Origin of the sequence: Pseudoduganella sp. R-43, from assembly GCF_049913255.1 — a bacterium.
Lineage (GTDB): Bacteria > Pseudomonadota > Gammaproteobacteria > Burkholderiales > Burkholderiaceae_D > Rugamonas.
On record NZ_CP183988.1, the window covers coordinates 5,428,408 to 5,539,793 of the forward strand.

Sequence of the window (111,386 nt, forward strand, 5' to 3'; positions counted from 1 at the left end):
CTGGCCAAGGAAGGCGGCGCCGACGTCATCGTGCTCGCCCCCTCAGGCACGCCGCTGGCGGAAACGGCCACGGTACTGATCCCGATCGACCTGATCTTCAACACCGACCCCTACACGCCGATCTCCGCCCGCCTGGCCTACCTGGTGGTAATCGACGTGCTGGCCGTTGGCCTGGCCCTGAAACGCGGCCCCGAATTCCGCAAGAAAATGCAAAACGCCCAGAAAGCGCTGCAGGAATTCGACATGCAGTTCGACTCCTTCATCGGCTGACGCTGCATTGCGGCCGAGGCAGAATGCCGCGCAAATGGGCGTCGGCGGCGCCGATGGGCTAGAATTGCATAATTGCAATTAATTTCCCAAAAATGAAGCTTTCCAAACCCCTGCTGGCCGGCGCTGGCCTCATCGCCTTGGCAGCGGCAGTCGGCGCTGTCTATTTCAAACCAGGCACGCAACCGCGCGGCACTCCTGCGGCAGCCAGCGCTGCCGCTCCCGTCGAGGCGCATGCGCCGCTGCAGGCCGAGATGAAAGAAATCCTGGCCAATTACCGCAAGATCATCATCCTGCTGGCCGACGAACAATCGATGTCGGCGCTTGACCGCAAGGCCGCTGGCCAGGTCGGCCAGTTGCTGTTCCACGAGAACGTCGAACGCCTTGGCAAGGCGCGGCAACTGCTGGCCCAGCTGCAGCAAGCGCCATCGGCCCAACGCGATGCGGCCTACGACACCCTGCTCACATATATCGAATCCGCCTCCGACCTGTTCGACGCCGACCGCCTGGCCTTTCGCGAATTGCTGGTCGAAATGAAGGCGCAGGCCGCCGCCAACCAGACTCTGCCCGGCATCAAGCTGCACAAGCGCGTGAGCGAAGACCTGACCGCGCTGGAGGACATTGAGCGCCAGTACGACAAGGAGTTGAGCGGCATCTTCGCCCGCTTCGACCAGCGCGCCATCCTGCCCAAGCGCGAGCGCTGGGAAGACTATGTCGCACACCTGAAGCAGCTGTTCAGCCGCGACCAGATCATGAAGGACTACGGCGTGATCGTGCCGTATCCCGAAAAGCCAGGCGCCGACGAAGCGGAGAAAGAGATCTTCGGCAAATCGCTGCCGCCAAAAACCGTGGTGCTGACCTTCGACGACGGCCCGCACGCCACCTATACCGATGAAGTGGCGGCCATCCTCAAGCAGTACGGCGTGCCGGGCGTGTTCTTCCAGGTCGGCAAAAACCTCGGTGAAGTCAGCGCCCAAGGCAAGGAGGCACTGAACAAGCAGTCTGCCGCCAGCCGCCGCCTGCTGGAAGGCGGCAACGTCCTGGCCAACCACAGCTACAGCCATGCCCTGCTCTCGAAGGAAAAAGGCGAGCAGTTGTACGGCGAGATCGCCCAGGCCGACCAGTTGCTGAAGGCGGTCGACGCGCGCCGCTCGGCATTGTTCCGCTTCCCCTATGGCGCGCACAATGCCGAAGGCCTGGAATTGCTGAAGAAACTCGGCCTGCGCTCGGTGATGTGGAATATCGATTCGCTGGACTGGGCCGACCCGGTGCCGACCTCGATCGCCAACCGCGTGCTGGGCTCCCTGGAAAAGGAAAAGCGCGGCATCATCCTATTCCACGACATCCACGAGCGCACCGTCAAGACCCTGCCGCTGGTGCTGGACAAGCTGGTCGCCGACGGCTACAGCTTCGCCACCTGGGATGGCAACGACTTCACCATCGCCAAGGCCGGCAAGCCGGAACCGGACAAGGTTGCCATCAGCACCGGCTATGCCAACAGCTACGCCGTGGTCATCGGCATCAACGACTACCAGAAATGGCCCAAGCTGCAGTATGCCGTGCAGGATGCGAAGGCGATCCGCGACACCCTGGTCAGCCGCTTCGGCTTCGATGGCGCGCGCGTGTTCACCCTGACCAATGGCGATGCAACCCGCAACAACATCCTCGCGCTGTTCCATGACAAGCTGGCGGAAGCCAAGCTGAGAAAGGACGACCGCATCTTCGTCTTCTTCGCAGGCCATGGCGCAACACGCCAGCTCAGCTCCGGCCGCAGCCTGGGCTACATCATCCCGGTCGACTCCGACCCGCAGCAAGTGAGCGTGGACGCGATTCCGATGACGGATTTGCAGAACATCGCCGAAAGCCTGGATGCCAAGCACCTGCTGTTCGTGATGGATGCCTGCTACAGCGGCCTGGGCCTGACACGCGGCGGCGGCACCACCGCCTTCCTGCGCGACAATGCACGCCGCATCGGCCGCCAGATGCTGACCGCCGGCGGCGCCGACCAGATGGTGGCCGACGGCGGCCCGAACGGCCACTCGGTCTTCACCTGGACCCTGCTGCAAGCGCTGGGCGGCAAGGCCGACCTGAACGGCGACGGCATGATCACCGCCACCGAGCTGGCCGCCTACGTGGCGCCCGCCGTGTCCAGCGTATCGCAGCAGACGCCGGCCTTCGGCAGCCTGCCCGGTTCCGAAGGCGGCGAATTCGTCTTCCAGCTGCCTGCCGAAGCGGAATTCCTGAGCGAGAACAGCACCCAGCTGTCGCAGGACGCGATCGCCCTCAACAAGAAGCTCGATTCCGGCCGCAATAGCCAGGCCGAAGGCAACACCACGGTCGTGAAAGATCTGCAGGGCGAAGAACAGAAGCTGGCCGCGCCAAAGCCGGTCGACGCCTCCAGCCGCCAACTGGCCCAGCGCGCCAACGACCGCGGACTGCAGCTATATAAGGAAAAGCAGTACGCGCAGGCGGAAGCAGCCTTCACCGAAGCGTTGAAATACCGCCCCGACTTCGGCCTGGCCGCCAACAACCTCGGCTTCATCTACTTCAAGCAGGAGAAATACGCGGAAGCCGCGCGCTGGTTCGAAAACACCATCCAGATCGACGCCTCCCGCGCCATCGCCTACCTGAACCTGGCCGACGCGCGCCAGCGGCAGGGCGAGCAGGAAAAGGCCAGGAAAGCCTACACCAGCTTCCTTGAGCTGGCACCGAACCACCCAAACGCCGCCTATGCGCGCGAACAATTGAAAAAACTGGGGTAAGCGCATGAAGTTCGTTTTCCCGGGGGCGCTCCTGGCTTGCGCCATCGCCGGCAATGCCGCCGCCGCAGGCACCGTCGCTCAAATGCCGGCACCGGCGGCACAAAAAGAAGCGTCACTTTGGGCGGCGCGGGTCATTGAGCGCTACCGCTACAAGCCGAAAGGCCTGCCGGATGGCGGCGCCAGGCGCCCATTCGACCGTTTTATCGAAGCGCTCGACCCCGAGCACATGGTGTTCACCCAGGCCAGCCTGGAGGACATGGCAGGCCAGCGCGCACAGATCGAAAAGCTGACCGACGAAAAGCAGATGGAGATCCCGAATGCGATCTTCGCGAATTACCTGGCTCGCGCCATTGCACTGCACACGTACGCGCAGGAAGTTCTTGGGCAGCCGCTGAAATTCAATGGGAACGAGCGATTCCAGCGCGTGCGGAGCAAGGCCGGCTGGGAAGCCGACGAGGACACGCTGCGCGATCTGTGGCGCCGAAGATTAATGGATGAATACCTTAACCTTCGCCTGGCAGGTACAGCCGAAGCGCAGATCGCTCCAACGCTGCAGCGCCGCTACGAGAACAGGCTGCAACGCCTGGCAGCAATGAAAAGCGAAGACGTCGCCAGCCTGTTCCTGAACGCCTACGTTGCCGCTTACGACCCGCACGCTGCGTACCTGCAACCGGTGAAACCATTTGATCGCGCGCTTGCCGAAAAGATGGTCGGCATCGGTCTCGTGATGCAAAAGAAAGAAGACCTCATCACGGTGCTGGAGGTGGCGCCAGGCTCCTCTTCCGACCGCAGCGGCGAAATCAGTCCTGGCGACCGCATCGTAGGGGTCGCACAGGCCGGTCAAGCCATGACGGAAGTGATTGGCTGGCGTATAGACGACGTCGTTGCCCAGATGCGCGGGGTGCCGGGATCGCAAGTAACGCTGGCAGTCTTGCCACTGGGCGTTCCGCGCGACAGCGCGCCTCGGCGTGTCGTTCTGACGCGGGAAAAGATCCAGCTCGCGGAACAACGGGCCACGGGCCGCGTGGAACTCGTCCAGCACGGCGCGACCAGCTACCGGATCGGCGTGATTACGGTGCCGACGTTCTACCAGGATTTCGAGGCGCGCAGAAACGGCGCCAAAGACTATGCGAGCGTAACGCGCGACGTTGCGGCCGCACTGGCACAAATGAGGGCACAGGACGCCGACGCCGTCCTGCTCGACATGCGAAACAACGGCGGCGGTTCGCTGATTGAGGCGGTCGACCTGACGGGCTTGTTCCTGCCGGGGGCGCAAGTGGTACAGCAGGTCAGTCACGAGCATAAAGTCGCGATCGAAAAAGCACCTGAGGGCGCACCAGCCTGGGATGGGCCGCTGGCCATCCTCATCGGCCGAAGATCTTCCGCAGCCACCGAAATCGCAGCTGCAGCGATCCAGGACTATGGCCGAGGCCTGATCATTGGTGATGTCAGCTATGGTCGCGGCAGCGTGCAAACAATCGTCAACCTGAACCGGTTTTCCGCGGACCCTGCGAAGGAACTCGGCGACCTGAAATTAACCGTCGCGGTGCTGTGCCGTGCGGGCGGCAAGCCGATGCAGCCTGCCGGTGTAACGCCCGACATCCTGGTTCCCGGCCGAATTGACGTAACGGGCCAGGCAAATGCAGACCTGTTCCCCGGCGCCGCATGCAAGACTCAGGACATCTCGAAGAACACGAAGCTGGAGTCCATGATGCCGACGCTCACCAGGCTTCATGAGCGCCGCATGCAGGCCAACCAGGGCTACCATGCACAGCTTGCACGGCAAGCGAAGGAAGAAGCGCTGCTGTCCAGCGACGAAGTAAGCCTGAACGAAGCCGAGCGCCATCGTACTCAGCCCCCGCAACCGGCTGCCGGCATTGCGAAGTTGCAGATGGCGGAAGCCTTGCAGGTGCTGAGCGATGCAGTTGATCAAATGCGGCAGCACTAGAAGACCATCGGCGCTGGACGCTGACTGCCGTCAAGGCAGTCAGCGCGAACGCCACCATCCTGTCAGAGGCCTTCGCGCAGCATCTTCTCCATTGCCGCGCGCGAAACGTGCGGCGTGTCCTTGCCGGCTTCCACCGACCACTGGCCGCCCTTCTGCTGCACCACATATTCGACCTGCGCGCTGCCGCCTTTCGGATGCGGCACGGCCTGCTCCATATCGAGGCCCGTGGTCGGGGTATAGGTAAAGGTCACGGTCGCCTTGCAGCGCGCGCCGTCGCAGCTCACGGCGTCGGTCTTCCAGCCGTCGACCAAGTGCACCTGTTCGTAATAGCCTTCCGTATCGTTGTGGAGGCGTCCGCCATCCAGTTCGAACTTCAGGAATTGATCGAGCGCCGCTTGCGGCGTGGCTTCCGCGGCGTGCGCGGAGATGGCGGCGCACAGCGCGGCCAGAATAGTAAGTTTTTTCATACCGGTATTATATTTTTCTGTAGAGCAATCACTCAACACGAAAATCCGACGCAAGGCTCTAAAATCCATATAATGCCTTTCATGCAAGAATCGACACTATCCGGGCGCATTCTCGGCCTCGCCAACCTCGGCTTGATGGTACTGGATGCCGACCAGCGCATCATTTTCTGGAATCAATGGCTGGCCAGCCGCTCCGGCATGGCTGCCTCCCGCGTGCAAGGACTGACCCTGGTGGAAGCTTTTCCCGAGCTGTCCGGCAAGCGCATCGAGCAGTCGGTGCACACCGCATTGGCCAACAACCTGCCATCCGTGCTGCCGCAAAACCAGGACCGCACGCCTTTCCCGCTATTTGCCGCCGGCACCTGGGGCGGCGAACGGATCGAGCAGGCTGTCAGCCTGACGCCTTTCAACGAAGGCAAGGAACGCTTTTGCCTGGTCGAAGTGGCGGACGTCAGCAACACCGTGGGCCGTGAACGCCAGCTGCGCGGCCAGGCGGAAGCCCTGCGCGCGCAATCCTATGTGGACGGCCTGACCGGCATCGCCAACCGCCGCCATTTCGACGTAGCGCTGGACCGTGAACTGCGCCGCGCGCAGCGCCAAGGCGCCAGCCTTTCGCTGCTGCTGATGGATATCGACTCCTTCAAGGCCTATAACGACCATTTCGGCCACCTGCAGGGCGACGCCTGCCTGACCATGGTGGCGGAAGCCTTTGCCTCGCGCCTGCAACGCCCGGCCGACCTGGCCGCCCGCTACGGCGGCGAGGAGTTTGCCGCCATCCTGCCCGACACCACGCCGGAGCAGGCCGCCCGGCACGCCGAAGTAATCCGCGCTTACGTGGAATCGCTGAACATGGCGCACGCGCCCAAGGCCGTGCATTCGCACGTTACCCTGAGCATTGGCGTCGCCAGCTTCGACAAGGAGCGCCTGAACGACGCCAAGTCCTTGCTGGAAGCTGCCGACCGCGCGCTCTACACCGCCAAGCGCGAAGGCCGCAACCGCGTGGTCGTCGGGCAGCCCGCCTAACCCTGGTAGAAATAAGGGTCGAGCGCGGTCACCTGCGTGATCTTGTCCACCGGCAGGTGGTTCATTTCCGCCGTCTCGCGGATCGCTTCCGGCGATGGCGCCTCGTACAGGCAGTAAGTCTTGCGCAAGTCGTCGCTCACGTAGGAGTGGATCCAGGTGACGCCGCTGCGGGCATTGGTGCCGATGACGAGATCGCAGGCCTTGGCGCCATCTGCATTGACGGGAATGTGCAAGCCTTCCGGGAAAGTGCGCTCAACAATATAGCGTGGCATGGTGGTCTCCTTGAGGGTCCGTGGTTCGCGGCCGAGCCGCCAGTCTTCACCATAGACCATCCTGCCGCACTGTCCAGTCAAGCCGCCACGGGTGTACCCTTGCGCTGCACGCCCGGCACGAGCGCCGCCTCCACTGTCCCGGCGATGAGCTCAGCAGTAGCGGCCGACATGGTCCAGCCCAGGTGGCCATGGCCGGTGTTGTAGAACACGCCAGGGCGCCTGCCCGGCCCGACGCGCGGCATGAGGTCCGGCATCATCGGCCGCAAGCCGGCCCACGGCACCACCTGGCGCGTGCAGACGCCGGGGAAGCACTGCTGCACCCAGTTCACCAGCGGCGCAATGCGGTCGGCGCGGATATCGCGGTTAAAGCCGTTGAACTCCGCCGTGCCCGCCACGCGGAAGCGGTCGGCGCCCAGGCGGCTGCTGACCAGCTTGGTGGCGTCATCCACCAGGCTGACTTTCGGCGCCGCGGCCCGGCTTTGCGCATCCTCCAGCATCACCGTGATCGAATAGCCTTTCACTGGGTAGACATTGACCCGGTCGCCCAGCATGGCGGCAAACTCGCGGCTGGCCGTGCCGGCGCAAATGACGAGGGCGTCGAAACGCATCGACTCCTGCGTTTCGTCCAGCGCGAAGGTGACGCGGGCGCCCCCTTTCCCCGCGTCCAGGCCAAGCACATCGGCGCCGCACAGCATTTGCACGCCGCGCGCTTCAGCCGCCTGCGCCAGCCCAACCGTGAACTTGTGGATGTCGCCCGTGCTATCGCTCTCGGTAAAGAAACCGCCGTAGAACTGGCCTTCGAGCGTCGGTTCGATGGCATGCATTTCCTCGGCCGTCACGGCGCGCCGCTGCAAGCCGCCCTGCGCCAGCAGCCCGGTCACCTGCGCCGCATGGTCGAAACCCGCCTTGTCGCGGTAGACATGCAGGATGCCTTCATGCCGCGCGTCGAAATCGATGCCCTCTTCGCGCGCCCAGCCAAACAAATGCTCGCGCGCTGCAATTGCGAGGCGCGTGCTGGCGATGGTATTGCTTTCATAGCGGGAAATGGCGGCAAGGAATTCGGCGAACCAGGACAGCTTGTGCCAGCCCGGCCTGGGGTTGACCAGCAGCGGCGCATCGCTGCGCAGCATCCATTTCAAGCCTTTGCCGACGGTGCTCCAGCTGTTCCACGCCTCGGCATGCGAGGCCGATAGCTGCCCCCCATTGGCGAACGAGGTCTCCATTGCCGGGTAGCGGTGGCGTTCAAACAAGGTGACCCGCAGGCCGCGGCGCGCCAGCGCATAAGCTGTCGTGACGCCGGTGACGCCGCCGCCGATCACTGCGACTGATTTCATGAACAGGCCCGCTTCTTACTGCGCCGCCACCCTTCCGTGCGAAGCGGCGCCGGTAGCGCCCAGCACACCGGCAATCAGCAATACGTACCACAGCGCACCAGTACCGCCATGCAGCGCCATCAGGGCAGTGGCATCGGCCACCAGTGCAGCAGCGCAGCCCAGCGCCAGCAACAGCAAGGCGATCGACACGGCAAACGACAGCGCGCGGAAATTGGCCACGCGCGCGCCGGTGGCGAACAACAGGTAGCCCGCCACGCTAAACAGCGGGAACATCAGCCACAGCGAAACGCCAGCGGCCAGCCCGCCTACGCCCAGCTGGGCCAGTACCAGCGCGGCTCCGGAAAACAGGCCCAGCGCCAGCAGCAGCGCTCCAACAATTGCCAAAATCATGGCTAACTCCTCAGACCAAAATATGAGAATACTAATAATCCCCATTGTAAACGCAACATGGCGGGCCGCGCCGATTTAGTACAATAGGTTTTTTCGTCCCCCACATCCAGGACTGCAATGAATCAGCTCGAACAGCTCAAGCAATACACTACCGTTGTTGCCGACACCGGCGATTTCCAGTCGATCAAGGCGTATGCGCCGCAAGACGCAACCACCAATCCATCGCTGATCCTGAAAGCGGTGCAGAAGGATGAATACAAGCCGCTGCTGGAAAAGGCAGTACGCGACAACCCGAATGCGTCTACCGGCGAGATCATCGACAAGCTGCTGATCGCCTTCGGCACCGAAATCCTGAAATTCGTTCCAGGCCGCGTTTCGACCGAAATCGACGCCGCGCTGTCCTTCGACGTGGCCGGCAACCTGGCCAAGGGCCGCGAGCTGATCGCCCTGTACGAGCAAGCCGGCATTCCACGCGAACGCGTGCTGATCAAGATCGCCTCCACCTGGGAAGGCATCCGCGCTTCCGAGCAACTGGAGAAGGAAGGCATCCGCACCAATATGACCCTGCTGTTCTCGCTGTGCCAGGCCATCGCCTGCGCCGAAGCAGGTTCCCAGCTGATTTCCCCGTTCGTCGGCCGCATCTACGACTGGTACAAGAAGTCCACCGGCATCGACTACCAGGGCGCGGAAGATCCGGGCGTGCAGTCCGTCAAGCGCATCTACAACTACTACCGCAAGTTCGGCTACAAGACCGAAGTGATGGGCGCGTCGTTCCGCAACACCAGCCAGATCCTGGAACTGGCAGGCTGCGACCTGCTGACCATTTCGCCGGACCTGCTGCAAAAGCTGGCCGACACCCAGGCCACGGTCGAGCGCAAGCTGTCCCCGGCCGATACCGGCACCGCCGTCAAGATCTCGATGGACGAAAAGACTTTCCGCTTCATGCTGAACGAAGATGCGATGGCGACCGAAAAGCTGGCCGAAGGCATCCGCGCCTTCGTGGCCGACTCGAACAAGTTGAAGCAGATGATCTCGGCCATGCGCTGAACACGACCCGTTTCACTGTGGAAAAGGACGCTTCGGCGTCCTTTTTTGTTATTTGGGCCTATACAAAACGTTACAATTGACAGTGTTATACAATTTTCGGCGCAGTCCCCCTTCACAGAACGAGACGCCAATGAAACCTGTATTGCGCACCCTGCCGCTGGCAATTGCCCTGTCGCTGTCCTTCGCGGCATGCGGCGATAAAAAAGACGCCAGCAAGTCGGCGCCGCCCCCTCCCACCGTTTCCGTCATCACCGCCGCCGCCGGCGAAGTCACCATCACCAACGAGCTGCCGGGCCGCGTCGAAGCTTCGCGGATCGCCCAGGTGCGGGCGCGCACGCCGGGCATCGTGCTGCAGCGGGTGTTCAAGGAGGGCGGCGACGTCAAGGCGGGGGAAGTCCTGTTCCGCATCGATCCCGCGCAATTCCAGGCCAATGTGGAAAGCGCCGATGCCGCCATTGCGCGCGCCGAGGCCAACCTGGCGCAAGCCGACCTGAAAGCCAAGCGCTACAAGCCGCTGCTGGCGGCGCAGGCGGTCAGCCAGCAGGAATACGACGACGCGGTTACCGCGCAAAAGCAGGCCGGCGCAGAACTGCAGTCGGCCCGCGCCGCGCGCAAGAACGCCGGGCTGACCCTGGGCTATGCCACCGTTACCGCGCCCATCTCCGGCCGCGTGGGCCGCGCCCTGGTCACCGAAGGCGCGCTGGTCGGACAGAATGAAGCGACGCCAATGGCGACCGTGCAGCAGCTGGACCCGATCTACGTCACCATTACCCAGTCTTCCGCCGAGCTGCTGCGCCTGAAGCAGGCGCTGGCCGCAGGCACGCTGAAAAGCGCCGGCAAGGACCAGGCGCGCGTTACCCTGCTGACCGAGGACGGTCAGGAATATGCGCGTCCCGGCAAGCTGCTGTTCTCCGATGTCGCAGTCGACGAATCGAGCGGCTCGGTATCGATGCGCGCCGAATTCCCGAACCCCGAACGCAACCTGCTGCCGGGCATGTACGTGCGCGCCCGCCTTGAACAAGGCGTCAACGAATCGGCCATCACGGTGCCGCAGCAGGCCGTGGTGCGCGGCGCGGAAGGCGCCTCGGTGCTGGTGGTCGGCGCCGACAACAAGGTCAGTTCGGTGCCGGTCAAGGCCGATGCCGCAGCCGGCGGCAAATGGGTGGTCAGCTCGGGCCTGAAAGGCGGCGAGCGCATCATCGTGGAAGGCTTCCAGAAGACCAAGCCAGGCGGCACCGTCAATCCGGTGCCGTGGAAAGGCCCGGCATCCGGCCCTGCACCGGCGGGCGCCGCGCCTGCCGCATCCGCCCCGGCGGCCAGGTAAAGGGGCCGCCACATGGCAAAGTTCTTCATCGACCGCCCCGTATTTGCGTGGGTGATCGCCCTCTTCATCCTGCTGGGTGGAGCGCTGGCCATCACCACGTTGCCGGTGGCGCAATATCCCACCATCGCACCGCCATCGATCGTCGTCAGCGCCACCTATCCTGGCGCAACCGCACAGGTACTGGACGACTCCGTCACCTCCGTCATCGAACAGGAGATGAATGGCGCCGACGGCCTGCAATACGTCGAGTCGCAAAGCGATTCGAGCGGTTCGGTCAGCATTACCGTCACGTTCCAGCCGGGCACCAATCCGGACCTGGCAGCGGTGGACGTACAGAACCGCATCAAGCGGGTGGAATCGCGCCTGCCGCAAGCGGTGATCCAGCAAGGCGTGCAGGTCAACAAGGCGCGCTCCAACATCCTGATGTTCGTCGGCGCCTACTCGACCGACGGCAGCATGGACCCGACTGCGATCGGCGACTACCTGGCGCGCAACGTGCTCAACGAGATCAAGCGACTGCCGGGCGTGGGCCAGGCCCAGTTGTTCGGTACCGAGCGCTCGATGCGCATCTGGGTCGATCCCGACAAGCTGACCGGCTACAAGCTCAATATGAGCGACGTCACCACCGCGATCCGCCAGCAGAATGCCAACGTGGCCGGCGGCACGGTGGGCGATCTGCCCAACACCCGTGCCCAGGCCTGGTTCGCGCCGGTGGTGGTAACGGGCCAGCTGACGTCCATCGAGGAATTCGGCAAGATCGTGCTGCGCGCCAACCGCGACGGCTCCCTGGTGCGCCTGCGCGACGTGGCCCGCATGGAGCTGGGCGGCTCCAGCTACAGCATCAGCGCGCGCCTGAACGGCCAGCCTTTCGTTGCCATCGCCGTGCAGCAGTCGCTGACCGGCAATGCACTGGCCACCGCCACCATCGTGCGCGAGAAGATGGACGAGCTGCAGAAGTACTTCCCACCGGGCCTGAAGTACACCGTGCCTTACGACACCTCGCTGTTCGTCAAGATCTCCATCGAGGAAGTGGTCAAGACCCTGCTGGAAGCGGTCGCCCTGGTGTTCCTGGTGATGTACGTGTTCCTGCAGAACTTCCGCTACACCCTGATCCCGACCATCGTGGTGCCGGTGGCGCTGATGGGCACTTTCGCCGCCATGCAGGTGTTCGGCTTCTCGATCAACGTGCTGACCATGTTCGGCATGGTGCTGGCCATCGGCATCCTGGTGGACGATGCGATCGTGGTGGTGGAAAACGTCGAGCGCATCATGAGCGAGGAAGGCCTGTCGCCGCGCGAGGCGACGCGCAAGGCCATGTCGCAAATTACCGGCGCGATCATCGGCATCACGCTGGTGCTGATCGCCGTGTTCATCCCGATGGCCTTCTTCGGCGGCGCCGTGGGGGCGATCTACCGCCAGTTCTCGCTGTCGATGGTGTCGGCCATGGTGTTCTCCGCGCTGATGGCGCTGTCGCTGACGCCGGCCCTGTGCGCGACCATGCTGAAGCCGGTCGAGGCGGGCCACCATCATGCCAAGACCGGCATCTTCGGCTGGTTCAACCGCGGCTTTGCCGTCACCGCGACCCGTTACCAGGGCTGGGTGGCGAAGATCCTGACGCGCACCGGGCGCTTCCTCCTGGTCTTCGTGGCGCTGCTGGGCATCGTGGCCTGGCTGTACGTGCGCCTGCCCTCCTCCTTCCTGCCGAACGAGGACCAGGGCTATATCATCGCCAACGTCCAGTTGCCGCCGGGCGCCTCGCGCAACCGCGCCGAGGCCGTGCTGGCCGAAGTGGATGCCTACTTCCGCGCCCAGCCGGGCGTGGCGCGCACCATTGCAGTGGCGGGCTTCAGCTTCTCCGGCAACGGGCAGAACGCCGGCCTGGTGTTCGTGCCGCTGAAAGACTGGAAAGAACGCGGTCCCGACCAGTCGGCGGAAGCGATTGCCGGCCGCTCCTTCGGCGGCCTGGCGCATATCCAGGATGCGCAGGTGTTCGCACTGAGTCCGCCGCCGATCCGTGAGCTGGGGAACGCCACCGGCATCACGGCCCGCCTGCAAGACCGCGGCGGGCTTGGCCACGAAGCCTTGCTGGCGGCGCGCAACCAGCTGCTGGAGCTGGCGGGCAAGAGCAAGATCCTGACCGGCATGCGCCCGGAAGGACTGGAAGATGCGCCGCAACTGCAGGTCGACATCGATCGCGAGAAGGCCAACGCGCTGGGCGTGTCGTTCGCCGATATCACCGCCACGCTGGGCACCGCGTTCGGCTCGTCGTATGTGAACGACTTTGCCAGCAGCGGGCGCCAGCAGCGCGTGATCGTGCAGGCCGACCAGCAACGGCGCATGCAGCCGGAGGACATCCTGCGCCTCAACGTGCGCAGCAGCACCGGCACGATGGTGCCATTTGCCTCGTTCTCCAGCACCCGCTGGGTGACCGGCCCGATCCAGCTGGTACGCTACAACGGCTATCCTGCCTACCGCCTCAGCGCCGGCGCCGCACCGGGACACTCCACCGGCGAAGCCATGGAGGAGCTGTTGCGCCTGGCCGAGCAACTGCCGCCGGGCTTCGGCATCGAATGGACCGGCCAGTCAGCCGAGGAACGCCTGTCCGGCTCGCAGGCGCCGGCGCTGTTTGCGCTGTCGATGCTGGCCGCCTTCCTGGTGCTGGCTGCGCTGTACGAATCGGAATCGATCCCGGTCGCCGTGCTGCTGGTGGTGCCGCTGGGCGTGCTCGGCGCCCTGCTCGGCGCGCATATCCGCAGCCTGCCGAACGACGTGTACTTCAAGGTGGGCCTGATTGCGATCATCGGCCTGTCCGCCAAGAACGCGATCCTGATCATCGAGTTTGCCAAGGACCTGCAGGCGCAGGGCAAGGGCCTGATCGAGGCGACACTGGAGGCAGTGCACCTGCGCTTCCGCCCGATCATCATGACCTCCCTGGCCTTCATCCTCGGCGTGCTGCCGCTGGTGATTGCCTCCGGCGCCGGTTCGGCTTCGCAGCGCGCCATCGGTACCGGCGTGATGGGCGGCATGATCACTGCCACCGTGCTGGCGGTGTTCCTGGTGCCTGTGTTCTTTGTGGTCGTGCGCCGCATCTTCAAGGGCAGCGAACGCCAGCGCCGCCTTGCCGCGCATGAACTGGATCTTCCGGAGTCGAAGCAATGATGAAGCCCATCCCTTCCGCCCAACCGGCCTTCCGCGCGCTTGCCGCTGCCCTGCTACTGGCCGGTGCCGTGTCCGGCTGCTCGATGGCCCCAACCTACCAGCGTCCAGCGGCACCGGTCGCTGACGCTTTCCCCGCCGTGCCGCCTGCCGCGGGCGCTGCCGGCAGCGAAGCATCCACCGGCGCAACGCAATCCGCCGTCGAAACCGGCTGGCGCAGCTTCTTCCCTGATGGCCGCCTTCAGCAATTGATCGCGGCAGCCCTGGAGAACAACCGCGACCTGCGCATCGCCGCCCAGCGCATCGAAGAAGCGCGCGGCGCTTACCGCATCCAGCGCGCCGACCGCCTTCCGACGCTGAACGCCACGCTCAGCGAATCGCGTGGCCGTACGCCCGGCTTCGCCAACGCCAGCGGCCAGCCCCAGATCGGCGAACGCTATGACGCCGGTCTCGGCATCTCCGCCTTCGAACTGGACTTCTTCGGGCGCGTCAAAAGCCTGAGCGATTCCGCTCTCGCCGCCTACCTGGCCACCGAAGAAGCCAAACAGGCCGCCCAAATCAGCCTGGTCGCCGAAGTGGCCAAAGCCTACTACACCGAGCGCGCCTTCGCCCAACAGCAAGCGCTGGCCGAAAGCACCTACGACGCCCGCAAGCGCACCTTCGACCTGACGAAGCAGCGTGTGGAAGGCGGCGCTTCGTCGCGTCTCGACCTGCGCTCCAACGAGCAGCAGATGGAAACCGCGCGCGCCTCGGCCCTGGCCCTGGCCCGCCAGCGCGCGCAAGCGGCCAACGCGCTGGCACTGCTGGTCGGTCGGACACTGCCAGGCGGCAGTGGGCAAGGCAGTGCACAAGGCAGCGCGGCGCCGATGCCGGCCACGCTGGAGGCGATGAGCGACGCAGAGGCCGACGCCATGTCTAGCCTCACAGCGGGCTTGCCTTCCGACCTGCTCGCCAACCGCCCCGACATCCGCGCCGCCGAGCAGCGCCTGAAGGCCGCCAACGCCAACATTGGCGCCGCCCGCGCCGCCTTCTTTCCACGCATCTCGCTGACCACTTCGATCGGCAGCGCCAGCCGCGATTTCAGCGGCCTGTTCGACAGCGGCAGCAATACGTGGAGCTTCGCCCCGCAGCTGGTGCTGCCGATCTTCGACACCGGCCGCAACCTGGCCAACCTCGACGTCAGCCACGCCCGCAAGAATATCGCCGTCGCCGATTACGAGAAGACCATCCAGCAAGCCTTCCGCGAAGTCGCCGACGCCCTGGCCGCCCGCACCTACCTCGGCGAGCAGGTCGCTGCCCAGCGCGCGGTGCAGGACGCCCAGGCCGAACGCCTGCGTCTATTACAATTACGCTTTGAAAACGGGGTCGCCAGCTCGCTCGACGTGCTGGACGCCCAACGCGAATTGTTCACCGCGGAGCAGGCCCTGGTCCAGGCACGCCTGCTGCGCACAAGCAGCGCCATCGACTTGTACCGGGCGCTTGGAGGAGGCTTGAAGTAGTGGATTCACCGATCAGTATCCGTCTTGGCCAGCGCGCCCGCCAGCGCATCGAGCGCGAAGGCTTGCAGGCCGCCGACATCGCCATCATCCCCGCCGCCGCGGGCGGCCCAAAAGGCCTGATCCTGAACGGCATCGACCAGTGGATGTTCGGCGAATGGCTGAAACAGGCGCCGCGCCAGCGCCGCCTGATCGGCGCCTCGATCGGCGCCTGGCGCATGGCAGCCGGCGCCTTCCACGACCCGGTGGCCGCGCACAAGCGACTGGCCCACCACTACACCCACCAGACCTACCCGGACAAGGTAGATGCCGCCTATGTCAGCCGCGTCATCCGCAGCCTGCTCGATAGCGTGCTTGATGGCCGCGGCGGGGAAATGCTCACCAATCCCGACTACCTGCTGTCGGTGATCACGGTACGCGGCATCGGCCCGCTGGCCCGCACGCGCGGGGTCCGCTGGCGCGAAATGGCAGGCTTCCTGCGTGCTGCTGCCGGCAATGCGCTCTCACGCAGCCGCCTGGCCGGCGCGATGGAACGGGTGGTCTTCCACGATACCCGCGACGATGCAACCTGGCTGCGCGCCAGCTTCGACGCTTTCGCCTCGCATTACGTCGGCCTGTCGGAACAGAACCTGCGTTCCGCCCTGCTGGCCTCCGGCTCGATCCCGCTGGTTCTGCAGGCGGTCAGCGACATTCAAGGCGCACCGCCGGGCGACTATTGGGACGGCGGCCTGATCGACTACCACCTGCACCTGCCCTACCAGCGCGACCAGGGCCTGGTGCTGTACCCGCACTTCACCGACCACATCGTGCCGGGCTGGCTCGATAAATCGATGCCTTGGCGCCGCGCCCGCGATAGCGCGCTTGAGAATGTGATCCTGGTCTCGCCGTCGCCATCCTTCGTGGCGCGCCTGCCCAACCGCAAACTGCCCGACCGCACGGACTTCAAGCACTACGGCCAGGACCATGCCGCCCGTATCCGCGACTGGACCTACGCCATCGGCGAAAGCCAGCGCATGGCCGACGCGCTGGCGCAGTGGGCTGAGAAGCCCGACCTGCGTTTAGCCCAGCAGTTCTAATCCTCTGCTTCCTGTTGCAGCCTTGCAACGGGATATCTACCACGCAACTATTAGGTGCATACTAGTGCCCTAACCTACTGGAGGTTTGTATGCAATTCCTGTCCCAGCTCCGCATCGGGCCCCGCCTCGCGGCGGGCTTCGGCATCGTCCTGCTGCTGTCGGCCATCGGCACCAGCTATGCCCTGTACCACTCCAACGATACCGCCAACGCCACGCGTGCCATGATGGAGCGCCCGCTGGCCAAGGAGCGCATCGTATCGGACTGGTATGTGCTGATCTATTCGGCCATCGCGCGCACGCAACTGATCGCGCGCAGCAGCGATGCTGAACTGTCGACCACCTTCGCTACCGTGATTGCCGACAGCGCCAAGCGCGGCGCCGAGCTGCTGAAGTCCGTCGAAGGCCTGCTGGAGACGGACGAGGAACGCAAGATCTACCAGGACGCGGTCGCCATCCGCAACAAATACCAGGACGCGAAGAACCAGGTGATGAACGCCAAGAAGGCCGGCGATGCGGCAGAGGGAGAACGCCTGTACCGCGAAGTCTTCGAGCCTGCCGCCAAGGCCTACCAGGAAAAGGTCAATGAACTGCTGGCGCAGCAACGCAAGTCCATCGACGCCACGGCCGCCAGGATCAACGAAGCCAACGCCCGCAGCACTCGCCTGATGCTAACCCTCGGCATCTTGCTGCTGGCCTTTGGCGCCTGGGCCGCCTGGGTCATCTCGCGCAGCATCACCGTGCCGCTGAACTCCGCCCTCGGCATCGCCAACACCGTGGCCGAAGGTGACTTGACCACGCACTTCGAAGAGCAGACTGCACGCGATGAAATCGGCGACCTGATGAAAGCCCTGCGCGGCATGAACGACGCGCTGCGCCGCGTGGTGAGCCAGGTGCAGACCGGCACCACTGCCATCGCCACCGCCTCCAGCGAAATCGCCGAAGGCAACCTTGACCTCTCCTCGCGCACCGAACAGCAAGCCAGCTCGCTGGAAGAAACGGCGTCCTCGATGGAGGAATTGACCTCCACCGTGCGCCAGAATGCCGACAACGCCAACCAGGCCAACCAGCTGGCGCAGGCCGCTTCCGACGTCGCAGCACGCGGCGGCGAGATCGTCGGCCAGGTGGTGGAAACCATGGGCTCCATCGACGCCTCCTCGCGCAAGATTGTCGACATCATCGGCACTATCGACGGCATCGCCTTCCAGACCAATATCCTGGCGCTGAATGCCGCCGTGGAAGCGGCACGCGCCGGGGAGCAAGGCCGCGGCTTCGCGGTCGTCGCGTCCGAAGTCCGCAACCTGGCACAACGCTCAGCCGCTGCAGCCAAAGAAATCAAGGAGCTGATCGACAACTCCGTGGTGCAAGTGAATGCCGGCACCTCGCTGGTGCAGCAGGCCGGTACCACCATGGGCGAAGTGGTGACCAGCGTGCGCCGTGTGACCGACATCATGGGCGAGATCACCTCGGCCAGCCGCGAGCAAAGCGTCGGCATCGATGAAGTGAACCAGGCCATCGGCCAGATGGACCAGGTGACGCAGCAGAACGCCGCCCTGGTGGAAGAAGCCGCCGCCGCTGCCGCCAGCATGCAGGAACAGGCCGCCCAGCTCGCGCAAGTCGCCGCCTCCTTCCGCCTCGGAACGGAAGCAGTGGCGCGCTGGAGCGCCCAGCCCCGCCGTGTCGCAGGCGACAGCAGCGTTGTCGCGGTAGAAGCTGCGCCTGCAAAACGATTGGTGGCGCCGGATGCCCGCACCAAGCCGCGTGCCGCGGCGCGTGCGACGACTGACGACGCGGCGCCCGCGGATCGCAGCAGCGAGCGCCGCACGAAAACCGAACGGCGTGCCCCCGTCGCGAGCAATGACGAATGGGAAGAATTCTGAGCGGCGCCCCGTTCAGCCAGCCCTGCTAAATAGTCGCGAAAACAGACTGTTCTTGCGCGTAATACCGACTTCGCCTGATGCCGGGCTTGCCCTTTGCACCAGGCGGTCATCATAAGGCCAAAGGTCGTCGTGTGGCTTTCCGCACCTGACAAAGCAGCGATGCGTCACGAGTTCAACCCGCTCACCATGGGTCAGGCCGGACTCGTCATCATCATCATCATCATCGCTCGCCAGGTCTTTCTTGCCATCGACATTGAAATAGAAAGTATCGCCTACGACAAAATCACGGCGAAATTCCGTCCGCCATTGCGAGTTGCGCCCCCAACCATGTGATAAGTCCTGGTGGGGCCGATTGCTCTGCAAGTACGTCCAGTACAGTGTCGACGCATCCGCGATTCCCGCGACAAGCAACTGGGCTCCGGCAGAGACGCGGACACCAGCCCTGGAAACCATCATGTTCCCGAGCATGACACACGGCCATTCGAATTCCACGATGGCGACGGGACTGAATGGCGAGGCGGCCCGCTCGACCCGTACCACCTCATGGTAGAAGGGCGAAAATTGCTGCGGCTTGAGCACAGTCATGCCGAGTGCTTCAGCGAATGCAGCATACTCTTCGAGGGAAATCGGCACCTCCTCCCGCAGCAAGAGATCAAGCCCCCTGGCGAGCGCATACAAGGTCCACGATTCCTCAACCTCGATTGGTGGAACGGGATTGCCCTCGCGCTGCCCAAGCAATAGCAGCCACTCCCGCGCGTCGTTATGCTCGCTTAACCACGGTTCCAGTACCTCCGCAAAAACGGCATGCCCCTGGTAATTCGACAAGGCATGAAACAGCCGGTGGAAGGCATTCCAGGCATCCATCTCAAAGGAACATCTGCTGCAGGTCGTTGAGGAAGCGCTGGCCCAATTCGGTCGGCTTGATCAGCATGTGGTCGCGGTACAGCAGGCCTTTGGCTTCGGCCGCATTCAATTGCTTCTCGATGGTGTTCAACGCCACGCCGGTGCGTTCGGCGAACAGGTTCGGCTCGAAGCCGCCTTGCAGGCGCAGGGCGTTCAGCATGAACTCGAAGCCCATTTCGTCGCGCGACAGCTCGCGTTCTTCCTGCACCGGATTGCCGGCGGCTACGGCATCCATATACGACTTGGGCTGCTTGTAGCGCGCCTGGCGCAGCACACGATGCGGGAAGGACAGCTTGGAGTGGGCGCCGGCGCCGATGCCGAGGTAGTCGCCGAACTGCCAGTAATTCAGGTTGTGGCGTGCCTGGTGGCCCGGCTGGGCGTAGGCCGACACTTCGTAGTGGCCATAGCCGTTCGCGGTGGTCAGATCGGCGATCATGTCCTGCATGTCGGCGCTCAGGTCGTCGTCCGGCAGTTGCGGAGGATATTTGGCGAACAGCGTGTTCGGTTCCATCGTCAGGTGGTACAGCGAGAGGTGCGGCGGCTTGAAGCCGATTGCGGTCTCGATATCCTGCCGTGCCTGCTCCAGCGTCTGGTTCGGCAGCGCGTACATCAGGTCCAGGTTGAAGTTGTCGAAATTCGCCAGTGCGATTTCCACTGCGCGCTTTGCTTCGCCGTCATCGTGGATGCGGCCCAGCGCCTTCAGGTGTTCGCTGTTGAAGCTCTGGATGCCGATCGACAGCCGATTGACGCCGCTGTCGCGGTAGGAGCGGAATTTCTCCGCCTCGAAGGTGCCGGGATTGGCCTCCATCGTGATCTCGCAGGCGCCATCCAGCGGCAACAGGCTGCGCAGGTCCGACATCAGGCGGTCCATGCCGGCTGCGGACATCAGGCTCGGCGTGCCGCCGCCGATGAAGATGGTGTAAATCTTGCGCCCCCAGATCAGGGGCAGCGACATTTCCAGGTCGCGCCGCAGCGCATCCAGGTATTCCTTCTCGGGTACCTCGCCCTTCGCCTCGTGCGAATTGAAGTCGCAATAAGGGCACTTGCGCACGCACCACGGCCAGTGGATGTAGAGCGACAATGGCGGCAAGGCTTGCAGGTTCAGGGCGCCCGGGCGCAAATAGGTTGCAGCGACGCCGGCGGCGCTGTCGATGGTGCGGCTTGGTACGGCATTGCCGACCGGCTTAATCGGAATCATTTCTTCAGCTTCTCTACCAACGCACGCAGGGCCTGGCCGCGGTGGGACAGGCGGTTCTTCTCTTCCGGGGCCAGCTCGGCGACATGCTTGCCCAGCGACGGGATCAGGAAGTAAGGATCGTAGCCAAAGCCGCCTTCGCCGCGCGCTTCGGCCGAAATCACGCCCTCCCAACGGCCATCGGCGATCACGGGCTGCGGGTCGTCGGCATGGCGAACGAACACCAGCACACAGTAATAGTAGGCCGATTTGTCGGCATGTGCAGCCAGGTCGGCGATCAGCTTGTCGCTGTTGCGCGCATCGGACTTCGGTTCGCCGGCGTAGCGCGCCGAATATACGCCGGGCGCACCGCCCAGCGCATTGACGCACACGCCAGAATCGTCGGCCAGGGCCGGTAAGCCGGTCAGGCGAGACGCATGACGTGCCTTGGCCAGTGCATTTTCGACAAAAGTGTGGAAAGGCTCTTCCGCCTCCGGGACGTTGAATTCGCCTTGCGGATGAGCGGAAAGCCCGATGGTCGAGAGCAGCTCGTTGAATTCCTTGAGCTTGCCCTTGTTGTTCGATGCGAGAACGATGCGCTGTGTCATGAATGTCGGCTCTTTTAAGGGAGCCGACATTTTAAACCACTTGCAGCACCAGCTTGCCCTGGTTGGCGCCCGTGAACAGCTTGGCAAAAGTCTCGGGGAAGGTGTCCAGGCCCTGCACCACGTGCTCGCGGGTCTTCAGCGTGCCGGCCTGGATCCAGCCGCCCATGGTGGTGATGGCTTCCATGGCACGGGGATAGTAGTCGGCCACCATCACGCCGCGCATGGTGGCGCGCTTGACCAGCAACTGCAGGTAGTTCGACGGGCCGGACACCGCTTCGGTACTGTTGTACTGCGAGATCGCGCCGCAGATCACCACGTGGGCGCCGTGCGCCAGGTTGGCCAGTGCGGCGTCCAGGATGGCGCCGCCGACGTTGTCGAAGAAGACGTCGATGCCCTTCGGCGCATGCTGGCGCAATGCGGCCGCCACATCTTCCGACTTGTAATCGATAGCGGCGTCGAAGCCCAGTTCTTCGACCAGGTAGCGCACCTTGTCCGCGCCGCCGGCAATGCCGACCACGCGCGCACCTTTGATTCTGGCGATCTGGCCTACCAGGGCACCCACTGCACCAGCGGCGCCGGATACTACTACGGTATCGCCTTCCTTCGGCTGGCCCACGTCCAGCAGGCCGAAATAGGCGGTCAGCCCCGGCATGCCCAGCGCGCCCAGGAACAGCGGCAGCGGCGCCAGCGCCGGATTGACCTTGTTCAGGCCAACGCCGTTGTGGATTGCGTATTCCTGCACGCCCAGGAGGCCGCTCACATGCTCGCCCGCCGCAAAGCCGGGATTGCGCGATTCGACCACGCGGCCGACCGCGATGGCGCGCATTACCTCGCCCAGTGCCACCGGCGGCATATACGACTCGGTGGAGGCGTTCATCCAGCCGCGCATGGCCGGGTCGAGCGAAATGTGCGACACGTGGATCAGGACTTCTCCCTCTTCCAGCGCCCGCAGCGGCACGGTGGCGAAGTCGAAATCGGAACGCTGGACGGCGCCGTTTGGGCGGCGGGCCAGCAGGAATTGGCGGTTACTGGTCATGTTGCTTCCAAAAGAGTGTTGAATGCCGCCAGTGTACGGAGCCGAGGCTCGCTTGATAAGTCAACGATCAGGCATTACATTGTTGATCATGGAGGAACAATGAACCCGCAACGCCTTGCCATTTTCACCAACATCATCCAGGCCGGCAGCATCAGTGCCGCCGCGCTCAAGCTGGGCTGCGGCAAGTCCGTCGTCTCGCGCCAGCTCGCGCAACTCGAAAAAGACCTTGGCGCGCGCCTGATCCAGCGCTCAACGCGCCAGCTCGCGCTGACGGAAGTTGGCCAGCTGGTGCTGGAGGAAGCCCGCCAGATCGAGCGCTCGCTGGACAAGATCGCCCACCTCGCCGACAGCTACCAGCAGCAGGTGCGCGGCCTGCTGCGCGTGTCCTGCTCCTTGGCCGGACGCCGCGTGCTGGTGCCCTTGCTGGCCGAATTTTCCGCGCTGTACCCACAGGTGAAGGTGGCGCTGCAACTTGACGATGCGATGGTGGACCTGATTGCGCAGCAGGTCGACGTGGCGATCCGTACCTCGGCGCTGGTCGATTCGACGCTGGTGGCGCGCAAGCTGGCCGAGAGCGCCAACGTGGTGTGCGCCGCCCCGTCCTATCTGGCCAGGTGTGGTACACCGCGTACGCCGCAGGAACTGCAGCAGCATGCCTGCCTGCTGTACGCGGTGGGCGCCCGTGTGTATGACGAATGGAATTTCGGCGAGGCGGGCATCTTCCGCGTCGACGGGCCGCTGCAGATGAATGATGGCGGCGCGCTGGTCACGGCTGCGGCTGGCGGCGCGGGCATTATCAAAGTGCCTTTGGCCATCGTCGCTGACGAACTGGCCAGTGGGCAGTTGGTGCGCATCCTGGAAGATGTGGTGCTGCCGCCGGGGCCTGCTACCTATGCGGTTTATCCGGCGCGGGAGTTTCTTCCGCTGAAGACTGCGGCGTTTGTGGAATTCTTGCGGGAGCGTATGGGCCAAAACCGGTAAGCCTGGGTCAGACCCAAGGGTCTGACCCTGTTACGCGGCGGCCGCATGGCCGGTCTGCGTTACAGGCCGAGCGCCTGCTTCTGCAGCTTGACCAGGTCGCGGATGCCGCCTTCTGCCAGGTCCAGCAGGCGGTTCATCGCCGCACGGTCGAAGGCCGCGCCTTCTGCTGTGCCCTGCACTTCGACGAAGGCGCCGGCATCGGTCATGATCACGTTCATGTCGGTGTCGCAGTCCGAATCTTCCAGGTAGTCCAGGTCCAGCACAGGCACGCCCTGGTACACGCCAACCGAAATCGCTGCGACGAAATGCTTGACCGGGATGGTTTCGATCATGCCCCGTGCCTTCAGCTTGGAGAAGGCGTCGTAGGCGGCCACCATCGCGCCGGTGATCGAAGCGGTGCGGGTGCCGCCATCGGCCTGGATCACGTCGCAATCCAGTTGCAGGGTGCGTTCGCCAAACGCTTCGAGGTCAAAGGCAGCGCGCAGCGAACGGCCGATCAGGCGCTGGATCTCCTGGGTGCGGCCGCTTTGCTTGCCTTTTGCCGCCTCGCGGTCCATGCGTGAATGGGTGGAGCGCGGCAGCATGCCGTATTCCGCCGTCATCCAGCCCTGGCCCTTGCCCTTCAGGAAACCGGGCACGCGCTCTTCGATGCTGGCCGTGCAAATCACCTTGGTGTCGCCGCACTCGATCAGTACCGATCCTTCGGCGTGCTTGGTGTAGTCGCGGGTGATGCGGATATTGCGCAGCGCATCGACAGCGCGGCCGCTCGGGCGGTTCACAGTGGTCATGGAATTCCTATTTCAGTAACTGGGTGGATTTCTCGATGGCGCCGCGGATTTCCGCGATCGCCTTCTCAATTTCGTCATCGTCGAACACGTCGACTTCGGTCTTGGCACCGTGGATGGTGGTGCTGACCACATCGTCCGGCAACTGCTCGGTCGAAATCACGGTCGAACCGCCGTGGGTGGTCGGCGTGCCATCGGCCACTAGCGCTCCCTGCCACATGATCGCCAGCGCAGTCACATTGTCGCTGGTATCGCCGGCACGGCGCAGCGCGGTGGCCAGCATGTCAGGCACCGCCCGCACCACGGTCTGGGTGGTCAGCATCTGCACCAGTTCTTCATCGGTGCACATCGACCACAGGCCATCGGAGCACAGCATCAGCGTATCGCCCGGCAGCAGGTTGGCGCGGCCCGAGATCTCGATGCGTGGCGCGCTGCCCGCGCCAAGGCAGGCATACAGCTTGTTGCGGTCCGGGTGGGTATTGCGTGCCGACGCCGGGATCAGGCCCTTCTCGATCATGTTCTCGACATGCGAGTGGTCGCGCGTGCGGCCGTGCACCTGGCCATTGCGCACCCAGTACAGGCGCGAATCGCCGCAATGCGCCCACACGGCGGTATTGTGTTGCACCAGGCAAGCCACAATGGTCGTGCGCGGGGACTCCGGCATGTTGTGGGTCATCGTGTAGGTGTGGATGTCGTTGTGCGCAGCCGCCAGCGCCTCTTCGAGGAAGCGCTCCGCCCCTTTCACGTAAGGCGTGGCCTGCTGCTGGAACATCTGGGAAATGGTGCGGGTGGCGATGGAGGCGGCGATTTCACCGCGGGCATGGCCTCCCATGCCGTCGGCCAGCACCAGCAACAGCGCGTCGCGCGTGAAGCTGTAGCCCATCCGGTCCTGGTTGACCTTGCGCCCCCCGATATGCGTTTCCTGGTAAACGGCGAATTGCATGGCATGGGCTCCTTATTTCGGTGTGCGCGGGGCCGCGTGGCGGCCGAATCCGAGCTTGCCTGCCAGCTTGCCCAGCTTTTCCAATGCCCCCGGCGGAGGCGGCGGTTCTTTCGGTGCGGGCGCCTGCGCCAGCAGTTTTTGCAGTTCGAACAGGCTTTGCGGACGGGCCAGCGGATCGATGTCCAAAGTCCATCGTACCAGCTTCACCAGCTCCGGCGAATAGAGGATTTCCAGCTTCTGGAAATGCGGCTCCATCTTGTCCTCCTTGCGGCGCTGGTCTGCCGGCTGCGGGGGTTGGCCGAGCATGCAGGCAAACATCGAAGCGCCGATCGAATAGACGTCGGTCCACGGGCCCAGCGCCTCAGTCTTCGAATACAGCTCGGGCGGCGCGAAGCCGGGAGTGTACATCGGCATCAGCTTCGGGCTGTCGGTATTGACGGTCTGGCGCGCCGCGCCAAAGTCCAGCAGCATGGGCGTGCCGTCCGTGCGCAGGTAGATATTGGCCGGTTTCAGGTCCAGGTGCAGCAGCTTGTTGGTGTGCACCTCCCGCAAGCCTTTCAGCACCTGCGTGAAGATCTGGCGCACGAACGCCTCGCTGCAATTGCGGCCCTTGCTGCGCTGGCGCTGGATGTGGTCCTGCAGGGAATGGCCCGACTCGTAGGCCATTACCATATAGACAGTTTCGTTGGCACGGAAGAAATTCAACACCCTTACAACATTTGGATGCGAAATCTTTGCAAGTGCACGACCCTCTTCAAAAAAGCACTTCAGCCCGATCCTGAAGACCGGCAAGTTTGCTTTTGTAACCACAGGCACCATCTCGCCCTCTTGACGCAATGCAAGGCTGCTTGGTAAATATTCTTTAATTGCTACTGCATTACCTTCGGCGTCGTAGGCCAGGTACACAATACTGAACCCGCCTGACGCAATTTTCTTTACAATGCGGTATCCAGCAATTTCCAGACCATCCGGTAATGGAGCGTTGTTCTGAGCTGCCATAAGTTTCCTCGCTTCAACTAAACCGGATTGTGTGGGACAAAGCAATATATTGTAAAGACAAAGACAAAATCGGGGATATCCTTTGAGCATTTCCAGCATGACTGGCTACGCAGTGGCCACCAGCGAAAGCGCGGCGGGCACGCTGACAATTGAGATCAAGAGCGTCAATTCCCGCTTCCTTGACCTTCAATTCCGAATCAACGACGATCTCCGCGCGCTCGAACCCGATTTGCGATCTGCCATCATGGGCGCCATCACCCGCGGCAAAGTGGAGCTGCGACTGAGCTTCGGCCGCAAGGCAGTAGCAGCAGGCACCCAGGCCCTGAATGTAGCCCTGCTCAACGAACTGGCGCGCCTGCAAGGCGAAGTCAGCCAGCATTTCAGCGGCGCGACACAGATGAGTGTTGCTGAACTACTTCGCTGGCCAGGGGTTGTCGAAGAAGCACAAATCGGCCAGGAGTCGCTTCAGGCCGATGTTTCCGCCCTGATGACCCGGACCCTGGAAGCCTTTGTCCAGAGCCGCCAGCGCGAAGGCGCGGCGCTGGAAGCGATGCTGGTTTCGCGCATCGAAGCGATGGAAGCCATCGTTAAACGAATTACCCCACTAATTCCTCAGGTAGTTGCACAATTCCAACAAAAAGCCGTGGAGCGCATGCAAGAGGCGCTCGGTTTGGCCTGCCAGGGATCAAACACCGCCATGTCGCGCCAGGACGCGATGGAGCGCATCCGCCAGGAAGTGATCCTGTACGGCATCCGCATCGACGTGGCCGAAGAGCTGGGCCGCCTGTCGGCCCACCTGGGCGAAACCCGCCACATCCTGAAAAAAGGCGGCCAGGTCGGCAAGCGCCTGGATTTCATGATGCAGGAGCTGAACCGCGAAGCGAATACCCTCGGCGCCAAAGCCTCGGTCAAGGAACTGGCCGACGCCTCGATGGAGCTCAAGCTGCTGATCGAGCAGATGCGCGAACAGGTCCAGAACCTAGAATAAAGAAAGTCGGGGTCAGGTCTGGCAATCCGCCACATTTTTCGCTATGCGAAAAATGTGGCGGATTGCCAGACCTGACCCCGACTTTTATCTTGTGAGGCGGTACAGCAGTATCGCCGTCCGAATCGCTCCCTGCTCGATCGAGCGCACTTCCAGGTCTTCTCCCGGCGCGTGGGCGCCTTTGCCGGTGGCGCCGAGCCCATCCAGGCTGTCGACGTAGGGTGCGACGAATTGCACGTCGCCTGCGCCACGCAGGCCGGGTGGCAGCGCGGCGATCGGCCCCTGGCCGGCATCGGCGCTGGCTTTGGAATACATCTCCAGCACTTTCAGGTTGCCTTCGGTTGGCGCCATGGGTGGGTAGCCGTCTTCGAAGCGGATCTCGGCGCTGGTGCCGGGCAAACTCTGCGCGACGATTGCGCGCATGCGGGAGCGTGCCTGCTCGCCCTGTTCCGGCGTCAGGAAGCGCAGGTCGCCTTTCACGATCGCGCTATTGGCGATGACATTCGATTTGCCGAAAGCCGTGCCTTTGGCTGCGGCGCCGTCATAAGTGACTTCGGTTCCACCCAGGATCAGGCCGGGGTTGTAAGTCAGGTTCGGTTCCTTCAATTGCTGGCGGAAGGCGTCCAGGATGCGTGCCGTTTCGTACACGGCGCCATACCCGGCATTGGCGTTGAAGATGCCGGAAGAGTGGCCTTGCTTTCCCTTCACTTCCAGCCGCCAGGACGTCGAAGAGCGGCGGCCGATGGTGCCGGTGGCCTTGCCGTTTTCGTCGAGCACCGTCGCCTCAAACGCCAGCGCGACGTCGCTGCGCTTGGCCAGGTTGACCATGTCGCGCCGCGAGATTTCTTTCGGGTCTCCCGCGTTTTCTTCGTCGCCGGTGAACATCACGCTGATGGTGGTATTGTCCAGCGCGCCCGCCGCATGCAGCGCGCGCAGCGCTTCGATGATGATGACATCTCCGCCTTTCATGTCGTTGACACCCTGGCCAGTGGCCCGGTCGCCCTGGCGCTCCCATTTCTGCATCGGTGTATTCGCTTCAAACACCGTGTCAAGGTGGCCGATCATCAGCACTCGCTTGCCTTGCTTGCCTTCGCGCGTGGCGACCAGGTGGCCGGCGCGCTGCATCGCTTGCGGCATGTCGACCCACTGCGTCTTGAATCCCAGCTTGTCCAGTTCAGCCTGGAAGACCTTGCCGACTTCGCGCACGCCTTTGTGATTCATGGTGCCGCTGTTGATGTTGACCGTCTTTTCCAGCAGCGCCAGCGCCTTGCCCGAATTGGCCTTGACCAGGCCGACGATGCGTTCTTCTTCAGGTGACAGCGATTGCGCGGCGGCGCCTCCCATCAATCCGGCGGCGAGCAGCGAAACGAACAGGCGGGATATTCGCATTTCTGGCATCCTCCTTGAAGTGTGTTCGAAACTCTACTACGGAAAATCGAAATGAACATCCGCGTTGGCATCGGCGGCTGGGACTACGCTCCCTGGCGAGAAACCTTCTACCCTCCCGAGGTGCCGCTCAAGCGCGCGCTGGAATATGCAAGCAGCGTGCTGACCAGCATCGAGATCAACGGCACCTTCTACCGCAACGCCAAGCCGGAGCACTTTGCCGGCTGGGCCGAGCGCACGCCGGACGATTTCGTGTTTGCGGTGAAGGCTTCGCGCTACGCCACCAACCGCAAGGTGCTGGGCGAGGCGGGAGAGTCGATCGAGCGCTTCATGGATAGCGGCCTGGCCGAGCTGGGCGACAAACTGGGTCCCATCCTGTGGCAACTGGCCGCCACCAAGCGCTTCGATCCGGACGACCTGGAGGCTTTTTTCAAGCTGCTGCCCAAGAAGCTGGGCAAGCGCAAACTGCAGCATGTGCTGGATGCGCGGCATGACAGCTTCATGTGCCCTGAGTACCTGAAGCTGGCGCGCAAGCACAAGGTCGCAACGGTCATTACCGATTCGCCGAAGTACCCCAACTTCGCCGAAGTGACGGGCGACTTCGTCTACGCACGGCTGATGGATGCGCAAAGCGACATCACTACCGGCTACACCAAGCCCGCATTGAAGAAGTGGGCCGCACAGGCGCAGGAATGGGCCGAAGGCGGCAAGCGCGACGCCTTCGTCTACTTCATCAACGGCGCCAAAGAGCGCGCGCCGGCCGCCGCACAGGAATTATTGCGCGTGTTGGGCGCGAAGCGTTAACGTCCAAGGCCATCGAACCACTCCAGCGTGCGCGCCCACAAAGGCTCGGCGTGCTGGCGGAAGTAGCCCATGTGCCCCAGTTTGCCCAGCCCTGCGGCGGCCGGGTCGATATCCACGCCATGCCACGGCGCGTTGCGGTAGCCGGACATCAGCGCATCGCGCGACCGCGGCGGCGCCCACAAGTCGTCGGTAGCATTCAGCGCCAGGATCGGCGTGCGCACCTTGGCGAAACCGTCCGCAATTTCCGGCACTTTGGGGTCATCGAGGAAGTAGCGCGGGAATTTGCACCAGTGCTTCCACTGGCGATACACGCCCATCGGCAAATCCTCGCCCATGCCAAGCTTGCTCCAGGCCAGGCGCCCTTTCCAGCGCGCGACAATCGGGCCAACCACATGCCACATGGCCAGTACGCGCAAACGCTCCAGCCGCGGCATCCACCCATGCCAGCCGGCGCCGACACCGAACAGGTAGACGCCGGCGATCTTCTCATGGTTCGGCACCAGTCCCAGTGCGTGGCCGCCATAGGAATGCCCCACCATGTACAGCGGCGTGCTGTCGGAAGGCGCGAAGTATTCGATCACCGCGTTCAGGTCCAGCCGCGCCCAGTCGAGAAAGCTGGCCTCGAAGCCGCGCAGGGTTTTCGGCGCCGAACCGCCCACGCCGCGGTAGTCGAAAGTCAGCACGGTGTAGCCCTGCCCCGCCGCGAATTCGGCAAAGCGACGGTAGAAGCCTTGCGGCACGCCAGTGGCGCCGGCCACCAGCAGGCGAGCTTTCTCCGGGCCGCGGGCGCGATAGCACATGGCGGACAGCGGATAGCCGTCGACTGCGCGCAGTTCCAGTTTTTCCGCCAGGAGCAAGGCGGCGGCAGGCATATGGCTCATGTTTTTTTCTCCACTTTCAGCATTGGCATCAGAGCGTCCATGGTCTGCACCATCGGCGCGGTGTCGCCCGCCACGCGGGCTTGCAGCAGGCCGCCTTCGTAGGCGGCAAGGATCAGGGCGGCGATGCCCTCGGCACGGTGGCGTTCGTGGCCAGCCTGCACAAGGGCATCGGCCATGCGGCCACGCAGGTTGGCGAAGCCGGTTTTCAGCGCGTCGCGGATTTCGACGTCGTCTGCCGTGGACTCGAGCGCCACGGCGGCCAGCGGGCAGCCCAGTTCGAACTCGCTGTCGTCCAGGCCACGCAGCGCGCGCAGGATCCACGCTTGCAGCGCGGCCAGCACGTCGGGTTCGCGCTCCATGTAAGAGTCGAGCTTGTGGAGCAGGAAGCTGAAGGTGGCTTCGATGGCGGCCACGGCCAGTTGGTCTTTACCGCCGGGGAAATGGTGGTACATCACGCCTTTCGGCGCCTTGGCCGTGGCCAGGATCTCGCTCAGGCCTGCGCCGTGCAGGCCGCGATGCTGCAGCGTCGTGATCATGGCGTTGATCAGGCGCTCGCGGGTGGTCAGTTGGGTGTTCATGCGGTTTACTCTATAGACCGGTCGGTCCAGTGTCAAGAACTGCCTGCGCACCCGGTTTCAACTCTGCTTGCTCCTTGGTAAAATACCTCTTTGGGCGACAGCCCAGCTTTTGAGAATTGCAAATGAGCCAACATTTTTCCGGCAGCCTGTTCATGGTTGCTGCACCATCCGGCGCCGGTAAATCTACGCTGGTCAATGCCCTGCTGGCACAGGAACCGGCCATCAAGCTGTCGATCTCGACCACCACGCGCCAGCCGCGTCCGGGCGAGCAGCATGGCCGCGAGTACTTCTTCACCAGCGCCGAAGACTTCCGCAAGCGCGCTGCCGAAGGCGAGTTCCTGGAGTGGGCCGAAGTGCACGGCAATTACTACGGCACCTCGCGCATCTTCGTGGAAGAGCAAATGAAGGCCGGTACCGACATCCTGCTGGAGATCGATTGGCAGGGCGCGCGCCAGGTCAAGAAGCAGTTCCCGCAAGCGGCCGGCATCTTCATCCTGCCGCCATCCTTCGCGGCCCTGGAAGAACGCCTGCACAAACGCGGCCAGGATGAAGTCCACGTGATCAACCGGCGCCTGCTGGCGGCCGGCGGCGAAATCGCCCACGCGCCCGAGTTTGAGTATGTTATTATCAACGAAGAGTTCCCGGTCGCCTTGTCGGAGCTAAGCGCGATCGTCCGATCGGCCCGTTGCCGGTTTGCGCAACAAGCCGCCCGCAATGCCAGGTTGATGTCCGAACTGGGCATCCACGCCGACCACGCAGAATAGTCACCGACGAATCAATACCGAATTTATCCAGGAGTTAAGCATGGCCCGTATCACTATTGAAGATTGCCTGAAGAATGTCCCTAACCGCTTCCAGCTGACCCTGGCAGCCACCTACCGCGCACGCCAGCTGCTGCAAGGCCACACCCCTAAGGTCGAAGCCAAGGACAAGCCAACCGTCGTCGCCCTGCGTGAAATCGCTGCAGGCAAAGTAGGCCTGGAAATGCTGAAAAAGGTCCCTATGTAAGCTGGGAACCTTCTTGTTCCCGATATGAACCTGACTTCCGCAGATCCCAACATCAGCGAACAGCCCGCACGGCGGGCACGGCGCCCGGCTAAGCAACAGCCGGGCGTTGACGTTTCTGCACCAACCGTTTCCACTTCTGCACTGGCGGCGCCTACCGTGGCCACTGGCGTCGCAACGATCACCCACCTGACCGAAAAGCTGTCCGAGTACATGGGCGAGGCCGACCTGAAAAAGGTCAAGGAAGCCTATCGCTTCTCGGACGAGATGCACCTGGGCCAGGTACGCAAGTCGGGCGAACCGTACATCTCGCACCCGATCGCGGTGGCCGAGATCTGCGCCGACTGGAAACTGGACGCGCAAGCCATCATGGCGGCGCTGCTGCACGATGTGATGGAAGACCAGGACGTCAAGAAGGACGAGCTGATCGAACGCTTTGGCGCGCCGGTGGCGCACCTGGTGGACGGCTTGTCCAAGCTGGAAAAAATCGAGTTCCAGAGCCAGATCGAAGCGCAGGCGGAAAACTTCCGCAAGATGCTGCTGGCCATGGCCTCGGACGTGCGCGTGATACTGATCAAGCTGGCCGACCGCCTGCACAATATGCGCACGCTGGAAGTGATGATCCCGGCCAAGAAGCGCCGCATCGCCGCCGAGACGATGGAAGTCTACGTGCCGATCGCGCACCGCCTTGGCCTGAACAACATCTACCGCGAACTGCAGGACCTGTCCTTCTCCCACCTGTACCCGGTGCGCTACCACGTGCTGGCCAAGGCCGTGAAAGCGGCACGCGGCAACCGGCGCGAAGTGGTGTCGAAGATCCTCGACGCGGTGAAGAACACGCTGTCCATGGCCGGCATCGAGGCCGAAGTCTATGGCCGCGAAAAGACCCTTTACGGCATCTACAAGAAGATGCGCTCCAAGCACCTGTCATTCTCGCAGGTGCTGGACGTGTACGGCTTCCGCGTGGTGGTCGACAGCTTCCCCAATTGCTATGTGGCGCTGGGCACCCTGCACTCGCTGTACAAGCCGATGCCGGGCAAGTTCAAGGACTATATCGCGATCCGCAAGCTGAACGGCTACCAGTCGCTGCACACCACCCTGATCGGCCCGTACGGCACGCCGGTGGAATTCCAGATCCGCACCCAGGAAATGCACCGCACCGCCGAATCGGGCGTGGCCGCGCACTGGCTGTACAAGAGCAACGACGCCAACATCTCGGACATGCAGCAGCGCACCCACGCCTGGCTGCAATCGCTGCTCGACATCCAGCAGCAGACCGGCGACTCGGCCGAATTCCTGGAGCACGTCAAGGTCGACCTGTTCCCCGATTCGGTCTATGTGTTCACGCCGAAGTCCAAGATCATCGCCCTGCCCCGCGGCGCTACGCCGATCGATTTCGCCTACTCGATCCACACCGGGATCGGCGACCACACGGTGTCGGTCAACATCAACGGCGAAGCCGCCCAGTTGCGCACCGAACTGCGCAACGGCGACATCGTCGAAATCGTTACCGACCCGAACTCCCGCCCAAGCCCGACCTGGCTGTCCTTCGTCCGCACCGGCAAGGCGCGCTCGGCGATCCGCCACCACCTGCGCACCATCAACCTGCCGGAATCGATCCGCCTCGGCCAGCAACTGCTGGCGCAGGCGCTGGATGCGATCAGCGTGCCGGGCGAGCTGCCGCCGCCGCTGATGGAACGCCTGCTGAACGAATCGTCGGCCAAGTCGATGGAAGAACTGTATGCCGACATCGGCATCGGCAAGCGCATGGCCGCGCTGGTGGCGCGCCACATCTTCGGCCTGCTGGGCGGAGAGTCGGCCAGCGCGCCGATCGAGCACACCAGCCCGAAAGAACTCGACCCGGTCACGATCTACGGCAGCGAAGGCGTGTCGGTGCAGCTTGCGCCATGCTGCCTGCCGATCCCGGGCGACCATATCGTCGGCCAGTTGCGCCGCGACCAGGGCCTGCAGGTGCACACCGGCGACTGCTCGGTGGCCAAGCGCTCGAAGCAGAAAGAGCCGGAGCGCTGGATCGCCGTCAAATGGGGCACCGAGATCAACCGCCGCTTCGACAGCCGCATCCGCCTGATCATCAACAATGAGAAGGGTATTTTGGCCCGGGTGGCCGCCGAAATCGGCGAAAGCGACGGCAACATCACCTTTGTCGGCATGGATGAAGACCGCGACCATGTGCTGCACCAGCTGCGCTTCACAATCCAGGTAAAAGACCGCGTCCACCTGGCAGCATTAATCCGCAACGTAAGAAAAGTGGCAGGCGTCAACCGCGTCACCCGCGAGCGCGCGTAGAAGGTGTCAGACCCTGCGGGTCTGACACCGGTTTACCGGTTTTAAAGCGGCATCCCCCAAAGTTGCAAACCGAATCCGCTCCAGGTCTTTTTCCGAAAATGGGGTATCAAAAAGCGCCCGATAAGCGCGCTGCCGCTCCAATGCATTCATCCCCAAGCCAAGATAAACCGAATGCTGGCACAGCAAATCATCCCTGACACCTTCTGCATTTGCCCGATAGCTCGACCACTTATAACCACCAGCAAACTCCACCATTCCAGCGCGAACTGGATTGAGTTCAATATAGCGCTGACACAAGAGCAAATATGCTTCGCTGTCGATTTGTGACGAGTGATATCGACCATCCCACATTGGACCTGTACCACCATGCCTGACGTGCCGCCAAAGTGCAGTGCGCTGCGCCAGCAACTTCATCATGTTCGCTTGCGCATTGCGTTCTCGCACTGTCACAAGTAAATGGAAATGGTTTGTCATCAACACATAGGCATGAACATCGCAGTGGGCTTTAAGACTATGTTCCTTGAGCAGGGAAAGGAAACCTCGCCGCTCGTCATCGTCATGAAAGCAACACTGGCCGTTGTTGCCACGCTGAACCAGATGGAGGCAGGTGCCTGGTGGGTAATTGCGCAGTGGGCGGGGCATTTTCACTCTCCTTTAAACCGGTAAACCGGTGTCTGACCCGCAGGGTCAGACACCGCCAGTTCAAAGGATAGCGATGTGGCGGGCGTGGGCTTTGTGCGGGCGCAATCAGCCTATTCGTAGCGCAGGGCTTCGATCGGGTCGAGCTTGGCGGCTTTGGCGGCGGGCAGCACGCCGAAGATCACGCCAACGCCGGCGGAGAACATCACGGACAACGCGACCGCCCACCAGGGCACGTATGCGCCGGGGAAGTCGGGAATCACGCTGGCGATCGCGTGGCCCAAGCCATAGCCGAGCAGGACGCCGATCGCGCCGCCCAGCATCGACAAGGTCACCGCTTCGATCAGGAACTGCATCAGGATGTCGCGGCTGCGCGCGCCAATCGCCTTGCAGATCCCGATCTCGCGCGTGCGTTCGCTGACCGACACCAGCATGATGTTCATGATCCCGATTCCGCCAACCAGCAGCGCGATGCCGACCACGCCGCCCATCACCAGCGTGACCGTGGTGGTCACCGTCTCAAAGCTCTTGAGGAACTGGTCGGAAGACTGGATCTCGAAATCGTCCTTCTGGTCCGCGTGCAGGCGATGCGCTTGCCGCATCACCGTGGCAATGCGCGCCTTGAGTTCTTCGGTGCGGCCAATGTCGCTGATCGACACCGTGATCGACATGCTCGGCTTGCGGGTGTTGCCGATGACGCTTTGACCGGTGCGGAACGGTACCAGCACCTGGTCGTCCTGCGACATGCCGAGGATTTCGCCCTTCTTCTCCAGCACCCCGACAATCTTGAACCACTCGCCCGAGAACTGGATGAACTCACCCAGCGGATTGTCGGGAAGGTGCAGCAGCTCGATCATCTTTTCGCCGATCACGCACACCCGCCTTGCGCTCGCATTATCGGACTCGCTGATGAAACGCCCCAGGCGGGGATAGCTGCCATTCACTTCCATGAAGGCCGCCGTCACGGCCAATTGCTGGCGGCTGGACGCAGTCTGGTTGCCGTAGCGGATTTCACTTCCGGGGAACATGAATGCCGGGCTCAATTCGCGGATGCCTTCCACGTGCCCGCGCAACTGTTCGACGTCTTCGAACTGCAGGTAATTGATCTTGCCCCGCATGACGTCCTTGAAGTCGTTCTTGGCATGCACCGTCAGCGCATTGCCGCCCAGGCCTTCGAACTGGCGCGTGATCGACTGCGACAAGCCCTGGATCAGCGAGATCACCGTAATCACCGACGCCACGCCGATGATGATGCCCAGCGAAGTCAGGAAGCTGCGCATGCGGTGCGCGCGGATGGCCGCCATCGCCGAGCGAAGCGCTTCGATAAAAATGTACATCGGCTAGCCTCCTGCCACGCGATGGTCGGACAGCACGCGCCCATCCTGCAGCCTCACGATGCGCTGGCATTGTTCCGCAATGTCAGGTTCGTGCGTCACCATCACGACCGTCTGGCCGTTCCGGTGCACGTCCTTGATCAAGGCCATGATTTCGCGCGTGGTGGCCGAATCCAGGTTGCCGGTCGGTTCATCGGCCAGCAGGATCGATGGCTTGCCCACCAGTGCCCGCGCGATCGCCACCCGCTGCCGCTGGCCGCCGGACAGCTCGTTGGGCCGGTGATGCATGCGCTCACCCAAGCCGACGTGCTCCAGCGCCTCGCGCGCCATGCGCTTGCGCTCCGATGGCGGAATGCCGCGGTAGATCAGCGGCTGCGCCACGTTATCCAGCGCAGTGTGGCGAGGCAGCAGGTGGAAGCTCTGGAAGATGAAGCCGATTTCCTCGTTGCGCACCTGGGCCAGGTCGTCGCTGGCCATGGTCGCCACGTCTTTGCCGTTCAGGAAATAGGTGCCTGCGCTCGGCCGGTCCAGGCAGCCGACGATATTCATCATCGTCGATTTGCCGGAGCCCGAAGCGCCGATAAACGCCACCAGTTCGTTGCGCTCGATGTGCAGGTCCACACCCTGCAAGGCATGCACGGTCTGGTCGCCCATCTGGTATTGCTTGGTGATGCCGGTCAGCGTGATCACGGCTTGCTTCCATCGGCGACCTTGAGGGCCTTGGGCTCCGCCACCTTGGCCTTGACGGCAGTTCCTTCACGCAGGTCGCGCAAGGTGCGCGCCGGCCCCACTGCAACGGTCTCGCCGAGCGCCAGGCCCTTGATGATCTCCTGGTTGCTGTCATCAGACAAGCCCAGTTCCACGGCGCGCTTCTTCGCCACGCCGTCGACAATCGCGTAGACATAATTGCTGCGCTTGCCCTTGCCTTCCGAAGCCTCGGTCAGTTGCACGGCCTGCAGCGGAACCACCGGCCGCGGCGCGCCGTCGCCGGTCACGATCTCGGCACGGCAGGTCATGCCGGAGCGCAGCGCAAGCTGGTGCTGCGCCAGCTTGACCTTGACCACGTAGCTGCGGCCCTGGCTCGCAGCCTGGCCCAGGCCCTGGGGCTTCGGCGCCAGCGAGACCGATTCCACGCTGCCGCTCAGCGGACGGTCGGCATAGGCCGAGGGGAAGATGCGCGTCTTCAGCCCCGGCGCGACGTTGGCGATATCGCCTTCGTCCACGTTTACCTCCGCGATCATGGAGCTGACGTCGGCGATCGTCATCAGGCTGGAGCCGGCAATCCCCGTAGCGCTGGCCACGGCCGTTTCACCGGCCTTGATCGAAACGCTGGTGGCGGTACCCGAAATCGGCGCCCGCACCTCGGTCTTGGCCAGGCGCTCCTGCGCCAGCGCCAGCATCGCCATCGCTTGCTGACGGCTTTCGCGCGCACTGCGCAGCGACACCACCGCCAGGTCCACCGCCAGCTTCGCATCATCGAGGCGCGACACATCGATGAACTTGGCAGCGGCCAGCTGGCGCGAGCGCTCCAGCTTGCGCTGCTGGTTTTCCAGGTCGATCTGGGCGCGGTCCACGCTGACGGCCGCGTTGCGCACCGCCGCTTCCTGCTGCGCCACATCGGCTTTGTAGGTGCTCGGATCGAGGCGCAGCACGACCTGCCCTTTTTCGATCTTGTCGCCCTCCTTCACCAGCACTTCCGACACCTTGCCGATCACTTCCGGCGACAGTTGCACCTCCTGGCGGAACACCAGGCTGCCGGACGCCAGCACCGCAGGATAAATCGCCTTGTTCTCGACCTTGGCCAGTTCGGCTTCGACCTTCGGCGGCGAGCCGCCGAACTTGACGGCGACAGGAATGCCGATGAAGGCCGCCACCACGGCCAATGCAATCAGTTTGCGTTTCATGCGCGCCTCATTTCTTGAACAGGATCCAGGCGGTCCAGCAGCCGTAGATCACGACATACGGCAGCGCCGCGATGATGGCGCAGGTCGTGGTGCTTTTACCGGTCCAGGTACGCAGGCCGATCGCGGCCAGCAGGACCACCCAGATATCGGTGAGCTTGAGTGCGCTGGCGATCCCTGCCCGTGGCGTATGCGGCGCAGCGTGCACCAGCAGGAAGTTCAGCGACAGCATGTCCGCTTGTTCGAGCGCCAATTGGCCCTTGCTGGTGATGATCTGCAGCGCCATCAGCGGCACGCCGATCAGGCCTGGCAGCGAGGCCCATGCCGCCAGCGAGAAGCCGGACTTGAAGCTCAGGTCCATGCTGGCCAGTTTCCCCGCCAGCCAGTAATACAGTCCCAGCAGGCAGTAGATGAACAGGGTGCCCACGATGATGCCCGCCACCCCCATTCCCATCATCACGCCGCGTGTCATGGTTTTGCTGGCCGCCTCGCGCTGGTCGGCGGGCATGTCCGGCGGGAAGGTGTTCATCATCATCCAGTCCCAGTCGACGGTCTGGAAATACCAGACCAGGATGCCGATACTGCTCACGTAAAGCAGCAGCAGCGGCAACCACGCCCGCGGGCGCTCCTTCAGCGCCGCGAACGCCGCGGATGGATCATAGAAGACCTGCGTCAGTTGAGCGAAAGCCATGCGCACACCTTGCCATAAAAGTAATTAAAAATTTATTATAACAACTTGGCAAAGTTGCACTGATAATACTTTGGCGATGAATTACTGCTGCAGGCCGCTATTGCGGTATCCCCGCCTTGCTCAGGCGTTCGGGGAGGGGTAGCTGACTTCCAGGATTTCCAGTTCTTCGGCGCCATTCGGCGTGTGCAGCAGCACTGTGTCGCCCTCGCGTGCTTTGGTCAGCGTGCGGGCGACCGGGCTGATCCAACTGACCTTGCCCTTCAGCGGATCGAATTCGTCGATGCCGACGATGGTGATGGTGTGTTCCTCGCCGTCGCGCCTGGCGTAGGTGACGGTGGCGCCGAAGAATACCTGGTCGTTGCCATGGTGGATGCTGGGATCGACTACTTCGGCCAGGTCCATGCGCTTGGTGAGGAAGCGAATGCGGCGGTCGATTTCGCGCAGGCGGCGCTTGCCATAAATGTAGTCGCCGTTTTCGGAACGGTCGCCGTTCGATGCGGCCCAGTGCACCACCTTCACCACCTCGGGACGCTCGACATCGATCAGCTGCAGCAGCTCATCCTTGATGCGCTGGTAGCCAGCCGGCGTAATGTAGTTCTTGGAGCCGGGAGGGATCGGCGGCGCACCTGGCGGCAGGTCGTCGTCATCGTCCTGCTCAGCCTCTTTGACAAAAGCTTTGTTCATAACCGTTTTCTAATTATTTGGTGCAATAATGGCACTCACATGAAGCGATTGTACACACTCAGGCGGCGCCTGTTCGCCCCCCTCGTCTACTGCGCAGCCCTGTTCCTGATCTTCGAGGAATGGCTGTGGGATCTCGGGGCGCGCCTGATGGCGATACTGGCTCGCTTCCCGCCGTTGCGGGCATTGGAGCGCATCATCTGCAGCCTCGGCCCCGCTGCCGCCATGGCCGTGTTCCTGCTGCCGGCACTGATGCTGTTCCCGGTCAAGCTGCTGGCCCTGTTCGCCATGGCGCGGGGCCATGCCTTCATGGGCATCAGCGTATTCGTGCTGGCCAAGGTAGCTGGCGCCGCCGCCGTGGCGCGGCTGTATGCCCTGACCCGCCCGTCGCTGCTGCGCCTGCGCTGGTTCGCCTGGCTGCACGGCCGCTTCATGGAATTGAAAGAACGCTGGATCGCGCGCCTCAAAGCCACTGCCGCCTGGCGTGAATGCCGCGCCCTGGTCGACCATGTGCGCGAACGGCTGCGCCGCTGGCGCGCCGGCTGGCGCCGCGGCCGTTTCGCCGCCCGACCGATGCGCGTGCTGCGCCGCTTCAGCGCGTTCTGGCGCATGCGCCGCCGCTGACAATCCAACCACATATGCGTCCAGCCTTGCCGACCGCCCTCCACCATATCGCCGCCAACGCTCCCGGACTGGTCTACCAGTTCCGCCGCCATCCTGACGGCAGCGTGTCCTTCCCCTATTTGAGCGATGGCTGCCTGGCCCTGCTGGGCATCAACGCCGCCGAACTGCAGGCCGAACCTGAGCGTTTCCTGTCGCTGGTGCTGCCGGAAGACCGCCCCGCCTACCTGGAGTCGATGCAGTCCTCGGCCAATTCCCTGTGGAGCTGGAACTGGGAAGGCCGCATCTGGGTCGAGGCCTGGAAAGACGTCAAGTGGATCAACCTGCGCAGCACCCCGCATGCCCTGCCCGATGGCGGCGTGCAGTGGGAAGGCATCATGTCCAACATCACGGAGAGCAAGCAGGAGCAGCTCGAAGTGCGCGCCAGCCGCGCCCGGCTGGCCGAGCTGACCGCCCATATCGAACGGGTCAAGGAGCAGGAACGCGAACGCATCGCGCGCGAAATCCACGACGACCTGGGCGGCAACCTGACTGCCATCAAGATGGCCCTGGCCATGCTGGCCGCGCGCCTGCCGGAAGGCGATGACACCCTGCAGCAGAAGGCGGCCTACGTCGACTCCCTGGTCGACCGTACCATCGATGCCGTGCATCGCCTGACGCTCGACCTGCGCCCCTCGGTACTGGACTTCGGCCTGCTGCCGGCGCTGGAATGGCAGGTCAAGGAATTCGAAGCCCAGGCCGGCATCGCCTGCACCCTGCAGGCCAGCATGAAGGAACTCGAACTGGACCCCGAACAGGCGGCAGCCCTGTTCCGCATCGCACAGGAAGCGTTGACCAATATCGCCAAGCACGCGCAAGCGAGCGCGGTCACCGTCAAGCTGACGCGCAGCCGCGGCGTCCTGACCCTGAAGATCATCGACAATGGCCGCGGCATCCGCCCGTCCGACCGCGCCAAGCCCGACTCCTTCGGCCTGCGCGGCATGGCCGAGCGCGCGCGCGCGCTGGGCGGCACGCTCAACCTGGGTCATGCAGCCGGCGGCGGCACCGAAGTGGCGATCAAAATCCGCCTCCCGGCCCACGCGCCAGACGTTACAATGGGTCATGAGTGAAAAAGCCGTCATCAAAGTATTTATTGCCGACGACCATGCCATCGTGCGCGAGGGCCTGAAGCAGATCCTGGCTGAAACCAAGGACATCGTCGTCGCCGGCGAAGCGGAAAATGGCCTCGATGCCATCAAGCTGTTCCGCAAGTCCGGCTGCAATGTCCTGCTGCTCGATATCTCCCTGCCCGACCGCAACGGCATCGAAGTGCTGAAACAGGTCAAGAAAGACAAACCCGAGCTGGCCGTGCTGATGCTGTCCATGCATCGCGAAGACCAGTACGCCATCCGCTCCCTCAAGGCCGGCGCTGCCGGCTACCTCACCAAACAAAGTGCACCGAAAGAGTTAGTAAATGCAATCCGCCAGTGCGCAGCGGGGTTAAAATATGTTAGCCCGGCACTGGCCCAGGAATTGGCCAACCATGTCGGCGAGGACCATCAGGCTGCGCCGCACGAAACGCTGTCCGACCGCGAGTACCAGACCCTGACCATGATCGCCTCCGGCAAGACCGTAGGCACCATTGCCAAGGAGCTATCACTCTCGGTCAAGACCGTCAGCGAATACCGCTCCCGCCTGCTGGCCAAGATGAACCTGAAGAACAGCGCCGAACTCACGCACTACGCCATCAAGAACCAGCTGATCGATTAGAAAATGATGCCAAGAAGTAAGCACATTTTCTCCCGTTTATCATTGAATCATGCGACTGGACAGTGGCTTAAGATGCTGGTAATCGGTAAACCTTAATGAAGGCTGTACGTCAGATGTCTAGCAAACCCACCAATCCAGCCGCGGCGGACATGAATCCGGCTGATATCGCTCGCGAGGCATTCCGCCGCCTCGCTGTGCGCCGGATTGCCCCTACGCCAGACGCGTATCGCGACATCTACAATGAAATCGCCGGCATCGTGCCGGTGCCGCCGGCCCCGGTCGTGCAGGAGAGCCCGGCAGAAGCCATGCTGGTCCAGTTCGCCGCCCGCCTGACCGACCAGCCGGGCGACCTGGCCGACTTCGGCCGTCGTTTCAACCGTGCCGTCAAGGCGCGCGACTGGGATACCTACGCCCGCACCCTGGCTGCCCTGGCCGAACGGCCCCTGGTCAAGGTCGGCGCCGGCGGCCTGGTGCCTGAAGAAAACAACGAACAGGCGCGCCTGCTGCGCGAACTGCTGAGCCGCACCCTGACCTTTGCCGTCGCTTCCCTGCTGTCCGACAGCCCGAACCTGGTGGCCGAAGCCGAGTCGCTGGGTGCCGCCACCAAGGAAGCCCATACCGAGGCTGCGCTGGCCGAGATCGGCAGCCGCCTCAAGGAGCTGTGTTACCAGATCGAGATCCGCAGCGGCGACACCGCCGAGCAGCAGGAGCTGCTGCTGCGCCTGTTCCGCCTGCTGCTGGAAAACGTCAGCGAATTGCTGGATGACGACTCCTGGCTGCGCGGCCAGATCGACGCCGTGCAAAACCTGATTGCCGGCCCGATCGACCAGCGCGCGCTGGAAGAAGCCACGCGCAGCCTGAAAGACGTCATCTACAAGCAGAGCCAGCTCAAGCACTCGATCACCGACGTCAAGGCCACGGTCAAGAACATGATGATGACCTTCATCGACCGCCTTGGCGCTGTAGCGACCTCGACGGGCGACTTCCACGAAAAGATTGGTGGCTATTCCGACAAGATTCGCGCCGCCCGCGATATCGGCGAGCTGAACCAGATCCTTGACGACGTGCTGAAGGAAACCCGCCAGGTACAGAGCGAAGCCCTGAAGGCGCGCGACAATATGATGGTGGCGCGGCAGGAAGTGCAGGATGCCGAAGCGCGCATCCACGCGCTGGAAGCGAAGCTGCAGCACCTGAGCGAACTGGTGCGTGAAGACCAGTTGACCGGCTCGCTGAACCGGCGCGGCCTGGACGACGTGTTCGAGCGCGAAACCGCGCGCGCCGACCGCCGCGGCACGCCCCTCTGCATCGCCGTGCTGGACCTGGACGATTTCAAGAAGCTCAACGACACCATGGGCCACATCGCCGGCGACAACGCACTCAAGCACCTGGTCAAGGTAGTCAAGGAGACCCTGCGCTCGATGGACGTGATCGCCCGCTTCGGCGGCGAGGAATTCCTGATCCTGCTGCCCGAGACGACCATCGAGGCGGCGGAAGCCACCATGACCCGCCTGCAGCGTGAACTGACCCGCCACTTCTTCATGCATGAAAACGAAAAGGTACTGATCACATTCTCGGCCGGTGTCGCCCTGCGCCGCCCGCACGAGGGCCAGTCCGACCTGGTCAAGCGCGCCGACGAGGCCATGTACAAGGCCAAGAAGTCGGGCAAGAACCGCGTGGTGGTTGCTGAATAGCAGACTCAGGGCCTGAGCGAAAGAGCCCGCCCATGGCGGGCTCTTTTCTATTTAGCGCACGCGCCGGGCCGCCAGGTTTCGTGCCAGCGCCAGCATCGCCAAGCCCAGCAGCGTGAGCATGCCGGCGCCTGGCGCCGGCACATCGGACGCCGGATCCGTTGCGGCAGGGTCCGGGATCATCCAGGTGGTGAAGGCCAATGAGCGGTCGGTTCTCCGCATCGGGAAATCCGAAAAGTTGTTCTTTTCGTACAGCGGCCCCAAGCCATGCTGCACCATGAATGCGCTGCCACCACCGCCAACATCAAAGACGATGTCGTCACCGGCATTCACGTGCAGCTTAAAGCCTGTCAAATCGACCAGCGTCCCGTCCAGGCGAGACGTAAACGGTGCAGTCCAGCCATCGGTCTGCCAGCTGTCGCCGCCGCCAATCTTGATCTTGACGCTGGTCGTCTGCCAAGTGTAGCCGGGGGCCGTGAATATGCCCAATCCCGACAGGAGTCCGGTTTGGGTCGCGGAAAAATGCTGTTGGTAATGACTATGGATCGCATCGACCGCGGCGCCCGGCCAACTGACCGGGTTATTGACGTCGACGACGGGCAGGACGCCGGCGCACGCCTGGGTACAAGCCACGGCGCATAAGGCGGCAGCCAAACGTTGAGGGAGAATACGCATTGTGATTAACAAAGAGTTATCGGAATTGCATAGTACTCAATATATTTCCAAATGCAATCGTTAATTACCAAGCATAAACATCCCTATTTCTCCGCCCGCCGAACTTTTTTTGCGCGTGAAAAATATTTTTTTTCGGCCTAAAGTTCATGAAAAGCCCGCCGACTAAGCGGCACTCCGTAGGCAACTTGAGGGGTAAAACAGGGGGATTTGCCGGCTAAATCGCCCTAAAGGTTCCCGTGCGGCAACCGTTACCCAAAACAACAGCGGCTTGATCGTCACAAGAACAGCGTGGCGGGCCAAAGTGAATGAGCAAATTGCCCAATCAGTAGTACCGAATGGAGAAATACCATGGCTTCCGTAATTAACACCAACATCTCGTCCCTGAACTCGCAGCGCAACCTGAACGCATCCCAGAGCAGCCTGTCGACCTCCCTGCAACGTCTGTCCTCCGGCCTGCGTATTAACAGCGCTAAGGACGATGCTGCTGGCCTGGCAATTTCGGACCGTATGAATTCCCAGATTCGCGGCATGAACCAGGCAATGCGCAACGCCAACGACGGCGTTTCGCTGGCTCAAACCGCTGAAGGCGCGCTGGCTTCCTCCGGCGACATCCTGCAGCGTATCCGTGAACTGGCAGTGCAGTCCTCCAACGCGACCAACTCGGCTTCGGACCGTCAGGCGCTGCAGACTGAAGTTGGCGAACTGGCATCCGAACTGAACCGCGTTGCCCAGACCACCAACTTCAACGGCAAAAACCTGCTGGACGGCTCGATGGGCACCGCCACCTTCCAGGTCGGCGCTGACGCGAACCAGACCATCCAGGCTGTTGGCGCCAACTTCCTGACCAGCACCTACGGCGACAACCGTATCGAAGGCGCGCCTGCTGCCGTGACCGCTGCCAACACCTCGGCTGCCACCACCGCGACCATCAACGGTTCCCGCGGTTCGGCAACCATCACCACCTTGGCCGCTACCAGCACCGCCAAGTCGGTCGCTGCCAGCATCAACGCACAGACCGCCAACACCGGCGTCACTGCATCGGCCAAAACCGACGCGGCACTGACCCTGGGCGCTGAGTCCTACACCATGACCGTCGAAGGCGACAACGCTGGCTCCCCAGTGACCGTGTCCTTCACCATCGGTACCGGTGCCAACTCGGCTGACGACTATGCTTCGGCGATCAATGCCTTCAATGCGCAATCGTCCAAGACCGGCGTGACTGCCCAGTACGACGAGACCAATAACAAGCTGAAACTGTCGCACTCGACCGGCTCCGACATCAAGCTGACCAACACCAAGACCGGTGGCAACACTGTCCTGAGCGCACAGAACTACAACGCCGCTGGCGCGCTGAACGGTGCAGCCAACGCGATGACTGCAGCAGCTGCTGTGTCGACCGTGATGGGCCGCGTGACCATGGACTCCGAGAGCTCGTTCTCGGTGACGGAAGCCGCTGCAACTGGCTTCAGCCTGGCTGGTGGTTCGACCCTGAAGTCGGTGGCAACCCTGGACGTGACGACCTTCGACAACGCCCAGCTGGCAATCAAGATCGCTGACGCCGCCCTGGCTTCGGTGAACAGCCAGCGCGCATCGTTCGGCGCACTGCAGTCCCGCTTCTCCTCGACCATCTCGAACCTGAGCGCGACGACCGAGAACCTGTCTGCATCGCGCAGCCGTATCGTGGACACCGACTTTGCTGCAGAAACCGCAAGCCTGACCCGCGGCCAGATCCTGCAACAAGCTGGTACCGCGATGCTGGCCCAGGCTAACTCGCTGCCTAACGGCGTGCTGAGCCTGCTGCGCGGCTAATCGCCAATAAGCTAGGTAAAAAAGCGGTTCCCCGCTCCGGTTCGCCGGACCGGGGAATTTTCCGTAGGAGGTCTGTATGACTATCGATTCAATAACTGCTACTGTGCCGCGCGCTGACCGCGGCATCGCGGTCCCGGATTTCGTGGCCCTCCCGGTGGCAGGCCGCAGCCCGGCTGCTGCGGTGGAAACCATCGATGCGGTCAAGGCCAAGGAAGCAACGCCTTCCAAGAAGGATGTGGAAGAAGCCGTTGCAAAGCTGAACAAATCGGTGCAGCAGCGGGCCCAAAGCCTGCTGTTCTCGATCGACGATGACAGCCACCGCACCGTCGTCAAAGTGATTGACCTGCATACCCAGGAAGTGCTGCGCCAGATTCCGACTCCGGAAGCCCTGGAGATCGCCAAGGCGATCGATGCCTTCAGGGGTTTGCTGGTCGATCAGGAAGCCTGACCACTAGCAACAGCGTTCCCGGCCCGGCCTGCCCTTGCGGCAGCCCGGGCTTTTTTGCGCTATGCTGGCCGCAGGGAAGCTTGTCATTTCAGACAAGAATAAACAGGTATTTCCCCCTCTCAAGTCCCCTTTGATTCTGCCGTAAACAAGTTAGACTTATCTTGTTTCCTCAGGAGTTTGCCGTGGCCCTTTCCAGCACCCCAGCACTATCATCTCCCGGTATCGGTTCCGGCTTGCAGGTCAACGACATCGTCGACAAACTCATGGCGGCCGAAGCGGCGCCACTGGCGGGCTACGACCGCAAGACCGCGTCCTACCAGGCCAAGGTGAGCGCCTTCGGTTCACTGACCGCAGCGGTCGGCGTGTTCCAGAGCGCCCTGGGCGGCCTGACCTCGGCCAACTCCTTCAAAGGCTTCTCTACCACGGTAGGCAACAAGGATTTGCTGACTGCCAGCGCTTCGGCCAAGGCAGTGGCGGGCAATTACAAGATCAATGTCAGCCAGCTGGCGCAGGCGCAGACCCTGATGACCACTGGCCTGGCGAGCAAGACGTCGACTATCGGCCTGGGCGGTTCGACGACCCTGTCCTTCCAGTTCGGTACGGCCAGCGGCAGCTTCGGCTTGCAAGGCACGGGCCTGAGCTCATCGATGCTGGCCAACGGCTTGGCCAATGGCTCGCTCAGCATCAACGGCACTGCCATTCCAACCTCAAGCGGCACCAATAGCGCCACGGCACTGGCAAATGCCATCAATGACAAGACCAGCACGACCGGCGTCACTGCCACGGTGGCGAATATTTTCTCCACCTTTGGCGACGTGGCGACCGATGGCACGGGCTCTTACGCGCTGAAAGTCGGCAACGTCACGATCGCCAGCCAGGGAGCAGGCGTCGCGGCGGGCGCCGGCGTCACGGCTGCTTCCCTCGATGCCGACCTGGCCAATGCGGGCGGCGCCACCGCTACCGCACTTGCTGCTGCCGGCATCACGTTTACCGGCAGTGCCGCCGCCGGCACCCTGGAATTCCGCAGTGCCAGCGGCGCCAGCGTGGCCATCACCGAAACCGCCAGCGGCGTCACCGGCGGCGCCAAGACTGCGGCGGGCGCCGCGAACGCCGGGGCCACCTACGCTTCGGCCAGCAGCGTCACCCTGACCTCGGCCAACGGCAGCCCAATCACCATCGCCGGCAACAATCCTGCCGCCGCCGGCCTGACTGCCGGCACCGGCGGCAGCATGTTGGGCGGTGGTTTCAGCCAGGATGCCAGCCAGCCAACGGGTTCCGTCGTCATCGACAGCACCAACAACACCCTGCAAGGCGTGGCCGACGCCATCAACAAAGCCAGCCTGGGCGTGACCGCCACCATCGTGTCCGACGGCAGCGCGTCCCCGTACCGTCTGGTGCTGACGTCGAACAAGACCGGCGAAAACGCGGCCATGAAGATCAGCCTGAGCGGTGATGGCAGCAACCCGCCGGACGCGGCCTTGAGCAGCCTGCTCAGCTATGATCCGGCCGGCACCCAGTCGATGCAGCAGACCAGTGCTGCCCAGGACACCAAGCTGACTGTCAACGGCATTGCCGTCAGCAGCCACTCCAACACTGTCAACGAATCGATCCAGGGCGTGGGCCTGACGGTCAACCAGGTCGGCAGCACGACGCTGAACGTGGCGCGCGACACCAACAGCGTGAAGACCAATCTGACGGCCTTCGTCAAGGCGTACAACGAACTCAACGGCGCGCTGAAAAAACTCACCGCCTACGACCCGGAAACCAAGAAAGCCGGCGCGCTGCAAGGCGACCCGACCGCCCAGTCGATGCAGGCGCAATTGCGCCGCATGATGAGCGGCCAGATCACCGGCCTGTCCGGCAGCCTGACCAATATGGGCCAGGTAGGCATTTCCTTTGCAAAAGACGGCACGCTCAGCCTCGACGACGCCAAGCTGAACAAGGCAATCGAGAAGAATTTCGGCGACATCGCCGGCCTGTTTACCGCGATCGGCAATGCCACCGACCCGAACGTCAGCTTTGTCAGCTCGACTGCAAAAACCAAGCCGGGCAGCTATGCGCTGAACATCACGGCACTGGCCAGCCAAGGTGCATTGACCAGCTCGGCAGCGCTGGGCAGCACCACGATTGCCGCCAACACCACCTGGGCGGTGACCCTGAACGACACCACGCCCAGCAACTCGAAAAATATCGCCAATGTCACCATCCCGGCAGGCACCTATTCGCCCGCCGAACTGGCCAAGATCGTACAGTCATCGATCAACGGCACAGCAGCCTTCTCGGATACCGGTTCCAGCGTCACCGCAGCGATCGACGGCAGCGGCAAATTGGTGCTCTCGTCCAGCAAATACGGCTCGGCCTCGAATATCGCCCTGACCAGTGTCAGCGGCAGCACCGTGGACAGCGTGTTCGGCGGCGCAACGCCGGTGGTCGGCACCGACGTGGCCGGCACCCTGGGTGGCAAGGCAGTGGTCGGAACCGGACAGACCCTCACCGGCGCCGAGGGCACCGATGCGGAAGGCCTGAAAATCGACATTACCGGCGGCGCCCTCGGCGATCGCGGCACCGTCTCCTTCTCGCAAGGCTATGCCTACCAGCTCAACAACCTGGCCACGTCATTCCTGGGCAGCAAAGGCTTGCTGACGACCGTGACCGAAGGCTTAAACAAGAGCATCAAGGACGTGGCCAAACAGCGCGACGCCTTCTCTTCCAAGCTGGACGACATTGAAAAACGCTACCGCACCCAATTTACGCGGCTTGATGCGACCTTGGCGAAAATGCAGAGCACGCAAGCGTATTTGACTCAGCAACTGGCGGCTATTGCCTCCAACAGCTGAGCGCAGGAATAAGGAGAGATTATGTTTGGAACTACTTCACGCGGCGTCAACGCCTACGCGAAAGTCGGTCTGGAAACCGGCGTCAGCTCCGCTTCGCCGCACAAGCTGATCGTCATGCTGTACGACGGCGCCCTGGCTGCGATCATGACTGCGCAGACCCAAATGAATGCAGGTAATGTGCAAGAAAAAGGCAAAGCCATCTCCAAAGCCATCCGCATCATCGACGATGGCTTACGTGCCAGCCTGGACAAGGAAGCCGGCGGCGAGATCGCCCGCAACCTGGATGCCCTGTATGACTACATGAGCCGCCGCTTGCTCGAAGCAAACATAAAGAACAGTCCGGAAATCCTGGACGAAGTGCGCGGCCTGCTGGCCGACCTGCGCGATACCTGGAACCAGATCGGCGGCAACCCTGCCGCGACCACCAATGCCCAGCCTGCTGCTTTGTCCAGCATGTAATCGAGGATGACAATGACGAACGTGGAAATTTTGACCGCCTACACCGCCATGGCAGCACTGACCCACAAGATGGTGGCGGCAGCAACGATGTCCGACTGGGACGGACTGGAAGTGCTGGAAAGCCAGGTAGCGGCCCAGGTGGCCCTGCTGCGCGGCAATGAGGAAGCAGTCGTGCTGGACGCCGCCGAGCGCCAGCAGAAGCTGGGCCTGATCAAGCAGATGCTGGACGACGACCGCCAGATCCGCGACCTGACCATGCCCTGGATGGCCCAGCTGTCCAAACTGATCAACAACACCGGCACTGAACGGCGCCTGGCCGCCGCCTACGGCGCCGTCTGAGCGGGGCGGCTGCCATGCTGCCCCCGCGCCTGGATGTCCGGGGCGTCAGCGCCACCAGCGCGGCTTCGGCCGCGCCAGCGGTTGCCGCACCGCGCCAGGAAGCCTTCCAGCGCGCCCTCTCGCAAATGGTCGGGCAAACCCTGCCCGCCCAGGTCCTCAGCAAATTCTCCGATGGCAGTTTCCTGGTGCGCGTGGCCGATACCAATGCGCGCATGTTGCTGCCAAACGGCATCAATGCCGGCGATGAACTGCCTCTGACCGTCGTCAGCGGCCAACCGCGCGCCACGCTGCAGGTGGGCGCCGGCAGTCCGCAAGCGGGCCAGATGGCGACCTTCGTGTCGGGCGACCAGATGCCCGACATGCCGGCCCAAGGGCGCCTGCCTTCGCAGGAAGCGGCCATCCTGAACCTGAGCGGCAAGCAACCGCAGGCAGCCGGCGGCGCAGAAGCCGGCCAAACTGGCGCCGCGCAAGCCCAGGGCCGCGCGCTGAGTGCCGGCGCTGCCCTGCTCAGCAAAGCCCCGCTGGTGCCGTCCGACCAGTTGCCCTCGCTCGGCAAGGACACGCCGCAGGCCGCGCTCAGTCCCGCCGCACGCGCCATCGCCAGCGCACTGGCCTCCGCCTACACGACGCCGGGCATGCCGGTCACCATCAACGGCAAGGCGCCGCTCAGTGCCGGCGGCCCGCCCGATACGGGAAAACTCAGCCAGGGCTTGCAGCGCGCCCTAGGCGACAGCGGCCTGTTTTACGAATCCCATGTGGCCGAATGGGCCTCAGGCAAGCGTTCGCTGCAAGACTTGCAGCGCGAGCCGCAAATGCAGCGCCAGGCTGCCGCGCAAGGTGCGGGACAAAGCCAGGCTGATGCCGTGGCGAAAGCGTTGGCAGGCCCCGATCTGTCCGCCGCGCAAATGATCAACCAGCAGTTGCACACCCACGAACAAGGCAAGGTCATGTGGCAAGGCGAAGCGTGGCCCGGCCAGCAAATGCAATGGCTGGTCGAGCGCGACCAGCAAGGCGAAGCCGGCGGCAAAGGCAGCCGCCGCGAGGGGCGCGACGGCGAAGCCGATCCCGTCTGGCGCAGCGGCGTGCGCTTCCGTTTCCCCATGCTGGGCAAGGTCGCGGCCAACGTCACCCTGGTCGGCGACCAGGTGCATATTGCTGTCCAGTCCGGTTCGGAAGACACGGCTGCCACCCTGCGCGCCTGGGCCAGCGCCTTGCAGCAAGCCATGGATGCCGCAGGCGCACCGCTGACCTCCCTCGCCATCAACGCGGAGGGCAACGATGGCGCCGAGTGAGCAGAACGAGCAGCCGCGCAAGCCGCTGCAAAGTGCCGTCGCCCTCGCCTACAAGAGCGGCGAAGCGGCACCAAAAGTCGTCGCCAAAGGACGCGGGCTGGTGGCCGAGCAAATCATTGCCGTCGCCGCCGAACATGGCGTGCACATCCACGAGTCGAAAGAACTGGTATCGCTGCTGATGGAAGTGGACCTGGACCAGCAGATCCCGCCACTGCTCTACCGTGTAATTGCGGAACTGTTAGCGTGGCTTTATCATATTGAAGCAGCGCAAAAGACTGGCCAGCCCCCGCCCCCGGCGCCCGATCTCAGCGTACCGAATGAATCCCCAGAAAACGGACTTTGATGCACAGCTATATTTCGGAATCGGACATGGAAAACTGGCATGATTTCGAGGTCGCATCGCGCCGTGAGATCACTGCGCTGCTGCGCAGTATCGGCGAGAAAAACCAGTTGATCCGCATGCTCATCAAGGGCGAGTCCGATGTCTGCGTCACGTCGATCCTGGAAGTCGATGCCGAGGGCGGCAACGTCATCCTCGACTGCTCCATCAGCCCCGACCAGAACCGCCGCATCCTTGGCGCAAAAAGGCTTTCCTTCGAAACCACGCTGGACAAGATCCGCATCATGTTCAGCGGTGAGCACATCGAATCGACCACGTTCGAAGGCAGCCCGGCCTTCAAGATGCCGCTGCCGGCCAGCCTGGTGCGCCTGCAGCGCCGCGAGTTCTACCGCATCGCCACGCCGGTCACCAACCCCGTGCGCGTCCTGATCCCGCAGCCGGCTGAGCTGGGCGGCGGCAGCAAGCCGTTCCCGCTGTCCGACATCAGCTGCGGCGGCATTGCGATCCTCGACAACAGCCTGGAATTGGGCGACACGATTGGCAAGGTCTACAACGACTGCCGCATTGAACTGCCCGAAGTGGCCACGATCACCACCGGCCTGCAGATCCGCAACTCGCTGGACCTGACGCTTTTAAACAACAAAACCAACCGCCGCCTCGGCTGCCAATTCGTCGACATGCCGCGCTCCTCGCTGACCGCCGTACAGCGCTACATCACCAAGCTCGAGCGGGAACGCAACGCCCGCATCGCCGGCCTGGAATGATGAAAGTCGGGGTCAGGTCTGGCAATCGGACAAATCGCGTCGCGATTTGTCCGATTGCCAGACCTGACCCCGACTTTCAAACCTGCATGTTCATGATGTCGTGGTAGGCCTGCACCAGCTTGTTGCGCACCTGGACGGTGGCCTGGAAGTTGATGCTGGCTTTCTGCATCGAGATCATCACGTCCGACAGGTTGACCGAATCGTCCCCCATCTGGAAACGCTTGGTCAGTCCTTCGGCCTTGTCTTGGCTGGCCTGCACCGCGTCCAGCGCGCCTTTCAGGGCGTTGGTGAAGTCGGGCTTCTCGGCCACTTTCTCGGTCTGGATCACCGGGGGCGTGGCTGACGGCCGCGTGGCCGCCGCATGCAGCTGGGCGATCATGGCCTGGATTTGGCTAGAATCAATTCCGCCTGTTCTCATTAGTTGACTCCAAGATACAATATTCCTGTTTTCAGGCTTCCAGAATACCCGTGTGAAAGCAAGGGGATAGCCTTGAGCAGCAAGGCAAACGGCCTCCTGTTCACGCATTTAAAGGACGCAACATCGCCTGATAATGTGCAACAGGCCCATTAACCCACAGTGATTACCCATGGCTGCAGCCGCCGAACAAATCGATATCGACGATCCAGAAGCCCAACAGGCGCCCAGGGGCCGCTTCGCCTTCTTCCAGACCCCTATGGGCAAGATGGTGATTCGCGGCGCTGCCGTGGCAGGCGTCCTGGCGCTCATCCTGATCCTGTGGATGTGGAATAAGGAACCGGATTACAAGGTCCTGTTCGCCAATTACACCGACAAGGATGGCGGCGCCATCACCGCTGCACTGGACCAGATGCAGGTCAAGTACAAGCTGGCCGAAGGCGGCCAGGCGATCCTCGTGCCCGCCGAGCAAGTGCACAATGTGCGCCTGCGCCTGGCCCAGCAGGGCTTGCCGAAAGGCGGCAATGTCGGCTTTGAGGTCATGGAAAACCAGAAGCTGGGCGTATCCCAGTTCCTGGAACAGGTCAATTACCAGCGCGCCCTGGAAGGCGAACTGGCGCGCTCCATCCAGTCCATCGGCGCGGTGGAGTCGGCGCGCGTGCACCTGGCCCTGCCGAAGCCTTCGGTCTTCGTCCGCGACCAGCAGAAGCCCACCGCTTCGGTGATCTTGCAACTGCACGCCAACCGCATGATCGATCCGGCCCAGGTCAGCGCCATCGTGCACCTGGTCGCTTCTTCCGTGCCGGAGCTGTCGCCGGCCAATGTGACCGTGGTCGACCAGGCCGGCAACCTGGTGTCCGACATCAACAAGAACGGCAACGCGGCCAACAACGCCAAGAACCTCGACGCATCCCAGCTCAAGTACGTGCAGGAGATGCAGAAGCAAGTCATCAAGCAGGTCGAGTCGATCATCACCCCGATCGTGGGCGAAGGCAATGTGCGCGCCGAGGCTGTGGCCGACGTCGACTTCTCCGCCATCGAACAAGCCGCCGAGACCTACAAGCCGAACTCGCCGCCCGCCGCTTCGGCCATCCGCAGCCAGCAAAGCAGCGAGACCAGCGGCAATGCCAACGCCAACCCCGGCGGCATTCCTGGCGCCCTGTCGAACCAGCCGCCGGGCGTTGCCACGGCCCCGCTGACGACCACGCCGCCAGGCGCTGCCGGTGCGCCGGGGCAGCCAGGCACAGGCGCCGCGACTGCCGCGGCCGGGCCAAGCCATAAGGAATCGACAACCAATTATGAAGTCGACAAGACGGTGCGCTATGAACAGAAGGCAATGGCCGGACTGAAGCGCATGACCGTCGGCGTCGTAGTAAACTATCGTCGGACCATCGATAAAAACGGCAAGGTCGTCGTCAAGCCGCTCAGCGCTGACGAAATGGCCAAGATCAACAGCCTGGTCAAGGAAGCCATGGGCTACAACCAGGACCGCGGCGATTCCGTCAGCGTGGCCAACGCGCCATTCGACGGCGTCGACAGGGAACCGGAGGCACCGCTCGAATGGTGGCGCGACCCGGCCAACCTGCCGCTGGCCAAGGAACTGGCGAAGTTCCTGATTACGGCCCTGATCCTGCTGTACATCCTGCTGCGTATCGTGCGTCCGATGATGCGTCCGGTATTCAAGAAGATCGACCAGATCAATGAACCGGAACCGGAACCAGAACCGGAGCCTATCGTGGAACCAGTCGGCCCGACACCGGAAGAATTGCTGGCGGAGGAGATCGCCAAGATGGAAGAAAACACTGCCCGCACCTACCGCGACAACCTGGCGCTGGCGAAGAAACTGGCTGCGGAAGATCCGCGCATCGTCGCCAACGTCATCAAGGAATGGATAGGCAACAATGACTGAGAATACCGGACTGCAAAAGGCCGCCATCCTGATGCTGGCCATGGGCGAAGCCGAGGCGGCCGAGGTGATGAAGTTCCTCGGCCCGCGCGAGGTGCTGAAGCTGGGCGCTTCGATGGCCACCATGAAGAACATCCCGCATGAAATGGTGGTTGACGTGCTGGACGATTTCCGCGACCAGTACGCGGCCGCTTCCACCGTGGGCCTCGATTCGGACGAATACATCCGCCAGGTGCTGACCAAGGCGCTGGGCGACGACAAGGCGTCGGTCCTGCTGTCGCGCATTTTGGGCGGCAAGGATGCTTCCGGCATCGAATCGCTGAAGTGGATGGATTCGCAATCGGTCGCCGAATTGATCCGCAACGAACATCCGCAGATCATCGCCACCATCCTGGTCCACCTGGAGCGCGACCAGGCCTGCGAAATCCTGGGCCACTTCACCGACCGCCTGCGCAACGACGCGGTGCTGCGGATCGCCACGCTGGATGGGGTGCAGCCGGCCGCCTTGCGCGAGCTGAACGACGTGCTGACCAAGCTTCTGTCCGGCAATGAAAATATCAAGAAATCGACCCTGGGCGGCGTGCGCGCCGCGGCCGAGATCCTGAACTTCATGTCCGGCGAACAGGAACAGAACGTGATGGACAATATCAAGAACTACGACAACGACATGGCGCAGAAGATCATGGACGAAATGTTCGTGTTCGACAACCTGATCGACGTCGATGACCGCGGCATCCAGCTGCTGCTGCGCGAAGTGCAGTCCGAAATGCTGATCATTGCGCTGAAAGGCGCTTCGCAGGACTTGCGCGACAAGATCTTCAAGAACATGTCGGCGCGCGCCTCCGAAATGATGCGCGAAGATTTGGAAAACAAAGGCCCGGTACGCCTGTCCGAAGTGGAGACGCAGCAGAAGCAGATCCTGCAGATTGTGCGCCGCCTGGCGGATGAAGGCCAGATCGTGCTGGGCGGCAAGGGTGAGGATTCCTTCGTCTGATGACAAGCATCCCGAAAGAAAAACAGACGGCCTACCAGCGCTGGGAGTTGCAATCCTTCGGCGACGCGCGCCCGAGCGTGGTGGCCCAGCGCGAACGCGAGGAGGCGGAAGTGCGCGCCGCCCTGGCCGCCGAAGCCGCCGCACAGGCGGAAGTCGAGCAAGCCGAATACGCGGCGGAACCGGCTCCTGCCCCGGAATATCCAAGCGAAGAAGAACTGGCCGCGATCCGCGAGGAAGCACGCCAGCAGGGCTATGACGCCGGCTTCAAGGCCGGCCACGACGAAGGCGCGGCGCAGGCCCTGGACGAAGCGCGCGCCGCCACCGAGCAAGCGATTGCACCGGTGCGCGAGATCGCCGACAACTTCAGCAGCGCGCTGCGCGAAGCCGACCAGGCCATCAGCAATGAGGTGCTGGAACTGGCGCTGCACCTGGCCAAGGGCATGATCAAGACTGCCCTGCGCGTGAAGCCGGAACTGATCCTGCCGATCGTGCGCGAGGCCATCGAATACCTGCCGGTGCTGCAGCAGCCGGCACTGCTGATCCTGAATCCGGAAGACGCCGCCGTGGTGCGCGAGAGCATTGCGGAAGAACTCGACAAAGGCGGCTGGCGCGTGATCGACGACCCGACCGTCGAACGTGGCGGGTGCAAGGTCGATACAGCCTCCAACCAGATCGATGCCACCGTGGCGTCGCGCTGGCAGCGCCTGAGCCTGGCGCTTGGCAAAGACATTGACTGGATCGATTGAGATGGGCGCCCCCGACCCACAGGTGCACGCGGGCCGCTGGCGTTCTTACCTGAACGATTGCGCAACGCTGGTCGATTTCGTCGAACCGATGCAAGTGTCGGGCCGCGTCACCCGCGTGGCGGGCCTGGTGATGGAAGCAGTCGGCTTGCGCCTGGCGGTCGGCGCGGCCTGTACCGTGCCCCTGCCCTCCGGCGGCAAGGTCGAAGCCGAAGTGGTCGGCTTCGAGGGTGACAAGCTGTTCCTGATGCCGCAAAGCGACGTCGAAGGCATCATCCCCGGCACCCGCGTGTTCCCGGTAGAACAGAGCGTGCCGAAGCCCGGCAGCGTCAACCACCCGCGCCGCCGCCCCAGCGACCGCGCGCGCCATTTGCCCGTTGGCCCCGAGCTGCTTGGCCGCGTGGTCGATGGCGCCGGCCGCCCTCTCGACGGCCTGGGCCCGATCCAGACCAGCGATTCGGCGCCGATCAATGTGCGTCCCGCCAACCCGCTGGGCCGCGCACCGATCGTGGAAACGCTGGACGTCGGCGTGCGCTGCATCAATGCCATGCTGACCGTGGGACGCGGCCAGCGCATGGGGCTGTTTGCCGGCTCCGGCGTCGGCAAGTCCGTCCTGCTCGGCATGATGGCGCGCTACACCGAAGCCGACATCATCGTGGTCGGCCTGATCGGCGAGCGGGGACGTGAGGTGAAGGAGTTCATCGAGCAGATCCTGGGCGAGGAAGGCTTGCGCCGTTCCGTGGTCGTGGCAGCACCGGCCGACACGCCGCCGCTGATGCGCATGCAGGGGGCGGCGTATTCCACCGCGATCGCCGAGCACTTCCGCGACAAGGGCCAGAACGTCCTGCTGATCATGGATTCGCTGACCCGCTACGCGATGGCGCAGCGCGAAATCGCCCTGGCCATTGGCGAGCCGCCAGCCACCAAAGGTTACCCGCCTTCCGTGTTTGCAAAATTGCCAGTGCTGGTCGAGCGCGCCGGCAATGGCGAACTGGGCGGCGGCTCGATCACGGCTTTCTACACCGTATTGACCGAGGGCGACGACCAGCAGGATCCGATCGCCGACTCGGCGCGCGCGATCCTGGACGGCCACATCGTGCTGAACCGTCGCCTGGCCGAAGCCGGCCACTACCCGGCAATTGATATCGAACAGTCAATCAGCCGTGCCATGCACTCGATCACATCGCACACCCACCAGAACCAGGCGCGCCGGCTGAAACAGTTGTTTTCGCGCTACGAACGCAGCCGCGACCTGATCGCTGTCGGGGCGTACACGCCGGGCACCGATCCGGTGCTTGACCAGGCCATCAACCTGCACGATAAGATTGAACAATTCCTGCAACAGCAAATTACGGAGCAGGTGAACATGCCCGAGAGCTTGGGGCAGTTAACCTCTCTATTCGACTGATTGGTGCGTTTGGCCTTGCATATAATTGACTATCATGGCCTCTACCCAGCAACTTGAAACCCTGATCGACCTCGCGCAGCGGGAAACCGACGACGCTGCCAAGCGCCTTGGCGCGGCCTTGAAAGCCGTGGCGGACGCGGAAGAGAAGCTGAACATGCTGGTTGGTTACCGCGACGAATACGGCCGCCGTTTCGACGCTTCGCAGCAGCAAGGCATCACGCCGATGGCGTATCGCAATTTCCAGGCTTTCATGGAGAAACTGGATACTGCGATCCAGGGCCAGCAGGAAGTGGTCCGTCACAGCAAGGCACGCGGCGACAAGGAGAAGCAGTTGTGGCAGGACGCCGAACGCAAGCGCATGTCCTATTCCACCCTGCGCGACCGGGCCGAAGCCCAGGAGCTCAAGAAGGAAGCCAAGCGCGACCAGAAGGCCATGGATGAACACGCCTCCCGCCAGGCATTTTTCAAACGCTAGACCGATTCGATCATGCAAACCCAGACTGTCCAGAACTCCCCTCTTCTTTCCGGCAATTCGGCTGGTAGCCGTTCGTCCAATGGCGCGCAGGAAGACAAGCAGTTCGCACAGGCCCTGAACAGCCAGATCGAACGCCAGGCCAGGGCCTTGCCGCCATCGCTGCAGCCGCAAGCGAATGCCGCGCCGCGCCGCGCCGAGGCGCCGAAACCTGCCGCGCAGCAGCCAAGCCAGCAAGCGAAACCGGCATCCAGCGCGCCAGCGCCAGCCAACAAACCGGCCACGCAAGCGCAGGCGCCTGCCAAGGCCCAGCAAAGCGAGCAGCCAAACCAGGCCAATCATGCCGCTGCGCCTGCGGACGCGCAGCCGGCGCCGGCCGACGCGGCATCTGCCAGCTCTGCCACTGCCGCCAACGCCTCCAGCAGTGCCGGCGCGGCCAGCGACGAAACCGATAGCCAGCAAGCGGCCAACGATGCCGTCGCCGACATGCTGGCCATGATCCAGGGCCTGGTCCAGCCAACCGCGGCCGACGCGGCCAGCGCAGCAAGCGCGGCAGCCGCTGCGGCAGCAGCCTCCACCAAAGACGGCCGGGCCACCGAGGCCGAACTGGCCAGCGACGCCGTACTGTCCGGCAAAGGCGGCAGGAACGGCATTGCCGAGCGCCTGCCAGCGGAAGGCATGCCCGTCGACCAGGAGGCATTGCTGGCAGCGAAAGCTGCGGCAGAAGGCGCCGGCAAAGCACAAGATCCATCCCTGGCAGACGCGCTGGCGAAGGCACGCCACGGCGCAGCCGCCGAAACCGGCGACGCCAGTGCATCGTCCGCGGCTGCCGGCGGCAGCGACAAAGCCGCCGCCCAACCGCGCAGCGATTTCCAGGCCGCCCTGCAACAGGCCAGCGCCGACGCCGGCAAGGCCGCCGATGCCGCCGCGCTGGACACCAAACACGCCATCCAGCCGCAGGCCAGCGCCCTGCAGGCAGCCGCTACCGCCCTGGCGCCAGCCGGCGCAGCGAATGCACAAGCCGCCCAGGCCCTGGCCAGCAACCAGCTGCACGCCCGCGTCGGCAGCCAGGGCTGGGATCACCAGCTGGGCCAGAAAGTTGTCTGGATGGTCAATGGCGGCGAGCAGAGCGCCACCCTGACCCTGAACCCGCCCGACCTCGGCCCGCTGCAAGTGGTGCTGAGCGTCTCCAATGACCAGGCCAGCGTGGCCTTCACCGCTGCCCAGCCGGAAGTGCGCGAAGCGCTTGAGCAAGCACTGCCGAAGCTGCGCGAAACCATGGGTGAAGCCGGCATCACGCTCGGCGACACCAGCGTTTCCTCCGGCAGCCAGGACCAGCAGCAAGCGTTCGCTGATATGGCAGCCGCCGGGCGTGGCCGCGGCGTCGCCGATGGACAGAATGACAATACGGAGCAGGCCCCGCAAGCAGCCCCTCAAGTGCGCCGCAGCGTGCTCAGCGCTGTCGATACATTCGCCTAAGGCAGAGATAGCCCTGCTTCCTGCCTCTTTTCGGCGCATCGCTCCCCGAAAGCTTTCGCGATAATGACATAATGGCGTCATGATCCAACTCTTGCATCCAAGGCAGCAGAATTGAAAGCGAATCCAAAAATGAAGGCTGATGCTAAGGCAGAAGCAGCACCGCCGGCAGGTGGCGGTAAGAAAAAGCTGATCATCATCCTGGCAGCCGTGCTGGTGCTCGCACTGGCCGGGGGCGCCGGGGCCTGGTTCATGCTGCATGGCGATAGCGGCGACGAACATTCTGAAGAAGCCAAGCCCAACAAGAAAGCCAAGAAACCGGCCAAGAAAGCCGGCCCGCCGGTCTATATCCCTGTGGACCAGTTCACGGTCAACCTGCAGCCGGAAAATGGCGACCAGTACCTGCAACTGGCGATCACGCTGCAGGCAAGCAGCCTGGAAGAGTCGGAGGTCATCAAGACCAATATGCCGAAGGTGCGCAGCCGCATCCTGCTGCTGCTGTCGAGCAAGCACGCATCCGAGATCAACACTCCGGAAGGCAAGCAGCAGTTGAGCAAGGACATCATGGAAGCGGTCAACCTGCCGTTTGAAAACGGCGGCGAGCCGCAGGAAGTCTCCGAAGTGTTGTTTACCGCATTCATCATCCAGTAAGGCCCGGGTGAAGCATGGCTGATAATTTTCTCTCCCAGGAAGAAGTCGATGCCCTCCTGAAGGGCGTCAACGGCGACCAGGACGACGTCGCTGCGCCGGAGGAGACCTCGGGTGTCCGGACCTACAACCTGGCGACGCAGGAACGCATCGTCCGGGGCCGTATGCCGACCCTGGAAATTATCAACGAGCGCTTTGCGCGCCTGCTGCGCGTGGGCCTGTTCAACTTCCTGCGCCGCAGCGCGGAAGTGTCGGTGGGCTCGGTGCGGGTCTCCAAGTATTCCGAGTTCATCCGCAACCTGGTGGTGCCGACCAACCTCAACCTGGTGCACATGAAACCGCTGCGCGGCACCGCCCTGATGGTGTTCGACCCGGGCCTGGTGTTCCTGCTGGTCGACAACCTGTTCGGCGGCGACGGCCGCTTCCACACGCGCGTGGAAGGCCGCGACTTTACCCAGACCGAGCAGCGCATCATCCTGCGCATCCTCGACATCGTGTTCGAGGCCTATACCAAGTCGTGGGAACCCGTGTACCCGGTGGAATTCGAGTACATCCGTTCCGAAATGAATACGCAGTTTGCCAACATCGCCACGCCGAACGAGGTGGTGGTGGCGTCGACCTTCACGATTGAACTGGGGTCCGTATCGGGCCAGATCCACTTCTGCATGCCGTACTCGATGATCGAGCCGATCCGCGACGCGCTGACCTCCTCGCTGCAGGGCGAGGCGCTGGAAGTGGACAAGCGCTGGATTCGCCTGATGACGCAGCAGATCCAGATCGCCGAAGTGGAACTGGTGGCCAAGCTCGGCACTGCCAAGGTCAATTTCGACGAAATCCTGAACATGAAGGTCGGCGACGTGATCCCACTCAACATCCCGGACACCATCGAGGCGACCGTGGATGGCGTGCCTGTGCTCGATTGCACCTACGGGGTGTTGAACGGGCAATACGCATTGAAGGTGGAGAAACTGCTGGCAAACGCGGATAATATGAAATAAAGCTAGGAGAGAAACATGGCGGATAATCAAGACGACGATACAAGCATGGATGACGATTGGGGCGCCGCGATTGCCGAGCAGGCCGCTGCCGAGGCTGCCGCGATGCAGAACCAGGCTGCCACTGCTGCCGTGTTCAAGGACTTTTCCAAGCAGCCGAACAAGACCGAAACCCATAACGATATCGACTTCATCCTCGATATCCCGGTCCAGCTGACTGTGGAGCTGGGCCGTACCAAGATCGCCATCAAGAACCTGCTGCAACTGGCGCAGGGCTCAGTGGTGGAACTGGATGGCCTGGCCGGCGAACCGATGGACGTGCTGGTCAACGGCTGCCTGATCGCCCAGGGCGAGGTGGTGGTGGTGAACGACAAGTTCGGTATCCGCCTGACCGATATCATCACGCCTTCCGAACGCATCCGAAAATTGAATAAATGAAGCAGAGCATTCCTGCCCTTTACCTGCTGCGGCCGCTGACCATGGCGGCCGTCCTCTGTCTCGCCGGCGCGCCTGCGCTGGCGCAGCAAGCGTCCGCCCCAGACACCATTTCCACCAGTTCGCAAGCTGCCCCGGCCAATGCCGCCAGCCCAGTTGCGCCTGGCGCCGCGCAAACTACTGCACCGGCCGCCGCGCCAGCGGCGACACCCGAACAGCAGGCCGCCATGGCCGGCGCCCGTGCCGCCAACGCCCAGGCGCCGAGCAATGTGCTGGCGGCACAAGCACCGTCCGCTGCCGGTTCGCTGTTCCAGACCATCCTGTCGCTGGGCTTTGTCATCGCCCTGCTGGTCGGCCTGGCCTGGCTGCTGAAGCGTTTCGGCCCGAAACACATCACGGGCGGCAGCAAGCTCAAGCTGGTCGGGGCGCTGAGTGTCGGCGCCCGCGAACGCATCCTGCTGGTGGAAGTCGGCGAGCAATGGATCGTGGTCGGCGCCTCGCCTGGCCGCATGAATGCCCTGGCGACCATGCCGCGCCAGGAAAGCGACGAAACCGAACTGGCCGGCGCCCAGCCGGTGCCTGGCGCGAATTTCGCCGAATGGTTCAAACAGACGATTGAAAAGCGCAATGGCAAATAAACGCGCGTGGCGCATGGCCGGCTGCGCGGCTGCCGGCGCGGCGCTATTGCTGCCCTTGCTGGCGGCGGCCGAACCGACCATCCCTGCCTTCACCAGCACGCCCGCCGCGGGCGGCGGCACCAACTACGGCCTGACGCTGCAAACGCTGATCCTGATGACGGCGCTGACCTTCATCCCGGCAGCGCTGCTGATGATGACCGGCTTTACCCGCATCGTGATCGTGCTCTCGTTGCTGCGCCAGGCGCTCGGCACGCAGTCGGCGCCGCCCAACCAGGTCATCATCGGCCTGTCGCTGTTCCTGACCTTCTTCGTCATGAGCCCGGTGTTCGACAAGATCTACACCGACGCCTGGGTGCCGCTGCAGGACAACAAGATCACCATGCAGCAGGCGATGGAGCGCTCGGCCGCGCCGCTGAAGACTTTCATGCTGAAGCAGACGCGCCAGTCCGACCTGGCCCTGTTTGTCAAGATATCGCGCAGCCAGGAACTGCAAGGGCCGGAAGACGTGCCGCTCAAGATCCTGGTGCCGGCCTTCATCACCTCCGAACTGAAGACCGCCTTCCAGATCGGCTTTGCCATCTTCATCCCCTTCCTCATCATCGACATGGTGGTGGCGTCGGTGCTGATGTCGATGGGTATGATGATGATGTCGCCCGCCGTGATTTCACTGCCGTTCAAGCTGATGCTGTTCGTGCTGGTCGATGGCTGGCAATTGCTGCTGGGCTCGTTGTCCCAGAGCTTCTATTAGGGAGGCTGGCAATGACGCCTGAAACAGTCATGACCATGGGCCGCCAGGCCATGGAAGTCACGCTGATGGTGGCCGCGCCGCTGCTGCTGGTGGCGTTGCTGATCGGCCTGGTGGTCTCGATCTTCCAGGCCGCCACCCAGATCAACGAGGCGACCCTGTCCTTCATCCCGAAGCTGGTCGGCGTGTTCGTCACCCTGGTGGTGGCGGGACCGTGGATGATTTCGGTGATGGTCGACTACATGCGGCAAGTGCTGACTGGCATTCCTTCGCTGGTCTCGTGACCGATGCTGGTCGTCACCGCCGCTGAACTGAACACCTGGATCGCCGCCCTGTTATGGCCGGCAGCTCGCATCCTGTCGCTGATTGCGGCCTCCCCCATTTTCGGCAATGCCCGCATCCCGCAGAACGTCAAGCTCGCGCTGGGCGTGCTGATCGCCATGGTGGTCGCACCAGCCGTGCCGGCCATGCCGGCGCTCGATCCTGCCGGCTGGGCCGGACTGTCGGTGCTGGCGCGTGAAATCGTGATCGGCGCCGGCATGGGATTCGCGATGCGCCTGGTGTTTGCAGCAGTGGAAATGGCGGGCGAGATTTCCAGCCTGACCATGGGCCTCGGTTTCGCCAGCTTCTTCGACCCGATGTCGCAAGGCCGCTCCTCGGCGGTGTCGCAATTCCTGGTGTGGGTGGTGACGCTGGCAGTGCTGGCGGTGAATGCCCACCTGGTGCTGATCGAGGCGCTGGCGGAAAGCTTCTACACGCTGCCGGTAACCGCCATCGCCTTCCATAACGATGGCTTCTGGGACCTTGCGTTGTGGGGCTCGAAGATCTTCACGGCAGGCCTGCAGCTGTCGCTGCCGATTGTCGCGGCCCTGCTGATTACCAACGTCGCGCTGGGCATCCTGACGCGCGCCGCGCCGCAACTGAACCTGTTCGGCATCGGCTTCCCGATCACCCTGGGCGTGGGCTTCCTGACGCTGACCATGACCCTGCCCTACATGAGCATGCCGATCCAGTCGCTGGTCAACGAGGGCATAGAAAAAGCGCGGCAATTGCCGCGCGAGTGGGATAGCAGGAAAAAAGTCGGGGTCAGGTCTGGCAATCAGACACGGCCTCAGCCGTAGGCGACGCCTACGGCTGAGGCCGTGTCTGATTGCCAGACCTGACCCCGACTTTTTTAACGCAAGCCTCAGATCAAGTTAAACAACGACAAACCGGTCAGCGCCTTGTAGGATTTCTGCGCTGCTTCCAGCGTGGTTTGCTGCTGCGTGAAGCGGGAAATGGCTTCCACCGGGTCCAGGTCGACCAGGTCGGACAACTGGCTCGCATATTGCAGGTTCAGGTCGTCGCCAGCGCTGTCGAGGTGATCCAGCTCGCTCAGGCGGGCGCCGACGGATGCGCGTACCGACAGCACGTTGTCCAGCGAGTTGGTGATGTTCTGGTTGGCCAGGTTCAGCGCGTTCGTCAATGCCGTACCTGCCTGCGGCGTACCGCTCGGGCCGCGCAACGCGGCGATCAGGGTTGTCATGGTTTCGAACACCGACTGGTTCTTGCTCGGGTCAACGTTGAACACGTCGCCGTTGGCCGGCGCCCCGGTGATATCCATCTGGATGCCATCGAAAGCAATCGGCTGGCCGGACACATAGGGGACGTTCGACGCGACGGCAGTGCCAGCAGTGACGTCGTTGACGGTATAGGTAGTCACCGCCGGCGTGCCGGTCACGGTGAAATTCAGAGTGTAGTTGTGGCCAGTCACTGCCGAAGGGGTCTTCACCACGCCCGGGGAAATGATGCCGGTGCCGCCACGGGTATAGTTGTTCGGGTCGACGCTGGTCTGGAAGGTGCCGTTGCCGGTGATATTGCTTTCGAAGATGGCCGAGCCAGTCTCGCTGGTCGCCAGCTTGCGCGACGAGGCCACCTGCAGTTCGCGCTGGCCCTGGTCGCCGTTATAAGTGGCGCCGGTAGCGGAACGGGTAAATGGCTGGATGTCGCTCTTGTAGCCGGAGAACAGGTAGGCGCCGCTGCCGTCGGTAGCGTTGGCCTGGCCCAGCAAGTCTTCCAGGCGCCCCTCCAGTTCCTTCGCCAGCGCTTCGCGGTCGGCGAGCGTGAACCCTGGGTTGCCTGCGGCGACGATCTTGCTCTTGACTTCCTGCAGCAGGTCGTCGGTGTTCGCCAGCGTATTGTCCACCAGCGACAGCGAGGCATTGGCGTTCGTGCGATTGGTGACGTACTGGGTGTTGATTGATTTCGACTGCGACACTTCCAGCGCGCGTGCCGACGCGACCGGGTCGTCCGACGGTGTCACGACGCGCCGCATGGTCGATAACTGCAGCTGCGTCTTCTGCAGTTGCGCCTGCAGCGTGTTCAGCTGGCTGACGCCGTTCTCGTAAATCGTCCGGGTGGCAATACGCATGACCATGATGCTATTCCTTCAAAAATCTTACCTGCCCAGCGAAAGCAGGGTATCAAACAGTTCGCTTGCCACCTGGATCACCTTGCCGGATGCCTGGTAGGCCTGCTGGTAGCGCAGCAAGTTGGATGCTTCTTCGTCCAGGTTCACGCCGGAGACCGAATCGCGCGCGGCCTGGGCCTGCTCCACGGTGGTATCGGCCGCAGCACCGGCGATCTGCACTTCACGTGTCTTGTTGCCGACAAAGTTGACCATCTGCGCGTAGCTGGCCTGGAAGGTGGCATGGCCATCGTCCAGGATGTTCTTCGTCTGCAGGCCCGCCAGCAGCACGCCATTGCGCGCGTCGCCAACCCCGCTGCCAGGCGAGATGGTGAACTTGTCGTTGTTGGCAGGGTTGCCGGTAATCTCGATCTCGATGCCCTGGAACGTCATCTTGGCGCCAGCGGTGTACGGCACCGGGGTGCCGGCCGGATAGTTCGTGGTGGTGCCATTGACCGTGACGTCGACAGCCGTCGGGAAGCCGCTAAGCTGGTTGGTCGCGCTGTTGTAGGTCAGCGTGACCGGCGCCGCCAACTGGTTGCCCGGCAACAGGTAGTTCGAGTTCACCGCACCGGCGCTGATCTTGCCGGTGCCGGTATTGGCGGTCGGCACCGAAGTGCTGATCGGCGCTCCCAGCGCAATCTTGTTGCGGTCTTTCAGTTCGACGCCGAAATCCTGCGCCGCGTTATAGGTCGGGCGCACCAGGAAGTGGTCGGGGCCGCCGGCCGCACCGGTGATGGAGAAGGCGACGCCATCGATCACTTGCGGCTGGGTCTGCGGATACGGCGAAATGGTCGTGGTCACGCCATCGCTGGCGCGCGTCACGATGAAGTCGGTGCCGTTGTAATTGATGTCATAGTCCGACGCGGTCAGCTTGGCCGCGTCAACCACTACCGCATCGATTTTCACCGTGCTCGATGGCGAGTTGCGCGTGTCGTAGCCGACATAGGCGTGGATATCCTTGAAGAAGTTGCCGCCCAGGTTGCCATCCAGGTCGATGCCCAGCTTGTGCTGGTCATTGAAAGCATCGGCCAGGCCGGCGGCGATCTTGCCGAGGTTGGCATTTGCCACGTCCAGGCCGCTATTGCGGAAATCGATTAGGCCGCCCAACTGGCCGCCGGTCAGCACGCTGTCGGGCAGCTGCGAGAAAGTGCCGCCCTGGGTGCGGTAGCCGACCACGATGCGCTCCGGGTCAAAGGTCGAAGGCGCCGTGGCCAGTTCCTGGCTGCGATTACCGATCACCAGCGGCTGGCCGGTGCCGAACGAAACGTTCAGCATATTGTTCTCGGCCGGCCTGACAGTCACCTGGACCTGCTTGTTCATCTCCGCGATCAATGCGTCGCGCTGGTCCATCAGGTCGCTCGGCAAGGTCGATGGGTCGACCGACAGGCCGGCAATCGTATTGTTCAGCTCGGCGATACGGCGCGCGAAGGAATTGATTTCGTTGACGCTGGCGGCGACGCCGGTGTTGACGCCCTCGTTCAATTCCTTCATGCGGCTGGACAGACCGTTAAAGCGCGATGCCAGCGATTCTGCCGCGGACAGCATGGCCTGGCGCGCCGCGGTCGACTGCGGGTTCGAGTTGGCATTCTGCACGCCGCTGAAGAAGCTCTGCAGTGCCGGTCCCAGGCCGACCGTGGTATCGGCCAGCAGGTTGTCGATCTGGCTGACCTGGTTGAAATAGGTGTCGAGCTGGGCCTGGTTGGTCTGGGCGCCCAGCAATTGGCGGTTCAGGAAGTCGTCATAGACGCGCTTGATCTGCGCCACTTCGGTGCCGGTGCCGAGAAAACCTTCGCCGGTCTGGATCGGCTGCGTGGTGCTCTGCACCACCACCTGCCGGTTATAGCCGAGCACGTTGGCGTTGGTAATGTTGTGCCCAGTGGTGGCCAGGCCCGTCTGGGCAGCCAACAAACCACTTTTACCGATGCTGAGTAAGGACATTTTATTAATTACCTTCGATAGATATTCAGTTTACGGCACATCCCGACAAAACTTGATGTTCGTCAGGCAAGAGTGCGCTTGATAATGCCGGCCAGCTTGCTGGCATAGTTGGGATCGGTGGCGTAGCCGGCGCGCTGCAAGCCCTTGGCAAACCCGGCGGCATCGGTGCCGTTGGCTGCCGCCAGCGCTTTTTCATAGCGCGGATTGCTGCTCAGCAGGCGGGCGTAATCCTTGAAGCTGTCCGCATAGCTGTCGTAGGCGCGGAATTTCTCGACGCGGGTCTGCGGCTTGCCGTTGACATACTCAGTTGTAGCCGTTTCGACAACACGCCCCTTCCAGTCCGGGCCGGCCTTGATGCCAAACAGGTTGTGGCTGTTGCTGCCGTCGCGGCCCTTGATTTCGCGCCGGCCCCAGCCGGTTTCCAGGGCGGCCTGGCCGAGCATGAACTTGGCCGGGATGCCGGAAGCGCGGCTGGCTTCTTCCGCGTGGCTGGCCAGTTTGTCCTGGAAGCTGCGCACGTGGGCCGGCTTGTCGCTGGCCGCTGCCGTGCTGGTCGCCGCCTTGGACATCGCCGCCGCCCCGCCGCTGGCTTCGATTGAGCGCTGCAGCCTGGCCTGCTCCATCAGGGCGCGTGTCATGGCCGGATCGGTCGGCACGCCATCCACCGGCGGCGAGGTTTTCGACAGCTGGCGCACCAGCACGTCGGCCAGGCCCAGGCCTTTCTTGGCGATGTCCTGGCTGGTCTGCTGGTCGAGCATGGTGGTGAACATCTTGGTTTGCTGGTTGTCCATCAAACCGTCTTGCGGCGTAGCATCGCGCATGCTCTTCATCATCATGTTGACGAACATCGCTTCGAACTGGGTGGCCGCGGTTTTCAGCGCCTCGGGCGAACCGGCACGCGCCGACTGGCGCAGCTCGGACATGCCCTTGGTGTCGATGGCAAGATTGGCGCTCAGGTCGGTGGCAGCGGAGGCTGTGCGGGGGATCATGGCGGCATCCTCAAATGATTTCCAGCTCGGCGCGCAGCGATCCCGCTGCCTTCATCGCCTGCAGGATGGCCAGCAAGTCTTGCGGGGAGGCGCCGATGGCGTTGAGGGCTTTCACCACGTCGGCCAGCGACGCACCGCCCTTCAGCATGATGACCTTGCCGGAGTCCTTCTTGATGTCGACGCTACCCTGCTGGGATACCACGGTCTGGCCACCGCTGAGTGGATTCGGCTGGCTGACCTGGGTGTCGGCACTGACCGATACTGACAGGTTGCCGTGCGAAATGGCGCACGTCTCAAGCGTGACTTCCTGGTTCATCACCACCGAGCCGGTGCGGGCGTTCATGATGACCTTGGCGGCCTGGCGCGCCGGGCGCACGTCCATGCTTTCCAGTTCGCCGATAAAGGCCACCCGCGCATCGCTCGACGAAGGCGCGGTGACGCGAATGGTACGGCCGTCCTGCGCATAGGCCACGCCGGCGCCGTATTTGTCGTTGATGGCGTTGACCACGCGGCTAGCCGTGGCAAAGTCGGTATTGTTCAGTTCGAGGCGAATCTGGTTGCTGTCGCCCAGCGTGGTGGGCACCGCGCGTTCCACCGTGGCGCCGCCGGAAATGCGGCCGACCGACAGGTGGTTGACGACGACAGCAGCGCCGCCGCCCGGCGCCTGCGCACCCACGCCACCGACCAGCACATTGCCTTGCGCCATGCCGTACACCTGGCCATCAGCGCCTTTCAATGGCGTCATCAGCAGCGTGCCGCCGCGCAGCGACTTGGCGTTACCCATCGACGACACGGTGACATCGATCTGCTGGCCCGGTTGCGCGAACGCCGGCAGGTTGGTGGTGACCATGACTGCCGCCACGTTCTTCAATTGCAGCGTGGTGCCGGGCGGCAGCGCCACCCCCATCGACTGCAGCATGGAAGCCACCGATTGCACGGTGAACGGGGTTTGCGTGGTCTGGTCGCCGGAACCGTCGAGGCCGACCACCAGGCCATAACCCATCAACTGGTTCTGCCGCACGCCGGCCACGCTGGCCAGGTCTTTCAGGCGTTCAGCCTGCACGGCCGGCGCCAGCAGCAAGGCGGCGCAAAGAGTGAGGAGCTGAAAAGTCTTCATGATCAGAAAGGCAGCAGGCTGAGGAAGAAGCGCGACAGCATCGACTGCACTTCGGCGCCATCGATATTGCTCTTGGTGCGGTATTCGACGCGGGCGTCGGCGATCGAGGTCGACGCCACCGAATTGCCGTTGATCGAATCCGGATTCACCATGCCGGAAATGCGGATGTATTCGGTCGCCTTGTTCATGCCGACCTGCTTTTCGCCGGCAATGATCAGGTTACCGTTGGACAGCACTTCCACCACGGTGGCGCCAATGGTGCCGCGGAAGCTGTTGCTCAGCGACTGGCTGTCGGCATCGGCAAACTTGTTGTCGGCACTGGTGGCGACGTTGGTGCCGAAGCGGTTTTGCAGCACGCCCGGAATGCCGAAGTTGACGCTGCCGGACTTGCTGCCCGCGCTGGCGCCGTTCTTGACGGCAGACGTGCTCTCCGTAATGACGACATTGATCACGTCGCCCACGTGGCGTGCGCGGCGGTCCTCAAAGGCCGGGCGGAAAGTGCTGGCCTGGTAGATCGCACCATTGTTCTGCGCCGCCGGCGGATACGGCGGCGGCAGCGGACGGGCGCTGGTCGGGCCGTTGACGATCGAGGTTGGCGCACCGGCGCAGGCAGACAGCAGCGCGGCGGCGATGATGGTGGCGGCAAGACGGAATCGCATGGCGGGCTCGTTCGATTACAGCTGCGACAGGCGCTGCAGCATCTGGTCGGAGGTGGTAATCGCCTTCGAATTGATTTCGTAAGCGCGCTGGGTCTGGATCATGTTCACCATTTCCTCGACCACGTTGACGTTCGAGGTTTCCACATAGCCCTGCAGGATCACGCCCGTGCCGTTGGTACCGGGCTGGTTCTGGGTCGCCGCACCGGACGAACCGGTTTCCACGTACAGGTTCTCGCCCTTCGATTCCAGGCCGGTCGGGTTGATGAAGGTCGCCAGCTGGATGGCGCCGATCTGCTGCGGGGCAGCCTGGCCCGGCAGGGTGACCGAGACGATGCCGTCGCGGCCGACCGTTATGCTGGTGGCATTGATCGGGATCGTAATCGCCGGCTGCAGCACGAAGCCGCTGGAAGTCACCATCTGGCCGTTGTTATCGCGCTGGAAGGAACCGTCGCGGGTATAGGCGGTGGTACCGTCCGGCAGCAGCACCGGGAAGAAGCCGTTGCCGTTGACCATCAGGTCCTTGTCGTTGCCGGTCGACTGCGGGTTGCCCTGGGTATGGATGCGCTCAATGGATACCGGGCGCACGCCGGTGCCGAGCTGCATCCCCGACGGAAGCTGGGTCTGCTGCGAGGACGCGGCGCCCGGCTGGCGGATGTTCTGGTACAGCAGGTCTTCGAAGACCGCGCGCGACTTCTTGAAGCCGTTAGTGCTCACATTCGCCAGGTTGTTGGACACCACGTCCATCTGGGTCTGCTGCGCTTCCATGCCGGTCTTGGCAATCCACAGTGATCGAATCATTTGCTGCCCCTTAAACGGTAAAACCAAGCGGTTTTTCTATACAGGCATTATCCCGTGGCAAGGATCAACTCAAAGCTTCGATCTGGCTGGTTTTCCCCCGCCTATTCACGCGTGTGGCGCGAATTGTTCAGCTCTGCTATTGTTTGCGATTTGATAATTATTGCTGTATGCCGCACGACCAAGAAGTCCCATCTGCCGGAAAACGCCTTGTCGCGTTCGTGTTCGCCCTCCTTGCCGCGTGTGGAAACTGCGCTGCCGCATGTTTCCAGGCCAACCCAATGGTTCCGCCATCAAATGACATCGGCGTCTACACGGGCGAAACGCCGGAGGGCCTCATGGCATTCGGCGAATCCCCTTACGGGCGGACTCGCGCACCGTATCCGCCGCCACCGCCTGCGGGCATAACGAAACAGGATCAACAGCGTTTACCAGGCGAGGCCGGCACGGTAAAGCTGTGGTACTTCGAGGCCAGTCCCAAAGACCGCTCGCTGCGTGTCTGCAGGGTTGATGTATGGTTGCCGCGCCAGCATCTGGGACAGGGGCAAGGGATGTTTGAGCAGATAGCACGGCATTCCAAAGGGAATGCCCTATCCCGCAGCCTGCTGGACCAGGACTTGACGCTTGCGTACAGCACCACCTATTCCTACGACAGCAAAGGCCGGATCGAACAGATTATCCAGGCCGATTTGTCAAAAGACCTTCCGGTCGACACAACTGCACAACATTGCAACCGCTACGATGACAGCGACCGCGTGATTTTGTGGGTGAATCCGGAACATACGAAGAAGTGTCCGACAGGCGAGCCGTCCCTGCGCGATGAATGGCGCGAGTTCAGGTACGCAACAGTCGATGGGAAGGAAGTCCAGTTACGTTCGCGCTGGCATCTCCCCAAGTCCACTGCGCGCTGGCGGGAAGAATGGTCGCCATTTCAAATCGATCCGACTCCCGATTCGGTGTGGGGAAATGCATTTGTCGACTCGCGGCGCGGCGTGCATGAGATATTCGGCTCAACTTACGGAAAGCTGGACAATAACGCGGCCAATATGGTCGTCGACGTATTCGGTCGGTGGAACGGGTCCAACTATACTTTCCTGAAGCCGCCGGTTCGCATTTCCCTGCTCGAGAATCCGGACGAGCTTTACAAATACGAACGGCGCCGCATGACACGCCTGGATGGGCACATCCGTTTATACGAGCTGTTCAAGGCGAACGAGCACATTTCCCGGCACCGCTTTTACATTCTGGAGGGATACGTCCTGCGGCATGAGCAACTCGATGCGAAGGGCAAGATCAAACGCATCATCACGGTCAACGACTGGCGCCAGCCGCGCCCTGGGCCCAATCCGGATTTCGACGACAGGCTGTTGAAGACGAGTGCTCCGCTCCTGATTGCCCACCAGGTGTACCACCGTGTCTACGAGATAGATGCGAATGGCCGGCCAACCCTGGTTGCCTTGAGCTGGAATCGATCCGTGCGCAACCCTTTGAAGAGGACTCCGCTGACGATGGCTGACCTGGTGTTCGGAACGCCAGGCGGCCAGGAAAAATGGAAGACTCGCGAAGAGTTCGACAAGGCTTTTGATACAAGCGAATACGCCCTTCAAATCTTCCCCGAACGACCGATGGACGACGACGAATAGGCAAGCAACTCAACCCCAAAAGCCGACCAACTTTCGATTCTTGAAATGACAAAGACTCCTGCGATCTTCTTTACCACGGCGCTGCTTTACTCGCTGCCACTGGCTTCCTTGGCACAAGCAGGCTTCGCGCTCACCGATCAGGAGAATCGCTATATCAGCGCCCTGCTTGAGTACCAACAGGCAGCTGACTTGCCCGCGCCAGCCAGGCAGTTCATGGCGGCGCGGGCACACGAGTATGGCGGCGACCTCGAACGGGATGACGAGCGCGCGCAGAAGCTCTATATCCTTGCAGCCGATGGTGGCCACATCGGTGCGCAGAAGCAGCTGGTAGCGGCCCACAAGCAAAACAGTTCCGGTTCGACGCCAAGCGCAAAGCAGGTGGCAGCATGGGAGGCAAACATCAAACGGAATGAAGGAGCCGCCCGCGCTTTGCCTTCCATATCGGCTCCCTCGCAGCAGCAGGCACTTGCCCTTCTTGAAAAATCTGCGGAATCCGGGCACATACAGGCCCAGCTTCAACTGGCAAACACATACCGGCGCGGCCTGGAAGGCGTCAAACGCAACGCCGCCAGCAGCAAGCAATGGTATTTGAATGCTGCCGAGCAGCTCTGGCCAATGGCCGACAGAGGAAATCCCATCGCTGCCAGTATCCTGGCCGAATTGAGCCTGCAGAACAAGGGCTTGCCCTATGACCCGGAACTGGCGGGCCTCCTGCTGAAAGTCTCGCAGCAGCGCTTGGCCGGAAATGAACGCGACGCGGAGGCATTGGACAAGCTGGAACGGGAGCTTGCGCCCGAACGACTCGCTCGCCTGAATGCCACGGCAGCACAATGGCGGCCGGGGGCGGAGCTGCCGCGTGACCTGCGGCAGGCAATTTGTACCTCGTCCGACTTTGTCCAGCCGAATTTCGACCGGCCGAAAGCCCTGGCGGAGTTTGCCGACTTCCAGGCACGCCTGCGGAAGGCTATTGATGACGTGAGTGCAGTCGAGCCTTCGCTTATTGGCCAAACTGCCGCACTCAACACCTTGCGTACTGCATTTGCGGGAACCATCGCGGCTGGGGCAAAAGGCGAGGCGTTGCTGGCCGACTTCATCCAGCCATCGCCCAGGGGCGTGGTGTCGCCGCTGGGATCCATGTTTGAGAAGATCAAGGGGAAATCGTGCCCGGTGGGATACGGCGGCAGCTTCACTGAAGACGGAAATACGGTGGAGCTTTGGTATGTGGATCTCGATCCGGCCGACCGCGGCGCACTCCAGGCGTTCTCGCAAGCGGCGTTGCCCGCACACGGAAGCCTGGTGCGCGGAAAATTCCCTGCGCTTGTTTTTACGAGAAACGAGAGCGGGAAACTGCAGCTTTACGCGATGTCGCAGGAGATGGCGAAGGTCATGCAATATTGGTGGGGCATACAGCTGATGTAAGCGCCAGGGTCAGAGCGCAGCTTCCTTGTCCGCCTGCCGGGCTGCCTGCAGGGGCTCGGGCCGCCCTACACCATATCCCTGGGCAAAATCGACACCCATCGCGCGCAGGCAGGCCAGCACTGCGTCGTCCTCGACGAATTCGGCAATGGTCTGCTTGCCCATCACGTGCGCGATCTGGTTGATCGATTCGACCATGGCACGCTCGGTTGGGCTGTGCAGGATGCCTTTAATGAAGCTGCCATCGATCTTTACGTAATCGACAGGCAGGTGTTTCAGGTAGGCGAAGGAGGACATGCCGGCGCCAAAGTCGTCGAGCGCGAAGCGGGCGCCCTGTGCCTGCAGGTCCTGGATCAGCGTTGCCGCCTGCGCCAGGTTGGCCACCGCCACCGTTTCCGTGATTTCAAAGCACACGTCCTCCAGCGCCACGCCGGTCCTGCGCTGCTGCTCCAGCACGAATTCCAGCAAACCCTCGTCGCACACCGAGGCGCCGGACAGGTTGATGGCCCAGCTCGTACCGGCAGCTTGCTGCGCCAGCGCTTCGAAGGCGTGGCGGATGACCCAGCGATCAAGCAGCGGCATCAGGTCGTAACGTTCCGCGGCCGGGATGAAGGCCATTGGCGGCACCAGGCCGCCCTGCTCGTCCAGCATGCGCACCAGTACTTCGGCATGGGCGCGGCCGCCGCGCAGCGGGGCGATCGTCTGCAGGTGCAGGCAGAAGCGGTCGTTTTCCAGCGCGGCGCGGATGCGCGACACGGCTTCCATCTCAGTCTGGCGCACGGACAGTTCGGCATCGTCGTCGCTGTACAGGTGGATGCGGTTGCGGCCTTTTTCTTTCGCCATGTAGCAGGCGGCATCGGCTGCTTTCATCACTTCCTTCAGGCTGCTGCTGCGGCTATCGAGCAGCACCAGGCCGATGCTGACGCCAATGCGGTAGCTGCGCACGCCCCAGGCGAAATGCAGGTCGACCACGGCCTTGCGCACTTTTTCCGCGACGCGCAAGGCGTCCTCGTGGCTGCACTGGGTCAGCATGATGCCGAATTCGTCGCCGCCCAGGCGGCCGACGATATCGCGTTCGCGCAGCGTGGCTTGCAGGAGCTGGCTGACTTGCTTGATCAATTCGTCGCCGGCTGCGTGGCCGCTGGTGTCGTTGATGATCTTGAAGCGGTCCAGGTCGAGGTATAGTACGGCATGCTCGCCGCCGCTGCCCTGCCGTAAAGCCGCCAGCAGTTCGCGCAGGCGCCGTTCGAATTCGCGCCGGTTAAGGATGTCGGTCAGCTCGTCGTGCGTGGCCTGGTAGCTCAATTGCGCGGCGTGCCGGCGCGCTTCGCTGGCGTCGTGCAGCACGATGACCTGGCCGATGGCAGCGCCGTCCGGCGCGTGGATCGGCGCCACCGAGCGGTCGACTGGCAGCAGCGTGCCGTCGGCCGCCAGCAGGTGCAGCGCTCCGCCCTCGCCTTCCAGCCGGCACACTTGATCCAGCGGGCGGCCGAGCATGTCGGCGCCTGGCATGCCCAGCATCTGTTCGGCATTGCGGTTGCTGTAGCTGACGCGTTGCTCGCGGTCGGTCGTGATGACGGCGTCGGCAATCGAACCCAGGGTCACCTGCACCAGCTCTTTCTCGGCGAAGGCTTCCGCCTCGCTTTGGCGCAGTTGCTGCAGCAGGCGTTCGCGGCGGGCAAAGGAACGGCGCAGGTAGCTGTTGCCGCTCCAGGCCAGCACGGCCGCTGCCAGCAACAGCACGGCCAGCAAGGCCGTCGAGACCTGGCGCGCGGCATCGTTGATGGCGGCGGCAAAGCCGATGGCAAGCGGAGTCAGACGGCGGTCGATTTCCTGGATTTCCAGCAGCACCACCGGTGCTCGGCGTGCAGCCGGCGGCATCCCGTGCACGCGCTCGCCCAGTTCACGCAGGCGCAACAGGTGCTCGTCGCTATGTTCCCAGTAGGTGATGGCGCGCGCCATCAGGTAGATATCCTTGAAATTACGGTACAGCCAGACCATGCCGCGCACGTCTTCTTCGGCATTACGGCCGCCCAGGAAGCCTTCGCGCACCACTTCCCAGTCCATCTGTTCCTGGTCCATCTCGCGCCGCGCGCGCATGTCCGATAGCGGCACGGCCAGTTCGGACTGGAATTGGGCGTAATCCTGTTCGTCAGCGGTAACGAGATAGCGCTGCAGCGAGGCGATGGCGGCCTTCTGCCCTTTGGACCAATGACTTTCGCCGCCGACGTAGGCGCGCAGCGTGGCGGCAATCGACAGGCTGAACACGGCCACCAGGGTGAGCGCTGCCACGGCCAGCACAAACGGCAGGACCACAGTGGCGTAACGTTCCTCGGGACGAGCCATAACCTTGTACTGCTGAGATGAAAGGTCCCATGATGGGGAATCCCGGCGCAGTGCGCAATGGCGCAGGCGTGATTCGTTGCCTCAAAGCAACAACATTAATGCAATATTAATTCAACGCCAAGATTTGCGTGGCCTTGGCAGCATTGTTTTCCGCGTTTTTCAGCAAACTCATTTGCGTTTCGAAAGAACGTGCCAGGGTGATCATATTGACCATGGCGTCGATCGGGTTGACGTTGCTGCCCTCCAGCGTGCCGTCGGCCAGGCGCACGTTCTGGTCGGGATCGGCCGGCAGGCCGCTTTGCTGGCGGAACAGGCCGTCGTCGCCGCGCACCAGGCCTTTGACGTCCGGATTGACCAGCTTGATGCGGCCCAGCACATTCGATGGGCCGGGCTGGGTCTGGGTGGTGTCGATGGCCGACACGGTGCCGTCGGCGGCAATGGCCACCTGGGCGTCGGGCGGAATGGCGATCGGGCCGTTTTCGCCCACCAGCGTGAGCCCGGCCGCCGTTTGCAGCATGCCGTTTTCACTGACCTTCAGGCTGCCGTTGCGGGTATAGGCTTCGGAGCCGTCGGTCGATTGCACGGCAATGAAGCCGTCGCCGCGCAGGGCCACGTCCAGCGCCCGCCCCGTGGTCTGCATCGCGCCGGCGCGGAAATCCGAGCCGACCGTGTTGTCGACCACGAAGGTACGGGTCGGCAAACCTTCCGCCACCACCGGCACGGCACGGAAGGAATCGAGCTGGGCGCGGAAGCCGGTCGTGGTGGCGTTGGCCAGGTTGTTCGACGTGGTGGCCTGCTGCTCCAGGATATGGCGCGCGCCGGTGGCGGCGGTGTAGACAAGGCGGTCCATCGCTTGCTCGCTTTATCCGATTAACGCAGGTTGACCAGGGTTTGCAGCACCGAGTCCTGGGTCTTGATGGTCTGCGCATTGGCCTGGTAGACGCGCTGCGCGGTGATCATGTCGACCAGTTCCTTGGTCAGGTCCACGTTGGACGATTCGACCGAGGAGGAGCGCAACTGGCCCAGGTTGCCCTCGCCCGGCGTGCCGACCTGCGGTGCACCGGAGGCCGAGCTTTCCGCCCACACGTTGTTACCGAGCGGGATCAGGCCGTCCGGGCTGGCGAAGTTGGCCAGCACGAATTGCGCCAGCGGCCGCGACTTGCCGTTGCTGTACTGGCCGATGATGGTGCCGCTGGCATCGGTCGAGAAGCGCTGCAGGCTGCCCGAGGAGTAGCCGTTCTGCGTCGATTCCTTCTCGCTGGTCGGCGAGCCGTACTGCGTGGTGCCGACGAAGTTGGTGGTAATCGTCATCGTCAGGTCGGCGCCGTTGTCCGGGAAAATCGGCAGGTCGATCGAGAACGGCAAGGTCTGAGGCGGCGTCAGCAGCGCCATGCGCGCTGCGCTCAACTGGCCGTTGGTGTCGAAAGCCAGGGTGCCGGCCTTGACCGCTGGGACCGTAATTGCCGCCGCCAGTTTCTGGTCAATGATGTCGGGCGTATTGCCCGGGACGGCGCCAACGTCGGTCGGCGGCGTGTACACCGCCGCCAGCCTCGCCAGTTGGGCCGGCGTAGCGCCCGCTGCCGTCGCGGCAGCGGTCATGGCCGCACCGGCAGCAGCGGAATACGCTTGCTGGGCCGCCAGCATGCCGGCGGCATTGCCCGCCGCCGCCGCGGTGTTGTAGGCGGCGCGCGCCGCCAGCGAAGCCGGGTCGGTCAGCACGGCTTGCGCGATCGCCTTGGAGTCGACCTGCACGCCATCGCTACCGGCGTACACATCCCATACGCCGCTGCCCTTGTTCACGTAGAACACCGACATGGTGTGGGCATTGCCCAGGCTGTCGAACACATCCATCACGGTCTGCTTGGTGTAGGTCAGCGGATCGGTGGCGTCGAACGGCACCTTGGTCGGTACCGGCGAGGTGGACGACAGGTTGATCTTGAAGTTCGCTTCGGTGGTCTCGACCGGGGTCAGGTCGGCCGTATCGATCTTGATCGGCACCGGCGCGCCTGCCAGGATCACACCTTGCTGGTTGGCCAGGTAGCCGGTGATGGCGTTGCCCTGGGCGTTGGTGATGATGCCGTTCTTATCGAGCAGGAACTGGCCGTTGCGCGAATACTGCACTTCGCCGCTGGGCGCCACGGTGCGGAAGAAGCCGCCGCCGTTGATGGAAACGTCCAGCGGGTTGTTGGTGGTCTCGATATTGCCCTGCGTGAATTGTTGCGCGATGCGCGAAATGCTCACGCCGATACCCGGGTTGTTGCCCGCCACGCCGTTCAGCGAGTTGGCATACAGGTCGGCAAACTGCGCCTGCGAACTTTTGAAGCCCACCGTGCTCGCGTTGGCGATATTGTTGCCGATCACGTCGAGCGACTTGCCTGCGGCGTTCAGGCCGCTGAGACCTTGTTGAAACATGGTATTTCCCCTATCAGGTTGGGCTTACAAAACTTGCTTGATATCGTCCATGGTCAGTTGACCGATGGCTGGAACATTGAGCTTGGTGCCGCCGGCGCCGGTGGACACGCTGGCCACGGTGCCGAAGGTCAGCGCCTGCACGCCTTCGGCCGCCTTGCCGCCCAGGGTGCCGCTGACGCTGACGGTGTACATGCCGTCCGCGGCGGTGGTGCCGTCTTCCAGCTTGCCGTCCCAGCCTAGTGGCAGCACGCCGGCATCGACCGCCTGCAGGGTCTGCGTGTGCACCACCTTGCCGGCGGCATTCTTGATGTCGATCTGCAGCGAGTCGACGGCGTTCTTCAGCTCGACACCGAACAGGCCCTTGCCCGACACCAGTTGCAGGTTCTTGCCGGCCGCGAGCACGCCGTGGTTGATCAGGTTGGTCGCCTGCAGCGAAGCCGAATTGGCGTAATCTTTCTTCAATGATTCGATCGTCTCGTTCAGCTTGTTGATGCCGGTGACGGTCTGCAGTTGCGCCAGCTGGCTGGTCACTTGGGCGTTGTCCAGTGGATTCAGCGGATCCTGGTTCTTCAGCTGCGTGATCAGCAGCGTCATGAATTTGTCCTGGTCGGCCGAGACGCTTTTGTCCGAGCCGGTAGTGCCGCGCGTGTTGACTGCGTTGAGCAGGGCTTGCGACGGCGCGCCGCCGCCAGTGACGGGGGTGTTGGTGATGGCCATGGTTACTGTCCGATCGTCAGGGTTTTCAGCAGCATGGTCTTGGCTGCATTCATGGTTTCCACATTGGTCTGGTAGGAGCGCGAGGCCGACAGCATATTGACCATCTCGTCGACCACGTTCACGTTTGGCATCGTCACATAGCCCTTCTCGTCCGCCAGCGGATGCTTGGGGTCGTAGACTTGCTTGAGCGGCGACGGGTCTTCCACCACCTGGCTGACCTTCACGCTGGTGGCGGCGCCATTGGCGGTCGGGGTGGCTTCGAACACGACCTGCTTGGCGCGGTAGGCTTCGCCGCTGGCCGAGGTGGCGCTGTCGGCGTTGGCCAGGTTGGAGGCCACCACGTTCAGGCGCTGCGCCTGGGCGCTCATGGCAGAACCGGAAACATTGAAGATGCTGAACAAGGACATTACTGGCCTCCCTGGATCGCGGCCAGCAGGCCTTTGATCTGCGAATTAATAAAGGTCACGCCGGCTTCGTAGCGCAAGGCATTGTCGGCAAAGTTGTTACGTTCGACATCCATGTCGACGGTATTGCCGTCCACCGCGCCCTGCGCCGGGTGGCGATACAGCAGCGGCGTGCCGTCCGGCAGGGTGCTGCCGTCTTGCGGCGGGCGCGGGAAATGCTTGTTGGCAGTCGTATTCAGCGGCTGCGGCGTGGCCGCCCGCTGCATGGCTTCCTGCAGGTTGGCGGAAAAGTCGATGTCGCGCGCCTTGTAGTTTGGCGTGTCGGCATTGGCGATGTTCGACGCCAGCACGGCCTGGCGCTTCTCGCGCAGGCTGAGGGCGGTTTCGTTGAACAGCAGGTAGTTGTCGAGTTTGCCTAACATGGCACTTCTCCGCTTGATGACAGGTTCGATGATACGGAGCAATGTGCTTGCTTGATCGGAAGAGAAAGGCGGGGTTTTTGCCCCTATTCGCGGCTTGCGGCTGTCGCGCGAGGGCTAAGATGGGCAGCATGAAACAAATCCTCATCATTGCAAGCTTGTTGGCCGCCAGCGTGGTCCAGGCCGCCCCGGCCCGCATGGAGCCGACGGCCCTGCGCCAGGTCGCCGAGCAATTCCTGCAAGTACAGACCGCCGGCCTGCCCGGCAAGGTCACCGTCAACATCGGTGCGGTGGACCCGCGCCTGAACCTGGCGCCCTGCCCTGCGCCGGAAGCCTTCCTGATGCCAGGCGCGCGCGCTTGGGGCAAGACCACCGTGGGGGTGCGTTGTGCGGCGCCTTCGCCGTGGACGGTATATATTCAGTCTCAGGTATCCGTGTTGGGCAGTTACGTGGCCGCAGCCGTGCCGCTGGTGCAGGGCCAGTCCATCGAGGATGGACAGTTGGCGATGATGCAAGGCGAATTGACCGCCCTGCCGCCCGGCATTGCCACCGACAAGGCGCAACTGGTCGGCAAGTCCAGCAGCATGTCGATTTCGGCCGGCACCCCGGTCCGGGTGGACATGGTGAAGGCGAAGCCGGTGATCCTGCAGGGCCAGCTGGTCAAGCTGGTCACCCGCGGCAACGGCTTCTCGGTTTCGGCCGAAGGCAAGGCGGCCGGTTCGGCGGCCGAGGGGCAGGTAGTGGCAGTTCGCACCGGCAATGGCCAGCAAATCAGCGGGATTGCCCGCCTGGGCGGACTGGTCGAAGTAGCTTTTTGAACAAGTTTCACGATGCCAGCTAAAGTTTGGCCGCAGGTTGCCGTAATAGACTCGTATGCCGGGGTAAAGTACTCCAACCAGACGAGGATAATGCTGTGAAGATCAACGATACATTGAAGAACACGCCGGGCTTGCCGAGTTCGCCCGCGACGTCCGGCAACGCGCGCAGCGCGGACAGGACTGCCGCAGCGACTTCCACCGCACCACAGGCAAGTACCGACAATGTGCGCCTGTCCCCGCAAGGACAGGCAATGGCGGCCAGTGGCGCAGCAGCCAGCAATGCCGTGTTCGACACCAAGAAAGTCGAACGCATCAAGATGGCAATTGCTGACGGCCAGTTCCAGGTCAATTCGGAAAAAGTGGCAGACGGTTTGCTGGACACGGTCCGCGACCTGCTGCACGCGCGTAAGCAACGCTAAGGAAGCATGATGGCCGCAGTCTCCCCCAAACACAGCCTGCAGGCTGAGTTAAGCAAGATCACGGAATTGCTGGAAGTCCTGAAACAGGAACAGCAAGACCTGGTAGCGGCCGACATCGACCACCTGACCTCGCTGACCCCGCACAAGTCGGCCCTGGTCAATGAAATGGCCACCCTGGCCACCGCGCGCCACCGCGCCCTGGCCGACGCCGGTTATCCAGCGATGGAACTGGGCATGGAGTCCTGGCTGGAAGCCCAGCATGACGATGCCGCCAATATCCTGTGGCAGCAGTTGCTGGACCAGACTCGGGCGGCAAAGGAACTGAACCGCCTGAACGGCGTACTGATCAACAAGCACCTGGGCCACACCCAGGGCGCGCTGCAGGCCTTGCGCCCGCAGCAGACCACGGTCTACGGCCCGAGCGGCATGACGACCACCGGCACGACGCGCCGCGGCTTCATCGCCGGCTAGGCCTTTGCGCAACCGGCACGGTGCCGGAACTTTCGAAATGTGTGACTTTTTATGCAACCTTCTGCATAATGGGCGCATGCGTACATTTCTCTCAGGAATTATTCTGGCGGCCACGACCGCCCAAGCTGATGCTGCCTCCGTTCACTCCGCCCTTGGCGGGGAACAGTTCGGCTTGCAGCCTGCCGACAATTATCAACTGGCCAATGGCCGCTGCAAGGACTGCGGCCAGAAACAGGCCTTGTGGTATTTCCAGGACGAGCTGATCGCCCTGCCGCCCGCCAGTGCCAAGGATGCGCCGGGCCTGGTCTGGCTCGGTTCGCCGCAACTGGTGCCGCAGGCGCGCTTTGACGGCAAAGCGCTGCATACGGCCGATGGGACCACGCTCAACTTCCGCCTCGCGCCAAAGATCGCCACCAACCGCTCCTATTTCAACGCGAGCTCGGAAGCCTTCTTCCGTCAGCGCGAGGTGCGCGTGCGCGGCCAATGGGATGAGGCCGGGCAGCAGTTCGTGGCGCGCACGATCTGGCCGCGCGACTATGTGATCGATGCCGGCAAGCTGCCGGTGCAGCCGCTGTCCGGCGCCGACGACCTGCAGGGCTTCGTACGGCATGCCGAGGGCGGCGCGCGCGGCGAGTACACGGTGCGCAAGGTGTGGCAGCGCCCCGGCGCCACGCCGGCCGAGCTGTCCGGCAAGCCGGTGCTGGCCATGATGCTGAGCGGCGCCCAGGGCGACGACGACGAAGCTTACGGCGGCCATTTCGCCATCGCCACCGGCCGGCTGGGGCCGCAAGGCGAGTGGTCCGACTGGCTGGTGAATAACTTCTACGGCCTGGATTCGTACAGCGAAAAAGGCATCGTGGCGTCGGCACTGCCGATGGATAACTACCTGATGGACCTGAACAGCGGCCAGCAGTACTACCGGCCGTCGTACATGCTGGTGGCCGTGCTGAAGGATCCGCGCACGGCGCAGGCTTACCAGGCCAACGTGAACCAGGTGTTCCGCGATTTCTATGCCCATCATTTCAGCTACCAGCATGCGGCTGCCAACTGCACGGGGATCAATGTCGACGTGCTGCGCAAGCTGGGCTGGCAATGGCCGCTGCAAGGGCCGACCAATCGCCTGAAAGCCGTTGGCGCCTTTGCGTATATGGCGGCGAAGGAGATGAGCATTGCCAGCGGCAAGAAGGCCTACAGCTATTTCACCGAGGAGCAGACCCGCTTGCACCCGGCGGTGGCATTCGATGCGCTGGGCAAGGATTTGCTGAACGTGCTGGGCGGGCAGGCTGGACGCCAGTTGAGCGGCTTCGAACAGCAGTTGCAGTCGGATGTGGAGGCTGTGATGCTGGTGCGGATTCCGCAGGTGCCTTCCAGCCGGGCGTTTGGTTCGGCGCCGGCGTATTCGATCGATGAATTCATGGCGCGTGCGCCGGAGGATCGCAGCAAATGGCAGGTGGTGCCGACGGAGCCAAGGCCGTTTCCTGAGGAGTTGATGGACGAGCAAGCCAGGAAGAATTTGCAGACGTCGGCCTGGCCGATGGCGGCGCTGGTGTTGCTGGTGGCGGCGATCGGGACTGCGTGGCACTGGCGGCGCAGGCAAAAGCTGCGGCAGCAGGTGCCGCATCCGGAGCGGCTGCGCGCGTAAAACCGGCAAACCGGGGTACGACCCGCAGGGTCGGACCCCAGCCAGCGACCGCCGCGTACTAGGGTCTGACCCTATGGGTCTGACCCCGGTTTACCGGTTTAAGGGTTTAAGGGCTTGGAATTTCAGTAGCAGGATCCGGAATCCCGGACAGGATCGTCACCGCCACCCGCCGATTGCGCGCCCGCGATTCCGGGTTGTCATTCGACGCCACCGGCTGGTTGTCCGCATGCCCCACCGCCGTCATGCGTGAAGCAGCAATCCCCGACTCGATAAACAGCCTGACCACGCTGCCCGCCCGCACCGCAGACAACTCCCAGTTCGACGGAAAGATCGCATTCCTGATCGGGACATTATCGGTATGCCCCTCTACCTGCACATTATGCGGGTCGTCCTTGAGCAGCGTCGCCACAGCCGTCAGCGCCTCGCGCGATTCCTCGGTCAGGCTCGCATCGCCAGCCCTGAACAGCACCGAAGCATTGATTTCCACGCTCACCCCGCGGCTATTCTGGGTCACCCGCACCTTGCCCTCCTTGACGAGGGGCGCCAGGGTGCTGGCCAGGTCCTTGGCCAGGCGCGTCATCTGCTCCTTCTCCTTCTTGATCGCCTCATTGCGCTTGCGCGAAGCCGGATTCGGAATCGGCAGACTCTGGACTTCGGTATTGGTCGGCGGCGCAGCGCCGGCGCCGCCAAACGCATCGCCCAGCGCATCGGAAAACACCTTGTACTTGCCGGTATTGATCGAGGAGACCGCGTACATCACGACAAAGAAGGCAAACAGCAGCGTGATGAAGTCGGCGTAGGAAATCAGCCAGCGCTCATGGTTCTCAGGATCGTCGTCGAACTTGCGGCGTGCGCGGCGGTATTGCATGTCACGGCTCCCGCATCAGGGTCGCGATCCGTTCATCGATGACGCGCGTGAAATCGCCGGTGGCGATATCGTAGAACACCGACGCCGTCAGCTCCTGCAGGTAGACCTGGCGCGTGACGATGGTCTTCAGCTTGTTGGCAATCGGGTAAAAGAACAGGTTGGCCAGGCCGACGCCGTAAATGGTCGACACGAAGGCCACGGCAATGCCGGAACCGAGCCTGCTCGGGTCGGTCAGGTTTTCCATCACATGGATCAGGCCCAGCACAGCGCCCAGGATGCCGATGGTCGGCGAGTAGCCGGCCGCCGATTCCCAGATGCGCACCGCCTGGCGTTCGGCCGTTTCGAAAGCGGTGATTTCCATGTCCAGCAACTGGCGCATCTTGTCGGGGTTGATGCCGTCGACGATCATGCGCAAGCCCTTGGCGACAAACTTGTCCTTGGCGCCGAGCATGGGGCGCTCCAGCGCCAGCAGCCCGTCGCGGCGGGCCAGCATGCTCCAGTTGTTGATGTCGCGCGCCAACTGGGCGCGATTGTCTGGTGGAGGCTTGAACACCCAGCGCAGCATGGTCAGCCCGCGGCGCAGGGTTGGCCGGGTGGTTTGCAGCATGACGGCGCCGAACGTGCCAATCACAACAATCGCGAAGGCAGCCGGCTGCAGCAAGGAAGTCACCTTGCCGCCTTCCAGCCCCTGGCCGACGATGATGCCGGCCAGCGCCAGCAAGACGCCGGCTACGCTGGACCAGTCCATGCCTGCTCCCTGAGCGAGGCACGCAGGCGCGCCACGGCTTGTGTGTGCAATTGCGATACCCGGGACTCGGACACGCCCATCACCGCGCCGATCTCCTTCAGGTTCAGCTCTTCCTCGTAGTAAAGGCCCATCAGCATTTTCTCACGTGGGGGTAGCGCTTCAATCGCATCGATCACAGCCTGGCGGAAGTCGGTGTCGAGCAGCGCGCGCAGCGGATCGGCATCTTCATCATGGGCATAGCGGTCGAGGAAGCTGTCGTTGCCGTCTTCCTCGTGAAAATCTTCGTAGTACACCAGTTGGTGGCCGCCGCCTTCGGACAGCATTTCCTGGTAATCGGCCAGCGACAATTTGAGCGATTTCGCCACTTCCGACTCGGTCGGCGGGCGGCCCAGGCGCTGCTGCAGCGTGGCCATGGCGTTTTCAATCTTCCGCATGTCCTGCCGCATCGAGCGCGGCATCCAGTCGGAAGAGCGCAATTCATCGAGCATGGCGCCACGGATACGCATCACCGCGTAGGTCTCGAACTGGGCGCCGTGGGTTTCTTCATATCGATTAATAGCGTCAAGCAAGCCGATCATGCCGGCCTGTACCAGGTCATCCACTTCCACACTGGGCGGCAATTTTGCCTTCATATGGTGGGCCAGGCGCTTGACCAACGGCATGTGCGTCGTCAGCAAGGAATCCTTGTCCACCTTCCCTTTGACCGTGTACATAAAGGTTCTAATTCTTTTCAGGCTCTAAAATGGTTGCAGCTCCCCATCGCAAAACGCCCTGCCAGCTGGCGGAAGGCCACTGAAGCCCCGGCCAATGGGAAGGCGTCCACCACCGCACGACCCAGGCGGGCTGCACGCTGCAGGTATTCGTCAGCCGGCACAGAACCCATGGAAACAAGGTTGACTGCCAGGTAACGGCTTGCCGCATGTGCCATATTATCGTAAACCACCCTTGCTTCGGCCTCCGAAGCGCCGGTGACCAGGATGCCGAACGGCCGGCGGCCCAGTTCATGGTTGAGCCGCTTGATCATCATATAAGCATTCTTGATCGAAGTGGCGCTATTCGACACCTGTACCACGATCTCGGAACTGGCCATCAAGGGTACCGGGAAGGCTTCGCCGTCGAACTCGCCGTCCACCAGCACGATGCCGGCCTGGCTGGCCAGCACGCCGAAGGCCTTGGCCAGGCGGCGCCCTTCGTCCGGGCCGCGGCGCGCTTCGCCGCGCGTCATCGACACCACATTGAAGCCTTGCGGTGCAGCATGCAACACCTGGTTCAAGCCGCAGCGCTGGCGCGCCACGTCGAGCAGGCTGGCACCGTGGTCCAGCCCAAGGCGGGACACCACCCCGTGGGCACTGGCGCAGGCATCGACCAGCAGCACGTCGTTGCCGGCCTGCGACAGCGAGGCGCCCAGGTTAACCAGCATGGCGCCCTTGTCGTCCTGCGGCGTGGCCGACAGGAAGGTGATGATGCGTGGCCGGGGCCCGGCCAGCATCCGGCGCAGGCCTTCGGCCTGGTCGAAGTCAAAATTAGCCAAAGCGTACCTCGCGCAGCATTGGGTCATGGGCGGCACCGGCTACCAGCAGCGGCAGTTCGGCATCGCCGTATTTCGGGGCGGACTGGCCACCGAAAGCGCGCCCTACCAGCGCTGCCGAGTCGGCCAGGTGCAGGTCTTCCGGCACGCGCTGGCCGTTGGACATGTAGAACAGGCGCAGCTTGTGGCGAATCACCACGTCCAGGGCGGAGCCGATCGAGGCAGCTTCGTCGAGCTTGGTGATGATGGCACCGGCCAGGCCGCTGCCCTGGTAGGCGCGCACGACTTCGGACAAGGTTTCCTGGGTCGAAGTAGCGTTCATGCACAGGATGCGCTGCACGTCGGTGCCGACGCCCTGCAGCATGGCGACCTGTTCGGCCACCATCTGGTCACGCTGGCTGACACCAACGGTATCAATCAGTACGGTGTGCTTGTTGCGCAGCTCGTTCAGGGCGATGCGCAGGTCCGCTTCGTCCTTCACCGAGTGCACCATCACGCCCAGGATCTTGCCGTAGATGCGCAGTTGTTCGTGGGCGCCGATACGATAGGCGTCGGTGGTGATCAGGGCCAGCTTTTCCGGGCCGTGGCGCATCACGCAGCGCGCAGCCAGCTTGGCGGTGGTGGTGGTCTTGCCGACGCCGGTCGGGCCGACCAGGGCGAACACGCCGCCCTTTTCCAGCAGCGCGTCTTCGTTGTTCACGGCATTGATGTTGCGCGCGAGGACAGTGCGCATCCATTGCAGCGCTTCGGCGCTGTCGCGGGTGGCCGGCAGCTTGTCGGTCAGGTAGCGCGCCAGGCTGGCGGAGAAGCCGGCTGCCAGCAGTTCGCGCAGCACCACGGTTTTGTGCGGTTCGCGTTGCTGGGTGTTGGCGAAGGCCAGTTCGTTGAGCTGGGTTTCCATCATGCCGCGCATGGCGCGCAGCTCGCTCATCATGCTGGTCATCTCGGCGGCGGCGCTGGCTTTGGCGCTGGCGACGGCTTCGGCGACCAGGGAGGAAATGCGGTCCATGTCCACGGCTGGTGCGGCCGCTACCGGTGCGATCGGGCGGGCCGCTGCACGCGGGGCGGCCGGCGCCGGGCGTGCGGTGGCGCGCACCACTGGCGCTGCCGGCTGGGAGACCAGGGCCGGCGCCAGGTCCAGTTGCGGCGCCGGTGCGGCCATCGGGGAATCCGGGGAGTGCGGGGCCAGCGCGGCGGCATCGTCGCCGGCCAGGGCCAGGATTTCCACCGCGCCGTCGACGGCGCGGTTGGACAGGATCACCGCATCCGGGCCGAGCGCTTCGCGCACTTTGCGCAGCGCTTCACGAGATGTTGGGGCGGTAAATTTTTTAACGTTCATTTCCTGCTACTCCGACAGATTCGCACATGGTCAGATTATTGACGATGCGTGGAGGTAACAATCGGTGGAATAGCTTGGGAAATGCGGCTTAATTCAAAACCCGGTAAACCTGGGTCTGACCCGCAGGGTCAGACCCTGTCTGTTCGACGGCCGACAGGTGTGGGTTCGAAGCTTTTGACTTTTGACGAAGATCAACGGCGCACAACCAACCCCGTTGGCCGCGCCGCAGACAGGGTCTGACCCTGCGGGTCAGACCCTGGTTTACCGGTTTACTGCGCACCCACCAGCGAAGTCACCCGAATCGTCTTCGTCTCCGGAATCTCCGAATGCGACAGCACTTTCAGCTGCGGCAGTGCGCGGCGCAGGAACTTGGACAGCAGCGGACGCAGTGCGCCCGGCACCAGCAGCACCGGCGTCACGCCCAGCGCCTCCTGCTGCTGCGTTGCCGCCGCAGCCTGCTGGGCAATCGTATCGGCCAGCCCCGGCTCAATGCCCGCCGCATCGCCGGCACCACTCGTCATGGCCTGCATCAGCAAGCGCTCGAGGCGATTGTCAAGCGTCATGACCGACAGCTCCCCGCCGGCCGGGAACAACTGCTGCACGATCGCCCGGCCCAGGGCCACACGCACCTGCGCAGTCAGCTCATTCGGATCCTGGGTATGCGGCGTGAACTCGGCCAGCGTCTCGATAATGGTGCGCATGTCGCGGATATGCACGCCCTCTGCCAACAGGTTCTGCAGCACCTTCTGCAGCGCCGACAGCGACAGCATCTTCGGCACCAGGTCCTCCACCAGCTTCGGCGAATCCTTGCCCAGGTGATCCAGCAAGGACTGCACTTCTGCGCGACCAAGCAATTCGGAAGCATGCGATGTGATCAGGTGATTCAGGTGGGTGGCCACGACGGTGCCCGCATCGACCACGGTATAACCCATGCCGGTAGCCTGGTCGCGCAGCGAGGCGTCGATCCAGATGGCCGGCAGGCCGAAAGCCGGATCGGTAGTGACCATGCCCGGCAGCGTGCCGCTTGCCATGCCCGGATTGATCGCCAGGTACTGGCCGTTGAATGCCTCGCCGGTACCGACCTCTACGCCCTTCAGCGTGATACGGTAGGCAGAAGGCTTCAACTCCAGGTTGTCGCGGATGTGCACCGGCGGCGCAAGGAAGCCAACTTCCTGCGCAAATTTCTTGCGAATGCCCTTGATACGCTTCAGCAGTTCGCCCCCCTGGGTCTTGTCGACCAGCGGGATCAGCCGATAGCCCACTTCCAGGCCGAGGGTATCGACCGCCATCACGTCCTGCCAGGTCGCCTCTTCCTGCTCTGGGGCCGCCTGCCCACCGCCCGCGGCGCCGGCAGCGCCACCACCGCCAGGGCCGCCGGCCTCCTGCGCGGCAACCGTTTCCGCCTTTTCCTTCGCGCGCTTCTGCAGCATGTAGCCGGAGCCGATCAGGACCGACGCCAGCAGGATGAACACCAGGTTAGGCATGCCGGGAATCAGGCCGAGACCGCCGATGATGCCGCCAGTGATGAACAGCACTTGCGGCTTGGCGAACAACTGGCTGATCACCTGCGTGCCGATGTCGGTCTCGGAGGCGACCCGCGACACCACGATACCGGCTGCAATCGAAATCACCAGCGAAGGAATCTGCGCCACCAGGCCGTCACCGATCGCCAGCAGCACATAATTTTTCAGCGCGTCGGCAAATCCCATATCGTGCTGGATCATGCCCACCAGCAGGCCGCCCACCACGTTGATCACGGTCACCAGGATGCCTGCCACCGCGTCGCCGCGCACGTATTTCGAGGCACCGTCCATGGCGCCGTAGAACTCGGCCTCCTGCGACACTTCATTGCGGCGGCGCTTGGCTTCCGGTTCGCCGATCAGGCCGGCATTCAGGTCGGCGTCAATCGCCATCTGCTTGCCGGGCATTGCGTCCAGGGCGAAACGGGCGCCCACTTCAGCGATACGGCCAGCACCTTTGGTCACCACCACGAAGTTGATGATGGTCAGGATTACGAACACCACGATACCGACGGTGTAGTTACCGCCGATCAGGAAGTGGCCGAAAGCCTCGATCACCTTGCCGGCAGCATCCGGCCCGGTGTGGCCTTCGGTCAGCACGACGCGGGTCGAGGCCACGTTCAACGACAGGCGCAGCATGGTCGAGACCAGCAGCACGGTCGGAAAAGCCATGAAGTCCAGCGGCTTGACCGTGTACAGGCTGGTCAGCAGCACGATGATCGACAGTGCGATATTGAAGCTGAAGAACAGGTCGAGCACGAACGCCGGCAAGGGCAGGATCATCATCGCCAGTAGCATGATGATCAGGATCGGCGCAGCCAGGGCTTGCCCGTTACCGGCAATGCCTCTCATCCATGGCGGCATGTTCAGGGCGTTCATTCTCTACTCCGTTTATTTCTTGTTCAGTGGGTCCATATCGTCCGGCACATCGAGCCTGGTCGGTCGATCCGGGTAGCGCAGGCCTGGACGATAGGCCTTGATCTGGTACACATACGCCAGCACTTCAGCCACGGCGGCGTACAGGCGCGGCGGGATTTCATCGCCGATTTCGGTATGCTTGTGCAGGGCACGCGCCAGCGGCGGCGCTTCCAGGATGGCAACCCGGTGCTCTTTGGCCAGCTCGCGGATCTTGGCCGCCACTTCGTCGGTGCCCTTGGCCACCACGCGCGGCGCACCCTGCCCGCCTTCGGCGTATTTCAGCGCCACCGCATAGTGGGTCGGGTTGGTCACCACGACGTCGGCGGTCGGCACTTCCTGCATCATGCGTTTCTTCGCCATTTCGCGCTGGAGCTGGCGGATCTTGCCCTTGATTTGCGGGTTGCCGTCCGACTCCTTGGATTCCTGGATCAGCTCCTGGCGCGTCATCTTCAGCTTGTTCGCGTAATGCCACATCTGGTACGGTGCATCGATCAGGGCGATGAAGCCCAGCGCGCCGACGATCACGATGAAGCTGAAGCCCAGCATATTCATGACATGCGTGCTGCCGGTATGCAGCGGCTCGAGCATCAGGCCGATTGCCTCCTGCTGCTGGCGCGAAATGACCATATAGGCCACCACGCCGACGATGATGGACTTGATGATGGCCTTGACCAGCTCCACCAGCGAGTTGGTGGAGAACATGTTGCCGATGCCCGTGATGGGATTCAGCTTCATGAAATTGGGGGTGAAGGCCTTGGCCGAAAACAGCCAGCCGCCGACCAGCAGCGGCGAGGCCAGGGCCACCACCATCACGGCGACGGCGATCGGCAGGCAGGCCAGCATCACGTGCACCACATCGACCAGGATGCGGGTCACCAGTACATCTGGGTTGTAGACTTGCTCACGCGTCAGCGACAGCCCCGAAGTGAGGCTGCGGCTCAATTCGCGCACCAGGCCGGAGCCGGTCATCCACAGGCCGGCACCCGCTGCCATGAGAACGGTAAAGGTCGCGACTTCGCGCGACCTGGGTACGTCCCCTTCTTCACGCGCCTGCTCGAGGCGCCTCTGTGACGCGGGTTCTGTTTTCTCGGCTTCGCTGTCTTCAGCCATTGACCGCTCCTGTTATCGACCGTGCCATTATCGCTGCGGCCGAGCAAGAGCTATCGATGGAAAAAGCGGGGAAAACCTGCCTTACTCGGCCCCGTCGGCGGCTGGCGCCGCCTCTGGCACGGCTTTCGCACGGCCCAATTGCCAGACCTGCTGGTCGATGGCGCCGAAGATGGACTTGCCGTCGGCATCCAGCATTTCGATCTTGATGGTGTCGCCGAAGGACATGAAGGAAGTTGTCGGTTTGCCATCGGCGATCATTTCCAGGCAGCGCTTTTCGGCGATGCAGGAATAGCCCCTTTTAGCATCCTTGTTGGACACGGTGCCCGAACCGACGATGGTGCCGGCGCGCGCATTGCGGGTTTTCACCAGGTGCGAAATCAACTGGGCGAAGTTGAACACCATGTCCACGCCCGCATTCGGCTGGCCTACCAGCTTGCCGTTCCAGGTCGAGCGCAGCGGCAGGTGGACCTTGGCGTCGCTCCAGGCTTCGCCCAGTTCGTCCGGGGTCACCGCCACCGGCGAGAAGCTGCTGGCCGGCTTGGACTGGAAGAAGCCGAAGCCTTTGGCCAGCTCCTCGGGGATCAGGTTGCGCAGCGAGACGTCGTTGACCAGCACCAGCAGGCGAATCTGCTGGAAAGCCAGGTCGGGCGTGGCGCCCATCGGCACATCGTCGGTAATCACGGCGATTTCCGACTCGAAGTCGATGCCCCATTCTTCATGCTTCAACTCGATGTCGTCGCAAGGACCGATGAAATCGTCACTGGCACCCTGGTACATCAGCGGATCTTCCCAGAACGAGGCCGGCATCTCGGCATTGCGTGCCTTGCGCACCAGCTCGACATGATTGACGTAGGCCGAACCGTCGGCCCACTGGAAGGCGCGCGGCAGCGGTGCCATGCAGTTCTTCGGCTCGAAGTCGAAGCTGCGGCGGGCCTTGCCCTCGTTGAGCTGGCGGTACAGGTCGTCAAGCTGGGGCGAGATGAACGTCCAGTCATCCAGGGCGCGTTGCAGGCTGCGGGCGATTCCATCGGCGACCACGGCAGTTTTCAGGTCGCGGGAGACGACGAGCAATTGGCCGTCGCGGGTACCGTCTTTAAGGGTGGCAAGTTTCATTTCAGGAATGCTATCGATTCGGTAGAGATAATCAATTTTACCTCCTGGATGCGAATCATTACCATTTGGCTCAACTAGAAAGGAATTCGATCATGGCAATCGCAGCGAAGAAAATGAGCCAAGTCACCGCCCACATGGGCATCGCCTTCGGCCTGATGTACGTATTGACAGGGTCGGTGGCATTCGGCGGCCTGGCTGCCGTGCTGGAACCGGTGATCAACGTCGTGCTGCTGCCATTCCATGAGCGCGCCTGGCACGCGCTGCGCCAGCGCTTCGCTCACCGCCGGCTGGCATTGATCGCAGCCGAGAAAATCTCGCAAACCGCAATGCATGCGCTCATTGCCTTCGGCACCTTATACGCTGCCACTGGATCAATCGCGTTCGGTGGCCTGGCGGCAGTGTTGGAACCGATCATCAATGTGATCGCCCTGCCCTTCCACGACCGCCTGTTTGACCGCCATCTAATGCGAAGCGCCGCATCGCCGATGGCTGCCTGACAATAATCGCCTGGCTTGCCATCGGATGCATCCTGGCCGCTACCGCGATAACAACTCCGGCGGCACGCTCGCGCTGTCAATGAGGACGTGAATCCAGTCCAGCAGTTGCTCGGGCGCCGCTTGCTCCAGAACCTGGGCACCGGCCTGGGATAGTGGCTTTCCAGCATGCTCGAGCAGTAATCTCACAGTATTGCGCCGCTCAGCCAACAGGGCGTTTTTCGCCCCTTCCTGCTGTCCCTCATGCCAACCTTCCTGCAAGCCTTCTTGCCGGCCTTCCTGCCGGCCTTCCTCCCACCCCTCGCGTCGACCGCGGAGCAAGGTTCGGTACTCGAGTACCTCTGTGTAGTTGCGAAAATCATGTTCGAACATCATGGCGATTTTCTCCATAGTTAGCGCCTGGGCCATGTCCGCATCGGGGAACTGGGCAGAAAGACGCATTTGCACCCAAGCAGTGAGCGTCCTCGACAACAAATCATTGTGCTGGCGCTCCAGCCACACCGACAACGTTCGAGTCAGCGCTGGAATATCGCTGGCCTCGTCATCGGCCCGATCAAGTTCAAGCAAGGCTCTGATGACACCCTGTCCGATGCTTCGATCGACCAGCACATAATTTAGTTCCGGCTGCAGCGATTCCAGGCCAGGTGGCGCCTGCGGCCGGAATGCCCCCAGGGACCGGCTATACGGCCATGCCTCGCGGCCACTATAGAGAACGATGGGGAGCAGCAGCGGTTCCTTTCCGTGGGTCGCCCTGCGCGCCTTGATGAGGTCATCGGAAAGTAGCGCTGCATAACCCTGCATGCGTGTCGCCATCCATTTGTCCGGGATCGATTGGAATTCGATAAGCATATGGATGCTCGGACGACGAGATCGATGCACACACCACACGACGTCATCATGACGATGCGTGCCATTCGGCGATACATAGCTGGCATTCAGGCGTACAAAGTCGTCTGGGCGGACCGCTCTCGTCCATTCCTGCGGCACAGCCACGCACAACAGCTCGCGCGCCAACTCCGGGAACGAAAACAGCTGTTTGTAGCCGGTATCACTGGGGGAAGCCATGCAGGAAGTCTATGCGGCCCCTGTTTAAGCACTTTGGGCAAGCGCAAGCTGTTGCGACAAACCGGCCAGCCCCGGTGTGCGACAGCGAACGGACGCTTAGCGCCCAGGGGCCTAATCTCCACGCATCGAGTTCAAGCCGGGAGGCGAATATGCTGGCAGACAAAGATGCTATTGCGATGATCGCAGTAAAGAATCTGGATGCGGCGGCGAAATTTTACGGTGAAGTTCTCGGCCTTGAGAAGCTCGACAGCCCCGAACAGGAAGTGCTGGTCTTCCGCAGTGGGACCAGCACGATCAACGTCTATCGGTCGCAGTTTGCCGGTACAAACAAGGCAACCAATGTCATGTGGAACGTGGGCAGCGAACTGGAAGAAATTGCAGAACGCTTGAGAACGCAAGGTGTCATATTCGAGCACTACGATATGCCCGGCCTGAAACGCGAGGGCAACGTACACGTTGGCGGCAGTATGAAAGTGGCATGGTTCAGGGATCTCGATGGCAATATCCTCAGCATTGTTAGTGGCTAGGAGGCCAATATGAAAGCACTTAGCTTCATCGCAGGCGCACTAATCTCGGCACAGGCAATCGCCGGACCTGAGGTCGATAAGGAATTCAATTCCATGGATGCCGACCAGAATGGCAAGGTATCGGCGGCTGAACATGCGGCCGGTGCGAAGAGGATGTTCGAGCATATGGATGCCAACCATGATGGCAAAGTGGGTGCTGCAGAAATGACTGCTGCACACAAGGCCATTACGGGACAGGCAACGAAAAAGTCGGACATGTCAGCAGCCGACAAGATCAAGGCCGTCGATTCTGACGGCGATGGCGTGCTTACTGCCGAAGAGCACGCCAAAGCGTCGGCATCCATGTTTGCGAAAATGGATACCGACAAGGACGGATTCCTGAGCAAGCAGGAAATGGCCGCGGGACATGCGGCCATGATGAAGAAACAGTGATCAGGCCGGCGCCAATAACGCGAGCTGTTCGGGGGTGAGATAGCACCATTCCCCTTCCTGCAAGCCCAGAGAATCGAGTTGCAATTGGCCGATGGCGGAGCGGTGCAGCGCAGAGCAATGATTGCCGGCAGCAGCGAGCATGCGCTTGACCTGGTGGTATTTGCCTTGTTCGAGCACGATCTCGAGCTGGTGCTCGCCGCGCTTGATGCAGGTGACGGCAGCCAGGGGAGCGGGCTCATCATGCAACTGGACGCCGGCCAGCATCTGGGCCACCAGCTCGTCGGTCACCGGTTCGGCCGTGGTGGCCAGGTAGACCTTGGGCACGTGGCGCTTGGGCGAAGACTGCGCATGGATGAACGGGCCGTCATCGGACATCAGCAGCATGCCGGTGGTGTCATGGTCGAGGCGGCCGACCGGCTGGACTTCGCGCCAGGTGAATTGCTCAGGCAACAAGGTCAGCACGCCCGGGTGGTGGCTGGGCTTGCGGGAGCATTCGTAGTCGGAAGGCTTGTACAGGACAATATAGAGGTGCTCGCGATACACCCACTCTTCGCCGAACACTTCCAGCACCAGGCCGTCGGTTTCGATAGTCGCTTTATAGTTGTCCTGCACTTCGCCGCCGATGGAAACGTCACCGTCTTCGATCAGGGCGCGGCAGTATTTACGGGTGCCGAAGCCTTGCGACTGCAGGATTCGGTCCAGGGATAATTTACTCATGGGGCGGGATTTTACCGGATTTACGCTACCGCAAGCCTCCCTATTGATGCAGATCAAAGGGCGTGACAGTCGAGTTGGTACACTTAAATAGCATTAGGAATCTGCTGACTGGGCTATAGGAATTTCTTTGGGAGATCTCAGCAATGAAGCTCTACATCAACCGTAAGTCGTTGGCACAGGCCCATGCCGCTTCGCTGGAAACCAAATTGGCTGTCGCGCGCTGGAGCGGCCAGGCAGGGTCAATGCCGCAAGCGTTGTGGCGGCGTCAACAGGGAGCGGAGTTGCTCGAGTGGCTGCTGCAAGGCGGCTTTTCAACCGAAGACCAGGGCGCAGAAACGAAAACAGCGGCCAGGGGCCGCCGTTCTCTTGCCTCCCAAAGAGACAGTGACGAGGAATGTGAATTCACTCAAGTCCGCATCCGTAATGCGGCTGCGTAGTCTGCCTCAAGAATTGATTGCTAATCGCCCTCCCCTTGAATCGAACTACACCGTCAATATAGTCCACGTCGGGGAAATGGCAAGCAAAAATGCCAATGTTGACTGCTGAGCCAAGTTTCAGCGCAAGCTCGGCTTGGCAGCATCGGCGGCGGCCTTGATGGCGCCATAACCAACTGCTGCGCCAAACTTCTTCAGCACGCGCTCTGGCAGGTTTTCATGCTGGGTATAGTCGACGATGTCTTCCGCTTTCACGATGTCGCGCGCCACGCTGTCGACGCTGCCCAGGTCATCGGCCAGTCCCATGTCGATGGCACGCGCGCCAGTCCAGTACAGGCCGGAGAACATGTCGGGGGTTTCCTTCAGGCGCTTGCCGCGGCCGGTACGCACCACGTCGATGAATTGGGCATGGATTTCCTTGAGCATGGTCTGCGCATGCTGCTTCTGCTTGTCCGACTGGGGGCTAAACGGATCCATGAAACCCTTGTTTTCGCCAGCGGTGAGCAAGCGGCGTTCCACGCCCAGCTTTTCCATGGTGCCAGTGAAGCCGAAGCCATCCATCAGCACGCCAATCGAGCCAATGATGCTGGCCTTGTTGACGTAGATGCGATCGGCGGCCGAGGCGATGTAATAGCCGCCCGAGGCGCAGATTTCATCGACCACCACGTATAGCGGCTTTTGCGGGTAGCCGTGGCGCAGGCGGCGGATCTCGTCCACGATCATGCCGGCCTGGACCGCGCTGCCGCCCGGGCTGTTGATGTGCAGGACGATGGCCACCGAGCCGGTATCCGAGAAGGCTTTGTTCAGCGCGGGAATCACCACATCCGCCGCACCGCTGCCTTCCGACTCGATACTGCCTTCGATTTCGATCAGGGCGGTATGGCGGCCCAGGGCCTCGGCATCGCCGCCCATCAGGTTGACGCCGAAGTAGCTGGCCAGGGCGAAGAAAATGATCGCCAGTGTCGACACCTTGAAGAAAATGCTCCAGCGGCGATTGGCGCGCTGCTCCTTCAGCGTAGCGAACACCAGCTTTTCCAGCACTTCACGCTCCCACTTGATGGGAGGATTCTCGGCCGAGGGCGCTGGCTGGGTGTTATTGTTGTCGTTGATATCACTCATGGTCGTGGGCGCACGTAATCGTCAGGCTGCCAGTAAATGTTTTCGTCTCGCTCAATCACGGCAATCGGACGCAGTCGACCGCCGCGGCATGGGCCGCCGGCACATTGGCCATTCTCAGGCATATAAATGGCGCCGTGTGTGGAACACATGATATAGAGGCCGCTCGATTCAAAGAACTCGCCCTCAGCCCAGTCCAGCTCGATCGGCACGTGGGCGCAGCGGTTCAGGTAACCATAGACCTTGCCGCCGTAGCGCACCACGAAGCCGGTGCTGTCTTCGCCACCGGCGCGCAAGGGAAAACGGATTCCCTTGCCGCCTTCCAGCAAAGCCTCGGCAGCGCAAACCAGGATGTCAGCATCCATCAAGCGTTCTCATTCAGCCATTGGTGCAATTGCGGCACAGTCCGCGCCGAATACACCGGGTTGCAGGCAGCCAGTTGTTCCAACGGATGGGCGCCATATTCGACGGCGATGCCAGAAGATCCCGCATTTTGCGCCATCATCAGGTCATGTGTGGTGTCGCCAATCATCACGGTCCTGCGCAAATCCTGGCCCAGTTCGCGGGTCAGTTCCTGCAGCATGGCCGGATGCGGCTTGGAGAAAGTCTCGTCGGCGCAGCGCGTCGCATCGAAAGTCGACAACAGTCCGGCGGCGTTCAGGGAACGATTCAGGCCGACCCGGCTCTTGCCGGTCGCGACAGCAAGAAAATAGCCTTGCTGCGACAAGTCCTGCAACATTTCGTGCACGCCATCGAACAGTGTCAGCTCGTGGTCTTTCGCCAGGTAGTGATAGCGGTAGCGCTCCATCACGCGCGGATAAATCTTCGGGTCGAGGTTCGGCATGGCGACCTGCATGGCTTCTCCCATGCCCAGCCCGATCACGTGGGCGGACTGTTCCCTGCTCGGGATAGGCAGGCCCAGGTCCTTGGCGGCAGCCTGGATGCACTTCACGATGGTGGCGGTGCTATCCATGAGCGTGCCATCCCAATCGAAGACGATCAGGTCAAATTGCTTGCGCGGCATTATTTTTTTCTCAATTCAATGGTTTCCCCAAGCTTACCAAGAATCGCTGGCATTCGGCGGCCAAAGGCGCATTCAAGGTCATCGGCTTGCCCGTTTCAGGATGGGTAAACGTAATCTGGTGGGCGTGCAGGAACATGCGTTTCAGCGCGCCACGCGTTTCCGTGGCTTTCTGCAGCGCCTTGTTCAGTGCAAAATCGCCGTATTTATCGTCACCTGCAATCGGAAAGCCCGAAGATTGCAGATGAACGCGAATCTGGTGGGTTCGGCCGGTCTTCAGCTCGGCCTCCAGCAGCGCAAAACCATCAAATTTCTGCAGCAGGCTGAACACGGTATGCGAAGCCTGGCCGTCGGCTTGCACGCGCACGCGGCGCTCGCCGTCCGGAAGCGTGTATTTATGCAATGCAAGCTTTACGTGCTGGCGCTTGTTCTTCCAGTCGCCCACCGCCAGGGCCAGGTAGCGCTTGTCGGTCAGTCCGTCGCGCATCTGGTCATGCAGGTTGGTCAGGGCAGTACGCTTCTTGGCGATCAGCAGCAGGCCGGACGTTTCCCGGTCCAGGCGGTGCACCAGTTCCAGGAACTTGGCGTCCGGGCGGGCTGCGCGCAACTGCTCGATGACGCCAAATGAAACGCCGGAACCGCCATGGACGGCAACGCCGCAGGGTTTGTTGATCACCAACAGGTTGGCGTCTTCAAAAATGACGTCGAATTCGGCGGCCGGAACGGTTGCCTCTTGCTTTTCAGCAATGCGAATCGGTGGAATGCGCACCAGGTCGCCGGCATTCAAGCGGTACAACTGGTCGATGCGGCCCTTGTTCACCCGCACTTCACCCGAGCGCAGGATACGATAGACGTGGCTCTTCGGCACACCTTTGCAAACACGCAACAGGTAGTTATCGATCCGCTGTCCGGCCTCTTCTTCAGTGATTGTGACGAATTGTGCTTGCGGCAGGACCTGTTGGGGGGAAGCGGAATCGGCTTTTTGCGACTTGTTTTGGCCCGGCTTCCCAGAATTTCTCTCTAAGTCCTTCATTTTGAATATATAATCGTTATGCCGCGGTTTAATCTGCTGCAAGTGTAAAGAATTAAACGTACATTTTACACAGGGGCGTATCTGCTGGCCTCGCCAAACGCAAATTCGGTGGAAAAAATTGTATACGCACATTCGTGCGCCGATCAGGGTCGCAACCGCTGTTGCCATCGGCTCGAGCGCTCGTGTGCTGAATTAGACTGGCTGGATTGTTAGGATAAGTCCGGCGAGCAAGCACTACAGTCGTTGCTCGCTGGTTGATGAAGTGGATAACGCTTGCCGTTTCGCCAAGGCACCATACAAGATGCCCTGGCCCGACGATGTGCGCACGCCTGCATTCTCCCGCCACCCGGCAACGCTCGGGCCGTTGGATGATGTTGCACGCAGTGCGCAAACTCGGCATGACGATTTGCTTCATGCGCCCAATGCGGCGGCAGCGCTTCGCGCCCGCCGCATGACGAGGCATTTCCCCCTACAGCCTCCTTAATTCACGCGTATATCCTTGTACTTCGCCGTCTCCATGGGGGCGGCTTTGACATGGCCCAAGGGTCGCGGAGTTAATAAAAATGAAACGCATGTTGTTTAATGCTACGCAGCAAGAGGAGTTGCGCGTAGCAATTGTCGACGGTCAAAAATTGATCGACATCGACATCGAGACCGCCGGACGAGAGCAGCGCAAGTCCAATATCTACAAAGGCGTCATCACTCGAATCGAACCCTCCCTCGAAGCTTGCTTCGTCAGCTACGGCGAAGACCGCCACGGCTTCCTCCCCTTTAAAGAAGTTGCCCGTTCCTATTTCCGCGAAGGCGTCGACGTGCGCAATGCATCCGTCAAGGAAGCGCTGCGCGAAGGCCAGGAAATCATGGTGCAGGTGGAGAAGGAAGAGCGCGGCAATAAGGGCGCGGCACTGACCTCCTTTATTTCGCTGGCTGGCCGTTACCTGGTCCTGATGCCGAACAACCCGCGCGGTGGCGGTGTTTCCCGCCGTGTCGAGGGCGAAGAGCGCCAGGAGCTGCGCGAAACCATGGACAAGCTGGACCTGCCGCAAGGCATGTCGGTGATTGCCCGTACCGCCGGCATCGGCCGTACCGTGGAAGAGCTGCAGTGGGACTTGAACTACCTAATGCAACTGTGGCGCGCCATCGAAGGCGCCTCCAAGGCAGCCTCCGGCGCTTTCCTGATCTACCAGGAATCGTCCCTGGTGATCCGCGCCATTCGCGACTACTTCCAGCCTGATATCGGCGAGATCCTGATCGATACCGACGAGATCTACGAACAGGCGCACCAGTTCATGTCGCACGTGATGCCGGACATGGTGCACCGCGTGAAGCGCTACAGCGACGACGTGCCGCTGTTCTCGCGCTTCCAGATCGAACACCAGATCGAAACCGCGTACTCGCGCACGGTTCCGCTGCCATCGGGTGGCGCCATCGTGATCGACCACACTGAAGCCCTGGTCTCCATCGACGTCAACTCGGCCCGCGCCACCCGCGGCTCGGACATCGAAACCACCGCCTTCCACACCAACTGCGAAGCCGCCGACGAAGTGGCCCGCCAGCTGCGCCTGCGCGACCTGGGCGGCCTGATCGTGATCGACTTCATCGACATGGAAGTGTCGAAGAACCAGCGTGAAGTCGAACAGCGCCTGAAAGACGCCCTGCACCACGACCGTGCACGTGTCCAGATGGGCAAGATTTCCCGCTTCGGCCTGATGGAACTGTCGCGCCAGCGCCTGCGCCCTTCACTGTCGGAAGGCTCGCACGTGACCTGCCCGCGCTGCTCGGGCACCGGTCACATCCGCGATACCGAATCGTCCGCCCTGCAGGTGCTGCGCATCATCCAGGAAGAGGCGATGAAGGAAAATTCGGCCGCCATCCACGTCCAGGTGCCAGTCGACGTGGCTGCCTTCCTGCTGAACGAGAAGCGCGGCGAAGTGCTGAAGATCGAGACCCGTCACCGCATCACCGTGATCCTGATCCCGAACAAGCACCTGGAAACCCCGCACTACAAGCTGGAACGCATCAAGCACGACGATCCACGCCTGGAAGACCACGCTGCCTCCTACACCATGGCTGAAGCTGCCGAGACCGACATGTCGTTCTCCAAGCGCCACAAGGAAGAAGCCAAGCCGCGCCAGGAAGCCGTCGTCAAGACCATTACCCCAGAGCAACCAGCTCCAATGGTGGAACATAAGCCGGAAGCTGCCAAGCCAGCCGCCGCCGCTCCACGCGCGGCTGCTCCAGCAGCCCCGGCTGAAAAGGGCTTCTTCGCCAAGCTGATCTCCTTCTTCACCGGTGGTGAGAAGGAAGAGCCAGTGCAGCCGAAAGCGCCAGTCATCGTCACCAAGGCGCCAGCCAACGCAGAACGCGGCGACCGCAAGGATCGCGGCCAGCGTGGCCGTAACCGTGGCGGCAAAGGCGGCCGCGGCGAGCGCGAAGACCGCGAACCAGGCACCCGTCCAGGCGCCGAGGAAGCGAAACCGGCAGCAGAAGCCCGCAAGCCGCGCGAACAGCGCGAGCCACGTGAACCGCGTGAGCCACGCCAGCCGCGTGAACCACGCGAGCAGCGCGAAGGCGCCGAGGCGGCCCAGGCCCAAGGCCAGCGTGCCGAGCGCGAACCACGCGAGCAGCGTGAGCCACGTGAACCGCGCCAGCCTCGCCAGCCACGCGAGCCGCGCGCCGAGAAAGCAGTTCCAGCGGAAGCCAAGGCCGAGGAATTGGCACTGGCAGCAGCAGGCGTCGGTCCAGTTGGCACCGGCACCGGCGCGCCTGAGACGCCAGTACTGGTGAAAGCAGTTGGCAACACCGGACCAGAGGGTGAAGAGCATGAAGGCGCGGAAGGCGGCGACGAGCCACGCCGCCGCCGCCGTCGCGGTGGCCGCAACCGTAACCGTCGTGAGCGTGAAGGCGCTGAGGGCGTGGAAGGTGCGGAAGGCGCGACCGAGGCAACGTTCACCGTTGCGCCGGCTGAAGGCGAAGCAGTTCCAGTGGCCGCCGCTACCGAAGCTGTGTCGGCCCCAGTTGCTGCCCCGGCTGCTGTCACCGCCGAGCAGGCATCCACTGAAGCTGCGAGCGCTGCCGCTGCCGAAGGCGCCGCTGCGCACGCCGCTGCAGCCACGGCTGTCGAGGCGCCAGCGCTTGCTGAACCGGTTGCCGTAGCCCCTGTAGTAGCTGCGCCAGTCGAGCCCGCACCGGTAGCTGTCGCGCCAGTCGAGCCAGCCGCCGTGGACTTGCCAGTCGCTGCTCCAGCAGCCGCTGAGCCAGTCGCAGCGGAGCCTGTGGTCAGCGCGCCAGCATCGCCACAAGGCGTGCTGCCTTTCGCTGAAGCCGCGCCGGCCGCAACCGAACCGGCAACTGCCGAAGAAGTTGCTGCCGACGTCGTCGAGCCAGCGGCTGCCGCAACTCCAGCTCCAGCCGAGGCAGCGCCAGTCGCCGCCGCGCCGGCACCGGCCCCAGTTGCGCCAGCGCCAGCGCCAGCACCAGCTCCTGCCCCGGCAGCACCTGTGCCGGCCGCTGCCAAGGCAGACGTCGATGCCATGCTGGCTGCCGCCGGACTGTCGATGGCAGTGACCGACCCGGCCAAGGTACGCGCGGCGCAGGAAGCTGCCGCCGCTGCCGCGACCGCCCAACCGATCCGCGTGCCACGCGAGCGCAAGCCGCTGCCACCGGTTGCCAGCGAGCCGCTGGTGCAGGTTGAAACCAAGGCGAATGGCTAACCGGCCTTTCGCAGACGAAAAAGGGAAGCCAGGTGCTTCCCTTTTTCATGTCCCATTGTGGGAAGCATTCCTGTATTGGCTCAAGCTGGGCTTCATCAGCTTCGGCGGCCCGGCCGGACAGATCGCCCTGATGCACACCGAGCTGGTTGAGCGCCGGCGCTGGATTTCCGAACACCGCTTCCTGCACGCACTGAATTACTGCATGCTGCTGCCCGGCCCGGAAGCCACGCAGCTCGCCATCTACATCGGCTGGCTGATGCACCGCACATTGGGCGGCATCATTGCCGGCGTGCTGTTTGTACTTCCCTCGCTGTTGCTGCTAATTGGCCTGTCCTGGGCCTACATGGCTTACGGCAGCCTGCCCGCCGTCGCCGGCATCCTGTACGGCATGAAGCCCGCCGTAGTCGCCATTGTGCTGGCTGCCGCATGGCGCATCGGCAAACGCACGCTGCGCAACCGCCCATTGATGGCCATCGCACTGTCTGCCTTCGTCGCCATCAGCTTTATCAAGCTGCCATTCCCGGCGATTGTCGGCGCGGCCGCCCTGCTGGGCTGGGCCGGCGGCCGGCTTCGTCCCGAACTGTTTGCCCTGGGCGGCGCCGGGCACGGCCCTGCCGCCACGCAAGCCGCCCACCCTCCCGCCCTGATCGACGATGACACGCCAACGCCGCAGCACGCGCGCTTCAGCTGGACCGGACTGGCGCGCGTCGCCGCTGCCGGCATCGTATTGATGGCTGGCGGCTGGCTGCTGCTCGCCTGGCTGTTCGGCATCGACAAACCGCTGGCGCAGATGGCCTGGTTCTTCAGCAAAGCCGCCATGATGACTTTTGGCGGGGCCTATGCTGTCCTGCCCTATGTCTACCAGGGCGGTGTCGAGCACTTCCACTGGCTGACGCCTGCCCAGATGGTCGATGGCCTGGCCTTGGGAGAAACCACGCCTGGCCCTCTGATCATGGTGGTGGCGTTCGTCGGCTTCGTCGGCGCCTGGACGCAGCAAGCCGTGGCCGGCCACCCTGCCCTGGCAGGCATGCTGGGCGCCGCTGTCGCCGCCTGGTTTACCTTCGTGCCGTCCTTCGTCTTCATCCTGGCCGGCGGCCCGCTGGTCGAATCAACGCGCGGCAATATCCGCATGACCGCCCCGCTGACCGCAATCTCTGCCGCCGTGGTGGGAGTAATTGCCAGCCTGGCACTATTTTTTGGCATCCACGTGTTCTATCCAGCCGGCCGCTGGGAGTGGCCGGCCGTCGCAATCGCCGCTACCGCAGCCATAGCCTTAATGCAGTACAAGCAAGGAACAATCCGCGTATTGCTGGCCTGTGCAATTGCTGGCATCGTGCTATCGTACCGGGTGTAACCACGCACCCAGCATGACCGAAAAAATCATCCTCCTGAACGATGGCCGCAGCCAGGCGCCGGCCATCCCCGCAACGTTAGAGGCGCCAACCGGCCGCCTTCAGGACAGGTTCGCCCGTCCGCTGCACGACTTGCGCATTTCCATCACCGACCGCTGCAATTTCCGCTGCGTCTACTGCATGCCGAAGGAAGTGTTCGACAAGGACTACCAGTACCTGCCGCACAATGCCCTGCTCACGTTTGAGGAGATCACGCGCATTGCGCGCCTGTTCGTCGAACACGGGGTTGAAAAGATCCGCCTGACCGGCGGCGAGCCGCTCTTACGCAAGGACCTGGAACGACTGGTCGCCATGCTGGCCGAACTGCGCACCGTGAGCGGCAGGCCGCTCGACCTGACCCTGACCACCAACGGCTCCCTGTTGGCGCGCAAAGCGCAATCGCTGAAGGACGCCGGCCTGCAACGCGTCACCGTCTCGCTCGACGCGCTGGATGACGCCACCTTCAAGCGCATGAACGATGTCGACTTCGCAGTAGAGGATGTGCTGCACGGAATCGACGTGGCGCACAGCGTCGGCCTTGGTCCTGTCAAAGTGAACATGGTGGTCAAGCGCGGCATGAACGAACAGGAAATCCTGCCGATGGCGCGCCACTTCAAAGGCTCGCCTTCCATCCTGCGCTTCATTGAATTCATGGACGTCGGCACGTCCAACGGCTGGAATATGCACGACGTGGTGCCATCCGCCGAAGTGGTGCGCATGATCAGCGCCGAAATGCCTTTGGTACCGGTCGATCCGAACTATACCGGCGAGACGGCCGAACGCTGGCGCTACGTCGATGGCGGTGGCGAAGTCGGCGTGATCTCCAGCGTGACGCAGGCCTTCTGCAAGGATTGTTCGCGTGCCCGCCTGTCGACCGAGGGCAAGCTGTACACCTGCTTGTTCGCATCGCGCGGCCACGACTTGCGCGCACTGCTGCGCGAAGGCCGCAATGACGCAGAAATCTCATCCGCCATCACTGCGCTGTGGCGCGTTCGTGCCGACCGCTATTCGGAACTGCGTACCATCAATACCGAAGGCCTGGCGCTGGGCGCCGACCGCAAAGTCGAAATGTCATATATCGGGGGCTAAGCTGGCGATGGAACAAAACATCAGTGGATTGATCCTGGCAGGTGGCCGCGGCACCCGCATGGGCCGTGTGGACAAAGGCTTGCAGCCCTTCCGGGGCGGCACGCTTGCCTCACATGTGCTGCAGCGGCTTGCGCCGCAAGTGGCCAGCGTCGCCATCAACGCCAACCGCAATCTGGGCGCCTACGGCGCGCTCGGCGTGGAGGTGCTGCCGGACGAACTGGAAGGCTACGAGGGCCCGCTGGCCGGTCTGCAGACGGGCCTGCGCCATTGCACGACGGACCTGCTGCTGACAGCGCCCTGCGACTCCCCTTTCCTGCCGCCCGACCTGGCGCAGCGGCTTTACGAGGCGCTGAACGCGCAGGGCGCCGACCTCGCCGTGGCATCTACGCTGGAAACCGACGACGATGGCAAGACGCGCACGCAACTGCATCCTGTTTTTTGCCTGGTGCGCAAAAGCGCCCTGCCGGCGCTGGACGATTACCTGCAGACCGGCTCGCGCAAGATGGATGGCTGGTACAAATCGATCAAGGTGGCCGAGGTGCTGTTCAACGAGGCCGCTGCCTTCCGCAATATCAACACGTTGACCGAGCTGCAGAACGAGGAAGAAGCTGCCGCCAACCCTTCACTGAAAGATGTGGCGACCTGCCTGTCTGGCTACGATCCCGACGCCCTGCCTGTGCGGAATGCACAGCGCATCATCCGTGAATTCATCCGGCCCGTGCGCTGCATCGAAAAGGTCGCGCTGCGCAGCGCCCTGGACCGCGTGCTCGCTGCCGATGTGATCTCGCCGATCAACGTCCCCGCGCACGACAACTCCGCGATGGACGGATTCGCGTTTGCCGGCGGGCAGCTCAAAGCCGACGGCAACACCACGCTGAAGGTGATCGGAACAGCCTACGCGGGCCGCCCTTCGGCGCTGAAGCCCGGCCCCGGCGAGTGCGTGCGCATCATGACCGGCGGCGTCATGCCGGATGGCTGCGACACCGTGCTGCCGCAGGAGTTGGCGGCGGACCTGAGCGACGTCGCCGTCACAATCTCGCCGAACACCGTGCGCACTGGCGACAACCGCCGATTCAAAGGCGAAGACCTTGCAGCCGGCACTCCCGCACTTCGCAAAGGCAAAGTATTGCGCCCGGCCGACCTGGGCCTGCTTGCCTCGCTGGGCCTGGCCGAAGTGCCGGTGCAGCGCCGCCTGCGCGTGGCCTTCTTCTCCACGGGCGACGAGCTGCGCTCGATCGGCGAACCGCTGGCGGAAGGCTGCGTCTACGACAGCAACCGCTACACCCTGTTCGGCATGCTGCAACGCCTTGGCTGCGACATCGTCGACATGGGCATCGTGAAGGATGACGCGGCATCGCTCGAAGAAGCCTTGCGCACTGCCTGTGAATGTGCCGACGCCGTGATCACATCCGGCGGCGTATCGGTAGGCGCAGCGGATTACACCAAGCAGGTCATGGCCACGCTGGGCGATGTGCATTTCTGGAAGATCGGCATGCGCCCTGGCCGCCCGATGGCGTTCGGCCGCATCCGCTCGAACGGCCACAGTGCCTACCTGTTTGGCCTGCCTGGCAATCCAGTGGCCGTCATGGTCACCTTCTACTTCTTCGCGCGCCACGCCCTGCTGCGCATGATGGGCGCCGATGCACCAGGCGACCAGTTGCTGCGTGTCCGCTCGGCCCAGGCGATCCGCAAGAAACCCGGCCGCACCGAATATCAACGGGGCATCCTCTCCACGGCGCTGGACGGCACGCGCGAAGTGCGCATCACCGGCTCGCAAGGCTCCGGCATCCTGCGTTCGATGTCCGAGGCAAACTGCATGGTGGTGCTGCACGACGAGCAAGGCAATGTGGCGGAGGGTGACCTGATTGACGTGATAGTTTTTGAGGGGCTGGTCTGACTCGCCTGACCTGCATCAGCCCGGCCCCAGAAAGACTCAATAGCGGTAGCAGTGCGCTTGCTGCGGCTCGCTGCGCATAAGAGGCGTGGTCCAGGCGGGGTTGGTGGCTTGCTGGCACTTTATCAGGACTTCCGACCATGCTTTCAAATTCGCTTCGGAAGCATCCTTCTTCCATGCCTCGTTCATTGCGCGCGCCAAGGGCGTTTGGCTGCCTGGGACACCCAAAGGCCGGCCGAAGCTGTCGCGGGCGGGTTCTAAATCAAGCTGTGTTCGCACAACAGGCTTCGCGGCAGGGAGTTCCAGTTCGCCGGCCCATACGCCAGTTGATGCTGGCAGCAGCAATGCTAGCGCGAAGTGGGCAGCGAGCTTCATCGCTCAGTTGGGGCTGTCGGTGTCCGCGTCAGCGCCGTCGGATGCGCCCAGCATCAACAGGGCCGCTTCGGCAGGTAGCGCTTCCACTGATTTCAGCTTGCGCGCCATCTGGCGGCTGCGTACTTCCGCGTTTTCGATGTTGCGGGCGGCTTTTTCCAGTGTCATCTTGGTCGTTGCAAGGACGTCGCCGAATTTGGCGAATTCGGTCTTTACAGCGCCCAGCACTTGCCACACTTCCGACGAGCGTTTTTCCAGCGCCAGGGTACGGAAGCCCATTTGCAGGCTATTCAGCAGCGCGGTCAGCGTGGATGGGCCGGCGATGCTGACCCGATTCACACGCTGCAGTTCATCCGCCAGGCCGGGGCGGCGCATCACTTCTGCATACAGGCCTTCGGTCGGCAGGAACAGGATGGCGAAGTCGGTGGTCAGCGGGGGCGAGACGTATTTTTCAGCGATCGTCTTCGCCTCGCCGCGCACGGCGCGTTCCAGCTCACGGCCGGCAGCGGCAACTGCATCGGCATCGGCGCGGTCGGCCGCTTCCAGCAGGCGCTCGTACTGCTCTTTCGGGAACTTGGCGTCGATCGGCATCCATACTGGCGCGCCGCCCTCTTTCTGGCCCGGCAGCTTGAGCGCGAATTCGACGCGGGCGTTGGATCCCGGGATAGTTTCGACGTTCTTGGCGTATTGATCCGGCGTGAGGATCTGCTCGAGCAGCATCTCGAGCTGCACTTCGCCCCAGGTGCCGCGCGTTTTCACATTGGTCAGCACGCGTTTCAGGTCGCCAACGCCCAGCGCCAACTGCTGCATTTCGCCCAGGCCCTGGTGCACGCGCTCCAGGCGTTCGGACACCTGGCGGAATGATTCAGTCAGGCGTGTTTCCAGCGTTTCGTGCAGCTTTTCATCGACAGTCTTGCGCATCTCTTCCAGCCGCGCACCGTTGTCGGCCTGCAGCTCGCGCATCCTGGTTTCCAGCGCCACGCGTACTTCCAGCAGGCGGCGCGTGTTGGATTCGGTCAGCACCTCGATCTGGCGGCGCATTGTTTCAAGCTGCTGGACTGTCGCTGCGTGCGACTGCGCAAGGATATTGCCCATTTCCTGGCGCTGCGCCTGTGCCGTGGCCTGAAGCTGCAGGCGCACTTCGCGTTCGACTCGGTCCAGTTGGTCGGCGACGTCGCTGCCGCGGCTGCGCAGCAGCGCGACAATTTGCAGGACGATGATGACGGCGGCCAGCGCCAGCAGGATGGTCAATTCCATCAATCGGCCTTGTTCCGCATCCAGTCGGCGGTCTGATAGAACGACTCCATCAGCCGCAGCCGCAAATCTTCGGCGATGCCGACGTCCTGCATCGCCCACGCCATGCAGCGCAGCCACTGGTCGCGTTCACTCGAACCGACAGCGAACGGCAGGTGGCGCGCGCGCAGGCGCGGGTGGCCGAAACGCTCGATGAACAGGTCCGGGCCGCCCATCCAGCCGCTGAGGAACCAGAACAGCTTGTCGCGCGAGCCGTCGGTGCTGGGCGGGTGCATGGCGCGGATGCCGGCGAACTCCGGCTCCAGCTCCATCAGGTCGTAAAAACGGTCAACCATCTCGCGCAGCTTGGTTTCTCCGCCGATGACTTCGTAAAGGGTGCGTGCTTCATCATTCATAAAGCAATGATAGCGCATGGACGTATTGATGTGGATCAAGCATAGTGCTGATTTCACGCAAAAAGCGCCAACAAACCGCCATGATTGCCAGATGATCCGACGCCTTATCCGAACCCGACTGCACGCCCGCAGTGCCGGGGAAATCGCCGACCTGCGCCTCGCCGCCCTGAGCTGGCTCGGAATCACCTGCTTTCCGCTGTATTACGCGATTTTCGGCTGGCTGGTGCCGCAGCCGTACGAAAACCTGATGGCGCGCGCCGTCGGTACCGCGCTTGGACTTGGCGGCCTGTTGGCGCGGCGCCTGCCGGCGCGACTGCGCGACCGCTACACCCTGGTGCTGGTGACTTACGAGCTGCCCTTCTTCTGCACCTTCATGTTCCTGATGAATCACGCCAACGTCACCTGGTCCCAGGTGATGCTGGTGATGCTGGTTGCGCTGTTCCATTTCGAAGTTCGTCTCGCTTTGCGCGCCGGCGCAATCGGCATTTGCGCCGCCGTGCTGCTGGCGATTGCGCTGGGGGCCGGTGAGGTCATCGCCTCGGCGGCGGTGCTGCAATTGCTGCCGGTGCAGTTGTTCCTGGTCGGCTGGATGTGGGTGTTTTCGCAAAGCCGCAAGGCGCTGGAAGAAGAAAAGCTGGAAGGGCTGGGCGAAGGACTGGGCGCTGTGGCGCACGAGATGCGTACCCCGCTGGCCAGCCTGGACGCCAATGTGCGCGGCCTGTCGCGCATGCAGCAGCGCGCGGGACAGGATAATCCGGCAATGCGCCAGGCACTGGGCCGCATGCAGTACGAAGTGCGCCATATGAATCATATGATCGACCTGTTCCTGCTTAGCGCGCAGGCGGTGCGGCAGAAGCTGGATCCGCACGAAACCGTGTCCATGCTTGATACCGTTGAATCGGCGCTGCGCCGCTATCCCTTTACCGGCGAGGCCCAGCGCCAGCTGGTCGCGCTGCAGGTCCGCAGCGATTTCCGCTTCGGTGGACAGAACGAGCTGGCCATCATGCTGCTGCTGAACCTCCTGCGCAATGCCATGCAGGCGGTGCAGCGCGCCGGCAAGGGGCGGGTCAGGATCGTGATCGATGGTTGCCGGCCGGTGCCACGCGTCCTGGTGATCGATACGGGCTGCGGTATTGCACCGCACCATCTGCCGATGATTTTCCAGCGTTTCTTCACTTATCCGGAGCACAATGGCGCCGGCATCGGCCTGGCACTGTGCCGCCAGGTGATGCAAGCGTGGGAAGCGAAACTACATTGTGTCTCCCGCGAGCACGCATATGCTATCTTTGTGCTTGAATTTCCCTTACAAGCAAGCCGTTGAACCATGAAACTGCCCGTTTACGCCCACCCAACCATGACCGTCCTGGTGGACGACAGCGATACCTTCCTTCACAGCCTGGTATTCCAGCTCGATCCGATGCAGGCCAGCGTGTGCTTCCACGACCCGTTGCAGGCGCTGGAATGGTTCAAGGCCAATGCCCGCAGCAGCGAACTGCCGCTGCAGGTGGATTTCGATAATCCGAACCAGTCGGCGGAGCAGCGCAACGTGGCGGTGGACCTGGAGCAGATCTACCGGATTTCCGCCCAACGCCAGCGTTTTTCCATTCCATCGGTGCTGGTGGTCGATTATTCAATGCCACAGATGAACGGCGTGGCGTTTTGCCAGGCGATCCAGCACCTGCCCT

At 62.8% G+C, this 111,386-nt stretch carries 108 protein-coding genes (2 of these 108 only partly in view); 57 read left to right on the forward strand and 51 right to left on the reverse strand.

Features of this window, described 5'->3' with window-relative positions; all coding sequences use genetic code 11:
* From ACN9M3_RS24705 to ACN9M3_RS24715, 3 genes are all read left to right on the forward strand, one after another.
* On the forward strand, positions 1–270 hold the 3' portion of the coding sequence (locus ACN9M3_RS24705; RefSeq protein WP_130310897.1) for an SIS domain-containing protein. It extends 585 nt beyond the left edge of the window; only the last 270 of its 855 coding nucleotides appear in the window; its start codon lies off the left edge, out of view; its stop codon occupies positions 268–270.
* 92 nt (positions 271–362) lie between these two features.
* Positions 363–3,029: a polysaccharide deacetylase family protein gene (locus tag ACN9M3_RS24710; protein WP_426318943.1), complete on the forward strand. Its 2,667-nt coding sequence runs from the start codon at positions 363–365 to the stop codon at positions 3,027–3,029.
* Positions 3,030–3,033: 4 nt separating this feature from the next.
* Positions 3,034–4,977 carry a S41 family peptidase gene (locus ACN9M3_RS24715; RefSeq protein WP_426318944.1) on the forward strand — a complete coding sequence of 648 codons (1,944 nt, stop codon included), beginning with the start codon at positions 3,034–3,036 and terminating at the stop codon, positions 4,975–4,977.
* A 62-nt stretch (positions 4,978–5,039) separates the two neighbouring features.
* Here ACN9M3_RS24715 and ACN9M3_RS24720 read toward each other — a convergent pair whose 3' ends face one another.
* On the reverse strand, positions 5,040–5,444 hold the full coding sequence (locus ACN9M3_RS24720; RefSeq protein ID WP_426163651.1) for a hypothetical protein: 405 nt from the start codon (positions 5,442–5,444) through the stop codon (positions 5,040–5,042).
* A 72-nt stretch (positions 5,445–5,516) separates the two neighbouring features.
* Here ACN9M3_RS24720 and ACN9M3_RS24725 point away from each other — a divergent pair, with 72 nt between their 5' ends.
* Complete coding sequence (locus ACN9M3_RS24725) at positions 5,517–6,467, forward strand: diguanylate cyclase domain-containing protein (RefSeq protein WP_426318945.1); 951 nt, start codon at positions 5,517–5,519, stop codon at positions 6,465–6,467.
* Here the strand turns inward: ACN9M3_RS24725 and ACN9M3_RS24730 are convergent.
* From ACN9M3_RS24730 to ACN9M3_RS24740, 3 genes are all read right to left on the reverse strand, one after another.
* Positions 6,464–6,739 (reverse strand): DUF4242 domain-containing protein, encoded by a 276-nt coding sequence (locus ACN9M3_RS24730; RefSeq protein ID WP_426163655.1) that lies wholly within the window; start codon positions 6,737–6,739, stop codon positions 6,464–6,466. The two genes, ACN9M3_RS24725 and ACN9M3_RS24730, sit on opposite strands and share 4 nt — an antisense overlap.
* Positions 6,740–6,816: 77 nt before the next feature.
* A complete protein-coding gene (locus ACN9M3_RS24735; RefSeq protein WP_426318946.1) occupies positions 6,817–8,073 on the reverse strand; it encodes a D-amino acid dehydrogenase in 1,257 nt (418 codons plus the stop codon).
* Between the two features lie 15 nt (positions 8,074–8,088).
* The gene (locus ACN9M3_RS24740) at positions 8,089–8,463 is read right to left on the reverse strand and encodes a hypothetical protein (protein WP_426163659.1); all 375 of its coding nucleotides are present in this window, start codon (positions 8,461–8,463) and stop codon (positions 8,089–8,091) included.
* 117 nt (positions 8,464–8,580) lie between these two features.
* Between ACN9M3_RS24740 and tal the strand changes: the two genes are divergently transcribed.
* The 6 genes from tal (at position 8,581) to ACN9M3_RS24770 (ending at position 18,439) form a co-directional block, all read left to right on the forward strand.
* Entirely contained in the window at positions 8,581–9,510 is a 930-nt protein-coding gene (tal, locus tag ACN9M3_RS24745) for a transaldolase (protein WP_426318947.1), read from the forward strand.
* 130 nt (positions 9,511–9,640) lie between these two features.
* Positions 9,641–10,834: an efflux RND transporter periplasmic adaptor subunit gene (locus tag ACN9M3_RS24750; RefSeq protein WP_426318948.1), complete on the forward strand. Its 1,194-nt coding sequence runs from the start codon at positions 9,641–9,643 to the stop codon at positions 10,832–10,834.
* A 12-nt stretch (positions 10,835–10,846) separates the two neighbouring features.
* The gene (locus ACN9M3_RS24755) at positions 10,847–13,993 is read left to right on the forward strand and encodes an efflux RND transporter permease subunit (RefSeq protein WP_426163665.1); all 3,147 of its coding nucleotides are present in this window, start codon (positions 10,847–10,849) and stop codon (positions 13,991–13,993) included.
* Complete coding sequence (locus tag ACN9M3_RS24760; RefSeq protein ID WP_426163667.1) at positions 13,990–15,489, forward strand: efflux transporter outer membrane subunit; 1,500 nt, start codon at positions 13,990–13,992, stop codon at positions 15,487–15,489. The genes ACN9M3_RS24755 and ACN9M3_RS24760 overlap by 4 nt, the downstream gene beginning before the upstream one ends.
* A complete protein-coding gene (locus ACN9M3_RS24765; protein WP_426163669.1) occupies positions 15,489–16,562 on the forward strand; it encodes a patatin-like phospholipase family protein in 1,074 nt (357 codons plus the stop codon). The genes ACN9M3_RS24760 and ACN9M3_RS24765 overlap by 1 nt, the downstream gene beginning before the upstream one ends.
* 89 nt (positions 16,563–16,651) lie before the next feature.
* Positions 16,652–18,439, forward strand: a complete 1,788-nt coding sequence (locus ACN9M3_RS24770; protein WP_426163671.1) for a methyl-accepting chemotaxis protein — start codon at positions 16,652–16,654, stop codon at positions 18,437–18,439.
* A 12-nt stretch (positions 18,440–18,451) separates the two neighbouring features.
* Here the strand turns inward: ACN9M3_RS24770 and ACN9M3_RS24775 are convergent, their stop codons facing one another.
* Genes ACN9M3_RS24775 through ACN9M3_RS24790 form a run of 4 tightly spaced genes read right to left on the reverse strand, consistent with a single transcriptional unit; the run spans position 18,452 to position 22,160 of the window.
* Positions 18,452–19,303, reverse strand: coding sequence for a hypothetical protein (locus tag ACN9M3_RS24775; RefSeq protein WP_426318949.1), 852 nt, complete (start codon positions 19,301–19,303; stop codon positions 18,452–18,454).
* 1 nt (position 19,304) lies between these two features.
* Positions 19,305–20,540 carry a radical SAM family heme chaperone HemW gene (gene hemW / locus ACN9M3_RS24780; protein ID WP_426318950.1) on the reverse strand — a complete coding sequence of 412 codons (1,236 nt, stop codon included), beginning with the start codon at positions 20,538–20,540 and terminating at the stop codon, positions 19,305–19,307.
* Entirely contained in the window at positions 20,537–21,124 is a 588-nt protein-coding gene (gene rdgB, locus ACN9M3_RS24785) for an RdgB/HAM1 family non-canonical purine NTP pyrophosphatase (protein ID WP_426318951.1), read from the reverse strand. The genes hemW and rdgB overlap by 4 nt, the downstream gene beginning before the upstream one ends.
* Positions 21,125–21,155: 31 nt before the next feature.
* A complete protein-coding gene (locus tag ACN9M3_RS24790; protein ID WP_426318952.1) occupies positions 21,156–22,160 on the reverse strand; it encodes an NADP-dependent oxidoreductase in 1,005 nt (334 codons plus the stop codon).
* Between the two features lie 99 nt (positions 22,161–22,259).
* On the opposite strand from ACN9M3_RS24790, the gene ACN9M3_RS24795 reads away from it, so the two are divergent.
* On the forward strand, positions 22,260–23,141 hold the full coding sequence (locus tag ACN9M3_RS24795; protein ID WP_426318953.1) for a LysR family transcriptional regulator: 882 nt from the start codon (positions 22,260–22,262) through the stop codon (positions 23,139–23,141).
* 59 nt (positions 23,142–23,200) lie between these two features.
* Here the strand turns inward: ACN9M3_RS24795 and rph are convergent, their stop codons facing one another.
* From rph to ACN9M3_RS24810, 3 genes are read right to left on the reverse strand one after another with little or no spacing between them, the layout of a single operon-like run.
* Positions 23,201–23,929, reverse strand: a complete 729-nt coding sequence (gene rph / locus ACN9M3_RS24800) for a ribonuclease PH (RefSeq protein WP_426163683.1) — start codon at positions 23,927–23,929, stop codon at positions 23,201–23,203.
* 7 nt (positions 23,930–23,936) lie between these two features.
* Positions 23,937–24,869, reverse strand: a complete 933-nt coding sequence (locus tag ACN9M3_RS24805; RefSeq protein WP_426163685.1) for a PP2C family protein-serine/threonine phosphatase — start codon at positions 24,867–24,869, stop codon at positions 23,937–23,939.
* A 12-nt stretch (positions 24,870–24,881) separates the two neighbouring features.
* Positions 24,882–25,868 (reverse strand): serine/threonine protein kinase, encoded by a 987-nt coding sequence (locus ACN9M3_RS24810; RefSeq protein ID WP_426172292.1) that lies wholly within the window; start codon positions 25,866–25,868, stop codon positions 24,882–24,884.
* 97 nt (positions 25,869–25,965) lie between these two features.
* Here ACN9M3_RS24810 and ACN9M3_RS24815 point away from each other — a divergent pair, with 97 nt between their 5' ends.
* Complete coding sequence (locus tag ACN9M3_RS24815) at positions 25,966–26,856, forward strand: YicC/YloC family endoribonuclease (RefSeq protein WP_426163688.1); 891 nt, start codon at positions 25,966–25,968, stop codon at positions 26,854–26,856.
* An 84-nt stretch (positions 26,857–26,940) separates the two neighbouring features.
* Here the strand turns inward: ACN9M3_RS24815 and ACN9M3_RS24820 are convergent, their stop codons facing one another.
* Positions 26,941–28,242 (reverse strand): M20/M25/M40 family metallo-hydrolase, encoded by a 1,302-nt coding sequence (locus ACN9M3_RS24820; RefSeq protein ID WP_426318954.1) that lies wholly within the window; start codon positions 28,240–28,242, stop codon positions 26,941–26,943.
* A 51-nt stretch (positions 28,243–28,293) separates the two neighbouring features.
* Here ACN9M3_RS24820 and ACN9M3_RS24825 point away from each other — a divergent pair, with 51 nt between their 5' ends.
* Positions 28,294–29,043: a DUF72 domain-containing protein gene (locus tag ACN9M3_RS24825; RefSeq protein WP_426318955.1), complete on the forward strand. Its 750-nt coding sequence runs from the start codon at positions 28,294–28,296 to the stop codon at positions 29,041–29,043.
* Here the strand turns inward: ACN9M3_RS24825 and ACN9M3_RS24830 are convergent.
* Both ACN9M3_RS24830 and ACN9M3_RS24835 read right to left on the reverse strand, forming a co-directional pair.
* Entirely contained in the window at positions 29,040–29,924 is an 885-nt protein-coding gene (locus tag ACN9M3_RS24830) for an alpha/beta fold hydrolase (protein WP_426318956.1), read from the reverse strand. The two genes, ACN9M3_RS24825 and ACN9M3_RS24830, sit on opposite strands and share 4 nt — an antisense overlap.
* Positions 29,921–30,502 carry a TetR/AcrR family transcriptional regulator gene (locus tag ACN9M3_RS24835; RefSeq protein WP_426163697.1) on the reverse strand — a complete coding sequence of 194 codons (582 nt, stop codon included), beginning with the start codon at positions 30,500–30,502 and terminating at the stop codon, positions 29,921–29,923. Before ACN9M3_RS24835 ends, ACN9M3_RS24830 begins: the two co-directional genes overlap by 4 nt.
* Positions 30,503–30,624: 122 nt before the next feature.
* On the opposite strand from ACN9M3_RS24835, the gene gmk reads away from it, so the two are divergent.
* The 3 genes from gmk to ACN9M3_RS24850 are packed head-to-tail and all read left to right on the forward strand — an operon-like array spanning position 30,625 to position 33,814.
* Positions 30,625–31,266: a guanylate kinase gene (gene gmk, locus ACN9M3_RS24840; RefSeq protein ID WP_426163700.1), complete on the forward strand. Its 642-nt coding sequence runs from the start codon at positions 30,625–30,627 to the stop codon at positions 31,264–31,266.
* A 40-nt stretch (positions 31,267–31,306) separates the two neighbouring features.
* Entirely contained in the window at positions 31,307–31,510 is a 204-nt protein-coding gene (gene rpoZ, locus ACN9M3_RS24845; RefSeq protein WP_005665923.1) for a DNA-directed RNA polymerase subunit omega, read from the forward strand.
* Positions 31,511–31,534: 24 nt separating this feature from the next.
* On the forward strand, positions 31,535–33,814 hold the full coding sequence (locus tag ACN9M3_RS24850; protein ID WP_426163704.1) for a RelA/SpoT family protein: 2,280 nt from the start codon (positions 31,535–31,537) through the stop codon (positions 33,812–33,814).
* 6 nt (positions 33,815–33,820) lie between these two features.
* Here ACN9M3_RS24850 and ACN9M3_RS24855 read toward each other — a convergent pair whose 3' ends face one another.
* The 6 genes from ACN9M3_RS24855 to greB form a co-directional block, all read right to left on the reverse strand.
* On the reverse strand, positions 33,821–34,456 hold the full coding sequence (locus ACN9M3_RS24855) for a transposase (RefSeq protein WP_426163706.1): 636 nt from the start codon (positions 34,454–34,456) through the stop codon (positions 33,821–33,823).
* Positions 34,457–34,566: 110 nt separating this feature from the next.
* Positions 34,567–35,790, reverse strand: coding sequence for an ABC transporter permease (locus ACN9M3_RS24860; protein WP_426163708.1), 1,224 nt, complete (start codon positions 35,788–35,790; stop codon positions 34,567–34,569).
* Between the two features lie 3 nt (positions 35,791–35,793).
* On the reverse strand, positions 35,794–36,477 hold the full coding sequence (locus ACN9M3_RS24865) for an ABC transporter ATP-binding protein (RefSeq protein ID WP_426163710.1): 684 nt from the start codon (positions 36,475–36,477) through the stop codon (positions 35,794–35,796).
* On the reverse strand, positions 36,474–37,691 hold the full coding sequence (locus ACN9M3_RS24870; RefSeq protein WP_426318957.1) for an efflux RND transporter periplasmic adaptor subunit: 1,218 nt from the start codon (positions 37,689–37,691) through the stop codon (positions 36,474–36,476). Before ACN9M3_RS24870 ends, ACN9M3_RS24865 begins: the two co-directional genes overlap by 4 nt.
* 7 nt (positions 37,692–37,698) lie before the next feature.
* A complete protein-coding gene (locus tag ACN9M3_RS24875; RefSeq protein WP_426318958.1) occupies positions 37,699–38,379 on the reverse strand; it encodes a YIP1 family protein in 681 nt (226 codons plus the stop codon).
* A 120-nt stretch (positions 38,380–38,499) separates the two neighbouring features.
* Positions 38,500–39,063: a transcription elongation factor GreB gene (gene greB, locus ACN9M3_RS24880; protein ID WP_426318959.1), complete on the reverse strand. Its 564-nt coding sequence runs from the start codon at positions 39,061–39,063 to the stop codon at positions 38,500–38,502.
* A gap of 39 nt (positions 39,064–39,102) precedes the next feature.
* On the opposite strand from greB, the gene ACN9M3_RS24885 reads away from it, so the two are divergent.
* From ACN9M3_RS24885 to ACN9M3_RS24900, 4 genes are all read left to right on the forward strand, one after another.
* Complete coding sequence (locus ACN9M3_RS24885) at positions 39,103–39,684, forward strand: hypothetical protein (RefSeq protein ID WP_426318960.1); 582 nt, start codon at positions 39,103–39,105, stop codon at positions 39,682–39,684.
* Positions 39,685–39,698: 14 nt separating this feature from the next.
* Positions 39,699–40,790 carry a histidine kinase gene (locus ACN9M3_RS24890; RefSeq protein ID WP_426172293.1) on the forward strand — a complete coding sequence of 364 codons (1,092 nt, stop codon included), beginning with the start codon at positions 39,699–39,701 and terminating at the stop codon, positions 40,788–40,790.
* On the forward strand, positions 40,783–41,430 hold the full coding sequence (locus tag ACN9M3_RS24895; protein WP_426163720.1) for a response regulator: 648 nt from the start codon (positions 40,783–40,785) through the stop codon (positions 41,428–41,430). Before ACN9M3_RS24890 ends, ACN9M3_RS24895 begins: the two co-directional genes overlap by 8 nt.
* Positions 41,431–41,543: 113 nt before the next feature.
* A complete protein-coding gene (locus ACN9M3_RS24900) occupies positions 41,544–43,121 on the forward strand; it encodes a GGDEF domain-containing protein (RefSeq protein ID WP_426318961.1) in 1,578 nt (525 codons plus the stop codon).
* A 51-nt stretch (positions 43,122–43,172) separates the two neighbouring features.
* Here the strand turns inward: ACN9M3_RS24900 and ACN9M3_RS24905 are convergent, their stop codons facing one another.
* Positions 43,173–43,793, reverse strand: a complete 621-nt coding sequence (locus tag ACN9M3_RS24905; RefSeq protein WP_426318962.1) for a hypothetical protein — start codon at positions 43,791–43,793, stop codon at positions 43,173–43,175.
* Positions 43,794–44,141: 348 nt separating this feature from the next.
* Between ACN9M3_RS24905 and ACN9M3_RS24910 the strand changes: the two genes are divergently transcribed.
* From ACN9M3_RS24910 to ACN9M3_RS24945, 8 genes are all read left to right on the forward strand, one after another.
* Positions 44,142–45,602: a flagellin gene (locus ACN9M3_RS24910; RefSeq protein ID WP_426163726.1), complete on the forward strand. Its 1,461-nt coding sequence runs from the start codon at positions 44,142–44,144 to the stop codon at positions 45,600–45,602.
* A gap of 76 nt (positions 45,603–45,678) precedes the next feature.
* Positions 45,679–46,050 carry a flagellar protein FlaG gene (locus ACN9M3_RS24915; protein ID WP_426163728.1) on the forward strand — a complete coding sequence of 124 codons (372 nt, stop codon included), beginning with the start codon at positions 45,679–45,681 and terminating at the stop codon, positions 46,048–46,050.
* Between the two features lie 182 nt (positions 46,051–46,232).
* Positions 46,233–48,887, forward strand: a complete 2,655-nt coding sequence (gene fliD, locus ACN9M3_RS24920; RefSeq protein ID WP_426318963.1) for a flagellar filament capping protein FliD — start codon at positions 46,233–46,235, stop codon at positions 48,885–48,887.
* Positions 48,888–48,908: 21 nt separating this feature from the next.
* Complete coding sequence (gene fliS, locus ACN9M3_RS24925) at positions 48,909–49,346, forward strand: flagellar export chaperone FliS (protein WP_426163733.1); 438 nt, start codon at positions 48,909–48,911, stop codon at positions 49,344–49,346.
* Positions 49,347–49,358: 12 nt separating this feature from the next.
* Complete coding sequence (locus ACN9M3_RS24930) at positions 49,359–49,685, forward strand: flagellar protein FliT (protein WP_426318964.1); 327 nt, start codon at positions 49,359–49,361, stop codon at positions 49,683–49,685.
* A 14-nt stretch (positions 49,686–49,699) separates the two neighbouring features.
* Positions 49,700–50,977 (forward strand): flagellar hook-length control protein FliK, encoded by a 1,278-nt coding sequence (locus ACN9M3_RS24935; protein ID WP_426163738.1) that lies wholly within the window; start codon positions 49,700–49,702, stop codon positions 50,975–50,977.
* The gene (locus ACN9M3_RS24940) at positions 50,964–51,320 is read left to right on the forward strand and encodes an EscU/YscU/HrcU family type III secretion system export apparatus switch protein (protein WP_426163740.1); all 357 of its coding nucleotides are present in this window, start codon (positions 50,964–50,966) and stop codon (positions 51,318–51,320) included. The genes ACN9M3_RS24935 and ACN9M3_RS24940 overlap by 14 nt, the downstream gene beginning before the upstream one ends.
* A gap of 26 nt (positions 51,321–51,346) precedes the next feature.
* Positions 51,347–52,081 (forward strand): flagellar brake protein, encoded by a 735-nt coding sequence (locus ACN9M3_RS24945; protein ID WP_426318965.1) that lies wholly within the window; start codon positions 51,347–51,349, stop codon positions 52,079–52,081.
* 76 nt (positions 52,082–52,157) lie between these two features.
* Here ACN9M3_RS24945 and fliE read toward each other — a convergent pair whose 3' ends face one another.
* The gene (gene fliE / locus ACN9M3_RS24950) at positions 52,158–52,499 is read right to left on the reverse strand and encodes a flagellar hook-basal body complex protein FliE (RefSeq protein ID WP_426163745.1); all 342 of its coding nucleotides are present in this window, start codon (positions 52,497–52,499) and stop codon (positions 52,158–52,160) included.
* A 169-nt stretch (positions 52,500–52,668) separates the two neighbouring features.
* Between fliE and fliF the strand changes: the two genes are divergently transcribed.
* From fliF to fliR, 13 genes are all read left to right on the forward strand, one after another.
* A complete protein-coding gene (gene fliF, locus ACN9M3_RS24955) occupies positions 52,669–54,405 on the forward strand; it encodes a flagellar basal-body MS-ring/collar protein FliF (protein WP_426318966.1) in 1,737 nt (578 codons plus the stop codon).
* On the forward strand, positions 54,398–55,396 hold the full coding sequence (gene fliG, locus ACN9M3_RS24960; RefSeq protein ID WP_426163749.1) for a flagellar motor switch protein FliG: 999 nt from the start codon (positions 54,398–54,400) through the stop codon (positions 55,394–55,396). The genes fliF and fliG overlap by 8 nt, the downstream gene beginning before the upstream one ends.
* Complete coding sequence (locus tag ACN9M3_RS24965; RefSeq protein WP_426318967.1) at positions 55,396–56,142, forward strand: flagellar assembly protein FliH; 747 nt, start codon at positions 55,396–55,398, stop codon at positions 56,140–56,142. Before fliG ends, ACN9M3_RS24965 begins: the two co-directional genes overlap by 1 nt.
* Before the next feature lies 1 nt (position 56,143).
* Positions 56,144–57,547, forward strand: a complete 1,404-nt coding sequence (fliI, locus tag ACN9M3_RS24970) for a flagellar protein export ATPase FliI (RefSeq protein WP_426172295.1) — start codon at positions 56,144–56,146, stop codon at positions 57,545–57,547.
* Between the two features lie 34 nt (positions 57,548–57,581).
* Entirely contained in the window at positions 57,582–58,022 is a 441-nt protein-coding gene (gene fliJ, locus ACN9M3_RS24975) for a flagellar export protein FliJ (RefSeq protein WP_426163753.1), read from the forward strand.
* Positions 58,023–58,034: 12 nt separating this feature from the next.
* A complete protein-coding gene (locus ACN9M3_RS24980; RefSeq protein ID WP_426318968.1) occupies positions 58,035–59,498 on the forward strand; it encodes a flagellar hook-length control protein FliK in 1,464 nt (487 codons plus the stop codon).
* Positions 59,499–59,627: 129 nt separating this feature from the next.
* Entirely contained in the window at positions 59,628–60,146 is a 519-nt protein-coding gene (gene fliL / locus ACN9M3_RS24985; RefSeq protein ID WP_426163757.1) for a flagellar basal body-associated protein FliL, read from the forward strand.
* 14 nt (positions 60,147–60,160) lie between these two features.
* On the forward strand, positions 60,161–61,141 hold the full coding sequence (gene fliM / locus ACN9M3_RS24990; protein WP_426163759.1) for a flagellar motor switch protein FliM: 981 nt from the start codon (positions 60,161–60,163) through the stop codon (positions 61,139–61,141).
* A gap of 15 nt (positions 61,142–61,156) precedes the next feature.
* Positions 61,157–61,576, forward strand: coding sequence for a flagellar motor switch protein FliN (fliN, locus tag ACN9M3_RS24995; protein WP_055930721.1), 420 nt, complete (start codon positions 61,157–61,159; stop codon positions 61,574–61,576).
* A complete protein-coding gene (fliO, locus tag ACN9M3_RS25000) occupies positions 61,573–62,211 on the forward strand; it encodes a flagellar biosynthetic protein FliO (RefSeq protein ID WP_426318969.1) in 639 nt (212 codons plus the stop codon). Before fliN ends, fliO begins: the two co-directional genes overlap by 4 nt.
* Entirely contained in the window at positions 62,201–62,959 is a 759-nt protein-coding gene (fliP, locus tag ACN9M3_RS25005; protein WP_426163764.1) for a flagellar type III secretion system pore protein FliP, read from the forward strand. Before fliO ends, fliP begins: the two co-directional genes overlap by 11 nt.
* 11 nt (positions 62,960–62,970) lie before the next feature.
* Entirely contained in the window at positions 62,971–63,240 is a 270-nt protein-coding gene (gene fliQ, locus ACN9M3_RS25010; protein WP_055930712.1) for a flagellar biosynthesis protein FliQ, read from the forward strand.
* 3 nt (positions 63,241–63,243) lie between these two features.
* Positions 63,244–64,077, forward strand: coding sequence for a flagellar biosynthetic protein FliR (fliR, locus tag ACN9M3_RS25015; RefSeq protein WP_426318970.1), 834 nt, complete (start codon positions 63,244–63,246; stop codon positions 64,075–64,077).
* Positions 64,078–64,142: 65 nt separating this feature from the next.
* Here the strand turns inward: fliR and flgL are convergent, their stop codons facing one another.
* The 6 genes from flgL to flgG all read right to left on the reverse strand — a co-directional run bounded on the left by flgL (position 64,143) and on the right by flgG (position 70,906).
* Entirely contained in the window at positions 64,143–65,372 is a 1,230-nt protein-coding gene (gene flgL / locus ACN9M3_RS25020) for a flagellar hook-associated protein FlgL (RefSeq protein ID WP_426163770.1), read from the reverse strand.
* 21 nt (positions 65,373–65,393) lie between these two features.
* Complete coding sequence (flgK, locus tag ACN9M3_RS25025) at positions 65,394–67,343, reverse strand: flagellar hook-associated protein FlgK (protein ID WP_426318971.1); 1,950 nt, start codon at positions 67,341–67,343, stop codon at positions 65,394–65,396.
* Positions 67,344–67,405: 62 nt separating this feature from the next.
* The gene (gene flgJ / locus ACN9M3_RS25030) at positions 67,406–68,332 is read right to left on the reverse strand and encodes a flagellar assembly peptidoglycan hydrolase FlgJ (RefSeq protein ID WP_426318972.1); all 927 of its coding nucleotides are present in this window, start codon (positions 68,330–68,332) and stop codon (positions 67,406–67,408) included.
* A 10-nt stretch (positions 68,333–68,342) separates the two neighbouring features.
* Positions 68,343–69,449, reverse strand: coding sequence for a flagellar basal body P-ring protein FlgI (locus ACN9M3_RS25035; RefSeq protein WP_426163777.1), 1,107 nt, complete (start codon positions 69,447–69,449; stop codon positions 68,343–68,345).
* A gap of 2 nt (positions 69,450–69,451) precedes the next feature.
* The gene (locus ACN9M3_RS25040) at positions 69,452–70,108 is read right to left on the reverse strand and encodes a flagellar basal body L-ring protein FlgH (protein ID WP_426318973.1); all 657 of its coding nucleotides are present in this window, start codon (positions 70,106–70,108) and stop codon (positions 69,452–69,454) included.
* A 15-nt stretch (positions 70,109–70,123) separates the two neighbouring features.
* Positions 70,124–70,906 carry a flagellar basal-body rod protein FlgG gene (gene flgG / locus ACN9M3_RS25045; protein WP_426163781.1) on the reverse strand — a complete coding sequence of 261 codons (783 nt, stop codon included), beginning with the start codon at positions 70,904–70,906 and terminating at the stop codon, positions 70,124–70,126.
* Positions 70,907–71,073: 167 nt separating this feature from the next.
* Between flgG and ACN9M3_RS25050 the strand changes: the two genes are divergently transcribed.
* Positions 71,074–72,546, forward strand: coding sequence for a hypothetical protein (locus tag ACN9M3_RS25050; RefSeq protein WP_426318974.1), 1,473 nt, complete (start codon positions 71,074–71,076; stop codon positions 72,544–72,546).
* 45 nt (positions 72,547–72,591) lie between these two features.
* Entirely contained in the window at positions 72,592–73,965 is a 1,374-nt protein-coding gene (locus ACN9M3_RS25055; RefSeq protein ID WP_426318975.1) for a tetratricopeptide repeat protein, read from the forward strand.
* Between the two features lie 9 nt (positions 73,966–73,974).
* On the opposite strand, the gene ACN9M3_RS25060 is transcribed toward ACN9M3_RS25055, so the two are convergent.
* The 6 genes from ACN9M3_RS25060 to flgB form a co-directional block, all read right to left on the reverse strand.
* Positions 73,975–76,308 (reverse strand): EAL domain-containing protein, encoded by a 2,334-nt coding sequence (locus ACN9M3_RS25060; protein ID WP_426163787.1) that lies wholly within the window; start codon positions 76,306–76,308, stop codon positions 73,975–73,977.
* A 106-nt stretch (positions 76,309–76,414) separates the two neighbouring features.
* Positions 76,415–77,158, reverse strand: a complete 744-nt coding sequence (gene flgF / locus ACN9M3_RS25065; RefSeq protein WP_426163790.1) for a flagellar basal-body rod protein FlgF — start codon at positions 77,156–77,158, stop codon at positions 76,415–76,417.
* Between the two features lie 20 nt (positions 77,159–77,178).
* Positions 77,179–78,720 (reverse strand): flagellar hook protein FlgE, encoded by a 1,542-nt coding sequence (locus ACN9M3_RS25070; RefSeq protein WP_426163792.1) that lies wholly within the window; start codon positions 78,718–78,720, stop codon positions 77,179–77,181.
* Positions 78,721–78,744: 24 nt separating this feature from the next.
* Positions 78,745–79,437: a flagellar hook assembly protein FlgD gene (locus ACN9M3_RS25075; RefSeq protein WP_426163794.1), complete on the reverse strand. Its 693-nt coding sequence runs from the start codon at positions 79,435–79,437 to the stop codon at positions 78,745–78,747.
* Between the two features lie 2 nt (positions 79,438–79,439).
* Entirely contained in the window at positions 79,440–79,844 is a 405-nt protein-coding gene (flgC, locus tag ACN9M3_RS25080; protein WP_426163796.1) for a flagellar basal body rod protein FlgC, read from the reverse strand.
* On the reverse strand, positions 79,844–80,263 hold the full coding sequence (gene flgB, locus ACN9M3_RS25085) for a flagellar basal body rod protein FlgB (RefSeq protein ID WP_426163798.1): 420 nt from the start codon (positions 80,261–80,263) through the stop codon (positions 79,844–79,846). The genes flgC and flgB overlap by 1 nt, the downstream gene beginning before the upstream one ends.
* Before the next feature lie 128 nt (positions 80,264–80,391).
* Here flgB and flgA point away from each other — a divergent pair, with 128 nt between their 5' ends.
* From flgA to ACN9M3_RS25105, 4 genes are all read left to right on the forward strand, one after another.
* Entirely contained in the window at positions 80,392–81,078 is a 687-nt protein-coding gene (gene flgA, locus ACN9M3_RS25090) for a flagellar basal body P-ring formation chaperone FlgA (RefSeq protein ID WP_426163800.1), read from the forward strand.
* Between the two features lie 95 nt (positions 81,079–81,173).
* Complete coding sequence (gene flgM, locus ACN9M3_RS25095) at positions 81,174–81,497, forward strand: flagellar biosynthesis anti-sigma factor FlgM (protein WP_426163802.1); 324 nt, start codon at positions 81,174–81,176, stop codon at positions 81,495–81,497.
* A gap of 6 nt (positions 81,498–81,503) precedes the next feature.
* Entirely contained in the window at positions 81,504–81,968 is a 465-nt protein-coding gene (locus tag ACN9M3_RS25100; RefSeq protein ID WP_426163804.1) for a flagella synthesis protein FlgN, read from the forward strand.
* Positions 81,969–82,044: 76 nt separating this feature from the next.
* Positions 82,045–83,610 (forward strand): hypothetical protein, encoded by a 1,566-nt coding sequence (locus ACN9M3_RS25105; RefSeq protein ID WP_426318976.1) that lies wholly within the window; start codon positions 82,045–82,047, stop codon positions 83,608–83,610.
* Between the two features lie 106 nt (positions 83,611–83,716).
* Here ACN9M3_RS25105 and motD read toward each other — a convergent pair whose 3' ends face one another.
* The 8 genes from motD to ACN9M3_RS25145 all read right to left on the reverse strand — a co-directional run bounded on the left by motD (position 83,717) and on the right by ACN9M3_RS25145 (position 92,754).
* On the reverse strand, positions 83,717–84,478 hold the full coding sequence (motD, locus tag ACN9M3_RS25110; protein WP_426163808.1) for a flagellar motor protein MotD: 762 nt from the start codon (positions 84,476–84,478) through the stop codon (positions 83,717–83,719).
* A gap of 1 nt (position 84,479) precedes the next feature.
* The gene (locus tag ACN9M3_RS25115) at positions 84,480–85,226 is read right to left on the reverse strand and encodes a flagellar motor protein (protein ID WP_426163811.1); all 747 of its coding nucleotides are present in this window, start codon (positions 85,224–85,226) and stop codon (positions 84,480–84,482) included.
* Positions 85,208–85,939, reverse strand: a complete 732-nt coding sequence (locus ACN9M3_RS25120; protein WP_057260429.1) for an RNA polymerase sigma factor FliA — start codon at positions 85,937–85,939, stop codon at positions 85,208–85,210. The genes ACN9M3_RS25115 and ACN9M3_RS25120 overlap by 19 nt, the downstream gene beginning before the upstream one ends.
* 17 nt (positions 85,940–85,956) lie before the next feature.
* Positions 85,957–86,757 carry a MinD/ParA family ATP-binding protein gene (locus tag ACN9M3_RS25125; RefSeq protein ID WP_426163814.1) on the reverse strand — a complete coding sequence of 267 codons (801 nt, stop codon included), beginning with the start codon at positions 86,755–86,757 and terminating at the stop codon, positions 85,957–85,959.
* Positions 86,750–88,093 (reverse strand): flagellar biosynthesis protein FlhF, encoded by a 1,344-nt coding sequence (gene flhF / locus ACN9M3_RS25130; protein ID WP_426318977.1) that lies wholly within the window; start codon positions 88,091–88,093, stop codon positions 86,750–86,752. The genes ACN9M3_RS25125 and flhF overlap by 8 nt, the downstream gene beginning before the upstream one ends.
* Positions 88,094–88,362: 269 nt before the next feature.
* Positions 88,363–90,492, reverse strand: coding sequence for a flagellar biosynthesis protein FlhA (gene flhA / locus ACN9M3_RS25135; RefSeq protein WP_426318978.1), 2,130 nt, complete (start codon positions 90,490–90,492; stop codon positions 88,363–88,365).
* Between the two features lie 12 nt (positions 90,493–90,504).
* A complete protein-coding gene (gene flhB, locus ACN9M3_RS25140; RefSeq protein ID WP_426163820.1) occupies positions 90,505–91,641 on the reverse strand; it encodes a flagellar biosynthesis protein FlhB in 1,137 nt (378 codons plus the stop codon).
* Between the two features lie 81 nt (positions 91,642–91,722).
* Complete coding sequence (locus tag ACN9M3_RS25145) at positions 91,723–92,754, reverse strand: fumarylacetoacetate hydrolase family protein (protein WP_426318979.1); 1,032 nt, start codon at positions 92,752–92,754, stop codon at positions 91,723–91,725.
* 92 nt (positions 92,755–92,846) lie between these two features.
* On the opposite strand from ACN9M3_RS25145, the gene ACN9M3_RS25150 reads away from it, so the two are divergent.
* Complete coding sequence (locus tag ACN9M3_RS25150) at positions 92,847–93,251, forward strand: DUF2061 domain-containing protein (RefSeq protein ID WP_426318980.1); 405 nt, start codon at positions 92,847–92,849, stop codon at positions 93,249–93,251.
* 39 nt (positions 93,252–93,290) lie between these two features.
* Here ACN9M3_RS25150 and ACN9M3_RS25155 read toward each other — a convergent pair whose 3' ends face one another.
* Positions 93,291–94,313: an Rpn family recombination-promoting nuclease/putative transposase gene (locus ACN9M3_RS25155; RefSeq protein ID WP_426318981.1), complete on the reverse strand. Its 1,023-nt coding sequence runs from the start codon at positions 94,311–94,313 to the stop codon at positions 93,291–93,293.
* Between the two features lie 149 nt (positions 94,314–94,462).
* Between ACN9M3_RS25155 and ACN9M3_RS25160 the strand changes: the two genes are divergently transcribed.
* Together ACN9M3_RS25160 and ACN9M3_RS25165 are read left to right on the forward strand one after the other, a co-directional pair.
* Positions 94,463–94,840: a VOC family protein gene (locus tag ACN9M3_RS25160; RefSeq protein ID WP_426163829.1), complete on the forward strand. Its 378-nt coding sequence runs from the start codon at positions 94,463–94,465 to the stop codon at positions 94,838–94,840.
* 9 nt (positions 94,841–94,849) lie between these two features.
* Positions 94,850–95,272: an EF-hand domain-containing protein gene (locus ACN9M3_RS25165; protein WP_426318982.1), complete on the forward strand. Its 423-nt coding sequence runs from the start codon at positions 94,850–94,852 to the stop codon at positions 95,270–95,272.
* On the opposite strand, the gene ACN9M3_RS25170 is transcribed toward ACN9M3_RS25165, so the two are convergent.
* Positions 95,273–95,989: a pseudouridine synthase gene (locus ACN9M3_RS25170; RefSeq protein WP_426318983.1), complete on the reverse strand. Its 717-nt coding sequence runs from the start codon at positions 95,987–95,989 to the stop codon at positions 95,273–95,275.
* Positions 95,990–96,132: 143 nt separating this feature from the next.
* On the opposite strand from ACN9M3_RS25170, the gene ACN9M3_RS25175 reads away from it, so the two are divergent.
* A complete protein-coding gene (locus ACN9M3_RS25175) occupies positions 96,133–96,426 on the forward strand; it encodes a hypothetical protein (protein WP_426318984.1) in 294 nt (97 codons plus the stop codon).
* Between the two features lie 117 nt (positions 96,427–96,543).
* Here the strand turns inward: ACN9M3_RS25175 and ACN9M3_RS25180 are convergent, their stop codons facing one another.
* From ACN9M3_RS25180 to ACN9M3_RS25195, 4 genes are read right to left on the reverse strand one after another with little or no spacing between them, the layout of a single operon-like run.
* Positions 96,544–97,542, reverse strand: a complete 999-nt coding sequence (locus ACN9M3_RS25180) for a S49 family peptidase (protein ID WP_426163837.1) — start codon at positions 97,540–97,542, stop codon at positions 96,544–96,546.
* The gene (locus ACN9M3_RS25185; protein WP_426163839.1) at positions 97,539–97,904 is read right to left on the reverse strand and encodes a Rieske (2Fe-2S) protein; all 366 of its coding nucleotides are present in this window, start codon (positions 97,902–97,904) and stop codon (positions 97,539–97,541) included. Before ACN9M3_RS25185 ends, ACN9M3_RS25180 begins: the two co-directional genes overlap by 4 nt.
* Positions 97,904–98,563: an HAD-IIIA family hydrolase gene (locus ACN9M3_RS25190; RefSeq protein WP_426163841.1), complete on the reverse strand. Its 660-nt coding sequence runs from the start codon at positions 98,561–98,563 to the stop codon at positions 97,904–97,906. Before ACN9M3_RS25190 ends, ACN9M3_RS25185 begins: the two co-directional genes overlap by 1 nt.
* A 10-nt stretch (positions 98,564–98,573) precedes the next feature.
* Positions 98,574–99,593 (reverse strand): RluA family pseudouridine synthase, encoded by a 1,020-nt coding sequence (locus ACN9M3_RS25195; RefSeq protein WP_426163843.1) that lies wholly within the window; start codon positions 99,591–99,593, stop codon positions 98,574–98,576.
* Positions 99,594–100,156: 563 nt separating this feature from the next.
* On the opposite strand from ACN9M3_RS25195, the gene ACN9M3_RS25200 reads away from it, so the two are divergent.
* From ACN9M3_RS25200 to glp, 4 genes are read left to right on the forward strand one after another with little or no spacing between them, the layout of a single operon-like run.
* Positions 100,157–103,306, forward strand: a complete 3,150-nt coding sequence (locus ACN9M3_RS25200; RefSeq protein WP_426318985.1) for an Rne/Rng family ribonuclease — start codon at positions 100,157–100,159, stop codon at positions 103,304–103,306.
* Positions 103,299–104,660 carry a chromate efflux transporter gene (gene chrA, locus ACN9M3_RS25205; RefSeq protein WP_426318986.1) on the forward strand — a complete coding sequence of 454 codons (1,362 nt, stop codon included), beginning with the start codon at positions 103,299–103,301 and terminating at the stop codon, positions 104,658–104,660. Before ACN9M3_RS25200 ends, chrA begins: the two co-directional genes overlap by 8 nt.
* A gap of 13 nt (positions 104,661–104,673) precedes the next feature.
* Positions 104,674–105,786: a GTP 3',8-cyclase MoaA gene (gene moaA / locus ACN9M3_RS25210; protein WP_426163849.1), complete on the forward strand. Its 1,113-nt coding sequence runs from the start codon at positions 104,674–104,676 to the stop codon at positions 105,784–105,786.
* A gap of 7 nt (positions 105,787–105,793) precedes the next feature.
* Positions 105,794–107,683, forward strand: a complete 1,890-nt coding sequence (gene glp / locus ACN9M3_RS25215) for a gephyrin-like molybdotransferase Glp (RefSeq protein ID WP_426318987.1) — start codon at positions 105,794–105,796, stop codon at positions 107,681–107,683.
* A gap of 36 nt (positions 107,684–107,719) precedes the next feature.
* On the opposite strand, the gene ACN9M3_RS25220 is transcribed toward glp, so the two are convergent.
* From ACN9M3_RS25220 to ACN9M3_RS25230, 3 genes are read right to left on the reverse strand one after another with little or no spacing between them, the layout of a single operon-like run.
* A complete protein-coding gene (locus ACN9M3_RS25220) occupies positions 107,720–108,055 on the reverse strand; it encodes a hypothetical protein (RefSeq protein ID WP_426318988.1) in 336 nt (111 codons plus the stop codon).
* A gap of 3 nt (positions 108,056–108,058) precedes the next feature.
* Positions 108,059–109,309, reverse strand: coding sequence for a DNA recombination protein RmuC (locus tag ACN9M3_RS25225; protein ID WP_426163858.1), 1,251 nt, complete (start codon positions 109,307–109,309; stop codon positions 108,059–108,061).
* Positions 109,309–109,701, reverse strand: a complete 393-nt coding sequence (locus ACN9M3_RS25230; RefSeq protein ID WP_426163861.1) for a group II truncated hemoglobin — start codon at positions 109,699–109,701, stop codon at positions 109,309–109,311. Before ACN9M3_RS25230 ends, ACN9M3_RS25225 begins: the two co-directional genes overlap by 1 nt.
* A 91-nt stretch (positions 109,702–109,792) precedes the next feature.
* On the opposite strand from ACN9M3_RS25230, the gene ACN9M3_RS25235 reads away from it, so the two are divergent.
* Together ACN9M3_RS25235 and ACN9M3_RS25240 are read left to right on the forward strand one after the other, a co-directional pair.
* Positions 109,793–111,022 (forward strand): sensor histidine kinase, encoded by a 1,230-nt coding sequence (locus tag ACN9M3_RS25235; RefSeq protein WP_426163864.1) that lies wholly within the window; start codon positions 109,793–109,795, stop codon positions 111,020–111,022.
* Between the two features lie 3 nt (positions 111,023–111,025).
* A protein-coding gene (locus ACN9M3_RS25240) for a response regulator (protein WP_426163867.1) crosses the window boundary here: on the forward strand, positions 111,026–111,386 show its start. Its footprint extends 635 nt past the window's final position; only the first 361 of its 996 coding nucleotides appear in the window; it begins with the start codon at positions 111,026–111,028; its stop codon lies beyond the right edge, outside the window.

Bases quoted from the DNA above. Each gene is read 5' to 3' on its own strand.
- ACN9M3_RS24720 (WP_426163651.1), bottom strand. From the start codon at position 5,444: ATGAAAAAACTTACTATTCTGGCCGCGCTGTGCGCCGCCATCTCCGCG.
- ACN9M3_RS24835 (WP_426163697.1), bottom strand. From the start codon at position 30,502: ATGAACACCCAACTGACCACCCGCGAGCGCCTGATCAACGCCATGATC.
- ACN9M3_RS24740 (WP_426163659.1), bottom strand. From the start codon at position 8,463: ATGATTTTGGCAATTGTTGGAGCGCTGCTGCTGGCGCTGGGCCTGTTT.
- chrA (WP_426318986.1), top strand. From the start codon at position 103,299: ATGGCTAACCGGCCTTTCGCAGACGAAAAAGGGAAGCCAGGTGCTTCC.
- ACN9M3_RS24965 (WP_426318967.1), top strand. From the start codon at position 55,396: ATGACAAGCATCCCGAAAGAAAAACAGACGGCCTACCAGCGCTGGGAG.
- flhF (WP_426318977.1), bottom strand. From the start codon at position 88,093: ATGAACGTTAAAAAATTTACCGCCCCAACATCTCGTGAAGCGCTGCGC.
- ACN9M3_RS24790 (WP_426318952.1), bottom strand. From the start codon at position 22,160: ATGACCAGTAACCGCCAATTCCTGCTGGCCCGCCGCCCAAACGGCGCC.
- ACN9M3_RS24730 (WP_426163655.1), bottom strand. From the start codon at position 6,739: ATGCCACGCTATATTGTTGAGCGCACTTTCCCGGAAGGCTTGCACATT.
- ACN9M3_RS24915 (WP_426163728.1), top strand. From the start codon at position 45,679: ATGACTATCGATTCAATAACTGCTACTGTGCCGCGCGCTGACCGCGGC.
- rph (WP_426163683.1), bottom strand. From the start codon at position 23,929: ATGACCACTGTGAACCGCCCGAGCGGCCGCGCTGTCGATGCGCTGCGC.
- ACN9M3_RS24980 (WP_426318968.1), top strand. From the start codon at position 58,035: ATGCAAACCCAGACTGTCCAGAACTCCCCTCTTCTTTCCGGCAATTCG.
- ACN9M3_RS24735 (WP_426318946.1), bottom strand. From the start codon at position 8,073: ATGAAATCAGTCGCAGTGATCGGCGGCGGCGTCACCGGCGTCACGACA.
- ACN9M3_RS24905 (WP_426318962.1), bottom strand. From the start codon at position 43,793: ATGCGTATTCTCCCTCAACGTTTGGCTGCCGCCTTATGCGCCGTGGCT.
- glp (WP_426318987.1), top strand. From the start codon at position 105,794: ATGGAACAAAACATCAGTGGATTGATCCTGGCAGGTGGCCGCGGCACC.
- ACN9M3_RS24830 (WP_426318956.1), bottom strand. From the start codon at position 29,924: ATGAGCCATATGCCTGCCGCCGCCTTGCTCCTGGCGGAAAAACTGGAA.
- ACN9M3_RS25195 (WP_426163843.1), bottom strand. From the start codon at position 99,593: ATGAAGGACTTAGAGAGAAATTCTGGGAAGCCGGGCCAAAACAAGTCG.
- flhA (WP_426318978.1), bottom strand. From the start codon at position 90,492: ATGAACGCCCTGAACATGCCGCCATGGATGAGAGGCATTGCCGGTAAC.
- ACN9M3_RS25165 (WP_426318982.1), top strand. From the start codon at position 94,850: ATGAAAGCACTTAGCTTCATCGCAGGCGCACTAATCTCGGCACAGGCA.
- ACN9M3_RS25115 (WP_426163811.1), bottom strand. From the start codon at position 85,226: ATGGACTGGTCCAGCGTAGCCGGCGTCTTGCTGGCGCTGGCCGGCATC.
- flgC (WP_426163796.1), bottom strand. From the start codon at position 79,844: ATGTCCTTGTTCAGCATCTTCAATGTTTCCGGTTCTGCCATGAGCGCC.
- fliJ (WP_426163753.1), top strand. From the start codon at position 57,582: ATGGCCTCTACCCAGCAACTTGAAACCCTGATCGACCTCGCGCAGCGG.
- flhB (WP_426163820.1), bottom strand. From the start codon at position 91,641: ATGGCTGAAGACAGCGAAGCCGAGAAAACAGAACCCGCGTCACAGAGG.
- ACN9M3_RS24825 (WP_426318955.1), top strand. From the start codon at position 28,294: ATGAACATCCGCGTTGGCATCGGCGGCTGGGACTACGCTCCCTGGCGA.
- flgG (WP_426163781.1), bottom strand. From the start codon at position 70,906: ATGATTCGATCACTGTGGATTGCCAAGACCGGCATGGAAGCGCAGCAG.
- ACN9M3_RS25185 (WP_426163839.1), bottom strand. From the start codon at position 97,904: ATGGATGCTGACATCCTGGTTTGCGCTGCCGAGGCTTTGCTGGAAGGC.
- ACN9M3_RS25170 (WP_426318983.1), bottom strand. From the start codon at position 95,989: ATGAGTAAATTATCCCTGGACCGAATCCTGCAGTCGCAAGGCTTCGGC.
- ACN9M3_RS25120 (WP_057260429.1), bottom strand. From the start codon at position 85,939: ATGTACACGGTCAAAGGGAAGGTGGACAAGGATTCCTTGCTGACGACG.
- ACN9M3_RS25060 (WP_426163787.1), bottom strand. From the start codon at position 76,308: ATGGCTCGTCCCGAGGAACGTTACGCCACTGTGGTCCTGCCGTTTGTG.
- flgA (WP_426163800.1), top strand. From the start codon at position 80,392: ATGAAACAAATCCTCATCATTGCAAGCTTGTTGGCCGCCAGCGTGGTC.
- ACN9M3_RS24945 (WP_426318965.1), top strand. From the start codon at position 51,347: ATGGAAAACTGGCATGATTTCGAGGTCGCATCGCGCCGTGAGATCACT.
- fliI (WP_426172295.1), top strand. From the start codon at position 56,144: ATGGGCGCCCCCGACCCACAGGTGCACGCGGGCCGCTGGCGTTCTTAC.
- ACN9M3_RS25180 (WP_426163837.1), bottom strand. From the start codon at position 97,542: ATGAGTGATATCAACGACAACAATAACACCCAGCCAGCGCCCTCGGCC.
- rpoZ (WP_005665923.1), top strand. From the start codon at position 31,307: ATGGCCCGTATCACTATTGAAGATTGCCTGAAGAATGTCCCTAACCGC.
- ACN9M3_RS24910 (WP_426163726.1), top strand. From the start codon at position 44,142: ATGGCTTCCGTAATTAACACCAACATCTCGTCCCTGAACTCGCAGCGC.
- fliS (WP_426163733.1), top strand. From the start codon at position 48,909: ATGTTTGGAACTACTTCACGCGGCGTCAACGCCTACGCGAAAGTCGGT.
- ACN9M3_RS24715 (WP_426318944.1), top strand. From the start codon at position 3,034: ATGAAGTTCGTTTTCCCGGGGGCGCTCCTGGCTTGCGCCATCGCCGGC.
- tal (WP_426318947.1), top strand. From the start codon at position 8,581: ATGAATCAGCTCGAACAGCTCAAGCAATACACTACCGTTGTTGCCGAC.
- fliF (WP_426318966.1), top strand. From the start codon at position 52,669: ATGGCTGCAGCCGCCGAACAAATCGATATCGACGATCCAGAAGCCCAA.
- fliM (WP_426163759.1), top strand. From the start codon at position 60,161: ATGGCTGATAATTTTCTCTCCCAGGAAGAAGTCGATGCCCTCCTGAAG.
- ACN9M3_RS25230 (WP_426163861.1), bottom strand. From the start codon at position 109,701: ATGAATGATGAAGCACGCACCCTTTACGAAGTCATCGGCGGAGAAACC.
- ACN9M3_RS24935 (WP_426163738.1), top strand. From the start codon at position 49,700: ATGCTGCCCCCGCGCCTGGATGTCCGGGGCGTCAGCGCCACCAGCGCG.
- rdgB (WP_426318951.1), bottom strand. From the start codon at position 21,124: ATGACACAGCGCATCGTTCTCGCATCGAACAACAAGGGCAAGCTCAAG.
- ACN9M3_RS24795 (WP_426318953.1), top strand. From the start codon at position 22,260: ATGAACCCGCAACGCCTTGCCATTTTCACCAACATCATCCAGGCCGGC.
- ACN9M3_RS24750 (WP_426318948.1), top strand. From the start codon at position 9,641: ATGAAACCTGTATTGCGCACCCTGCCGCTGGCAATTGCCCTGTCGCTG.
- fliN (WP_055930721.1), top strand. From the start codon at position 61,157: ATGGCGGATAATCAAGACGACGATACAAGCATGGATGACGATTGGGGC.
- ACN9M3_RS25105 (WP_426318976.1), top strand. From the start codon at position 82,045: ATGCGTACATTTCTCTCAGGAATTATTCTGGCGGCCACGACCGCCCAA.
- ACN9M3_RS24875 (WP_426318958.1), bottom strand. From the start codon at position 38,379: ATGGCTTTCGCTCAACTGACGCAGGTCTTCTATGATCCATCCGCGGCG.
- ACN9M3_RS24725 (WP_426318945.1), top strand. From the start codon at position 5,517: ATGCCTTTCATGCAAGAATCGACACTATCCGGGCGCATTCTCGGCCTC.
- greB (WP_426318959.1), bottom strand. From the start codon at position 39,063: ATGAACAAAGCTTTTGTCAAAGAGGCTGAGCAGGACGATGACGACGAC.
- flgB (WP_426163798.1), bottom strand. From the start codon at position 80,263: ATGTTAGGCAAACTCGACAACTACCTGCTGTTCAACGAAACCGCCCTC.
- moaA (WP_426163849.1), top strand. From the start codon at position 104,674: ATGACCGAAAAAATCATCCTCCTGAACGATGGCCGCAGCCAGGCGCCG.
- ACN9M3_RS25150 (WP_426318980.1), top strand. From the start codon at position 92,847: ATGGCAATCGCAGCGAAGAAAATGAGCCAAGTCACCGCCCACATGGGC.
- ACN9M3_RS25225 (WP_426163858.1), bottom strand. From the start codon at position 109,309: ATGGAATTGACCATCCTGCTGGCGCTGGCCGCCGTCATCATCGTCCTG.
- ACN9M3_RS25175 (WP_426318984.1), top strand. From the start codon at position 96,133: ATGAAGCTCTACATCAACCGTAAGTCGTTGGCACAGGCCCATGCCGCT.
- ACN9M3_RS24855 (WP_426163706.1), bottom strand. From the start codon at position 34,456: ATGCCCCGCCCACTGCGCAATTACCCACCAGGCACCTGCCTCCATCTG.
- ACN9M3_RS24895 (WP_426163720.1), top strand. From the start codon at position 40,783: ATGAGTGAAAAAGCCGTCATCAAAGTATTTATTGCCGACGACCATGCC.
- ACN9M3_RS25220 (WP_426318988.1), bottom strand. From the start codon at position 108,055: ATGAAGCTCGCTGCCCACTTCGCGCTAGCATTGCTGCTGCCAGCATCA.
- gmk (WP_426163700.1), top strand. From the start codon at position 30,625: ATGAGCCAACATTTTTCCGGCAGCCTGTTCATGGTTGCTGCACCATCC.
- ACN9M3_RS25160 (WP_426163829.1), top strand. From the start codon at position 94,463: ATGCTGGCAGACAAAGATGCTATTGCGATGATCGCAGTAAAGAATCTG.
- ACN9M3_RS25075 (WP_426163794.1), bottom strand. From the start codon at position 79,437: ATGGCCATCACCAACACCCCCGTCACTGGCGGCGGCGCGCCGTCGCAA.
- ACN9M3_RS25035 (WP_426163777.1), bottom strand. From the start codon at position 69,449: ATGAAGACTTTTCAGCTCCTCACTCTTTGCGCCGCCTTGCTGCTGGCG.
- fliO (WP_426318969.1), top strand. From the start codon at position 61,573: ATGAAGCAGAGCATTCCTGCCCTTTACCTGCTGCGGCCGCTGACCATG.
- ACN9M3_RS24820 (WP_426318954.1), bottom strand. From the start codon at position 28,242: ATGCGAATATCCCGCCTGTTCGTTTCGCTGCTCGCCGCCGGATTGATG.
- ACN9M3_RS24940 (WP_426163740.1), top strand. From the start codon at position 50,964: ATGGCGCCGAGTGAGCAGAACGAGCAGCCGCGCAAGCCGCTGCAAAGT.
- ACN9M3_RS25100 (WP_426163804.1), top strand. From the start codon at position 81,504: ATGATGGCCGCAGTCTCCCCCAAACACAGCCTGCAGGCTGAGTTAAGC.
- ACN9M3_RS24870 (WP_426318957.1), bottom strand. From the start codon at position 37,691: ATGAAACGCAAACTGATTGCATTGGCCGTGGTGGCGGCCTTCATCGGC.
- ACN9M3_RS24900 (WP_426318961.1), top strand. From the start codon at position 41,544: ATGTCTAGCAAACCCACCAATCCAGCCGCGGCGGACATGAATCCGGCT.
- flgF (WP_426163790.1), bottom strand. From the start codon at position 77,158: ATGGACCGCCTTGTCTACACCGCCGCCACCGGCGCGCGCCATATCCTG.
- ACN9M3_RS25050 (WP_426318974.1), top strand. From the start codon at position 71,074: ATGCCGCACGACCAAGAAGTCCCATCTGCCGGAAAACGCCTTGTCGCG.
- ACN9M3_RS24805 (WP_426163685.1), bottom strand. From the start codon at position 24,869: ATGCAATTCGCCGTTTACCAGGAAACGCATATCGGGGGGCGCAAGGTC.
- fliR (WP_426318970.1), top strand. From the start codon at position 63,244: ATGCTGGTCGTCACCGCCGCTGAACTGAACACCTGGATCGCCGCCCTG.
- fliP (WP_426163764.1), top strand. From the start codon at position 62,201: ATGGCAAATAAACGCGCGTGGCGCATGGCCGGCTGCGCGGCTGCCGGC.
- motD (WP_426163808.1), bottom strand. From the start codon at position 84,478: ATGCAATACCGCCGCGCACGCCGCAAGTTCGACGACGATCCTGAGAAC.
- fliQ (WP_055930712.1), top strand. From the start codon at position 62,971: ATGACGCCTGAAACAGTCATGACCATGGGCCGCCAGGCCATGGAAGTC.
- ACN9M3_RS25040 (WP_426318973.1), bottom strand. From the start codon at position 70,108: ATGCGATTCCGTCTTGCCGCCACCATCATCGCCGCCGCGCTGCTGTCT.
- ACN9M3_RS24775 (WP_426318949.1), bottom strand. From the start codon at position 19,303: ATGGATGCCTGGAATGCCTTCCACCGGCTGTTTCATGCCTTGTCGAAT.
- ACN9M3_RS25055 (WP_426318975.1), top strand. From the start codon at position 72,592: ATGACAAAGACTCCTGCGATCTTCTTTACCACGGCGCTGCTTTACTCG.
- ACN9M3_RS24755 (WP_426163665.1), top strand. From the start codon at position 10,847: ATGGCAAAGTTCTTCATCGACCGCCCCGTATTTGCGTGGGTGATCGCC.
- ACN9M3_RS24815 (WP_426163688.1), top strand. From the start codon at position 25,966: ATGACTGGCTACGCAGTGGCCACCAGCGAAAGCGCGGCGGGCACGCTG.
- ACN9M3_RS24710 (WP_426318943.1), top strand. From the start codon at position 363: ATGAAGCTTTCCAAACCCCTGCTGGCCGGCGCTGGCCTCATCGCCTTG.
- ACN9M3_RS25145 (WP_426318979.1), bottom strand. From the start codon at position 92,754: ATGAAACTTGCCACCCTTAAAGACGGTACCCGCGACGGCCAATTGCTC.
- ACN9M3_RS24885 (WP_426318960.1), top strand. From the start codon at position 39,103: ATGAAGCGATTGTACACACTCAGGCGGCGCCTGTTCGCCCCCCTCGTC.
- flgL (WP_426163770.1), bottom strand. From the start codon at position 65,372: ATGGTCATGCGTATTGCCACCCGGACGATTTACGAGAACGGCGTCAGC.
- ACN9M3_RS24890 (WP_426172293.1), top strand. From the start codon at position 39,699: ATGCGTCCAGCCTTGCCGACCGCCCTCCACCATATCGCCGCCAACGCT.
- flgJ (WP_426318972.1), bottom strand. From the start codon at position 68,332: ATGATCCCCCGCACAGCCTCCGCTGCCACCGACCTGAGCGCCAATCTT.
- hemW (WP_426318950.1), bottom strand. From the start codon at position 20,540: ATGATTCCGATTAAGCCGGTCGGCAATGCCGTACCAAGCCGCACCATC.
- ACN9M3_RS24930 (WP_426318964.1), top strand. From the start codon at position 49,359: ATGACGAACGTGGAAATTTTGACCGCCTACACCGCCATGGCAGCACTG.
- fliE (WP_426163745.1), bottom strand. From the start codon at position 52,499: ATGAGAACAGGCGGAATTGATTCTAGCCAAATCCAGGCCATGATCGCC.
- ACN9M3_RS25155 (WP_426318981.1), bottom strand. From the start codon at position 94,313: ATGGCTTCCCCCAGTGATACCGGCTACAAACAGCTGTTTTCGTTCCCG.
- ACN9M3_RS24860 (WP_426163708.1), bottom strand. From the start codon at position 35,790: ATGTACATTTTTATCGAAGCGCTTCGCTCGGCGATGGCGGCCATCCGC.
- fliG (WP_426163749.1), top strand. From the start codon at position 54,398: ATGACTGAGAATACCGGACTGCAAAAGGCCGCCATCCTGATGCTGGCC.
- flgK (WP_426318971.1), bottom strand. From the start codon at position 67,343: ATGTCCTTACTCAGCATCGGTAAAAGTGGTTTGTTGGCTGCCCAGACG.
- ACN9M3_RS24810 (WP_426172292.1), bottom strand. From the start codon at position 25,868: ATGGCAGCTCAGAACAACGCTCCATTACCGGATGGTCTGGAAATTGCT.
- ACN9M3_RS24850 (WP_426163704.1), top strand. From the start codon at position 31,535: ATGAACCTGACTTCCGCAGATCCCAACATCAGCGAACAGCCCGCACGG.
- ACN9M3_RS24760 (WP_426163667.1), top strand. From the start codon at position 13,990: ATGATGAAGCCCATCCCTTCCGCCCAACCGGCCTTCCGCGCGCTTGCC.
- ACN9M3_RS24770 (WP_426163671.1), top strand. From the start codon at position 16,652: ATGCAATTCCTGTCCCAGCTCCGCATCGGGCCCCGCCTCGCGGCGGGC.
- ACN9M3_RS25235 (WP_426163864.1), top strand. From the start codon at position 109,793: ATGATCCGACGCCTTATCCGAACCCGACTGCACGCCCGCAGTGCCGGG.
- ACN9M3_RS25190 (WP_426163841.1), bottom strand. From the start codon at position 98,563: ATGCCGCGCAAGCAATTTGACCTGATCGTCTTCGATTGGGATGGCACG.
- fliL (WP_426163757.1), top strand. From the start codon at position 59,628: ATGAAGGCTGATGCTAAGGCAGAAGCAGCACCGCCGGCAGGTGGCGGT.
- ACN9M3_RS25070 (WP_426163792.1), bottom strand. From the start codon at position 78,720: ATGTTTCAACAAGGTCTCAGCGGCCTGAACGCCGCAGGCAAGTCGCTC.
- ACN9M3_RS25200 (WP_426318985.1), top strand. From the start codon at position 100,157: ATGAAACGCATGTTGTTTAATGCTACGCAGCAAGAGGAGTTGCGCGTA.